The organism is Gluconobacter sp. Dm-74 (assembly GCF_018256135.1).
Classification (GTDB): Bacteria; Pseudomonadota; Alphaproteobacteria; order Acetobacterales; family Acetobacteraceae; genus Gluconobacter; species Gluconobacter cadivus.
This window is the reverse complement of the sequence record NZ_JAERLX010000005.1, coordinates 57672-173014: the sequence shown is the minus strand read 5'-3', so window position 1 is coordinate 173014 and position 115343 is coordinate 57672. Positions and strand designations below refer to the sequence as shown.

Sequence of the window (115343 nt, the reverse complement as noted above, 5' to 3'; positions counted from 1 at the left end):
TTGGCGAGACGGTCTTTAGCTTCTAATGACGTCAGGCCTTTAGAAGATGTTTTCAGCTCTAAGAGTTTCGCTGCAATTGCTGCCGCATCCAGGGTCGTTGAACTGCCAGTCTGATTTTTAATTTGTGCCTGAGGGGGCTTTGTAGAGGGAGAAGAATCTGCAGTTTCCAAAGGAGGAGGTGACATAACAAACTCCAAAAATATAAATGAATTTACTCTGCAATAATCAAAACATATTTTAATGAAGGAGAATCATTCGTTAAAATGCAGGAAAATTTATTGCAATAATAAAAATAAATTTTTATCGCTATGGAACTTTTATTTTATAATTATTTCTAAAACCAACCATGTCGATATTTCTGACGCAGATTGATTTGGATTGCTTAAGAAATGATAAATTTTTAGAATTTCTCTGAACTGAAATGAGGACATTTCCGCGCCTGGACTTCCATAAGCCATTGACGTTCAATCTTCATAGAACTGACGCATCTCTCTGGACATCGATCCAGATACACGTTCTCCTGCCTGAACGACGCGCCCGCATAGGGCGTTCATGCGTTATGGCCGTCAACAGACGGCAATATCTCAACGTGGATGCAAGGAACTCTGAAGCAATGTCCCATCTCAGTCCCCTGGCCGGAAAAACACTTTCTTCTTCCCAGCTCGCCGACATTCCCGCCCTGATCGCCGCCTATTATGATCGCAAACCCGATCCTGCGGTCTCCACGCAGCGGGTGTCTTTCGGAACATCGGGCCATCGCGGTTCCTCGCTCCATACCAGTTTCAACGAAAACCATATCCTCGCCATCTGCGAGGCCATCTGTCGCCATCGCAAGGCCGAAGGAATCGATGGGCCGCTCTTTATTGGCATGGACAGCCACGCGCTCTCTGGTCCGGCACAGAAATCCGCTATCGAAGTGTTCGCGGCTCATGGCATTGACGTGCGGATCGACGAACATGGCGGCTATACGCCGACGCCTGTCATTTCCCATGCCATCCTGACCTACAACAAGGGCCGCACCACGGGCCTCGCCGATGGTGTGGTCATCACGCCGTCGCATAATCCTCCGGCAGATGGCGGGTTCAAGTATAACCCGACCAATGGCGGCCCCGCAGATACCGCCATCACCAAAGCCATTCAGGACATGGCCAATGACTTTCTCGCCAACGGCCTGAAAGACATCAAACGCCTGCCCTATGAACAGGCGCGGCAGGAAGCCTGCATTAAAGGCTACGATTTCATCACGCCTTATGTGAACGATCTGGACTCTGTCATCGACATGAAGGCCATTCGGGACGCTGGCGTGAAAATCGGCATTGACCCGCTGGGCGGCGCAGCCGTCGCGTACTGGAAGCCCATCATCGACCGCTATGGCCTGAACGCCACCGTCGTCAGCGACGTGGTGGACCCGACCTTCTCTTTCATGACTGCCGACTGGGACGGGCAGATCCGTATGGACTGCTCCTCCCCCTATGCCATGGCACGTCTGATCGAAATGGGAGACCGCTTCGACGTTGCTTTCGCCAATGACACCGATGCCGACCGTCACGGGATCGTCGCCATGCCCGATGGCCTAATGAACCCCAATCATTATCTTGCCGTGGCGATTTCCTATCTGTTCCAGAACCGCCCGGACTGGAGCCCGGAACTTGGCGTGGGCAAGACGCTCGTCAGCAGTGGCTTGATCGACCGCGTGGCAGCCGAGATGGGGCGCAAACTGGTTGAAGTACCGGTCGGCCTGAAGTGGTTTGTGCCCGGTCTGATGGATGGATCGCTGGGTTTCGGCGGCGAGGAAAGCGCAGGCGCCACATTCCTGCGGCGCGACGGCTCCGTCTGGACCACGGACAAGGACGGTCTCATTCTGGGCCTTCTGGCGGCTGAAATTACGGCCAAGACCGGTAAGAACCCCAGCGCTCATTATCATGAGATCATCGCCCGTCTCGGCACGCCTTATTACGAGCGCATCGATGCGGCAGCAAACCCGGAACAGAAAGCAAAGCTCAGCAAACTCACGCCTGAACAGTTTCCACTGGAGACGCTGGCCGGTGACAAAATCATCAGCAAGCTGACCCGCGCACCGGGTAATGACGCACCGATCGGCGGACTGAAAGTTGTTACCGAAAACGGCTGGTTCGCCGCACGCCCGTCCGGCACGGAAGATGTTTACAAGATTTACGCGGAAAGCTTTGTTAGCCCGGAACACCTGCGCGCCATTCAGCAGGAAGCACAGGACGCCATTTCAAAAGTGTTCGCTGCCTGAACCGTATTGCCCCCGGAGTACGCTCCGGGGGCAATCGTAAGGCCGAAACGTCAGTTATAAACCAGTTCAAAATAAATACTGCGGCCGTAATCTTCTTTCGCTTCCAGGCGATTGAGGTGCTCTCCGTAATACATCCGCGTATGCGAACCCGCCAGATTATAGACTTCGTATTTCAGGCGAAGATTATCGGTAATATCGTTCCAGGCTCCAAGATCCAGACTGGGTTGGGAGCCGTAACCATACATCTGGGTCGGGTCGTCATTGAGACCTTCAAGATATTTCGCAGAATATGAAAAGGCTGCTTTGACTGCACCACGGATCTGCGGGATGTGCCATGTCACGCTCCCGTTAAAGACATAGGACGGCTGCTCGGTCAGTTGCTTCAGCTTGTATGAGACGTTGACACCTTGATAGGTCATCCGACCGCGCATCCAGGTTCCACTGGCATTGATGTCGAAGGACTGCCTCCATGGGCCTTGAATGCTGCGATCAACAACAGAAACCTCGACCCCCATCAGTGATGAGTTATTGGCATTGCGCGGCTGCGTGACATAGGTCAGTTCATCATTGATCAATTCGGTTGATCGGGTGGTATAGATGTCATGTTTGATCATCTTGTCGAAATAAGCGACGCTGAAGACACCTTTTCCGCGATTGAAGAATTTATCAAGAGAAATATCGAAATTCTGAGCCTTACGTGGCATCAGATTAGGATTACCTCGTGACAGCGAACAGTTAATGTCTCCGGGCAGCGTATTCTGGGAGTCACCACAGCTATATTGTGCAGCCTGCGCGAGGTCCGTCGGCTGAGGGCGGCCTACCGACTGGCTATAGACGGCATGCAGTATCAGATTTTTGGGAAATTCATGAACGAATGTCACGGAAGGAAGGGGGTTGATGTAACCACCCCGGTTTTTCTCGATTTTCCCTGTCGGATTCGATGAACTATCGGTGCCTGGAATAAACGCATTGAAGTTCACCGAGTCAGCACGGACACCGGCGATAATCTGTGACTTCCGCCACTTATAATGCAGCGAAACATACCCATCAAAGAGTTGTTCCTGATAACGGAAATACGCCAGTTCCGTGTAATTTTTGGATTTGGCGGGATCAGGGGTCTGCTTGTCCCACGGGAAATTCGTCAGATCGAAGAATGGCCCGTTCGGGTTCTGCATATTCGGGATGAACATGCTGGATGCCGCATTTCCGCCCGGCTTGTACCAAAGCTGATCTGACGAATTGGTGGCGTTCAGACTGCGCCATTCAAAACCGCTTGCAAATCCAAACCCGTGAAAATCCGGATTCAAATTACGTGTGTAATCCAAGCGAACATTCGTAACCCCTTCATGATCACGGTCATATTCCTGCTGAACTGTCTGGAAAGCATAACCGCTGTTGAGGAGTTTGTTCATATCGATAATATCGACAAGATTGGCGACATTATCTTTATTTATAGTATAATCGGCGTAAACAGCGCCTTTTGCATTTTCTTTGGGGTAGACTCTCGCAGTCACATAGGGCTCGTGATTGTAATAGTCTTCCCATGTATAGCCAGCGCGCAATTTCAGCGTCGAAATATTGTCGTGCCAGCTCAAATTCCCCAAAACACCATTGGTATTCATCCGCCAGTTATCTTTCCGGCCGATCGTCCGGGCGCGATAGATGTATTCACGGCCGGACGTGGGGGTCTGGTTCCAGATCGCTGTATCGTCGAGCAGGTATTCGTTGTGCTCCATGAAGGAATTTTCCCATCTTTCGTAGGAATATCCCATAACGGATGCATTAAATCCGCTATTTTCGGGATGCCATTCAAGACGCGCGGCACCACCCAGAGAGTTCAAATCGTTGGAATAGCTCCCGCCATCGACATAGCGAGGAGCGGTCATGCCATTCCAGCCCGGCGTACTGGGATCATTCGGACTTAGAATTTTGCCCTTGGCATTATAATAATTGTAGCTGTCTTCCTGCCACTTCTTGGTCGTGTTCCGGGTCCGCCTCTGGTACCGGAACGAGGTCATGATGCCGAATTCCTTGTGTGCACCGAACCGGTCCGAGAACACAGCTTTGGCACCCTGTCCCAGATGTGGCGACATACCGGGGATCCTGTTGGCGCCTGCCGATCCTTTTTCGGTGCCGTAAATGCCGTAAGCATTGATATATTTATAAAGTCCATCATGGTCGAAGGCGCTGCGGGGGTTCATGTTAATGACCGCACCAATGGCACCCCCATCCTGTTCGGCTGTAAAAGTCTTGTAAATATCGTCTTCACCGGTCATTTCGGCCGGTATGTTCTGCATATTGACGCGTCGGCGGATGCTACCGCCGTCACTGATACTTGCGAGCGTCATACCGTCCAGTGTCGTCTGGTTAAGATCCGACGACACACCACGCACGCTGATATAACGGGGTTCGTCGCCATTACGTATCCCCGTGACCCCCGGAAGCTGCGTCAGCAGCTGAGCCATGGACGTCGCTCCACCCAGATTGGACGTGTCATCATAAGTGATCGAATCAACGACACCCGCAAAATTACGCTTGGTCCGTAATTCGTGGCGGCTTCCCCTCACTGTCAGGTTGTCCACCATATCAGCTTCAGTGCCGGTGGATTTTCTGGCAGGTCTCGCATGCAGCGTGATGTTTTTGGGATTTGATGCGTCAATTTTGAAAGCATTCTTACCAAGAAGCCTGCGAAGTGCCTTCAGATTATCCATTTTCCCATAAAGGGGAGCAGAACGCAGACTGTTTGCCGCATTGGCATCAAACGCGACATGAACCCCGGTCTGTCGACTGAAAGCCGTCAAAGCAGATGTGAGAGACTGCGCAGGAAGAGAAAAAACGTTCTGGGAATCTTGGGCAAAAGCAAAAACAGGCGCAAGACATGGAACGGACGCGGAAAGCGCCAACGCGAAAGACCGACTTGAGAAAGACATTCGTAAAACCCTGGACTGGAAAAGACAGAGATCTGCTCTCGCTGCGCGGGACATTTACTGGTTTCTGATTATTTCTCTTGTTAATGTTTTGTTTCATTTAACGTTTTATAATGACATTTTCTATCAATTTTAACTCAGATCACGATATTTTCTGGTTTTAGACTACTGAAAACACCTCTTTTCTTATCGGAGGGAAGCAACATCTAAAAAAATCTTTTCAGTATATTTTGTAAAAATTTATCACGCTTATTTGAGTTTTTACGAAACAGGAAAGAACTCACCGAACTTTATTACAGTCACCTGAATATGATTTTCGTCATATCCGGAATGCTCATAATAGTCTCTTCCGAACCTCACTGTTTACTGCCGTGGCGAGGCGTAAACAGCTTTCTCCCGTGTATCTTTTTCTGATGCCCGTCCCCTCAACGGAGGCCTGAAAACCGATGCTGTCTCGACCTGAAATCCTGATTGTCGGAGGTGGTGTCGCCGGCCTGTCTCTCGCAACGCGCCTCGGAAAATCGATGGGGAAACCCGGAAAAGCGCGCATCACGCTGATCGACAAGAGCTTTTCCCATGTCTGGAAGCCAATGTTGCACTGCTTTGCCTCGGGCACGCTCAGCAACGAGAATGACAAAGTAAATTTCATCTCACAGGCCAGCGGTCATCATTTCGAATTCTGGCCGGGCGAAGTTGCGTCCATTGACCGCGAAAACCGGGAAGTGATCCTCAGCCCGCTTCTGGAAGCAGACGGCACCGTCGTTCTGGAAAGCCGCCGTATGAAATATGACACGATCGTCATTGCGATCGGCAGTTGCGCCAATGATTTCGGCACGCCCGGCGTTAAAGAATACTGCATGTCCATCGATAATCTCGTGGAAGCCAATGCTTTCAACGAGAAATTCCGTATGGAACTGCTTCGCGCATTCGCCAATACGTCCGAACTGGACATCGCGATTGTCGGCGGCGGTGCGACGGGTGTTCAACTTGCCGCAGAGCTGCACAAGGCGCTGGAAATCGTAGGCCCGTATAATCTGCACGCTTTCGGTAAGGCACCGCCCAAGCTGCATGTCACGCTTCTTCAGTCAGGCCCGCGTATCCTCCCCGCTTTTCCGGAATCCGTTTCTGCGGCTGCCCAGAAGGAACTCGAACATATCGGCGTGACCGTTCAGACCAATGCCCGCGTTGCGGGAGCGGACGCCCATGGCTTCATTCTGAAAGATGGATCTTACGTTCCTGCCAAGCTGCGTGTCTGGGCGGCAGGCGTCAAAGCCCCCGAAGTCACTACTGCCTATGGCGGGCTGACGATCAACCGGACAGGCCAGATTCTCGTCAATCCGAACCTCTCTTCCATTGACGATGAACGTATTTTCGCGCTGGGGGACTGCTCTTTCATTCAGGACGATCCCCTGCCCGCCACGGCTCAGGTCGCGGGGCAACAGGCCAAACATCTGGCCCGATATCTTCCCGCATGGATCGAACATGGCCGGAAAGTCCCGGGCTGCGTCTTCCATAACAAAGGCGCGATTGTGGCGCTCGGAAAATATAATGGCTGGGCCGCCCTCCCGGGGGGCACCGTCTGGGGCGGAGGAATCTCGCATGGTTTTTCGGCGCGGCTGGCGCATCTGATGCTGTATCGCCAGCATCAGATGGAACTCTTTGGCTATTATCGCGGTCTGATGTCCTGTTACTCGGACTGGGTGGAAACCTTTGTGCGTCCTTCCGTCCGACTGGACTGACAGGACGTCACAGGCCCCGTTACATCAGGACGTGCGCAAACGTTCCGTAAAGTTTTCCCTGAATTTAGACGTTCTGACTTTCGCGGATCAGGCGATGAATGAAAGCGAGTTTGTGCATGACACCTGCCGTCAGCACAAACGGGTAAAAATCTGCCAGCCCCATGGAGCGGTTCAGACTGTTCACGGCGTAGGTCAGTGGCAACCAAGCCTGCATGATGTCTTCGAAAGATGCCTGCGTATACGGATCTTCGAGTGTTCGCCCGGAAGCATGGCCGATCCCCTCAAGACGCGGATTGACGCTTACCCCGAAAGCACAGGCGGTTTCGAGCGTTGAGACGATGTGCAGGTAATGCGCCCAGGTTTCTGCAAAATCCTCCCAGGGATGAGATGTCGCGTAGACGCTGACATGATTGTCCTGCCATTTGGGCGGCGGGGGGCTGTCATAATAGACCTGAAGCGCCTGCTGATAATCCGCGCGATCATCACCGAAAACAGCGCGGCACTCCTCCAGGCGCCCAGCGTCGCGCACCAGCAGGTTCCAGTAATAATGCCCGATTTCGTGCCGGAAATGCCCCAGAAGTGTGCGGTAATATTCTCCCATCTCAACACGCATCCGCTCCCGTGTTGCATCGTCGGCTTCGCGCATGGCGATGGTAATGACGCCGTTGGAATGCCCCGTCATGACGGGGGCCGATCCGTCCAACGCATCGTCGAGGAAGTCGAACACCAGCCCGTTCTCCGGGTCCTGACGTCGATCCCGAATGGGCAGTCTGAGTCGCAGAAGCGTGTAGAAAAGCCGGTGCTTGGCCACCTCGATCTTGCGCCAGCGCTCCAGATTTCCGGGAATATCAAGGCTCGGAATCGTACGGTTGAAGCGACAGGCAAAGCAGAACGATCTGTCACTCTGCGGGTCAGGTTCGGTCAGCCAGTTGCAGACGTCATGATCATGATTGGAGCAGTAGCGCAGACTCTCGTGCCGGGCCGAGGGCTCAAGCGGGTGCCACAGCCGCTCCCCAGCCGGGTCCAGCGCAGTCAGCAGAGACTGTTCCGGCAGGTACCCGACGGGGTGGCGGCAGTGCTCGCAAACCGTGTTTTCAAAAAAGAGAATCTGTCCGCAAGACTGGCACTCAAAGAGCTTCATGGGAATGCATTACACCGCCTTCCCCGATCATGGCCAGTTCCGGAGCAATGTTCCCGACGGGAAGCGGTGTCGCACGCATCGTGACTTCAAACGTGGCCTTGCACCGGTCCAGCAGTCCTGAAATGGGCGCGGTTTCCTCGGGACGCCCGGCGACCGCCAGCGGAATGTGATGCTGCGCCACCATCAGACCGGACGTCGTATCAAAACCAACCCAACCACCTTCCGGAATCCACGCTTCAGCCCAGGCATGCAGGTCACAGCTCAGGCCAGTGACGTCATCCGGCTGGATCAGGTAGCCGGATACAAACCGTGCCGAAAACCCAAGATGCCGCAGGATCGTTACCAGAAGCCAGGCGCTGTCACGACATGAGCCGCTTTCTCGTTGCAACGTCTCTTCAGGCGTCCACACGCCCGGTTCAAATCTGCGCTGATAGGTCAGACGCTCCGCCACAGCCCGGTTGAGATCCGCCACCACGGACGGAACCCTCTGCTCACCCACGACCCGCCAGGCTTCAACGAAACGGGACACCTGCGCCCCAGCCGTATCGACATCTCGGTAGGCGGCACAGACCGGTGTTTCTGCTTCTCCTGCCTCACCCGGCTGGCTACCCAGATCAACTTCCATACTGACCGAAACATCAAACGCCGTCACGCGCTCCGGAACCCGGACTTCCGCCACGCGGTTGCCGTACGCATCGTGCCGCCAGAGCACATCCGCAGTGTCCGGCGCTATGTCGAGCGCATAATTCCGGATGACAGAGGCCACACGCGGCACCGGACACAGACGCACGGTCTGACGGCCCAGAAAGACAGGTCGATCATACTGGTATCGGGTATGGTGACGCAGTACGACGCGGGAATTCATGCTCGGCAGGCCCTGAGGACAATCAGTTTCAGAAATGCGTTCCAGACACAGGATTTTCGGGCCATCCCGCTCCAGCAACCACCGGGTCTGATGGCCGTTCAAACCATTACCCTATCAGTCTTGTCGGGAACCGCAACAATTTCCGCCACACTTCCCACGATCTGTCCAAACGCCAAATTTCACGCTTGGCAAAGCGTCGAAATCTTGCTCCGTTAATAAAATATCGTAACGAACCGGCACGGCTGATCGGGCTTTCCTTCAGCAAACGGGGTCGGGGAAAACAGGGTGTGAGGCAGAGAATGAACAAGCCGGTTTTGCAGTCTCCCGATCCCTCCGCGACCAGCCTTTCCGCACTGGCTCCGGCAAAGGCCGCGGCAGGTATTTTCGCCGCCTATGACACACCGGATTTTTTCTGCGAACTCATGCGCCGGACAGATGACATACCCCCCGCACTCAGGACCGTGCGAGACCGTCTGGCCGGTTTTGATCTTTCGGAACTGCGCCACCGCACCAGCACGGCCGAGACGCAGCTCTACCGGCTGGGCATCACCTTCACCGTCTATTCCGACCGTGAAGCGATCGACCGCATCCTCCCCTTCGACATGATCCCGCGCGTTCTCACGGCCCCGGAATGGGATCATATTGACCGCGGCGTGCAGCAGCGCGTCAAAGCGCTTAACCTGTTCCTGCGGGACATCTATCATGAGCGTCATGTTCTGCGGGATGGAATCATCCCTGCCAGTTTGGTCCTCGGCAACCCCAATTACTGCGAAGCCATGGTCGGCGTCCGCGTCCCCGGTGACGTCTATGTCCATATCAACGGGACCGACCTGATCCGCGACAGCAGCGGCCGCTTCATGGTGCTTGAAGACAATGCGCGCACGCCGTCGGGCGTCTCGTACGTCATCGAAAACCGCCACATGATGCTGCGCCTGATGCCGGATCTTGCCTCGGGCATGCCTCTGCGCTCAGTTGAGGAATATGGGCTCAAGCTGCACCAGACCCTCTGCGAGGTCGCGCCCGAGGGTGTGACCGATCCGCAGGTCGTGCTGTTCTCGCCCGGCATCTACAACTCCGCCTATTTCGAGCACGTTTTTCTGGCGCGCGAGATGGGCGTGCCCCTTGTCGAAGGCCGCGATCTGATCGTGGAGAACCATCGCGTCTATATGCGGACCGTCGCGGGGTTGCGACCCGTTCATGCCATCTATCGCCGCCTCAACGACGAATATCTGGACCCTCTGGCTTTCAATCCGGACAGCATGCTCGGCGTACCCGGCCTCGTGGAAGCCTATCGCCGGGGTAACGTCACGCTGGCGAACGCTCTGGGAACGGGCGTTGCGGACGACAAGGCCGTATACGCCTATATGCCCCGCCTCATCCGCTATTATCTTGGCGAAGACCCGATCCTCGACAGCGTCCAGACCCATATCTGCGCCGAGCCGGAGGGGCTGGCCTATACGCTGGCCAATATGGACAAGCTGGTCATCAAACCCGTCGGCGAGTCCGGTGGTTATGGCCTGTTGATAGGTTCGCAGGCCACGCAGACCGAACTAGACGAATTCCGCGCCAAGCTGCTCGAAGATCCGTCCAATTACATCAGCCAGCCGGTCATCGACCTCTCGGTCTCTCCCACGCTTTGTCCCAGCGGTGTGGAGGCCCGGCATGTGGACCTGCGACCTTTCGCCCTGACCGGGAAAAACACATGGGTCCTCCCCGGTGGCCTGTCCCGCGTGGCCCTTCGCAAAGGCTCGCTGGTCGTCAATTCCTCACAGGGCGGCGGCTCGAAAGACACCTGGGTGATGGCCCGATGACACAGACCGGCACACGCTTTCCCGCCATGCTCGCCAATCTCAACACGCTGCTGTCGCGCTATGGCGAGAGCATGATGTGGCTCGCCCGTTATATGGAGCGGATCGAGAATCTCGCCCGTATTCTGGAAGTGACGGAAGCCTTCGTCCGCAATCCCGACGGCAGTCCGGGATGGGATTCCATTCTTCAGATCAATTCTGATGAAGAGCGCTACGCCGCCCTTTATGCGTTGCCCGCGACGGAAGAAAATATCCTCGCCTTCTACATCACGGAAAGCTCGAACCCGACATCCATCCGCGCCATGGCGCATATGGTTCGGGAAAATGCCCGTTCGGCCCGTCCGCTGATCTCCACCGAAATGTGGATGCAGCTCAATATTTTCACACAAAGCATGATGGAACTGTCTACGCCCGACATCCGTCGCAACGGCCTGTCCGGGCTGTGCAACCGCATCAAACAGGACTGTCAGACACATTTCGGCGTTACCGAAGGCACTTTGTATCGCGATCAGGCGTGGCTGTTCTATCTGCTGGGGAAATATTTAGAGCGTTCCGACCAGATCACCCGTCTGATCGACATCCGCTACCATACACTGCTTCCGGGTGGCGAAATTTCGGGCTCTCAAATGGACCTGACGCAGTGGGGGTCCGTCCTGCGTTCGGCTGCGGCCTATCATGCCTTCCGCCGCCTCCAACCCGTGACGACCACACCGGCCAATGTCGTGGGGTTTCTGCTGAAAAACGAAGGATTTCCGCGTTCTCTGATGCTCAATCTGCGGCAGGTGGAGAGCACGCTCAACGCCCTGTCCACACACTACAATCTCCGCCACCAGTGCGGACCGCTACAGGAACGCATCATCAATCTGAGGGCCACGCTCGAAGACCAGACCGCCGAGGAGATCATTTCCCGCGGATTGCACGAATACATGACTTATATTCAGGACGAACTAGGGGCCTTGCAGGCGGAAGTTTCCGTCACATTCTGGCCAATCGCCCCGGTCATAACGCGACAGACGACTGTCAGTCCGCAGTAAGTCCGGGAGCGGGGCGCGGGACATTGGCGATCCTCAGCGATATGCCCGCGTCCAGAAGCTGCCCGGCGCAGACAGGATCGATCCCGTCATCCGTAATCACGACGTCGAATTCGGACAGGAGCGCCAGCCGGTTCATGGCCACAGTATCGAATTTCCGGCTGTCTGCCAGAAGAACGCGGCAATCCGCCACGCCCATCAGGGCCCGCTTGGCCTGAATGATGTCCTCGACCTGATGATAGGCCGTCACGCCGGATATTGCGGCTGCCGACACGAATGCCATGTTGATCCGCATGGACATCACAGCCTGCTCGCAGATCCTTCCCACGAAGGCATCGAACGTCGGGCTATAACGTCCTCCCAGACCGATCAGCCCGACCGTTTCGCAAGGCCCCAGACGGCTGACGAGGCCCAGACTGTTCGTCACGACCGTCAACTGGGCGATTTCGCACAGCCTGTCCGCCATCGCCCCTGAGGTTGTGGAATCATCCAGCGCCACGGTGTCGCCTTGGCTCACCATGGAGGCAGCCAAGGTCGCAATCGCCCGTTTTTCAGCAACGGCCTGCACCCTGCGATATATCACACTTGCCGATGCGCCGATGTTCGGAAGCGTCGTGATGTCCGTTCCGATCCGCCGTACCAACCCCTGCGCACAGAGCACCAGAAGATCCCGGTTGATCGAAGCCCGACTAAGCGAGAAGCGTTTCAGCAGGTCAGCGACCGGCACCACGCCATGTTCGGTGACATAATCAAGGATCCCGCGTCGGCGGCCAGACAGTGCCTGCCCTTCCGTAAGCAGGGCATTCATCATGCAGGAACCTTCGGAGAGACCACATCACGCACGCTCTCGACCAGATCCATGAAATCCGCTGGATCCCAGCCTGCCCGGCCGATCAGCACGCCGTCCACGTCGGGCAGGGCCACATAGTCGCGAATATTGCCCCGCGAAACGCTACCGCCATAAAGCAACGGAATCCGAACGGAACTGCCCTGCCCCGCAATCCCCTGCACAACACCACGCAGCGTCGTATGGATCTGGGAGACGAAAGCCGGTTCGGCCGGACGACCCGCCGCCCCTATGGCCCAGACGGGCTCATAAACTACCAGAACACGTTCAAGGTCTTCCTGAGAAACCCCATGCAGCGCAATTTTTGTCTGCCGCGCCAGAGTCTCCTGTGAAACACCGAACTCATATTCGTCGAGCGTATCCCCAATACAGATCAGAGAGCGCAGGCCATGCCGAAGCGCTGCGCGGACCTTCAAATTGACCGTCCAGTCCGTTTCCCCGAAATGCTGCCGACGCTCCGAATGCCCCAGCACGACAATGGACGCGCCGCATTCGGCGATCATGGGAGCGGAAATTTCACCCGTCCACGCCCCATTGTCCTCCCAGTACATATTCTGCGCGCCGACCATCAGAGGGCTGTCCTGAAGGACTGCTCCCACATCCCGCAGCGACGTGGCGGGTGGGGCCAGAAAACACTGGACGCCCTCAGGAGGACGAAAAAACGCCAGGGCGCGGGCATCCGCGATGGCTTCGGCCGGCCCCTTGTTCATTTTCCAGTTCGTCCCGACCCAGATGCTTTTCTGATTCACGATGCCTCTCCCGACAGCTTTCCGACCCGCTGGATCGTCACGACGATTCTCCTGACCCCAAACCGGCCAGAATTTTCTTTAGCGTTAAACAGTAACAGAGAAAATGTCATGCGTCTCATGAATAACGATACATCCCGCAACTCAGCGACAGTTCGGAATAAAGCGATCAGCATCTTTCCGACGTCTCTTATGTTGCCAACCGGCCCCTGCACGCCCATACAGACAACACGATATTGCAGGTCCTGCCCGGGGCGATCCCCGCTGATTTTCGCTGGATTTCAGCCATTCGGCGTATGACGGCCTGCTTCTGGAGACGGAGCACGGACATGACCCGAGAAACAGCCGCAACCGCCTTTCTGACGGCCCGGAACATTCCTTTCAGCGTTCATGATTATGAGTATGCCCCCAATGGCGGTCTGATCGGGATGCAGGCGGCAGAAGCCATCGGCGTGGCGCCGGAAGATGTGCTCAAGACGCTGGTTGTCGAAGTGGATAAGAAACAGGCCGTCTGTGTCGTCGCCCCTGCGCATCAGCGCATGAATCTGAAGAAGGTGGCAGCTTTGTTCGACGGGCGGAATGCCCGCATGATGAGCCCTGAAAAGGCGCATGAGCTGACAGGCTTCGAGTCTGGCGGCACAAGCCCGTTCGGATCGAAAACCCCAATCCCGGTTGTCCTGTCGCAGGACGCTATGCCGCGCACGCATGTTTATATCAATGCGGGTCGTCAGGGGCTGGTCGTGCGGATCACACCCGCCGACGCCCAGCAGGCCACGGATGCCACAGTCGCCGATATCGCGGCGGACTGAATGTCGTGAGCGTTTCCGGGAATGCCGCCACAGGCAAGCTCTCCCCAGAGCGTGCGTTGTCCGGGCCGCAGACGGATCTGTTGCAGCGCGTGGTTTCATTCTGCGAATGCCACCGACAGGACGACAGCGCCCTTTTCATTATTGAAGGCGCGGCAGGCACAGGAAAAAGCGTCGTCCTGAACGCAATCTTCAACACGCTCCAGACCCGGGCACGAAATGGTTCACCCGCCGACCCGCTGAAGGGTCTGCGGAACATGCTGATCGTCAATCACCCGGAAATGCTCAAGCTCTATCGCAACATCGCGACCACCATGCCCAACCTGCGCAAGAGCGATTACGAACGCCCCACAACCTTCATCAATAGATCCGCAAAGACCGGACACCGCGCGGATATCATTCTGGTGGACGAGGCGCATCTGCTGCTGACCCGTCCGGACCGGTACAATCATTTTTCCCAGCAGAACCATCTGGAAGAGATCGTGCGATGGGCGCGGATCGTGGTGGTCGTGTTCGATCCGTTGCAGGTTCTGAAATTCAAAAGCCACTGGTCCAGTGATCTTCTCGAGAGCTTCCGCAAAGACCGTCCTTCAGAGACTTTCCATCTTAAAACCCAGTTCCGTGTCGCGGCCAGTACCGCCACATGTTCGTGGATCGACGCTTTAGGGCAAGGTAAGATCCTGTCCCGGCCAAAAGATCCGCGCTTCGATCTGCGGATCTATGACGACTGCGCAAAACTGTATTCAGATCTGCGTGACTACAATGCGAAATACGGCCTCTGTCGTCTGCTCTCGACTTATGACTACCCATACACGCTCAATGGTGAAGACCACTTCATCACCGAAGGCGACTTCCATTTACGATGGGATCGTTCCCTGCCGAGCGAAAAACTCCCTTGGGCCGAGAGCCCGGATACGATCAACGAGGTCGGGTCCGTCTATACGATCCAGGGGTTCGACCTGAATTATGCCGGGGTCATTCTCGGACCGTCTCTGTTTTATGATGCGGAACATGACCGGATCGGCGTAAGGCCGGAAAGGTACGAAGATAGCGCGGCCTTTCAGGGGCGGGATGGAATCGCTGCACCCGAAGAGGCAAAAAAGCGCGTTATTCTCAATGCCCTGAACGTCATCCTCACGCGTGGGATTCATGGGCTGTTTCTATATGCCCACGACCCTGCCCTGCGCGCGCGCCTGCTGAAACGCTGATCTTCTGCACTCACGTGGGCGTGGGTTGTCAGGCCTGAGCCATTCTGTTCCTTTATCGGTAAAGGAGATCTCAGCCATGGCTCGTCAGACATTTCTAACCTTCGCTTTCAGCGTCGGCATTGCAGCACTTACTACCGCCTCTCCCCTCCTCGCCGCCGAAACCGTCGACAAAGGCACACTTCCGTCCGGCAATGTGCAGATCATCGGACGCTTTTCCAACGCTCAACCTTCCGGCATTGCCGTTCTGCCTGATGGACGCATGGTGCTCGGCTTCCCTCGGAGCGCGCACGACCATTCCGGCCCGAAACTGGGGCTGTATGCGAAAGGTAAGCTGTCCCCCTTCCCCGATGCAGCCTCACAGGAACAGTTCGTCTCGCCACTCGGTATGACCGTTGATGCCAACGGACAGCTCTGGGTTCTGGATGAAGGCATGGTCGCTGGCACGGGAACAATAGCAGGCGCGCAGAAGCTCTTCCGGATTGATCCGACAAGCGGAAAAATCGCGCAGGTCATTCCCCTCAGCGCCCCAGCCCTTCTGCCGGACAGCCACGTCAATGACGTCCGCATCGACCTGACTCATGGCAAGGCGGGAACCGCTTTCATTACCGACACGTCCGTCGACGTGCATCCTGCACTGATCGTCGTTGATCTGGCCACGGGACATCAGCGTCGCATTCTGGCGGACACGGTCTCCGTCATGCCGGTTCAGGGCTTTGTTGCCGTAATGGACGGCGTGGCAGGACGCTACGATCCGGCGCATGCCACGATCCCTCAGGGTGGCGTAAACGGGATTGCTCTCAGCCCAGACCAACAGACGCTCTACTGGCAGCCGCAGAGCAGCCGCCGCCTCTATTCTGCGCCAACCGCTGTTCTGTCTGATCCGAACACCAGCGAAGCCGATCTGGAAAAGGCCGTGAAAGATGAAGGCGAAACGGGAGTGGGCGATGGTATGGCAACTGGCCCGGACGGCTCGCTCTACATCACGGATGATGAACGCCATGCCATCCTACGCCACCGGCCGGATGGTCAGGTTTCCGTGGTGGCACATGATCCGCGCCTGACCGAACCCGATGGTCTGACTTACGCCAATGGCGCTCTGTACGGCACGGTCGGACAATGGGCACGTCTGCCGGTTTTTCATAACGGCAAAGACCTCGAAGTCATGCCATATATTGTCGTGAAAATCGCACCGCTGGACTGAAGACAGTACCGCCGGAGATCACTCGAAAACTCTCCGGCGCATTTTCTGATCATATTAATACGGGAATCCCGGGACAGACACTTCTCGCTCCGGCATTTACCGTTTCCTGTGTTCAAACTATCTCGAAAACCTGAATAATATATTCTATCTTTTTTATGATATACGATACATCTATAATAATAGAAATTTATAGTAAATATTTATTATTATCTTCTGAAAAATCGCGTTATTTTATTTAAAACAAAGGCGAATTTGTTTTTTTTGTTTTTTTTGTTTATATCTATTGCAGAATAAATTTCAATTTTATCATCAAACTTGAAATTATTAAAATATATTTCAAAAAAATCTCTTGAAAAAGGAATTTTTCGATAAAATTTCTCAATTTTATTTGTCTCTATACTAATTTTATTATAATCCATTTCAATAAGACTGGAATTATAGAAGCAAAAACATGTTTTTTTTTGGCCATCTACGATAATAGGAGAAAATCTATTATCTTCGAATGGAAACTCTGACCAAAAGGAGCCCGCTATCGACGAATAAAAACTCATTATATAACCGTGTTTGTTAATAATAATAAATAACTCCGAGCTTTCTTCATTTGGAAGATAATCATAAACGAAATAGTAGTATCCTCCATATTGATCTGGGTTATTAAAATATATTTGATTTTTAACGCAAATCTTTTCCTCTCGGGAAAGAGGAAATTCGAGATAAGAATTAAGAATATGTTCTAATATATTTTTAGTCGGCAATGAATAGGATTCATTTAATTTATCTCTAATCACAGAACTAAGAATTTTTCTTTTTTCAAGGCAATATAATGATAAGTGCCCCAAACCCGGAAGAACAACAACGTTAATTTTATTAAGAAATTTGTTAATTAAGTAAAATGTCTTATTATCATCTTTTATTGATAAATCAAGTATAACTATAAATTTATCCTGATCTTTTGGTGAAAGGGATGATACCTTAATATTATTAAGGCAGTAATTTTCTATGTAGCTTTTATTTATTTTGTCAAATAAAATAAACTCTTCACTATCATTTAAATTCATTTCCTTTTCTGAAAGAGATAAATATGGACTACAAACAATGCATAAATCTACCTTTATGTAGCTAGATATATAAAATGCAAAAAATCCTCCCATAGAATGGCTTATTATTACTACTTTAGAAAAAGCTTTTAGAAAATTTCTTAGAAAATCAAGAGCATTTTCAGTAGAATCATTTATGAAGAAATCTCTTTTTTTATTTGTTATTCCTAAAACGTTAAAATCTAAAAAACTATCTTCTAGCAAGATATATTTTTCTGATTCATCTTCATGCCCAATACCACTTATAGTTACAATAATTGTGTTTTTTATATTTTTTTTTGTTGGAATTTCCTGCGCCTTTGAGAAATTCATCGAAATAAATTCATTACAGAAGACCATAGCATTCTCCAAAAAATATAATTACTTATATTTTTTTATTTTGTTTTTTTTATATAATACTATACCGTTGTGAACGACGCTGAGGGATTTGAGTTCCTCAAAAATCAATCTCACAATCGATTTCGTAAATTCCAAATAAAAAAATACTACTATGTAAATATAGAATAAATATTAGTATTATATTATATATTAATATATAATATATTAATCGCCATATATTCGAATATAATGAAAATATTTACCTGAATATCATAAATATATACTATATAATTTCTACAATTTCTGCGCCTATTCTAGCTGAATCTACCTTATATACAATGCGGATTCTTGGGGAAATCTTCCTATTCTAGGTATAGTATATGATTCCTTTGCCTCCGGTTCGGATTGAAAAAATAGTGATCTGAAGCAGTCCAGCCCAGTCAGACCCGGCGCTGACGCTAAAACGATCCGTCCGTTTGATGAAAGTCCAGGAGCAATATCCTTGCTACTGGTTCATACGCTGAGCGAAATACCTCTCGAAACCAAGATACTATGCTCCCAAGCAACGGTTTGTCGCCTCTTGCAACTCCCGCTCGACATTTCTGGGAAGAGGAAATCTTTGCCGCTCAAATCACTTCTCTTGTGCGCGCCACACGATGCACATCGTTATGATGGGAGAACCGCTGACAAGAGAACAACGAACTGGCAGCTGGCTGCTACCGGCACGAAGTTATGATTATTTGATTTATTAGATTTTGGTGACCTGGTGGAGAGAGTTGGATTCGAACCAACGTAGGCGTACGCCAGCGGATTTACAGTCCGCCCCCTTTAGCCACTCGGGCACCTCTCCGGGTCGGCGGTTGAGATATGGCGGATTGGCGGCTATGTCAATCGCCTGTTGTCGATTATATGATTTTTATGGCCAGAAGATCTCCCTCCCGCTCCGCTCCCGACCGTTCTACGGATCGCGCCTCCCCTCCCTCCGCGCACGCTAACCAGCCGTCCCGCTCCTCCGATGAGCGCTCTGGCAGGCGTAATGGCCGTTCCGGTCGCGGTCATGCTGGCAACTCCGGTTCCGGCTACTGGATTTATGGGCACCATGCCGTGCAGGCGGCGCTCGCCAATCCTGAGCGTGTGATCCATGATTTTCTGGCGACGCGCGAAGCTGCGGCGTCTTTCGAAGGCGCACCGCACAAGCCGCAGATTGTGGACCGTGAGCGCCTCGACAAACTCTGTGAGCGCGATGCCGTGCATCAGGGTGTTTGCCTGCGTGTTGAGCCTCTGGAAACACTCGCCATTCTCGATATCGTCGAGCGCACCGGCCCGGTTCTGGTGCTGGATCAGGTGACGGACCCACGTAATATTGGCGCTATTCTCAGATCAGCTGCGGCGTTCGGAGCGGCAGCGCTTCTGGTGCAGGATCGCAATGCCCCGCAAGAAAGCGGTGCTATGGCAAAGGCAGCCTCAGGCGCGCTCGACCTCGTTCCCATTCTGCGTGAGGTCAATCTCTCCCGCGCCCTTCAGGCGCTACAGGCCGAGAATTTCTGGGTTGTCGGTCTGGATGCCGGGGGTACACGGCTGGATGGAAAGGGTTTCGTGGGACGTCGTGTGGCGCTGGTTCTGGGAGCCGAAGGGGCTGGATTGCGCCGCCTGACGCGCGAAACCTGCGACGAGATCGCCAGCGTTTACATGCCTGGCGACATGGAGAGCCTGAACGTCTCTAATGCTGCAGCCGTCGCGCTTTACGAACTCGTGCGGCCCGTCTGACTGGAAATCCGGGAGCAACCAACAGCTCCCGGACTGCCTCAAAGCTCAGTTGGGACCTGAGGTCGCGGACGGGTAGTCGATATATCCCTCCGGCCCCTGACTGTACCAAGTCTTCATATTGTCAGGCTCAAGGGCGATGCCGCGCTCGAAACGCTCCGGCAGGTCGGGGTTCGAGATGAACTTCCGGCCAAAGGCAATCGCATCGGCGTGCCCTTCTGCCAGTGCTTCCTGCGCCATCTCAAAGGTATAATCCTGATTGAGAACCAGCGGCCGGGTAAAGACCTTACGGATCTGCGGGGACAGTTTGGGCTGATCGGTCTTGCCGAAAGTGCCGTCCGGACCGGGTTCGCGCAGTTCGAGCCAAGCCACGCCCAGATCCTGAAGCAGCTTGGCGGCCGGCACGAAAACCGTTTCCGGCGCGCTATCGATGCAGCCCTGCGTATCACCATTCGGGGACAGGCGGACGCCTGTGCGTTCCGCACCGATCGCGCCAATCACGCGCTCGGTCACTTCACGCAGGAAGCGGATACGGTTTTCCGGCGAACCGCCATACTCATCGGTGCGAAGATTCGTCCCATCCCGCAGAAATTCATCGATAAGATATCCATTGGCCGCGTGGATCTGCACACCATCAAAACCCGCACGGATGGCGTTGCGCGCCGCGTTCTCGTAATCGTTCAGGATACGGCTGATGTCAGCGGCGTCGATTGCACGCGCCTGTTCGTAAGGCTTTTTGCCTTCATAGGTATGAACTTCGTTCGGAGCCGTCGTGGCCGAAGACGAAACGGGCTGCGTACCAGTGACGGAAGAATGGACCATCCGTCCCATGTGCCAGAGCTGGCAGACAATCTTGCCGCCCTTGGCATGAACCGCGGCGACAATCGGCTTCCAGGCTTCCACCTGTTCATCCGACCAGATGCCGGGAGCAAACGGCCAGCCCAAACCTTCGCGGGAAATGCCTGTGGCTTCACTGATAATCAATCCAGCGCTGCTGCGCTGGGCGTAATATTCCGCCATGATCGGAGTCGGAACGGCATTCCTGTCGGCGCGCGCACGCGTCAGAGGGGACATCAGAATCCGGTTCTTCGCATGAATGGGACCGAAATCAATCGAATCGAACAGCGTTGGCATCCTGTTTCTCCTTCAATGGACTGATCACCATATTGTTCGATAAAACTCGAACAAAGCAAGTGTTGCGATAAAACTTCAGGAAAGGGATAAGACCTCATGGCCGCCTACGATCATCCTGACTCCGCGACATTCGAACTGATTCCGGTGCTGCGTGCGCTGGCTGATCCTGCGCGTCTGGAGATCGTGCGACATCTGGGACGCGTTGGGGAAGCCAACTGCGCCACACTGATTGGAACGCGGCCCAAATCCAGCATGTCGCACCATTTTCAGGTCCTGCGTGAGAGCGGCGTCCTGAGAACCCGGATCGAGGGCGTTCAGCACCGTAATTCCCTACGGCTCGAGGAACTCGATGCCCGGTTTCCCGGGCTTATGGCGGCCATTCTGAACGCCGCCTGAGGCGTATTTAGTTCGTACGCCAGATTTCTTCGTGAATGCAGGTGGCGAAGATTAGCCATGCAAAAAACGGAACCTGCATTGAGGCTGCCTTGCAGTCCACCTTGTGCGCCGCACAGATCGAGGCTCCGGACGTCATGATCAGGCCGCCACAGATGGCCAGACCCGTTCCAAGCTGCCGTTTGCGGAACACGAAGAACGGAAAGCCTGCCACACCGGCAACGCACAGCGCCCACAGGATCAGCGATGCCGTCCGACAACAGGATTTTTCAGCACGCAGAAGCCGGTAGCCCGACCAAGCCAGAAGCCCGTCCAGAAGCGTCCACACAACGCCGTAAACCGGACCGGGCGGATTGAAATGCGGCTTGTTCAGCCGGTCGTACCACCGGCGCGTGGACGGATCGTCCGCCGGGCTGATTTCACGCGAGGCGTACTGCACTCCAAAAACCGTACCGACGGCCAAGGCCGCATCAATCAGACGTCCCATTATCCGTGATCCTTTCTGAATCCTGCCGCCCTAACGCGGAAACACAGCGGCAGGTTCAGACCGGTCAGGGTGCAGACGGTGCGGGAGTTCCAAAATCCAGTTCGGCAGCGATTTTTCCGGCCTCCGGGTTCCATAGCAGCACCCTATCGCTTCCGGCGCCGATCAGTGTCACCGCCATCAGACCGTCAGGGCGCGCCGTAACCGCCGTAATATGCTCGCCCGCACCAAGCGGAAGAGCCAGACGCGAGAAGCCCCCTTCGGCCAGCGGCACGGTTGCCGTAACGCTCGGGCGGGGATGCAGGAAGCGGTAGGCAATCACCCCGATCAATCCGAAAACGGCCGCGATAATCAGCACACCCATCAAAATTACAGCGGCCAGAAGCGCTTTTGGTGTCTGCGACTCGCTGTTCGCCATTTCCTCGGCTACACCCTGTGTCATGTCTGATCCTGTTTCCCCATTCCGTCTTGTTGTCGATGCGTCCACGGCTGGCCAGAGGGCCGACCGCGCGCTGGCGGACGCCATCGGCACGGTTTCACGCTCCCGGGTCAAGGCCCTGATTGAAGGCGGCAGCTTTTCCGTCAACGGAAAGACGGTCTGCGAACCGGCGGAAACGTTGCGTGACGGCATGGAACTGCTGCTGACATTCCCCGAGCCCCTCCCTGCCCGTCCGATCGCTGAGCAGATCCCGCTGAACATCCTGTATGAGGACGACGACCTGATCGTGCTCGACAAGCAGGCCGGGCTTGTCACCCATCCCGCTCCCGGAAACGAGACGGGCACACTGGTCAACGCCCTGCTCGGCCATTGTGGAGAAGGTTTCGAAGGAATCGGCGGGGAAAAGCGCCCCGGTATCGTGCATCGTCTGGACAAGGACACGTCCGGCCTGATGGTCGTGGCCAAGACGGCCATGGTTCATAATGCCCTGTCAGAAGCCTTCGCTGCCCGCGATATCGACCGGGCCTATCTGGCCCTCGCTTGGGGGCTCCTGCCGCTGGAAGGCGAATTCGACGGTAATATCGGCCGGGACAAGCGGGATCGTAAACGCATGGCTGTTGTCGGAAGCGGCGGCAAGGTTGCCCTGACACGCTTTAAGCTGATCGAACCCTATCAGGCTGCCGTCTCCCTGATCGAATGTCGTCTTGCCACTGGACGCACCCATCAGATCCGTGTTCACCTTTCAAATGCAGGCCACCCCCTGCTCGGCGATCCGGTCTACCTGCGGCGGATTCCCGCAGCGGCGCGTGGTCTGTCGCAGGATGCGAAGGAAGCGGCACTCGATTTTCCCCGTCAGGCGCTTCACGCAACCCGACTCGGATTTATCCATCCGAGGACGAAAAAGCAGCTTTCGTTCGAAACCGCCCCTCCAGAAGATTTTCAGACCTTGAAAAAGAGACTGATCGGCTAAACCTTAAAAGGCCATTGACTTTTTTGGCTGAGCCTGTCATAAATAACTCATCCGACGAGCTGACGCGCCGCCGGAACGGATCGTACCGCCAGAGGTCGCCCAGTCCGGGGGCTGACGGTCGGGGACGTGAAAGTCCTTCCCAATGCGTCACCTGGGTCAGACGGAACTATCCCGTCGCCGGTCCGTATGAGTCTCCATCTCATCCGGATGCGGGTTAAGCCCCGGGCGAAAGGAGTCGAAGACCATGGCATCCCCAGCCGTCATTTCAGTGGGTCCAGAGAACAACCTCACCCGCTATCTTCAGGAAATCCGCAAGTTCCCCCTGCTGACCCCGCAGGAAGAGCTCGATCTCTCCCGCCAGTGGCGCAAGAACGAGGATACAAGCGCGGCACACCGCCTCGTCACGTCCCATCTGCGCCTCGTTGCCAAAATCGCCATGGGTTATCGTGGCTATGGCCTGCCGGTGAACGAACTCATCAGCGAGGGCAATATCGGCATGATGCAGGCCGTGCGCCGGTTCGATCCGGAGCGTGGTTTCCGCCTTGCCACCTACGCCATGTGGTGGATCCGCGCCGCCATGCAGGAATACATCCTGCATAGCTGGTCTCTGGTGAAAATCGGTACGACCGCCTCACAGAAGAAGCTGTTCTTCAACCTGCGTCGTCTGAAAGGACAGATGCAGGCGATTGACGACGGCGATCTGAAGCCAGAGCAGGTCAACTCCATCGCGACCACTCTGGGTGTGCCGGAACAGGACGTCATGTCCATGAACCAGCGTCTGGCCGCACCGGATCACAGTCTGAACGCACCGCTCCGCATTGATGGCGAAGGCGAATGGCAGGACTGGCTCGTGGACGACCACGACAATCAGGAGCAGACCTATGCTGCTTCTGAAGAGTTCACGGGCCGCAAGGCGCTTCTGGATCAGGCCATGATGACGCTGAACGAGCGTGAGCGCCATATCCTGAGCGAGCGTCGCCTGAAGGAAGAGCCTTCCACGCTGGAAGATCTTTCCCATCATTATAACGTCTCGCGCGAGCGTATCCGTCAGATCGAAGCGCGTGCCATGGAGAAGCTCCAGAAAGCCATGGCTGCGGAAGTGGAACTGCGCCGCCGCGAAAACGGCCTTCAGGCCTGAAACGACAGATCACGAAAAAAGCCCGTTGGGATATTCCGACGGGCTTTTTTTTATGACAGGCTGACTTCTGAATAAAAAAAGCCGGGAAGGTTGCCCTCCCCGGCTTTCGTTCAGGTGAGCCCCAGATCGTGGCCTGCGGAACGAAGGACCTCGATCCCCGGAAGAATTTTACCTTCCAGCCATTCGAGGAAAGCCCCGCCAGCCGTGGAAACATAGGTCATCTTGTCCACGACGCCTGCATGACGCAGGGCCGAGACCGTATCGCCGCCACCAGCGATCGTCTTGAGCTTGCCCTCTTCGGTAAGCTGCGCGGCATACTGCGCGACATCGACGGTCGCCTTGTCGAAAGGCGCGATCTCAAACGCCCCCAGCGGACCGTTCCAGACCAGCGTTTTGAGCGTGTCCAGACGCTCACGAATCAACTCAACCGTACGTGGACCGGCATCAAGGATCATGGCATCGTCCGGGATTTCGCCAATCAGGCAGGTCTCGGTCGGGACATTGGCCTTGAACTCGCGCGCCACAACCGCATCGACGGGCAGGATGATCTCGCAGCCCTTTTCCTGCGCGAGGTGGGCAATCTTGCGCGCTGTCTCGTGCATGTCGGCTTCCTGCAGGGACTTGCCCACATTCATGCCTTCAGCCGCGAGGAACGTGTTGGCCATCGCCCCTGTGATGAACAGCGTGTCCACCTTCTCGATGACGTTCCCGATCAGATCGAGCTTCGTCGAGATCTTGGAGCCGCCAATGATCGCACCAACAGGGCGCTCCGGGTTCTCCAGAGCAGCCGACAGCGCGCTCAGCTCCGCCTGCATCAAACGCCCGGCAAAAGACGGCAGGTCGTGCGCCACGCCTTCGGTCGAGGCATGGGCACGGTGTGCAGCCGAGAACGCATCATTGACGAAGATGTCGCCATTCTGTGCCAGAGCCTTGGCGAAGGCCGGGTCATTGGCCTCTTCACCCGCATGAAAGCGCGTGTTTTCGAGAACGATGATGTCCCCGTCCGCCATCCCGCCGACTGCGGCTTCCACGGTCGGACCGACGCATTCGGCGACAAAGCCGACCGGCTGGCCGAGGATCTGGCCGAGCTTTAGCGCGATCGGACGCAGCGACAGAGCCGGGACGACCTGCCCCTTGGGGCGATCGAAATGGCTGAACACCACGACGCGCGCGCCTTTGTCGGCCAGTTCGCGGATCGTGGGCGCAACCCGTTGCAGGCGGGTGTCATCGGTGATGACGCCATCATGCATCGGGACGTTGAGGTCGGCGCGGACCAGCACGCGCTTGCCGCGTGCGTCCACACCATCAAGGGTGCGGAAGGCCATCACTCACAGGCTCCCGAACAGGGCAGCCGTGTCGGCCATACGGTTGGAGAAGCCCCACTCGTTGTCGTACCAGGAGCAGACGCGCACCAGCTTGCCACCATCGACCAGGACCGTCTGCGTCGCATCGAAGATCGACGACGCCTTGTCATGGTTGAAGTCGGAGCTGACGAGCGGCGCCGTGTTGTACTCAAGGATCCCCTTCAGGGAGCCTTCGAGCGAAGCGGCACGAATGGCTTCGTTGACGGCCTCGGCAGAAGCCGGAGCGCGCGTCGGGACGAAATCCAGCGAGACGACCGAAACATTCGGCGTCGGAACGCGAATGGAAGTTCCGTCCAGCTTGCCCTTCAGATGCGGCAGAACCAGACCGACAGCCTTGGCTGCACCCGTGGAGGTCGGGATCATGTTCAGGGCTGCGGCGCGGGCGCGGCGCGGATCCTTGTGGAGGGTATCCACCGTGCGCTGGTCGCCCGTGTAGGAGTGGATCGTGACCATGTAGCCGCACTCGACCCCGAAGGCCTTGTCCAGAACGGAGGCCACGGGTGCAAGGCAGTTCGTGGTGCAGGACGCGTTGGAGATGATCTTCATGTCGGGCGTCAGAACGTCGTTGTTCACGCCGAACACGATCGTCGCATCGACATCTGTAGCCGGAGCGGAAATGACGACGCGCTTCGCACCGGCTTCAAGCAGGGCAGCGGCCTTTTCGCGGGACGTGAACAGACCCGTACATTCCATCGCCACGTCGACGCCCTGAAACGGAACCTGTGCCGGGTTACGCTCGGCCGAGACCTTGATAGGACCGTAGGTGCGGCCATTCGCTTCGATGATCAGGCTGTTACCCTCGGCACGGACCGTACCCGGAAGGCGGCCATGCGTGCTGTCATAAGCCAGAAGATGCGCGTTGGCCTCGACGGAACCCAGATCGTTGATGGCGACAACCTCGACATCCGTACGACCGCTCTCGATGATGCCACGCAGCACCAGCCGTCCGATCCGTCCGAAACCGTTGATCGCGATTTTTACAGCCATGACCTGCCCTACTCCGTTTTTTGAAAACTCGGGCATCCTCCATAGCACCGCCACAGCAGAGCGACAGGGGGCATCAACAGTTTTTCATGAAGTTGACTCTATAATCTTGCTCAAACCCTCCGTTCCTGCGACGGTTCCGCGCGATATGGCACCATTCGTCCGACATTTCCGTTCGCAGCGGGGCTTTGTTCCGCACTCCGCACTCCTGATGTGGGGGCTGCTTCTGGCCGCGCCCCTGCTGTCAGGGTGCAAACTGCTGGACCAGCGCACGTTCAATCCGAACGCGGGCAAACCTCCACACCCCTATATTCCGCCCGCACCCCCGGCTCCCCCGCCGCATGCTGCGTTCCTGTCGATTCCAAACGGCACACCGGAATCCGAATACGGCCCCATCGTCGAACGTGCGGCAAAAGCGGCTCTGTCGCGCAAGGCAAACGTCCTGTTCACCGTGCAGGCTTTCGCACCGCCCCAGCCCAATCCGGACGCGCAGGCACAGGCTCTGACGGACGTGACCGATCATCTGGCAGCGGGTGTGGCAGCCCATATTGAAAAAGCCGGTGCCCAGTCCATCCAGATCGAAATGCACGCCATGACTGATCCGTCGGCCACAAAACCGTTCGTCCGTGTGGATGTTCGCTGAAGGCCACAAACGACAGAACACACCACGAATTGCCGAAATGCAGTGTCTCAGCGCCGTACTTTTTCAGGTTCGGCGCCAAGGATAATTATTTCGCGGACACATCGCGTGTGGTCTGATTGATCACAACGAAACTCACGACAGCCTGACAGGTCAGAGTAGCCGCGTCAGCAGCAGCCCCAGCACCAGACCGATCGCAAGCAGGATCAACCCATTCCGCAGACGAGTTCCGATCGGTGCTCGTTCCGGCGCAATATTCAGCGCCACGCTGTCTCGAAGTGCGGCCATTTCTTCCTGTTGCGCGCGGGCTTCTTCCTGCTCCTGCCAGATCCGGCCACTCATACGCCGGATATAGTGCCCAGCATCGGCAGGCGTTGTGGCAGCATGATCCACAACACGCTCGGCGAGCGTCCGGTTGGCCGTATGTCCCACACCCAGAACGCGATGCGCCGGACAGACCGCCAGTGCTTCCATCACCTGTGGGCTTTCAAACACCACGAAATCCGAGGCATCCCCGCCGCCGCGGATCAGGACAACGATCTCTTCGCGACAGGTGCCAATCGCTTCCGCCAGACGGCCGGGATCGTTCATGGCCGTGGGCAGGCTTCTGACACGTTCCGGACGCCACGCTCCGCCGAGCGCCTGAAGAAAGTCTTCCGCTACCAATGCACTTGAGGCCGCTGAATGGATCAGCAGGAGACGCGCCTCGGGTCGTGTTGGATAAGGATGCGATGTGCAGGGCAGTCCGCGCAGAACGTCGAGTACGGAGCGTTCGGCACGCTCGACCTTTTGCCGCGCGGGATCGTGAAGTTCAACGGCAACTGCTTCAAAACGCAGCACAATCTGCCCCCGATATTGGCGGGCCCGCAGCATGCCAGTCACATGGACATAATCGCCAGGCCCGACACCCGCCCGCGCCAGAACGGATTTCTGCACCTCCAGCGACAGGGCGGTCCCGAACTGCGGATCGGTCAGCGGAAGCTGGTAATATTTAGGATAGGAATTGGGCGCGGCATCGCCAAGCTGCCCCGCCACGATCAGCGGAAAACCCCAGTCATCAAAAGCCGCACAGATTTCTTCCAGCCGCGCAGAGAACAGGTCCTGCACCTGTAGCGGAGAAAGAACCGTCAATGTTGTGGTGTCTCCTGCCCCGGAAGATGAGCGGGAGCGTCTCGGAAAAGCGTCCATTCATCACCATATGGAGAAAGAACAAATGTTCTTACAGGGGGCTTGCGTCCTCTCACGCGATTTTTTGCCTGTTTTTCAGAAGGTTGTGGATCAGTGAGCCGTTTTGACCCCGAAGATCTCTTCGAACGCCTCGCCCGATCCCGTTTCCGCTCACGCTTTCATCTGGACGATCAGGCCCGACTCTATCTGGAAAGCCGGGGCCTTGATGCGGTCATGGAGCATGGGGCAACGTTCATCGCCGAACGCCTCGCTCCGGCACATCCACCGCGCGACGGAAAACAAACCCCCATGCGCGGTCATCCGGTCTTCATCGCCCAGCATGCGACGGGAGCCTGTTGCCGCAGTTGTCTGTCGAAATGGCACGACATGGAGCCGGGCAAACCACTGACATCAGAACAGCAGAAACAGATCCTGCTTGTGCTCAAATGCTGGATCGAGCGGGATTTTGGGGCGAGCATCCCCGGAAGCCCGGCACAGGGAGCGTTATTCTAGCAGTCCCATCCCATGGCTCATAATGTGACTTTACTCCAAGTTAAGAAACTTCCTGATAAATATTTCGTCTTTAGTGAAGATAGAAAATTCTGAATTATCCACGCAAAAATTATCAAATACGATTTTCAGGACCAACCCAATGAAAATAACGTCTCTTTCCAGTATGATGCTGTCCTCTGTCCTTTTATTTCCTGCAATCGGACAGGCCTGCTCAAGCCTGGCGATTACAGATAACAAAGGCCATGTTTTTCATGGACGCACATTGGAGCTTCCTGAAGATCTGCCGTCATGGGTGACTTTTTATCCAGCACAAACGGCGTTCCAGAAAAAAGCGCCGAACGGCAGTGCCGGAGCGCATTACAAGTCTCTCTATCCCATTCTGGCGATTACCACGCCTGTCTATGATGACGGCGACGACCACAACATGCTTGAGGGTATGAATGGGGCGGGGCTGTCTTTCAGCGCCAACATGGTGCCTGACGCCACCCTCACTCCACTTGCGGAATCAGACTACCGGGAATCCATTCCTGTAACATCGCTCGGGGAATGGGCACTGGCCAATTTCGCCACCGTGGAGGACGTCCGAAAGGCCGTGGACAATGGGCATTTCTGGTCTCCCGTTCTAGCCAGACTGGGCGGTGTGAAATCGCCTTTTCATTTTGCATTTTACGATAAAAACGGCGGAAGCATCGTCGTCGAAACGCTTAATGGAAAATTCCATGTCTATGACAACCCGACAAAAGTCATGACAAACGGGCCGGATTTTCCGTGGCATCTTCAGAACCTGAATAATTATACGCAACTAACCAATCAGGACAGATCTGCGGCCGTTCTGGGGAACATTAAGGTCGTCCAGCCGGATAGCGGGATTGCGGCCTCGGATCTGCCATCCTCAGACACCTCTGTCGGGCGTTTCATTCGCGGCGTTTACTACACCAGCTATGCACCCGTGTCCCAGTCATCGGGGGATGCAGTCAATATTCTGGCGCATATCATGAACCGGTTCGATCGCATGAAGAACATTACTACCGATACGCTTGGCGGCGAAACACAGAAGGAAGCCGGCAAAACGGTCTCTGAATACACCGTCTGGACGGCACTCTCTGACCTGAGCAACGGAGTGATGTTCGTCCGGGGATATAAGGATATCAGTTACCGGAAATTCTCACTCCAGACGTTTCACGACACGCCAAAACCGGTCTTTGAAAAAATCAACGACCGGGATCTGGCGGTACCTTACTAAGTCATCAGTCCGGCTGACGCCGTGGAACGAACCGTTCTGCGGCGAAGATCAGCAGGAGCGCGCCTGCCCCGAGAATAATCTGTGAGCGCGTTTCAGGCTGGATCAGCATGGCGACCAGCGTGCAGGCAATCAGCACCAGCGCTGCATAGGCCCTCCACGCAGACTCCCGCACGAGTTTCAGACGGCCAGCCACGATCATGGTATTGTTGAACACCATAAACCCGCCCGTCAGACTGACGAGCAGCCCGAAAATCAGCGTTGGCGACAGAACGGCCACCGCTGCGACGAGAATGGAGGCCAGCGCACTCACCAGAATGGCCCGGCGGGGGAGTTTCGTGGAGGCATCCACCGTCAGGAACAATCTTGGAGCAGACTCGGATTCCGCCAGTTCGTACAAAATCCGTGACGTCACATAGATCCCGGAATTGAGGCTGGACAGCGCCGCCGTCATGACCACAAGAGCAAGCGCCATGTCCGCGAACGGCACGTGCAGGCGGTGCAGCACCAGCAGGAATGGCGAATAACCTGACACCACATCGCTCCACGGCACCAGACAAAGGACCAGCGCGATCGAGACGATATAGAACCCGCCGATCCGCAGCGCGATGGAGCGCGTGGCGCGGACGATATTCTGCTCCGTATTGTCGGATTCAACGGCTGCGACGGTGGAAATCTCGCTGCCGCCCATGGAGAACAGGATGGTCGGAATGACTGCCAGCAGTGCCAGCCAGCCATGCGGCAAAAGACCGCCATGCGCGAACAGGTTTTCATGCACCGGAATAGGGCGACTCAGCAGCGCCCAGACGCCGATGCCGATGAAGCAGACAATCGCCAGAACCTTGATGGCCGAGAACCAATATTCGAATTCCCCGTACCCTTTGACAGACATGAGGTTCACGCCTGTCATCAGGGCCATGATAAGCACCTCAATGACGGCATAAGGCAGCGGAATATAGGGAGCGAGCATTGTCGCGACCGCGATGACCTCTACGGCAATCGCAATGATCCATGTCAGCCAGTACGCCCAGCCCGCGACAAAGGCTGCCCGCTCCCCAAGCGCATACTGGATCTGGCCCAGAAATGAGGCTCTCCCCGGCACTTTCAGCGCCAGATCGCGCATCATCAGATTGACCAGAAACACCAGCGTTCCGGCCAGCGCATAAGAGAGCAGGACCGCAGGGCCACCCAGCGAGAGTGCCGCGGACGCCCCGATGAAATATCCTGCACCGATCACCCCCCCGAGGGCGATCATGACGACATGGCGCGTACGCAGACTGTGGGCAAGCTGGTCGGGCTGGCTCATGGACAAAAGACTTCCTGCTGTGGACGGGATGGGCGTTTCAGACCGGAAGATCCCTGTTGTCCGCCAGGGTTTCCATGGTCATGTAGGACGTGATGGCATCGAGTTCCACCTTGCTGATGATCTGCTGATACACACGATCGAAATCGTTCATGTCACAGGCCACCACCTTCAGAAGATAATCGTATTCGCCCGCGATCCGATAAAAATCAACTATGTTCGGGATCGAACCGACAACCTTACGGAATGTCTCGAACCATTCGCGGGAATGGTGACGCGTTCGCATCAGCACGAACACCGTTAGCGTCAGGCCCAGCGCAGTCGCATTGAGGCGGACCGTATCGTGAGCGATCACACCATCCTCACGCAGGGCATTCAGCCGCCGCCAGCAGGCATTCTGCGACAACCCGACCTTCTCGGCGAGTTCACGTTGGGAGGGGGTACCCTGTTTTTGCAGGATTCTCAGGATCGCCCTGTCTGTCTGATCGAGTTTTCTGGCCATATCGCATCATATGACCACAAAAAGGATTTTTTATCCTCAAAAAAGAAGCAGTTTTCGCGTGTTTGGTCGGTCTATCGTTTCTCTATCACGCAGGGGAAAACATCGCGCCATGAAAACGATCGGCAATCTCGACAACAGCACCGCCATTCTTGAACAGTTCGAGCAGACATTGCGCAGCAACGGGCTGGCAGCGCTCGCCAACGGCGTGATCGGTGATGGTGCGAAGTTCTCGACGCCGTTCGGCACGCAATCCCTGCTCTACGCCGATTATGTTGCCTCCGGACGTGCGCTGAAGCAGATCGAGACGTTCATCATGGACGAGATCCTGCCCTTCTACGCCAACAGCCACACCGAAGCCTCCTTCTGCGGCGCCTACATGACGCGGCTGCGCAACAGCGCCCGCGCGACCATCTCGCAGCTCTGCCACGCTCCCTCCTCCGATTTTACAACCATTTTTATGGGGAATGGCGCGACGGCAGGGCTAAACCGTCTGGTGCATCTGCTGGAGATTCCGGCTCTGTGTGATGCAGGAAAGCGGCCGATCGTCTTTATCGGCCCTTACGAGCACCATTCCAACATCCTGCCCTGGCGCGAGAGCGGGGCGGAGATCGTCGAAATTCCTGAGGCAGCCGAAGGCGGGCCCGACCTGTCTATTCTGGAAGAGGCCTTGAAATCCTGCCCGGCGGACCGTCTGAAAATCGGCTCGTTCTCGGCCGCCTCCAACGTCACGGGCATTCTGACGGATGTGAACGCCGTCACCGCCCTGCTCAAGAAAAATGGTGCCCTGTCGATCTGGGATTATGCCGGAGCCGGACCGTACTGCCCGATCGACATGCAGCCCGGAACGCCATTCGAGAAAGATGCAGTTGTCGTTTCCTGCCACAAATTCATCGGTGGCCCTGCGGCTTCTGGCATTCTGATTGTGCGCAACGCCGCAGTCTCGCGCACATTGCCCGTTCTTCCGGGCGGCGGCACCGTACGGTTCGTCTCGCCGTGGAACCACGACTATTCTGCCAATCTTGCGTCCCGCGAGGAAAGCGGCACGCCGAACGTGATCGGGGACATCCGTGCCGCGCTGGCCTTCATCGTCAAGGATGTCATCGGAGACGCCTATATGGCGCAGCGCAATGCGGAACTGCGCGCCCGGGCCGTGAAAGCCTGGAGCAGCAATCCCGCCATCGAAATTCTGGGCCACCCGACCGCTGCTGCGCTTCCGATCTTTTCATTCCGGATCCGCGATGTGAAGAACAATGTGTTCATCCATCAACAGCTTTTCACGCGCATGCTGTCGGACCGTTATGGCATTCAGGTGCGGGGCGGCTGTGCATGCGCGGGGCCGTATGCGCACCGTCTTCTGGGGATCGACGAGACTGAGTCCGGCCAGATCCGTGGTGCCATCCTGTCTGGTCAGGAAATCGAGAAGCCGGGCTGGACACGTCTGAATTTCAGCGTGCTGATGGATGACGCCAAGGTTGAACGTATTCTGGAGGCCGTCAACGAACTCGCCAGCAATCCCTGCGAAACCGCCGCACAATATGACTGCGACATCACCACGGCACGTTTCCGGCCGAAGGCGGCGGCCTGACGGTCAGAAAAGATAGGCGATCTTCATGTAATAGGCGTTCGTTTCCGGCACGTTCCGACCCTCTACCGAATGGGAGTAACGGGGCGTGAACGACAGGCGTTTGGTGATGTAAAACATCGCACCGACGCCCAGCGCCGTTTCGCGGCTGCTCGAATTGGCGACCCAGAGATTGGATGTGTTGTCGTGCATGCCGCCGCTGTTCTGCCAGTCGAGCGAAAAGAACGGCTCAAAACGTGACGTGGCTTTCCAGCTGAAACGCAGGTTCGTGTAAAACACGTTGCCGGGCGAGTAGCTGTGCTCGCCATTGCGGTGTTTGGTCGAACTCACGACGCTGCCCAGATCGCCATCGAAGCTGAAATGCTTCCATTCGTAGTCGAAGATGATGCTCGACAGGTTCGCCCAGTAATGCATCGCCATGGAATCCCGCGTCCCTGACGGGGTTTCCATAAAGGTCTGGATGCCGAGCGTACTGTGTTTATTGGGCTTGAACCATGCTGCAGGGCCAACGATCGTCGTCCCCAGACCGCCCCAGTTCTGCCCGTTGGCCAAAGTATAGGCCTCGGACTGGATCAGCTCGAAGGCAAAGCTGACATGCGGGATCGCGTCGAAGCTACGGAAATGTACGTATTTCGTCATGCCGCTCCAGGTATGGCTGCCGCCATGAGCCCGGCGCTGGCCGCCGCTGTCATAAACTGAACCGGCAGCATTTCCGTCGCCGTACTGCACGACGACGTTGAACGGCTTGAAATCCACCGGCAGATCGTATTCGTGCGGGCCGATGATGGCCAAGGGAATATCCGCGCCATGAGCGGCAAAACCCGGAACAAGAGCAACAGCAGGCAACCAGGCGGTCAGGGCACCAAGACGCACTCCGAGCGTGAATTTGCGACGCATGACGTGAATTTCCATAGAGATTGAGCGGGAGTGTGGAGCGTGTCCTCAGGGGGACACGCTCCGTCCGTAAGCGGAGGCTCAGTGCGCGGCGGCGCTCTGGTCTCCATTCAGGCTATAGGCGATGATATAATCACCGCTGCGGGTGCCAAGGCCCCCATGACCACCTGCGGCGATCACAACATACTGCTTCCCATCAATTTGATAGGACATCGGTGTTGCCTGTCCACCAGCAGGCAGACGGTCCTGCCAGATGACCTTGCCGTTCGACATGTCGAAACCGCGCAGGTAATCGTCGGCCGTCGCTCCCATGAAGGACACGCCGCCCTTGGTCAGGACGCTGCCGCCGATGTTGTACATGCCGGTCGGAAGCGGAAGGTTGTTATGCGTCCGGAAAGGACCCGTGTCGCGCGTGGTGCCGACGGGATGCTGCCAGACGATTTTCTTCGTCACCAGATCGATGGCGGTGATCGTACCCCAGACCGGTCCCTTGCAGGGGATCTGAAGCGGGTTCAGCCACGGGCTGGTATAAGCGATGTAGGGCGTGCCGTAGTCGGGAGAAACGCTCAGCGCATCGCCCTTGGCTTCCGGTTTGTCGCCCTGACCATTCCACTTCGGCAGAATACCGGCGTTTTCGGCCTTCTGACGCTTTTCCAGACGGATCCGGAACGGCAGATAGCTCGCATTGGCGATCAGCAGTTTACGCTGCGGATCGATGGATGCGCCCTGCCAGTCCACCACGCCATAGAATGCCGGATAGACGATCGTCGTCTTGCCGACATGCGGCGGCGTGAACTGACCTTCGTAAGCGGACTGGCGGAACTGGATGCGGCAGATCATCTGATCCAGCAGCGTCGCGCCCCACATGTCGCTTTCCTTCAGGTCCGGCGGCGTCAGGGACGGCAGACCGACAGCGAAAGGCTGCGTCGGCGTCACGTGATCGTCCGATGCAACACCTGTCGTCGGAACCGGACGTTCCTCGACCGGATAGCCCGGAACCGGCTTGCCAGTGCGACGGTCCAGAACGAAGAACTCACCGCGCTTCGTGCTCTGGATCAGAGCCGGAATGTTTTCACCATTCGGGCCGGGCAGATCGACCATGGACGGTCCGATGGCCAGATCCATGTCCCACAGATCGTGATGCACGGTCTGGAAGGTCCACCGGCGTTCACCCGTCTCGATATCGAGGGCAATCGTGGCGCTGGAGGTCGCATCGTCGAACGGACGGCGCGAGCCACCCCAGTTGTCCGGCGGCGAGTTGCCCATCGGCAGGTACAGAAGACCCAGTTCCGGATCGGCTGTGTAAACGCCCCATGCGTTCGGGGTGTCACGCGTCAGCTCGTCGTTCGGGCCGGGTTTCCAGTTTTCCGGGTTATGACCGGCATCCCACGCCCATTCGATCTCGCCGTTGATCGGGTTGAACGCACGGATTGCGCCGGAGGGCTCGAAATTCGCCTGATTGTCGAAAATCCAACCACCCAGAACCACGCGATCCTTCACCACCAACGGCGGAGACGTCACGAAGTGGAAGCCATGCGGCACATGACCGAGATACTGGCGCAGGGAAATGAAGCCGTGCTCGCCGAAATCTTCGCAGGGCTTGCCGGTTTCAGCATCGACAGCCAGCAGGCGGACGTCACCAACCGGGGAGAAAATGCGCTTCTGGCAGGCCTTGGAGCCGTCCGGAGCCGTATAGTCGTCCGGCGCCTTGTAGTAAGACACACCACGGCAGGCCAGATAGACGTTCGCAGCCAGATCTTCGGCAGCAGGCTTGGGATCGAACTTCCACTTCACCTTGCCGGTCTTGGCATCGAGCGCCATGACCCAGTTATGCGGCGTGCAGAGATAGAGCGTGTCATCGACCTTGATCGGTGTGACTTCAAGGTTGAACTCGTGGCCCTGATCGGGGCCTGCAACAACGCCTTCATCGGCCTTCTGAACGTCACCCGTACGGGTCACCCAGGCGCGTTTGAGGTTGCTGACATTCGCAGGTGTAATCTGGGCCAGCGGGCTGTAGCGGTCCCCACCCACAGTACGGCCATAAGCCGGCCAGTCGGCGTCGGGCGTGTCCTTGGCCGTCAGGTCGGACTGGTTGGTCGCGGCCATACGGTCAGCCGGGAGCGTGCCGTTGATGGAGTAGGACGTGAAGCAGCTTGCGATAATCGCAATCATTGCGATCACGGCCGAACCGAGAAGCTCGCGCTTGTCCGAAACCCAGTTCTGACCGGTCCGCCACACCCATGGCAGCAGCATCCAGGCCGCGATCCCCACAAGCGTGAAGAGACGGACTTCCAGCCCCCAGATGTCGAACCCGACTTCAAACACGGACCAGATGGTCGCCACCAGCAGGAGCGCAGCATACAGACGCGCACCCAGCAGCGGATTGCGGAAGCTGACACCCGCCGCAGCAAGCATCACGAGCCCCATAAGGGCATAGAACCACGAACCACCGAGAACGAGGAGATATCCTCCCCCTCCCAGCAGGAAAAGCCCGACAACTGCGAGCAGGATAGAGGTTAATGGAGACATTACCCTCTGGAGTGAAGCAGACATGACACCTCGTTCTTGCGAAAAACGAAAACCATTCTCTCTGAAATGATTTGTTTTTCCTGATCATCGGCGGAACGCGTTACCGTTAGCGCTCCGTCATGGCTGTGACGGACGGGACAGCTCTGTTCGTACGTCAGGAGCGGCAATGACCGGCGCTTGCAAAAGCTCCGGCTTTCATGCCTGTGTCCCTTCCGACCCACAGCACTGAACCGGAAAAGAAAGGAGTATTGCGTTACCGATGGCCTGCGAAGAAACACACCCGATACGCAACGCTTCGCCTTTTCCAGAACCCGTCATTCCTGAATGTCTCCGCCGCAGGCTATCCCGTATGGTTCCACCCTCACCCGATTGTGACTGTCTGCGCCGCACCTGTCGCAGAACTGCGACAGGTTTTCGGCACCGGGTGCCTTATCCTGCCCTGAGGGGTGCGCGATGACCGCTGCCACTGCCCGGACATGTCTGTCGGATTCCTGGACAAGATGCTCCACGAACTACAATCTGGACCCGTCCGAACGCTGGGAAACGCAGGTGCTCAGCCAGCCCGAACTACGCTTTGTCAGCGGCCGCACGCAGCGGCTGATCCAGAGCGCACTGCCGGAAATGCAGCGCCTGCATACGCTGGTTGATCCGCTGGACTTTACGGTCATGCTGGCCGACCCCACCGGCGTCGTCCTCTCCCGTCACACGCAGCGCAGCAATCTGAGCGGCTGCCGGCGGTGGCGTTTTCAGGCGGGCGCGGTTTGGGATGAGGCGAATGCCGGGACCAATGCGATCGGCACCTGTCTGCGCGAAGAACGCCCGGTCATGGTCGTTCACGACCAGCACTGGCGTCTGTGTTTCCGCAAACTGACCGGCATGGCCGTGCCGGTTTATAATTCCATTGGGGATCTCGCCGGGGCCATCGACATCAGTTCCTTCGTGGCCGAGAACGTGCTGCCTGCCGCGCCGCTTCTGATGGATGCACTCCAGACAACGGCCCGGCGCGTCGAAGAGAAACTGTTTCACGACCGTTTCCGGGAGGACATGATCCTGACGCTTGGGCCGTCGACATCGTCTTCGGCCATGCTGGTTGCGCTGGATCGGGACGGGCATATCCGTGGCGCCACCCATGCCAGCCGCCAGCATATGAACTGGCCGAAAGGCGAATTATCGGGCCTTCCGGCGCTCCTGCCTCTGCTCGACAGTCAAGAAGAGCCGAATTTCCGGCGGGCAGAGGCGCAGGTGATCCGCTCCGCCCTTGGGACAGTCCGTGGAAATGTGAGCGCGGCCGCACGTCTTTTAGGCGTGAGCCGCGCCACACTGCACCGCAAAATCAAGGCGCTTGGTCTGGATCACTAGGACCGGACAAAGCCTTTGCGTAGTCATCGGGTCGGAACCCGACCAGCAGCACATCCGGCCCCTCCAGCACAGGACGCCGGATCATGGCGGGATGTTCCAGCATGAGCGCCAGCGCCCGGTCCGTATCCAGAGCCTCCCGAAGCTCGGGCGGCAGTTTGCGAAACGTCGTTCCCGAGCGGTTCAGGAGCTTTTCCCAACCCAGTTTCGCAACCCAGCCCTCCAGGCGCGCCTGCGGAACTCCGTCTTTGCGATAATCATGGAAGGTAGCCGCAACACCGTGCTCGGCCAGCCATGAGCGAGCCTTGCGCATCGTATCGCAGTTGGGGATTCCGTAGATCGTGACGGACATGGAATCTGTCTCCGGTCTCAGGCGACGAGGCCGCCATCCACCAGAATGGATGCACCAGTGATGTAAGAGGCATCGGGGCTGGCGAGGAAGGACACCGTGCGGGCAATGTCGTTAACCTTGCCGTAGGATTCCGTGGCCGTGAAGCTGCGGATGACAGCGGCACCCTGACCGTCTTCGGGGTTGAGATCGGTTGCGATCGGGCCGGGCTCGACGACATTCGCCGTAATGCCCTGCGGTCCGAGATCCCGCGCCACGCCCTTTGCAAACCCGATCAGACCAGCCTTCGTCGCGGCATAGAGCGAAATACCCTGAAACGGTGCCCGCTCGCCAAAAGCCGAGCCGATATAGATCAGGCGGCCACCTGTCGTCATATATTTCAGAGCTTCAACCGTCTCGATCATCGCCGCGCGCAGGTTGAGGTTCAGGACATCTTCGATCTGCGTCACGCTCATCTGCGCGATCGGTCCGTAGGGATAGATGCCTGCATTGCACACCAGCGTGTCCAGACGCCCGAACGCTTCATGCGTCTTCGTAATTGCCGCAATATTGCCGTCCGCGCTGCCGCCATCGGCCTGCACTGCAACGGCACGACGCCCGAGGGCTTCAACTTCGGAAACGACTTTCTGCGCGGCCTTTTCATTGCGGGCGTAAGTAATGGCGATATCGAAGCCATCCTGCGCCAGCTTCAGCGCAATGGCCGCACCGATGCCGCGTGATCCACCTGTAACGAGCGCTACTCTCTGGGTCATGATCCTGTTCCTTCTAGCTGCTTGGACGAAAGATCCGTCCTTGATCTGGCAGATCATGAGCCATTTTCGAGCCGGACCCAACCTCCCCCGGAACATTGTGAAGACAGATCCGGACCACAGGCCTAAAACACGTCTCATGTCAGCACAGCCCCAACCCACAGCCCCCCGCCGGAAATGGACGGATATTATCGCGGGGCTCTCGCTGGCGTCGGTGAATATTCCGCAGGTATTGGGCTATACGCGCATTGCGGCCATGCCTGCCGTTACAGGACTTTATACGGTCCTGCTGCCGCTTGTGGCGTTCGCAGCCTTTGGGTCCTCCCGACATCTGGTTGTCGCAGCCGATTCCGCAACGGCGGCTATTTTCTCAAGCGCGATTGGCAAGATGGCGCCGCAGGGCAGCCCGCATTACATGGCGCTCGTCAGCATGACAGCGCTGCTCTGTGCAGCCCTCCTGCTTGTGGCGCGGGTCTTCCGTCTGGGATTTCTGGCGGATTTCCTATCCCGTACCGTTCTCACCGGGTTTCTGGCCGGTGTGGGCGTGCAGGTCTGCATCGCGATGCTACACGACATGCTCGGCGTGTCCGTCAGCGCGCATAACCCGCTGCTTCAGGCGTATGGCACGCTTCGGCAGATCCCGCAGGCCAGCCTTGTTGTCGCCGGGCTTTCCGCTTTTACGGTCGGAGTTCTCATGACCGGACAGCGCCTCGCCCCGCATCTGCCAGCCGGGCTTTGTGTCGTTATCGGCAGCATCGCCCTGAGCATGGGGCTGAACCTTCCGCATCATGGCGTTCCCATCCTTGGCCGTGTCGCAGGCGGGTTGCCGCATTTCGGTCTGCCGGATGTCGCATGGAACGAACTTTTGGCCCTCCTGCCCGTGGCGGCGTCCTGCGTGTTCGTCATCATCGCACAGAGTGCCGCCACGTCCCGGGTCTTCGGCGAGCGGTTTCATGAAACCGTTGATGAGAACCGCGATCTTCTGGGGCTGTCCGCCGCCAATATCGCCGCAGGTCTGAGCGGCACCTTCACCGTCAATGGCAGCCCCACCCAGACCGCGATGGCGGTACATTCCGGTGCGCGCAGTCAGGTCGCACAGGTGACGTTTGCCTGCGTGACGCTCATAGTCCTGCTGTTTCTGACACGCCCGCTGGAGGCCCTGCCCCGCTGCGTTCTGGCCGGGATCGTTTTTACCGTCGCCATCGGGATGATCGACCTGAAAAGCCTGTGCGCAATCCGGCAGGAAAGCCCGGGGGAGTTCTGGCTGGCCATGACGACCGCCGCCGTTGTCGTGGGAGTTGGTGTTGAGGAAGGCATTTTCCTCGCCATCGCGCTCTCGCTGTTTCGCCATGTCCGGCACAGCTACGAGCCGCATACGGTAGTCCTGCAACAGGCCGCAGGCACAGGAATTCTGGAAGCCCTGCCTGCGAAGAACGGACTGGAAACGGCTCCGGGCCTCATCGTCTTCCGGTTCTGCGCGGATCTGTTCTACGCCAATTCGACGCGCTTTCGTCAGGACCTTCTGGCTCTGGTGGACCACGCGCCGCACCCGGTCCGCTGTGTCGTCCTAGACGCAAGTCCAGTCACGGACATCGACTATTCCGCCGCCGCCGACCTGCGGGACCTGATTGCGCAACTCCAGCAGCGCGGGATTACACTGATTTTCGGACGGGTGAGCGTCTATCTGCGCTCAGACATGGACCGCCATCACATCACACCTGTCCTCGGGGCAGGGAATATCTACCCGGAACTGCATACGGCGCTGAAAGCCGCCCACGATATTCTGGACGGCCCGGCGCCGTCCGTCAGGCCTTCCTGACGAACTCGGATTTCAGGTTCATCGCCCCGATCCCGGCGATCTTGCACGCGATATCGTGCCCGTCTCCGCCGTCTGACAGGCGGATGTTCTTCACCTTGGTCCCGCCCTTGACGACCATGGACGAGCCCTTGATCTTCAGATCCTTGATGACCGTAACCGTATCGCCATCCGCCAGAACATTGCCGTTGGCGTCCCGGATCTCGCCAGACGCCGCGTCATTTTCCGCTCCCGTCTCGGCCGGGTTCCACTCATGCGCACATTCCGGGCACATCCACAGCGCGCCGTCCGGATAAACATGTTCGCACCCGCAGACCGGGCATTTCAGATTGCTGTCCATGATGACCTTTTTTCGTTTGTGGCCGGACACTACTGCACGCAGTCCGTATTTCAAAACGGGGATCGGCCGTTTTCATAACCTGTTCGTTTGACAGGACGCGCGCTATCAACAGCCAGACATATATTGCCACGCTGATGGAAAGACTGTTCCGATGTCCGACGCCACGCCCCAACCCGTTGCCGCCCCCCTGACGCGCGCCGCCATTTTCCTTGTCCTGAACATCAATCCCGGCACGGATGCGGAAAAGACCATCCGCAGCCTCTGCGCGGATCTTTCCGGCCTGCGTCGCACGGTCGGCTTCCGGGATCTGAACGGGCAGCTTTCCTGCGTTCTGGGGTTCGGATCAACGGCGTGGGACCGGCTCTTTCCCGGCCCGCGTCCACAGGAACTGCACTCGTTTCAGGAAATCAAAGGCGTCCATCACGCTGTTTCCACCCCCGGCGACATGCTGTTCCATATCCGCGCCACCCGCATGGACATGTGCTTCGAAATGGCTAAGCTGGTCATGGAGCGCCTGCGCGCCGTCTGCACGGTTGTGGATGAAGTCCACGGCTTCAAATATTTCGATGACCGGGACCTAATCGGCTTCGTGGACGGCACGGAAAACCCTGAAAATGCCGCAGCCTGCGAGGCCGCCATCATCGGCGACGAAGACGCGGCTTTCAAAGGCGGAAGCTACGTCATCACGCAGAAATATTTCCACGATCTCGATGCCTGGAACACCCTGCCCGTCGAGATGCAGGAAAAAATCATCGGCCGCAAAAAGCTGTCCAATGTCGAACTCGATGACAAAACAAAACCCGCTTACGCCCATAACGCCCTGAACGTTGTGACCCGCAACGGCAAGCAGGTCGATATCCTGCGTGACAACATGCCGTTCGGCGAAGCGGGCAAGGGCGAGTTCGGCACCTATTTCATCGGCTATGCCCGCTCCCCGTCCGTCACGGAGGAAATGCTGCACAACATGTTCGTTGGCAAACCGGCAGGAAATTATGACCGTCTGCTGGATTACAGCCGTCCCGTCACAGGCTCGCTGTTCTTTGTTCCCTCTGCCGATTATCTGGACGATATCGACGCCTGATCGTGCGAAGAGGCATGGTCACGCGCTTGTCCGTAATGATAGACAAACCGGGCCATAAAGCGGAGCGTGGTTGAGCATGTATCACTGGGGCAAGCGGATCGCGCGCTGCGTGATGGGCGTTCTTGGGGTCCTTTTCTGCGCGACGGCCTATTCCGCTGACCTCACCGGTGGCGGCTCCAGCTTTGCCGCCCCGCTTTACCGGGGATGGGGCGAAGGTTTTCATCGCCAGACCGGCCTATCTCTGACCTATCAGAGCGTTGGCTCCGGTGCGGGACAAAAGCTCGTCATGACTTCTGGTGCGGATTTCGGAGCCTCGGATCTCCCACTCTCGGCCACCTTGCTGGACTCAAACAGCCTTTATCAGTTCCCGACCGCACTGGGCGCGATTGTGGTGATTATCAATGTCCCCGGCATTGCTTCGAACCAGATGAAACTGGACGGACCAACACTTGCCGCGCTGTTTGACGGCACGATCACAACATGGGCCGATCCACGTCTCCGGGCCCTGAACCCCGGCCTGCGCCTGCCGGATCTGGATGTGCTCCCTATCCACCGCGAGGAAGCCTCGGGCACCAGCCATGTTTTCGCGGATTATCTGCATGACATCGCGCCCGACTGGAAAGCCGGAATGTGGGGTGATGGACCGGAAGCGCGGGGCAATGACGGGGTCGCAGCCAGCGTGCGTCAATCCATCGGGGGCATCGGCTTTGTGGAATATGCGTTCGCGCGTCAGAACAGGCTCAATACCGTCCGGCTGAAAAACTATGCCGGACAGTTCGTCACGCCGGAAAAAGCGTCGTTCACCAGTGCTGCCACCAGCGCGGACTGGGCGCACGCTGACCATTACGCCGTGAATCTTCTTCAGGCCCCGGCGCCGCAGGCCTGGCCGATCATGAGCGCAACCTTCGTTCTCGTGCCTGCCCATCCGACAGACAGGACGGCAGCCGCCGCCACAAAAACATTTTTCAGATATGGCCTGAAACAGGGCGATGACATAACGCGGGATCTGGATTACGTACCGCTGCCCACGAGCGTGAAAGACAGGGTCCTGTCCGGCTGGCCCTGAACTCTGCCACGTCATAATAACTTCACTTCACTTCCCCCTCCCCGTCCTGTGAATGGTCCGGACAGTCCACGCCCTCAGGGAAGGGGAACCGTCTTGCCAGACCGTGTTCCGGGTCATTGCCGATCTCCACACGTCTCCAGCCCTGCGGGAGCACTAGATCCGGTTTTCCTACCGCTGTTCCTGTCCGCCTCCATCTGACGGGATACCGGCATGTCCGAAGGACATTCTCCTTCGCTTCTGCGCCTAACGGGCCGATATTTTGCTCTGGTTTTCCTGATCGGAACCGCACGGGCGGCAACAGCGCCGCTCGTCACCGATGTGCTGCCATCAGGCGTTCCCCTGCCCTCCCCGGCACCGGGTTTTGTTTTACCCCCTGAAGATACGGGAACCGAACTTCTGGGCGACATGGGCGGCGCACGCTCCTGGCTGGGTCGGAAAGGGATCCGGTTCAATCTTCAGGATGTCGAGGAAGTCTGGGGCCTCGCTTCCGGCGGCCTGCATCCCGGTCCGACCTATGACGGCATGACGGCCGCAACGCTTCTTCTGGAAACACGCCGGGCCTTCGGATGGCATGACGGGCTGTTCAATATCAGCGCCATTCAGGTCCGGGGACGGTCTCTGGCCGGAGAACGCCTTGGCTCCCTCAATCCGGTCAGTGGTTACGATGCCGGTCGGACGACCCGCCTGTTTGAACTCTGGTACGGGCAGGGATTTTTTGGAAACAGGCTGGATATTCGCGTCGGAACGATCGATCTGGACACCGAGTTTCTGGTCAGCCAGAACGCGTCCCTGTTCCTGAATGCCAGTTTCGGCTGGCCGCTTTCAACGTCCAGTAATCTCTACTCCGGTGGCCCCTCATGGCCGTTTTCCGCCGTTGGAACACGAATCAAATGGTCCCCCGCCTACCCGCTCGTCCTCATGCTCGCCATCACGGACGACAATCCAACCCGAGGTCCCTTCTACAGCACTCTCAGCCCCACACGGATCGACCCGTCGGGGACGACCTTTTCCACCAAGGGCGGCACGCTTTTCATGGGAGAAGCCCAACTCTGGGTCGATGCAGCGCAAAGCCTTTCAGGAAAGGACGCCCCTGCCCTTCCGGGAACATGGAAAATTGGCGGACTGTACGATACAGGCCGCTTTCCGGACCCGCGTTTCGACAATCAGGGTGGCCTTCTGGGGAGTCCGGAGAGCAATGGCACACCCTTTTACCATTCCGGAACCTGGCTGGGTTATGTCGTGTTTGATCAGGCGCTCTGGCGAACAATGGGCGATCCGGTCAAGGCCATCAACACTTTCGTACGCGCCACCATGGCCAGTGGCACCCGAAACCGTCTTACCGCCGAGGTGGAGGCCGGACTGACCTTTCAGGGCTTTGTCCCTTCCCGCCCCAATGACGTGATCGGAATCGGCTGGGGAACAGGATTTTTCAGCCATCGCGCCAAGGAAAACGCACGGGATGTTATTCGTCTTTCAGACAGTTCGGCCAGACTTCTGGTGCCGGAAAACCATATCGAGCTGACATGGCAGGTTCCGATCCGCGATTACGTCACCCTCCAACCGGATTTTCAGTATTTCTGGAATCTGGGCGGTCAGGAACCGGTAAAAGGCGCCGCATCCGCATCACGAGGAGCCGTTCTGGGTCTGAACATGACCACGTCCTTCTAAAACCGGTTTTATGATTTCAATTAAGTTTCAAACTTCGGTTGCGCTTTGCCCGGTAAGGTTCTGTTCACGGCCTGTAAAGCCGGTGACAAAGGAATCTATTCATGACGCAGGACAACGATTTCGGCGGTCTCTCGCCAGACGAACAGGCTCGGGCGCGCATGCGCTACGAAATCATCGATGACCTGGATGAAGAATTCGAGCTTTCTCTGGAAGAAAATGAAGGTGAAGGCCTTGATCCTGCGGACCGTGAATTCCGCCGCACTTATTTCCGCGAACTGATCCGCCTTCAGGGCGAACTCATCAAACTGCAAGACTGGGTTAAAGCCAGTGGCGAGCGGATTGTCGTCCTCTTTGAAGGCCGGGACGCTGCGGGCAAAGGGGGCGCAATCAAGCGCATCACCCAGCGTCTGAATCCCCGGATCTGCCGCGTCGCCGCCCTGCCAGCCCCAAATGACCGCGAGCGCACGCAGTGGTATTTCCAGCGCTATGTGGCCCATCTCCCGGCCGCAGGCGAAATCGTTCTCTTTGATCGCAGCTGGTACAACCGGGCCGGCGTTGAACGTGTCATGGGGTTCTGCACGGACGAAGACTATGAAGAATTCTTCCGCTCCGTTCCCGAATTTGAACGCATGCTGGTTCGCAGCGGAATCCGGGTCATCAAGTTCTGGTTTTCGATCACGGACGAAGAGCAGGAATCACGCTTCCGCGCCCGGATCGAAGACCCACTGAAGCAGTGGAAGCTCAGCCCGATGGATCTTGAAAGCCGTCGCCGTTGGGAAAATTACACTCTGGCCAAGGAAGTCATGCTGGAACGTTCCAGCATCCCCGAAGCCCCGTGGTGGGTCGTTCCCGCCGTGGACAAGAAACGCGCGCGCCTGAACTGCATCGCCCATTTCCTGTCACTTGTGCCCTACGAACCCGTCAGCCGCACAGAAGTTGTGCTGCCGGAGCGGGTCTTCCATCCGGATTATGAGCGCGAACCCACGCCCGAAACCATGCTCGTTCCCGAACGCTACTGAAAACCACGTCTTCTCCTCCCTCTGACGGGAGGAGAAGATGCCTGATTTCAATCAGTCATCCCCGGGAAAGAGCGGTCCTGACGCGACGTTGAAGGCTTTTTCCAAAGTCATTGAATGGGATTTCAATGAAACGAAAGACAAAATAGGACGCTGCCAAGGATATTGCGAGAACCGGAACAAGCATCACGGAAGCCTGTACAAGAAGCGAGTACGGAAGCAGAAAAGACGTCATTAACCGCGCAACAATGACGATAACCAGGAAATGGACGAGATATATTCCAAAGGAAATATCTCCAAGCCAAACCAGCCACCGCACCGAAAGAAGCCGGGACATATGGCTCTTTGTCGCAAGGCCATAAATGATGACAGCAGCAAAAATGGCTTCGACAAGACTGCGGAACGGATCGTTGAATGCCGGATCAACCTGGCCTGTCACCACCTCCACTATCTTCCAGGCCCCAACAAGTCCGATTACCGCCGCATAGAAAAACAGGTCAGAATATCGTTTGTCATGAGACTGTAAAATCCTGAAGGTCAGAATTCCGACAACAAAATCGACCGCATAAACTACAGGAAGGCTTTTCCCGCCACCATCGGCAGCAATAAACGATAATACCGCCGCAATGACAAACGTCAGTGCAGCAAGCCAGAAACGTCCTGTGCAGGCTTTGACCAAGAATGGCAATATCAATGCCACCAGTAATTCGCAGGCGATCGTCCAGTTCTGGGGAACGAGAGCACTGTTCATGCCAACAAAACATCTGGCCAGGATCGAGGCCGATAACGGCACGCCATGCGGAAGCAACCCGGCAAACCAGGAATTGGTAAATGGCACGTCCCAGGTCGAAAAAGACGATTTTACATAAATAAGCGATAAAGCCGTTACGACTGCAAGCAGCGGAACAATGCGAAAAAAGCGCCGAACGTAAAATCCGGCAAGCCCACTCACGCTTATGGACTTTCTGAAAAGAGACGGAGACAGGACGAAGCCGCTCAGAACAAAAAATACGACAACGGCCGCCTGCGAATTCAGAAAGATATTCTGGTATGCCAGCCAGAAAGTTTCGCCTCCAGGAAAGCAACGCACATAATGACGCAACAATACGGTTATGGACGCAATTCCCCGCAGTGATTGCAGAGACGGGATATGATCCCCCGAAGAGCTACTCAAACCGGTGGGCTCGTGCGTCCTGTCAGACATTCTGTTTGTTGTTCCTGAAACGGTTTATTTTCCAACATTCATACTGGAAACAAAAAAAGAAGCACCCGTTTCCAGGTGCTTCTTTTTCAATCCCGGAACAGACTAATCGCCAGAGCGATTAGCAGCCCCAGTGAGACGTGTTGTGGATCACAGATGCCTGGGAATGCGACGAAGACTGTCCCGATGACGAGAAGCAGCCGTGTGAACCGCTCTGCTGGCCCCAGTTGAAAGAAGAGCTCCAGCCGCTACCGGACTGGGCGGAGTTGCCACCAAACCAGTTGCTGCTACCACAGCTGCTCGACTGCCAACCCTTGCAGGACGAGAAAGCATTGCTCCAGGACGCAATGATCTGCTTGATGGAAGAGGAGTAGTCACAGCCACCCGATCCCCAACCCCAGCCCCAGCTCGCGCCATGGCCGCCACAACCCGTGCTGGAGCCATTATGACCGTTCGATCCCGAGTGACCGTCGTGGCCGTTCCAACCGGAATGACCGCTCGAGTTTCCATCATGATGACCCCAGTGGCCACCGTGCCCACCACAATGGTTGCCCGAGTTGCCACTGTTCGCGGACGTATCAGAAATAAGATAATTACCGCTCTTATCCTGAGTAATCGCGAGGGTACCCGGAGTATATCCGGAAGCCATCGTGACACTGTTCAGGGTCAGCGTGTGGTTATCGCTTTCCTGCACAACGAGGCTGTAGCTACCGTCCGTATTCTTGACATACGATGCCGAGAGCGGGGTCTCGCCCGTATTGGCTGTGATGCCGAACTGGGTTTTGGAAGAAACACCCGAGAACTTGGTGTCGACCGTTCCGTCCGAACCATTGAGGAAAAACTGCTCGCTCGACTTGGAATCGAATGCAACAGAGACACCCGTCGTCAGAAAACCCGTGTACATCGTGCTGTTGCCAGAGAGCGTGATGTGCATCGAATTTTCGACGTTGATGCTGGCTGTCTGGCTACCAAACGTGGAATCAACCAGATTCAGCGTGCCGCCGCCATTCAGACGAGAACCCGCGCCCATGAAAACGTTGCTACGGTTGTTTTCGATGGTAAGGGTGCCGTTCATGACGTTGATGTCGCCAAGCTGAACTGCAGACGGCGTATCGATCACGATCGTGCCGTACTGGAACACCTGGAAAGCACTGGTCGAGAAGACAGGAGAGCTTTCGCTGGACTGGCAGGACGTTGCCGTGATGTCGAGTGTGCCGTACCCACCGATTGTCAGGCTGGGAACCGGCGTTGCACTGACCGTGCTCGCGACAGCTTCTGCCGTGACAGTAGCGCTCGTACCGAAAATGGAAACGTCATGATACGTGGTCGGAGACTCACCCGTCGACCAGTTCGTGACATTATAAAAATCGCCGTTAGTGCCGCCGGTCCAATAAGTCGAAGCCATGTCGCAGTTATCCTGTACTATCGGGAGCAGTCCCGAAAATATTACAATCAATCCCAAGGCACTCAATTATTGAGTTAGCGCACTTTTGGATCGAATAATGTGCACTTACTCGCACATCCGAAAAATCTTTTCTCATTAATAAGACGTTAATGAGTTTTTTTGTTATCAACATCGCCCTCAAGGCCGAAATATGCGCAACTAAGAGGGCCTTTCCAGCGGAAAGGGCCCAACAAAAAAAATCCAATCCAGACTTTTCGTCAAAAAAGCCAAATATCTTCGGCAGAAATTCCCAATAGTTAAAATGTGATTAATTTTGCCCTATTCGAACAAATGCTTAATTTTTGAGCATCGATGAAAAATATACGGAAAATCAACGGAGCATTGTCATTCTCTCAACGAGACGCCCATGCCGCCAGTGGCCCTGGCTCAGAACAAACCATTAATATGGACCGGGAATCGGGTTGGTAGGCAAATATGCTAGCGCTATGCCCTGCACTGGAAAGAATGAGCAGATCGGAACCTTGATCTTCCACAATCCAGCCTGACTTCATTGGGTAACCTGCATCCGCGCGCAGGTCTTTCCACCTTCGTCAGCAATTTTGAGGTCATGGCGCGGCCCTCCCGAAATAACATCAAAACATTTTAGGAGAGGGTTTTTGCAGGCAACAGCATGAAAGGCGGGTGACAAACAGAAATAACTCGGCAAAACGCAAAGACGAATGATGATAATTTTATTTTCACGGCATGGAACAAACGCCACAAAAGAAATAATCTTAGAACTTGAACATCTCCTGGACTGGAGGCATCCATAACCAGAATGATAGCGCTGAAGGGTTGACGCACTCTCGTGACTAATAGCTTCGAACCGGAAAATGCCCCGATCCCGGAGCAGGAAACATTTACGAACGTCGGCGCAAAAGCAGCACGCGGTGCGGCACTTCTGCTCGGTGCCAAGCTGTCAGGTCGTCTCCTGGATTTTGTATCGCTTGTTGTTCTGACCCACCTTCTGCTGCCGGCCGATTTTGGCGTCGTGTCTCTGGCCATGTCCGTCATTTATCTTACGGAAGCCATTTTCGAACTTCCCCTATCTCAGGCGCTCGTTGTTCTGGAGACCATAGACAAAGATCATCTCGACACATCATTCACGCTCAGCTTCCTGCGCGGCACCATTATTTGTATTATTATCTTCGTCATTTCCCTCCCATTTTCCATTATATACCACGACTCCCGGCTGTTTCCGCTGCTCATGGCGCTTAGTCTGGCTCCTGCCCTGCGCGGAATGTGGAGTCCGACCCTGACGCTTTACACAAAGCGTCTCGATTTTACGCGCGAATGTATCATCGATTTTCTCGGAAAATTTGGTTCTATGACCGTTGCGGTTATTGTGGCCGTGACAACGCGCTCCTACTGGGCTGTTGCAGCCGCAACGATTACAAATACTGCTTTTGGGATGATCGTTTCTTATGTGATCTCTCCATACAGACCACGCTTTACGCTATCGCGATGGAGCGATTTCAGAAATTTTCTTGGCTGGAGCAGCGGAGGCCAGATCATCAGCGCCATCAATTGGCAATATGACCGCCTTATTCTGGGACGTATGGTGCCTCCGCAAACCTTGGGAGCCTTTTCGATCGCGAGCGATCTGGTGGGGATTCCGTCACAGGCCATTATCGCGCCCCTCAGTCGTCCCCTGCTTTCTGCCCTTGTGGCGCGGCGGGACAACATGGATCACTTCAGAAATCTCTACCAGTTGTCGAACGCCAGTGTGTTCATGATCATTCTTCCTATTTTTATTGAAATGTCTGCGCTTTCAAGGGAGATCGTCCATACGATTCTGGGAGCAAAGTGGGAAAAATCCATCACCTATATTTCCCTGCTCGCCATTCCACCGATCCTTGCAGGATTGGCAGAAGGCATTTCAGCACTGGTCATGGCTTTCAAAAAAAACCATCTTTATATGCGCCTTAATTCTCTGGAATTTGCCTTCAAAATCCCTATCGTCACAGGGGCGTCCTATTTCTTCGGAGCGCTGGGGGCATGCTGGGGACGCATCTGCGTCGCATTCATCATGATGCTTATCTATCTCTCGACCACCAAAACCCTGATCAAAGTCTCTTATGGTGAAGTCTTCTTTCAGAACTGGCGGACCTGCCTAGCTGGCATCGTGTCGTGGCTCAGTATAGAAAGCATCAAATGGTATCTTCTGCCGGCTTCATGGCCCGGCATTATAAAACTCTTCATTCTCGGCAGCGCTGGACTCATGGCTTATGTTCTTGCACTGCTCGCACTCTGGTCTATGACCGGAAAAAAACCTGGATCGGTAGAAGCCAGGGTCGTTGGACTATGCATGTCAAAGCTGAGGAAAAACCGCGTCGCGCTTTGACAGGCACACTGTCTGCCAGACAGGCATCCCTCCTTGTCAGTTTTCCTACCCGAAACGTTGCAGCAATTCTTTCGCAGCAGCGTTTCCTCGCGATGCTGCGAACTCCAGAAGCCTCTTCGCCTCCGCAGGATCAGCAGCACATCCCATTCCATTATAGACCAACTGGGCCAGTGTTACCGCAGCGCCCGCGTGTCCGGATTCTGCGGCCCTGCGATACCAGGAATGGGCCTCAGGAAAATTGGGACTCACACCATCGCCCTGAAGATTGATATCTCCGACCAACGCAATCGCTTCAACTTCTCCACCCTGTGCGGCTTTGCGCAACCACGTCTCGGCTTTGGAAACATCCCGCTCCACGCCACGCCCCTGATAATAGGCGATTCCAACCTTCATCTGTGCCGCAGGCCGATCATCTTCAGCAGCTTTCATGAAATGCTCGAAGGCCTGCGCGTCTTTTCCGCCCTCATATTCCAAAACGGTTCCGAGAGTCAGTTCAGCATCCGCAAGACCAGCCTGCGCGGCCCTGCGGATATAGGATAGACCTTGCTCGCGCTCCGCGGCATTTTGCGCGGCTCCAAGCAGATCAAGACCATAGCCATAAAGACCCTGCACATTGCCAGCCTCAGCAGCCCTGCGATAAAGCTCCCGCCCTCTTTCAGGATCGCGCAGATTTTCAGGCCCCTGCATCAGGAGATGAGCCATCATCGCCATACCGCCGGAATCTCCGCCGTCGACGGCCTTCCCTGCCCAGTGCAAGGCACCTTCATAGTCAGGCGTTCCCTGTTCGGGAATTCTTTCAAAAACTGTCGCGCGATCTACGGATGCTGGACCCAGCCCCATGTAACACAACTGTGCCAGTTTATGGCACGCTTGGGCGTGACCATGTTCTGCGGCTTTCTGAAACCAGCGCAGGGCCTCTCCGGGGTTTATAGGGACGTCTTTATCCGCCAGATAAAGCTCTCCCAGAACAAACTGAGCCTCCTCATTTCCTGACGTCGCCAAAGTATGAAGCTGTCTGAGTCCCTGCCTGGCCTTTCCATGCTCCAGCAGTCTCTTGGCATTTTGCAGCTTTGCCTCGGGCCGGAGAAATAACGGGAATCCGAGTTTACTCATGGGACTTTTCCAGACTTGAAGAAATATAAGGTCAGGTTGTGGAGAGTGTTACAGGACAGTGCCTGAATGGCGCAACAAACCGGTGAGAAAAATATTCAAGCCATACTTCCGCTGGAGACCGCAGACCATGCAGTGACAAAGCCACAATCAGAAGGCCCACAAGAAGCACTACAACAGACCAATCAGGCTTCTTTTGTTTCGAGGATGTCTGTATTTCCCGGTAGCGTGCAAACGTCAGCAACAGAACGCCCAGCATTCCCAAAGCGCCCCCCACACACACCTCGGCAACGGAATGGACATGCAACCAGACACGTGCAGCGCCAGCGAGCAGTGCAATCGCCAGAGCCCCCACAAAACCCGCGATCGGCAGCCTGCCAAACAGCACAATCATGCTGCCATAGACAAACGTCGTACCTGCTGTATGCCCGCTCGGGCTGTAAAGATTCTGGCCCGGAAGCCGGCCGCATGCTTCAAACTCCAGTTTGAGCACCAGCATTCCGCCAAACACCACGATCACCAGAGCCAGCCATTGGAAAAATATTTTCCGCCGCGCCTGCACAATCAACAGAAGACCAGTCAGGGCCATCACCGGCCACAGGATATTTTCGTCTCCGAAGTCGCTAAAAAACCCGATAAGACTTATGAGGCCGTCAGGCACGCACCCGCTTTCCCGCTTTGGTCTGAAGGCGAATCAACGATGACACCAGCATGGCCAGCATCACATAAAAATCCATCGTCCCCAGAACGGGGCCTGAAATCAGGGTCGCCACCGTTCGCCCGAGTAACGCAGTAAATGTTGCCTCGATCATCCATGCATCAAGCGATCGTTCACCCGCTGCCGCCTTGATCGTGCGATAGATTTTCAGAAACAGGCTTCCATTCCAGATCACCAGAATCAGAACACCTACAACGCCTATCGTAGCCAGAAAGCCCGGAAGAAGACTGGAGGAACGGTCACTGCCCCAACCGGTCCCAAGGCCATAGGTGTCAAATGCAAGTTGGTACGAATCAGCGTCCTTCTGGGTCCGCTCCTCATAAGAAGCCGACTGTTTCTTGTCCTGAGTTTCCAGCATGACTACCGACGCCGCTTTTACAACATCAGGCGCAAAAGCCGTCAGAGCCAATGTCGTCACCCCCATGCACACTATTCCGCCTGCAATGAACATCATCAGACGTCGGAACAATCGCCTCTCACGACTTAATACGGCGTAAACGATCAACAGGACCAATCCAGCCAGCATGGCGACATATCCCGTCGTCGACGTCGTCATCAGCAGACACAGGGTACTCATGAAAATCATTAACCGTGTCGCCCAGTTTCCATACCCTCTCAGAGTGGACCATACGGTTGAATAAAGCGTCCCTGTGAGAAATGTCGCACAGGATGAAGGTTCGGTGAAGGTTGCATTGATGCGCGGCACCGGGCCGCTCATCTGCCCATCGAGCACGGCCCAGCCTGGATTGGAGTAGAAAAGTTCTTTCGGAAACGGAATACTTCCAACCAGACGGTGCGCCATCTCCCAGAAACCGATCCCACACGCCAGAGCGGCTCCCAGGAGATAGGCATTGTAAAGCCGACGTGGATCAGCCTCACGCCGGGTCAGAAAAAAAACAGTCATGACAAACATGACAAGATCTAAAACCAGATAACAATCCTGGGTCATGTTCCCGCGCGTGGGCGCAAGCGGAACACGGGCGGCTACGTCGTCCATTTTCTGGGGCCAAACTAGCACAACCCCTTCAAACAGACGGGGCAGCAGAATGGAACCAAGGAGCGCCCAGAAAAACGAGATAAAAAGCGGCACGCAAAATTTGAGGGTCGGTCCAACCGCGGGGAACTTGACCCCCAGCATGAACTGAAGACCCATGAACGCAATGAAGAGCATGCCCGGAGCCATTGTCGGCTGCAGGCCAAGCCCTCCCATGACCAGAACCGCTGCCGCCTGAAAGATTCCTCCTATGAGGGTCAATTCCAAGAGACGCTGCGGATCTTTCCTAAAGAAGAAAATGAAGCTGAGGGGCCAGAAAATCAGCCCCATCGCGGTCAGAGGCATATCAGACCCTGTCGTTCCGCCGGGATGGCATGAAATCTTGCCATTGCTGTTCGACAAAGGATGTGAAGCGTGAGCGGAACAGTTCTTCCGAAAAACGGAGAGCGTTCTGATGACACAGTTCCGGGGTCATATCCTGTTCATGCTCTTCGAACTCCTGAACAGCTGCGACGATGCTTTCCGCGCTCTGGATGCCAAAAAGAAGACCTGTCACACCTGGCTGGACGATATCGCACGCTCCCCCGCGGCCATAAGCAATCACCGGCGTTCCTGCTGCCTGTGCCTCAACCAACGAAATACCGAAATCTTCTTCGCCCGCATAGACGAAAGCCTTGGCGCCTCCTAACGTCGACTGGAGTTCGGCATCGGACACATGCCCCTTGATCGAGATATTTGGAGCGTCTCCGGCCTTTTCCCGAACAAGTTCCAGATCTGTACCACCGCCAATAACGATCAGTTTCTTATCAGGCATGTTCCTAAAGGCTTCGACCACCAGATCAATCCGCTTGTAAGGCACCAGCCGCGACACCACGACGTAGTAATCCTTTTTCACCTGTGCGACCGAAAAACGCTCCAGATTAACGGGAGGCGGAATAACCGCAGCCTCACGCCGCCATGTCTTTCGTATCCGCCGGGCGATATAATTGGAATTGGCGATAAACGCATCCACTCCAGCCGCGGCACGGACGTCCCAGTTTCTCAGGCGATGGAAAAGCCAGCGGATATAGAAGCCCCGCAAGCCACGATTCAACCCGCTCTGGCGAAGATAGGTGTTCTGGAAATCCCACGCATACCGCATCGGCGAATGCACATAAGACACATGCAACTGATCAGGGCCTGTAATGACGCCCTTTGCCACTGCGTGATGACTGGAGATGACGATATCGAATCCACTGAGATCCCACTGCTCCACAGCAAGCGGCATCAGACCAAGATAATGCCTGAAAAGGCGACGTGCGAAGGGCAGTTTCTGAATGAATGACGTCTGGATTTTACGGCCACCGAGCCGCGCCCGGTCTTTTGGAGACAAAAAATCCACCACGGCAAAGATTTTTGCATCCGGGTAACACTTAATTAATTGCTCGATGACAAGCTCGGAGCCGGCCCAATTTTCAAGCCATTCATGTACGATCGCAACTCGGATGGATTCCATGTCTCTTTTTTCTCATTCTGCTGCCATCGAACGCCAGTCAATGACAGGTGCCTGCACTCATTCAACGAAACCCGCTTCGGTGGAAGATACATCGCCCATCGCTGGCAGCGGAATTGGACTTGCGGCGTTTCTGGGAACATTCATCTGGATCGCTGGCGGTTACTGGCTCTTTTCCTGAGCTGTTGCCACTTGAGAGTAACAACCCAGTAAGAGCCTGCGACGCCCGGCATCAGAAATGCCGTTCGTATACCTTGATGACATCCCCCGGCTTTACGAAATTCTGGGGATAAAGCAGTCCGGCGACCGTATAATTTCCCTCTTGGCGGATTGTGTAGGCATATCGCTCCCACGACCGGTAAGTGAACCCACCAGCCGCAGCGACAGCGGAAAGCATCGTCATGCCCGGCTGATACGCATATTGCCCCGGATGTTCGACTTCGCCGATTATTGAAATCAAACGGTAGGCCGTAACCTGAACCGCAATCTTCGCATCCCGGAGAATGGCTTTCTGTCGCAGAGCCGCTGTAACCTGTTGGCCAAGCTGTTCCGTGGTCAGACCCGACGCATGAACGTTCCCGAGTAACGGGATATCAATGTCGCCTGCACTGTCGATTCGAAAATCAGAGGTCAGCTGGTCCTGCCCGTAGGTTATCAGACGCACCTCGTCATCGGTTCCAAGACGATACTGCACTGGGTCGTAGACAGGAACCGGGGAAAGACCGGCACCCGGGCTACAGGCCGCCAGAGCAATGCCCGATATGGGAAAAAGGATATATTTCCGCACACTCTGTAACAGCGACATTCGGGAGATTTCTGTCATGATGAGAACTTTATCATAATTGATATTTCACACTTATCATAGCCATATCGATGCTGTATCGGCTGCTCCCCGAAGCATTCGTATTTCGATAGACGTTTGAAGCCTCAAGAGAAAAATGCTGGTCCAATGCCCAGTCCACGCCAACGTTGAAGTTGGCATTCAACTGGGACGTCATCGTCTGATATAACGGGGTATTGTTGAAGATAGCCGGGCTCTGTCCAGCTCCGCCCTGTTGAATCTGGAAGCCGGCGTGCAGAACGACATTACGGGAATAGACCTGACGGATATCAAGAGCAGCGGTCGTATAAACAAAACCGATCACGCTTTCAAAAGCACTGTCAGAAATTCCACGTGATACGGTCAGAGACACTCGCGTCATGCGTGTAGGGGTCCATGTCCCACGCAGCTCTGCATAAAACGTATTGAGGGTTTTATAGGCTGAGACCTTATAGAATCGATTCTGATACCCCCCCAAAACACGAATACTGAAAGGACCCGGCATTTCATAATCATAGCCGAGCAGAGCTGAAAAACCGTTGGAATCTCGTGAAGGAAGATGAAACCGGTTATTGGAGTACCGGATCTCAACACCCTGCCCGATCAGCAACAGATCGCTGCCTTCCGCAAGGCTGTAGCGCACCCCAACGCCTTCAGAGAAAAGGAGCCGGTCACGGTAGGACTGATGCAGATAGATGTTATCGCCTGGAAGGTCTGTGAAAAGGAAACGCTTCAGATCGAAGTTCGGAATGATCGACAATCTTCCGCGCGTCTCGATCCTATCATCCAGACTGAGATCTTCCGTAAAATAAGGAATGGGCTGGTTGACCTCAGCAGCCCCCAGATCAGATGGCATCTGGGTCATCTTCTCATGATCAAATCGATAAGAGAGGCGATGGCGGCCGATCTTTTCATATCCGCGCAGAAAGGCCGTCCAGTTCGTCTGGTTCTGTAATTTTCGCTCCGGATAATACTGCTGGCTAACGGTAGCCCCGATATCAAGCAGTCTTCGATTTTGGGTCAGCAGTCCTTCAAGATTGGCATTGGTTACACTGGCTGCACTTGGAACCCCGCCCATCATCTGGTCGGCATTGTTGGTATAGCCCCATCCTTCGGACGCCCCTCCACTAATCGCCCAAGGCCCATATTGCAAACCCTGTGATCCATAGCGACGATCCGTATCAGACTGAAACGCATCGACAGAAAGGCCGTCTTCGGCGCTTCCCAGCGCAGAGAGATTCTGTGTCACGACCTGCGCATGCGCCGCCCCGCTCAGAAACAGGGAGAACTGCGAGGCGATCCCGATCTCAAGCGCAAAAAACAGACGCAAACCAGTTTTTTCACGACACACGAACATAGGACCTCTTCTAACAGAAAAAGATCCACCCAGAAATGCTTCGATTGCAGCAATAGCGACAGATATGAGACATATACGCTATGACGATTTATTAATTGTCAATATTGTAGACGTACATATGTTTTTGTGTCTATAAAAAGTCTTAATTACCGAGAGATCGTTATTTTTGTACCCGTTCGCCCGGAGACTAATTGGGGAACAACGCTGCTATCGCATCCGGTAGCATCTTTGAAATGCAGAGAGCCGATGAGCCTATTTCCTTCTTCTTTCCCCCAAGACGCTCTCGAAATTTTTCCAGACAGGGAAGCCTTAACTGCGCCCGACGGCGTGCGCTCCCGATTAACATCTGATCGCTCATCAAGGATTTTTTTCGTCTTTCTTGTAAGTGACGTGATCGCTTTATGCTTTTCGGTACTGTTTGGCAGCTGGGTCGCCTCAGTGCTGCACAACATGTCCTCTGGAGACCCAGCTTTTCTGGATGCCCGTATCAACGCGGTGCACACGATGGGCTCTCTTATGCCCATCTGCCTCGGCGTTCTCCTCTATATGTTTGCGAGCGGAGAATACCGCATCCGGTTTCCGTTCTGGAGTGAGTTCGGGCGCCTGATCACAGCCGCTTTCTGTGCCTTGCTGGCGACAGGTTTCTGGGCCTTCGCCTTTCAGATTTCCGGACCGCGCTCTGCGCTTCTGCTGCCTTGGATTATCTTTCCCTTCTTTGGCGAATTCATGCGGCAGTGCGCTAGGCGCATTCTCCACACACTGCGTTTATGGCAAATTCCTACGGTTCTGATCGGAAACGAGACCGAAACTGCTCAGGTACGTCATGTTCTGGCCAGCGAAACGCTCTCCAGCTACGAAATCATCGGATCCCTGAGCCCCGAAGCCGCAATAGGGTCTCTGCTGGCTTCTGAAAATGCGAATGCATCTTCGAGGTTTCAGTTTCTCCTCTGCCTCGACCCGACCGACACGTATTCACGCGATATCATCGAGTGGCTGACGCGTCGGCGTGTTCCTTTTGCGCTGATCCCGCAGATTTCCGGGATGCCCACGCATGGCCTGACACAATCGTCCTATTTCAGCCACGACACCATTATTCTGTCCTACAAGAGCAATCTGGAAAATCCGCTTCAGCGCAGGCTCAAATTCACCTTTGATTTCCTCGCCGCCCTGCTTCTCTTCATTCTGGTCCTGCCCGTTTATGTGATCCTCTATGTCCTGATTGCTCTGGACGGTGGTCAGCCAATCTATGGTCATCGACGGATTGGCCAGAACGGGCGTGAGTTCAAATGTCTGAAATTCCGCTCAATGGCGAAGAATTCCGATGAACTGCTGAAGCAGCTTCTGGAGACCGATCCTCTTGCCGCGGCCGAATGGCAGGAAACCCAGAAACTTCGCAATGATCCCAGAATCACCCGGGTTGGTCACTTCATCAGGAAAACGAGCCTTGATGAACTGCCGCAGCTCCTCAACGTATTACGCGGCGATATGAGCCTGGTCGGGCCACGACCCATCGTTCAGGCAGAAGTCCGTCATTACGGCGAGAATTTCGATTATTACCAAGCCATCCGTCCTGGAATTACCGGGCTGTGGCAGGTCAGTGGCAGAAGCGATACCGGCTATGCTGAACGCGTCCAGCTGGATCGATGGTATGTGCGTAACTGGACTTTGTGGCACGATATCGCAATTCTTGCGAAAACCCTACCCGCCGTTTTCCTGAGACGCGGCGCACGGTGAGCAGGACACATCACTCATGAGCCAGATTTCCGGTGCAATGCCCCCACAACAATATTCCCCGATGGACATTGGTCCTGCCCCCGAGCAGGAATTCGCCGGTTTCGGTAGAATTTTCTCCATCCTGCGCCAACACAAACTTCTGATGTGTTCCGTTGCGGGCGGCACTTTCCTTCTGGGAGCGGCCGCTATTGCGACACTGAAGCCCTACTACGAATCTGTCGCCGAAATTGCGATCGGTGCACGAGGCATGATTTCCCCATCGGAACTCAGTCCTTATGCAGACCGTGCTCTGGATCTGGTCGCCCTTAATACCCAGATTGATATCCTCAAAAGCCCAACCATTGCCCTGATGGTGACGCAACGATTGCACCTCGCGGACACTCCTGAATACGTCAAGGCTTTGAATCCTTCTTTTCTATCACAACTCAAGAAAAGATTTGGCCTTCAAAAAGCCTCCCCTCCTCTGACGCCGCAGCAACGTAACGAGGTGGTTTCCGGTCTGCTCATGGGGAAAGTTCACATCAGCAATGATGGGCGCTCCGCGATCATAGGAATTACTGCACGATCTGCAGGTCCTGATTTGGCGCCCGCCATCGCTAACGGCTACGTCAAAGCCTATCTCGATTTCGAGCAACAGGCCAAGATTCAGGCCGCACGGAACGCGAGCCTCCTTCTGGAGGAACAGATCGCTCCCCTGCGCCAAAGATCAATCCAAGCCGAACAGGAACTCTCGCGGTACAGGCAGGAGCATAATCTCTACCTGTTGGGCGATGATTCGGGCGGCGATTCTGGTCGGACGGCCCGTATTGCACTGCCTGCCACACCCAATGACCTTCATCTGACACAGATGAATCATGAACTCGGCGAAGCAGAAGCAGATCTGGCGAGCAAACAGGCTATTTATCACGAGGCTGCTTCTAGCGGTAACGTTGGAACCATTACTGCCATCACCGCCTCCCCCCTGATTCAAGGCCTCAGACTTCAGCAGACCCAGATCAACGCCCGTATTTCGACACTCGCATCCACGGCACTGGAACAGAACCCGGAGCTGGTCGCAGCCCGCGCCCAGGCCGCACGCATCGATGCCCAGATTGCGGCAGAGAGCCAGAAACTTCTTCAGAATTTGCGTTACGAAGCGGACGCTGCCCAGCAGCGGGTCAATGCTTTAAAAGAGCGCACCAACGCCCTGCAGGCGAATGTCACGGAGGAAGAACACGCAGACATCCGGCTTCGCCAGCTTGTGGGGGAAGCAACTGCGGCACAGACCCTGTATCGTGACTACCTCTCACGCCTTGGTCAGGTGTCCGCAGAAACCACCATTCAGCAGGCAGAGGCGCGCCTGATTACACCGGCAAACCAGCCTCTGGGGCCGGCGGGGCCGCCCAAGAAGCAGTATGGCATATTGTTGTTCTTGGTTTCTCTGGGGCTGGGCGCTGGTGCGGCCCTTCTACGTGACCGCTCCCGCAGCAGTCTGCGGACGCTCGCCGAACTGGAGCAGCAGACACGACTGTTCGGGCTCGGCGCACTCCCGCGTTTCAGAGGCTCGCTTCGCGAACAACTGACATCCGGAGACTCCCTGTATGGCCGGATGCTCAACTCCATGCGGGCTATCCTGACCTTCGGCAATCCCTCGATCCGTACGAAGATCACGGTCATCACCTCTGCGGAGAGCGGCGAAGGAAAGACCACGCTCGCTATTTCGCTGGCTGCCAGCATCGGGGCACTCGGCAAACGCGCTCTTCTGATCGACTGTGATGCCCATCGGCCCAGCGTCCTGCGGGCGCTCGACCTCAGAGCACACGAAGAAGGTTTCATCCATGATGCCCTCCCGGGGCTGGATATTTTCGTCGCCAGCCAGACAGGCGAACCCGGCGTCCTGAATTTCGGCGCCCTCGGAGAATTTCTGGAGAAGCATCGCGGCGAATACGATCAGATCATTATCGATACGCCACCCATTCTGAGCTTTCCCGAAGCGGGCGTTCTGGCGTCCTTTGCCGAAGGTGTCATCATCGCCGTCAAATGGCATCAGACATCCGCAAGTGCCGTGATCGAAACGCAGAGAATTTTGCGGACACATCACGCAAACTGTCTGGGCGCGGTCCTGACCTTTGTCGATATCGAAAACCTGCGACCGGAAGAAAGCCTTCGTATGGGTGATTATTCACACTATCGCAAACTTGTTTCTTCTTCGTAATGGCTGTTTCTCCAATGAGCAAATTTTTCCTTAACGGACGCTTTTCCGTCCAGTCGCTCAGTGGCGTTCAGCGTTTTGCGACGGAAATTACGCGTGCCCTTTCGGAAATCTGGCCTGCGGATCTGCCACCCCCAGAACTCCTGACACCCCGGACAAATCCCGGGACTTCAGTGTCTGTCGATCTTGGTTTTCCTGCACGTTCCTGTGGCCGGTTCCAGGGGCAGATCTGGGAACAGATTGATCTACCAAAAGCCGCGGCATCAGGATTACTCGTGAATCTGGGCAATACGGCCCCTCTTCGCCTGTCATCGCGGCATAGTCGACAACTGGTTGTCATTCATGATGCCGGTGTCTTTTCAACGCCACAGTCTTACTCGCGTCAGTTTCGCGCCTATTACAAGATTTTGCATCGCCTTCTGGCATTGGGCAAAACGCGCATCGTTACGGTCTCAGAGTTTTCCAGAAATGACATCGCACGTCATTTAAAGATCGATCCTGCACGTATCAGCGTCATCACCGAGGGTGCGGATCATGCCACCCGTATTGCGGCGGACAGATCCATTTTAGAGACCCATGGTCTGGAAAGCGGAAAATACGTTCTGGCAGTTGGCAACAAAGCACCTCACAAAGATTTTGCAGCCCTTGATCACCTCGCCGCAACGCTGGGTCAGCGCGGGATCAAACTCGTCATCAGCGGTGGAATGAACGGACGGGTTTTCAGCGCAGGCGCTCCTGATCTGCAACACGCAACCTATGTCGGCAGGGTCACGGATGCGGAGCTGCACGCGCTCTATAGCGAAGCCGCCTGTTTTGTCTTTCCGTCCATCTATGAAGGTTTCGGCCTCCCGCCCGTAGAAGCTATGGCAGCCGGTTGTCCAGTTGTTGCACGCGATATTCCCGTCTTGCGCGAAGTATGCGGTCAAGCCGCCCTGTTCGGTCGAGCCCCCGCCGATCTGACGGCGCGTGTCATTGAATTGCTCGACAATCACGAGCGCGCCAATGACCTTCGCCGCGCGGGTTACGAACAGGTTCAGAAATACCGCTGGACGATCGCCGCAAGACAGCTCCTAGACATCATGCGCGAGGAATCTGCCAAATGCTGACAGCTTCCCGCCTATTGGCGATAATGATTGGCATCGCTGCCATCGTACCTGCCTATGCACAGGACGAGAGCGCAGGCCTTTCCCCAAGAAAGATGGTCTTATGGTGCACAGTCATGGATGGAGCCTCGAAACGCCTTTTCGCGTCTGATCCGGTTCCTACATCCGCACTTAGCCACATGGCTCTATGGAATGCCAACAGTCGTTTTATAACAATCGTCAATAGTCGCTACAATCTGACGATCCGTAACAACGATCATTCATGTTCCGTTTACCTCGATATGACACACGCTACAAAAGCCCGCGACGTGCTCGTCTCCCTAGCGCAACAGCGTGGCAACCGTATTGTAAACGTCGGATCGAATTAATTCATGACCCCCGATACAACCCAGATGCCCTCGGCAGACCTCCTCTGCCCTCACGGTTCTCATGAGGACAACCGACAGATGCAGCCGATACCCACGAACACTGAAGAGACTGTTCTTTTTACAGAAAAAATGCAGGTCGTCGTGGGTATCGCCACCAGTAGCCGTCCAACAATTCTGGCCGAACTCGTGCGTCAACTGGCTCATCAAACCGTCAAACCGCACAGAATCATCATCAGTTACGCTAAACCGGACGATATTTCCGCTATTCCCCAGACGCTTCGGGACATGGCTTCAGTCGAATTCGTCACCGGGCATCAGGGAGCTGCCGTTCAGCGCAATGTCATCCTTGACCGCCTTAAAGACGAAGATATCGTCCTGTTTTTCGATGACGATTTTTTCCCCCACCCGACATATATCGCCCGTATCATCGAAGCATTTCGTGACAATCCCAATATTCTGGGCGCAACAGGACACGTTCTAGCGGATGGCGCACAAGGGCCCGGTCTGCTGATTGAAGATGCAAACCGTCTGAACGCTCAAGCTGACACAGCGGCAGTTTCTAAAATCGAAGATGCTTTCAACACTTACGGCTGCAACATGGCGTTCCGTTGCGCCGCCATAAAACGTCTTGGCGCGCGCTTCGATGAAAGACTCCCTCTCTATTCCTGGTATGAAGACATAGATTTTTCCCGCTCTCTTCTGCCCCACGGCAGGGTCGTCAAGGTCAACAGCGCGCAAGGTGTGCACCTTGGCAACAAGACCGGGAAAGGCTCCGAACTGCGGCTGGGTTACTCCCAGATCATCAACTGCATCTATTTGGCCCAGAAAGGAACGTATCCCTGGTCCAACGCCCTGAAAAGCGCAGGGCGGCATCTCGTTATTAACACCCTGAAATCATTCAGACCCGAATATTACATCGACCGCAAAGGCCGTTTGCTAGGCAATCTGATCGGACTTGGTGACCTGCTGAGGAACCGCATTACGCCAGAACGAGCTGCAACACTTCATTCAAATAAAAAGGCTTCCTGAGATGCGATTCTCCTTGGTTGTCTCGACTCTGGCCCGCCCTGCCGAAGTCGAGGCCTTCATGCAGGGGCTAGAGAAACAGACGTTCAAAGATTTCGAAGTCATTCTGGTCGATCAGAGTCAATCGGACATCTACGAAGATCTTGTCGCTCGATACAGCGCCAAATGGCCTTTGAAACACCTTCGCCCCGAGATCAACGGACTGCGTTATGCTCGCAATTTTGGCGCGAACCTCGCAGTGGGCGACCTCATAGCCTTTCCGGACGACGACTGCATTTACGAGCCCGACACGCTGGAACGGGTGAACGCCTATTTCCGCAAAACAGATGATACAGGCTTCATTACTGGTGCCGTGCTCAATCTGGACGGCGCCCCCACAGCCATGGGGCGCTGGCTGAGAAAAAGCCAGAATCTGAACCAGCATAACATCTGGACTGGGCTAATCGAGTTCAATTTTTTCATGCCGCGCAACACGTTTGAAAAAATCAATGGGTTCGATGAAGATCTGGGGATTGGCGCCCCATTTGGGTCTGCAGAGGGCCCCGACCTTGCCCTCCGCCTGATGGCGGTAGGATCGAAAGGGTACCACGATCGCGCCCTTCTGGTCCGCCATATGGACAAACCACCCACTCTCAACCGTGAACGGGCCTATGACTATGGCATTGGGATGGGGTACGTCCTTCGCAAGAACCGTGCAGCCCTGAAAACAGTCATGACATTCTTTATCCGCCCCTTCGGAGGGATCTGTCTCAGCATCATCCGCAGACGATCTGAAATGACAGCCTATTATTTCAAGATGCTTCAGGGGCGATTGTCTGGATATTTCTGCCAGGCGGCCAGTAAGGCAGCCCGGCATAGGGCAGGAAAAATTCTTTCCTGACAGACGTTTTTTTGTAAGTAGGAAGACAGACCGCCATGCAAGTTCACTTACTGAAGATCCTCGCGGTCGCCAGCATGGTGGCAGTGTCGATTTCCACTTCTCCTGCCATTGCCCGTCCGAATGATCCGGCCGCGATGATCGCAGCCTGTCCCGCATGGCCAGCCCATTGTCGGGTCGATCTGAACGGACGGGTTTACAGACTTCAGAACACCCTGCACCTCAATCCGCTCACGACAACTCTGACCAATGGCGTATTGGACGCTTCCAGCCTTCCCGATGGGCAACCTGCAATTCTTGTCTCATCAGACGGGAAAGGGCAGCCGGAAAGTTACGATACTGCCTCTAACAGCATCGATCATCTTGTTCTGACCGGTCAGTCCAAAGCAGACGGAATCGTTCTGGACAACAAAGATGATGATAACATTCGTGCCGCTGCAATTACGCTGGAAAACGTCTCCATTTCAGGCTTTCGGCGGGGACTGACTTTCGGGAACCATGCCTATGTTTTCGGTCTCTCGCATGTTCAGATCCATAATAACGCGACGGGGATCTATACCATTCCCAACCCCTCGGATGCCGGTGAGCGGATTGCGTTGGAAGACGTCAATGTTTTCAACAACACACTCGGCGTCGATGATGAAGGCGGCATGGAGTTGGACTGGCTCGCATCACGTCTCGATTATAATGCGACAACCGCCTTCATTTCCGGTCCGTGGACGTTCGACGGGCATATCGAACTTGCTCCTCCGCAGACGCCTCCGATCCGATTGCACGCCTTGGTCGGAAAACCAGCAGGGTCTCTTTACATGACCACCGGATCGATCGTTCTTGTCAACCAGTCTGGCGGCAAGGCCAGCAGTGATTACTGGGTCCAAAGCGACAGTCCCTACAGCACCATCCAGTTTCCAGCCCAGACTTATGGTGTCCGCGGAAAGATCGGCATCATGAATGGCCCCGCCGCCGTTTATGGTCCCGCCTTTCCGGCGTTCAATCCTCACTGATCAGACAAAGCCCCTGATGAGGTGCAAAGCCTGATCAGGGGCCTGTAGCCTACACCATCCAGCGCCTGACAGATTCAAGACCCAGTGTCAGGAGTTCTTCGGCCCGTTCGGAGGTCGCCGACTCAACATATACCCGCAATTCCGGCGCATTCCCGGATGGCCGCAGATGAATGATGTCACCACGTTCGAACGTCATCCGGATACCGTCCGTCTCATCGACGGTCGCGACAGGCCCACAGGCCTCCACGAAGCCCAAAGCGCCACTCATAGCAGGAACATCCTCGCGCAGGAGGGCCAAACGGGCCTTGCTCTGCTCTGTGGGGACATCTTTTAGACGGTCGCTCACCGTGAAACGGGGCGGAAGTGTCTCAAGCAGTTCCGCAAGCCCGCTCTGCCCGCTTCTGGCGGAAACCAGCGCACAGAGCATCGGCAGGACGGCATCGCGCGTCGGCAAAGCCACGAGACGTCGGCCGCCATGCTCGATATCGCTGGCAAGCAGAAAGCCCCCATTGGCTTCATAACCAACGGACGGAACATTTCCCTTTTCCACAGCATCCGTCATGCCTGACACGACAAACGGCGAGCCAATGCGCGTTCTTTGAACGAAGGGCGCAACGCCGGACGCTTCCAGCGCCGTATTGCTGCTGACGGGCGTTGTGACGGATACGGCGCCGAGTTTGCGGGCCGCGAGAATACCCAGCACATCCCCCCGGAGCCAGCGACCATTCTGATCCGCCAGCAGCGGACGATCGGAATCACCATCCGTCGTCAGGATCGCATCGAACTGTCCGGTCTGTGCCCAGTCCCGCGCTAGAACGACATCTTCCGGGCGCACAGCTTCCGTATCGACCGAAACGAACACGTCGGAGCGTCCCAGAGGATGGGCTTCACCCCCGAGGGCCTCGACGACGGACACCAGAACGTCACGCCCCACGGCAGAATGCTGATAGACTCCGAGTTTCAGGCCTGAAAGCGCTGTCGGACCAAAGAAATCGACATATCTGGCGACATATTCCGGTAGCACATCAGTCAGAGGCGGAACTGTGACCTCAATTTTCAGCGCGCCCTGCTCATCAAACCAGCCTTCCGGAAGCGTGACGTCCTCATGCCGCATGGCCGCTTCGTCGCTTTTAAGAAATTCGCCGCGCGCACGGTTGAACTTGATGCCGTTCCGGTCGTCCGGAATATGGCTTCCCGTCACCATAAGGGACGGAATACCCCTGCCAAACGCATAAAGGCTCAGAGCAGGCGTCGGCACAAAGCCGCAGTTTACAGGCTGGCCTTCCATCCAGAGAATGGCAGCCGCACAGGCGCGCAAAATGCGCGGCGTACTCGGTCGCAAGTCTCCGGCAATGGCGACGGATGTGCCGGGAGTAAACTCTCCCAACGTCCGTAAATGTTTGAGATAGCCGACGGTATACGCAAAACAGACAGCATCCGTCATGGACGTCACAAGTCCACGTGCGCCGCTCGTTCCAAACGCAACGCCTGATTCCACCATCCAGTCAGCTATTTTCATATGTAATCAGTCCCAAACAGTTAGAAAAACAGGCGATGGATGGACATATCAGTGCCTGATTGCGGGCAGTAAGACGCGCTTCTTTTTGCATCCACTCAAGAAGAAGCATTCCCTGTTTTTATGGCTCACGGTTGCTGTGATGACAACCGTGCAGGTTATCCGCAGCAGATCAGATTTCTGGCCCGTCATCGGGGCATCAGCGTGATAAGTCACACTAAATCTTAAAATATCACAGATATATGTGTTCTATATCTCGCAATCGGTGATATGGCTGTCCTTCGAATTTGCGTGTCCCTGACACTGAAGCCGTCTGGAGGGCCAGAAATGCGCCGGGATTTCATCATCGGAATCGATAGCGGTTCCACCACGACCAAAGCCGTTGTGTTTTCGTCCACAGGGGCCATCGTCGGAACAGGGCGACGCCGTGTTGCACAGCACATGGAGCGCCCGCACCATGTCGAGCGCGATATGCACGAAGCGTGGCAGGCCGTTATTGGGTCCATTCGCGATGCGCTGAGCACCGCGGGGCTGGACGGAAATGCCATTGCCTCTGTCGGTGTCACCGCGCACGGGGATGGTGTTTTTCTACTTGACCGCTCAAGAAATCCACTTGGTCGGGGCATCATGTCGCTCGACAGTCGGGCGACGGCCATTCACGATCGATGGAAGCGTGACGGTATTTCCGATCTGACGCTCCCGATCGCGGGGCAGCGTCCGTATATCTATTCGGCGAATACCCTGCTCGCCTGGATCCGGGACAACGAACCGGAACGGTATCAGGCAATCGGGGCCGTGATTTTTGCCAAAGACTGGATCCGTTATTGTCTGACGGGTGAAATCGCGACGGATCTGACCGAGGCCAGCACGTCTTTCACCGATCTGTACACGCAGGATTACAGCGACGACCTGCTGGATGTTCTGGGCCTTGCGGACATTCGGGCTGCGCTGCCGGAAATGCGTCTCTCCTGTGAGCAGGGTGGCGTTGTGACCGCCGAAGCCGCAGCGCTGACGGGACTTGTGGCCGGCACGCCCGTTTCGGTCGGATTGCATGATGTGACGGCCGCAGCCGTCGGTCTGGGCCATACCAGAGCAGGCGATCTGTCGATCACGGCTGGAACCTTTTCGATCAACGAGGTTTTTCGCGACCGGCCTGTCGTCGGGGAAGGCTGGGCCTGTCGGGCAGGATATCGTCGCGGCCTGTGGAACTGCATGGCGATTTCTCCGGCGTCTTCGAGCAATCTCGAATGGCTGGCAAAAATCCTCATGCCCGGAGATCAGGACGCGGCCCGTGTCCTTTCTGCGGAAATAGAAGCGCGCCTGTCCCAGCCGGGAACCCGTCCTGCGGTTCCGCTGTATCACCCGTTCCTGTTCGGCTCGCCCTATGACGCACCCGCCAGCGCGTCCCTGTTCGGCGTACAGTCCTGGCATGATCGGGCGGACCTGTTTCAGGCAATGGTGGAAGGCACTGTCTTCAATCATCGCGAACATGTCGATGCCCTCAAACAGACCGGACCCGTCCGCAGGATCGGAATTTCGGGAGGTGGAAGCGGACAGCCTGCTATCGCCCAGATGTTCGCGGATATTCTGGGCATGCCTGTCCGCATCCCTGAAGTTCGCGAGGCCGGAGCACTCGGCGCGGCTCTGACAGCGAGTGTTGCCGTAGGATTATACGCAAACCTTGAAGATGCCGTGGCCGCGCAGGACGTGCCGATGCACACCTACAGACCGCAGCCGGACCGCGAACGCGTCTATGAGGGAATTTATCGCCGCTATGTCGCACTGACACAAGCCATGAGGCCGTTCTGGTCAGATCTTTATGATGGCGGAACATCCTCCTTGAAGCCTGCCACGACAGAACGATCTCGCGAAAACGATCTCGTGGAGGCCGGACCGGTTCTGAACTACGCGATGGCCGGCACCATGACACAGGGAGCACGGCCATGAGTGGACTGAAAGATATCCGCGATAACGCGGAGTTCGATGTCGTCATCATAGGCGCCGGCATCAACGGAGCCGGGCTGTTTCGCGAACTGGCCCTACAGGATCTGCGCGTCCTGCTCGTTGATCGGAGCGACATCTGTTCTGGTGCTTCCTGCGCGCCCTCGCGGCTGATCCATGGCGGAATCAAATATCTCGAAACGGGTGAATTCCGCCTGGTTGCGCAGTCCACTCTGGAGCGCAATCTTCTGCTACGGAATGCGCCGCATGTGGTCAAACCCTTGCCAACGGTTCTGCCAATCCGCTCCTGGTTCGGCGGCATCGTCCCGTCTTTAAGGAAATTCCTGCGTCTGGGCGGAAAAATGACGGACCGGGGGGCTCTGGTGCTGGAAGCCGGACTTCAGATCTATGATTTTCTGGGACGGCGCGCACGTGTCATGCCTCGACACAGCCTGTTCCTCAATCGCAGAACGCGGGAAGAATGGCCACATATGGCGACGGACGTTCTCGCCACCGCACAATATTATGACGCGGCCATCACCCAGCCCGAACGGCTTGGTTATGAATGTGTGCAGGACGGGCTGAATGTCGGGACCGGCTGCGGGATTGCGACCTATACCGTTCCGGTTTCATTTGCCGATGGTATTCTTCATCTCAGAGACAGCATCACCGGAGAGACACGCAATGTCCGGACACGGGCGCTTGTGAATGCGGGAGGCGCGTGGATCGATCGCATCAATGCCGTCCTCGGCGAGACGACGCGTTATATCGGCGGCACGAAGGGCTCGCATTTGCTGTTGCGGCATGACGGGCTTCTGCGCGAACTCAAAGGACGCATGATGTATTTCGGAACGCCGGACGGACGGATCTGTCTGGCCTATCCGTTTTACGGTCACGTTCTGGTCGGCTCGACGGATATCCGGATCGAAGATCCCGATACCGCCATCTGCACCGATGACGAACAGGAATACATGCTGCGAATGGTCGCGGATCTGTTCCCCGGCTTCAGCTTCAGTTCTGATGACGTAGTTTACCGCTACAGTGGCGTCCGCCCCCTCCCCGCGACCGATGCGTCTGATCCCGGAGCCATCAGCCGCGATCATATCGTGCATGAAAACCGGCTTGGAGACACGCCGCTGCTATCCTTGGTTGGCGGGAAATGGACGACATTCCGTGGACTGGCCGAAGAGGTTGCAGACCGGCTGCTTGAAACGCTGGGCGCTGCACGGCACCTCTCCACAAAGACTTTCCCGATTGGCGGCGGCCGCGATTATCCGGCGCCGGAGCGCTATTCCGCGTATCTGGACGAGTTTTTCGTGACCTATGGCATGCCGCGCCAGAGGGCCGGAATTCTGTTGGAACGGTACGGATCGCGCGCCCGCGCTTTTGCAGTGTTCTGCCAGAAGGAAGCCGACGCGCCATTGCGGACACTCCCGACCTACACACGTCGCGAACTGGCCTTCATCACTTCGGAAGAACTGGTCCGCACCCTTTCCGATGTTCTCTTTCGCCGGACGCCGGTTGCCCTGAGCGGCCTCCTCACACCCGACGTCGTTCTCGAGGTGGGCGGTGTCGTGGGTGCAGCTCTCGGATGGAGCGCACAGGAAACGGACCGGCAGTGCCGCGCCGCCTGGAAAGAAGCGCAGGAGCGCCACAACCTGAAGGGCGACCTCCCCGACACCTCCCCCTCACAGACAGCCCTGAGAGCCTGAACCATGAACCGTTACGAAGAAAAAATCGCGCGCATGCTGGCCGGTCAGGACGACCGTACGGATTTCATTCTCGCAGATGCCAAGGATTCCGACATGGCCGCGGGCGTCAGCGCCACAGGCCTGCGTCGCGACCCCAGACAGGGTCATTCCCGTTTCCGAACGCGCCGCGAATATGTCGACGTGATCCACGGCATCCTCCAGCAGGACATCGTGGACATCATGCTGACGTCGGCCTCCATTCTGGAGACCCTGATCGCGGAAGACGGTTTTGCCGGAACCCGGATCCAGTCCGCGATCCGAGCCAATGACACGACGGATCTGTGGCGTGGACGGGGTGGGTCCTACCAGTCCCAGAAATCCGTTCCGTTTCGCTCGGCATCGCTGAAAAAAGCGCAGACCAGCCTTGGACTATATTCTATGACCTTCAACGGCGACGCCGAGCAGGACAGCTTCGCGCTGGAAGAATTCGCCCGCTTTCGGGAAGAAGCCGAAGAAAGCCGCTTTTCGTATTTCCTTGAAGTCTTCAATCCCAATGAAGGCCGGATCGCACAGGCGGATCGCGGCTTTTATCTAAACGACATGATCGTCCGCTGTCTGGCAGGTTTGCGGCGTGAAGAACGCCCCATTTTCCTCAAGGTGCCCTTCAACGGTGCGGATGCCCTGAGCGAACTCTGTGCGTTCGACCCTTCCGTGATCGTAGGCATCATGGGGGGCAGCAGCGGAACAACGCGCGACTGTCTGGAACTGATCCATCAGGCGCAGTGCTGTGGTGCGCGCGCAGCGCTTTTCGGCCGCAAGATCGTGGATGCCGATGACCCGCTTCTGCTGATCGAGGCCATGCGCAGCGTGACCGACGGCGCGCTGTCGGCAAAAGAAGCAACACATCTCTATCATGAAAAACTGGGCGCTCAGGGCGTACCGCCCCTCAGAGAGGCGGATCTGGATAGCGTAGTGACCGAAGCGGTCCTGCTGGAGCGCGCAGCGTAACATTTTTATGTGATTATAAAGCAGAGCGGGTTTCCCAAGAATTCAGAAGAAAATCGCCCTCAAAGAGGATTTTTCTTCTGAACTTCCTAAATTTTGTATCGTTATTTTTGGTATTGGTAACTCTTTTATGTTATGCTTTAACGCTCAAGCTAACATATGCCGGTCTGCAACACGGAGAATCGGGATGAACATTCAGCCTCTCGGAAGGTCGGAAATGGATCAGGTCTGGATCGGAACGAGCTGGAAGATGAACAAGGGACCCGCCGAGGCCATCGCTTCAGCGCAGGCCCTTGAAGGATTTGTTCCGCCGCAGGGGATCCAGCCTTTCGTCATCCCGCCTTTCACATCTCTGAAGGATGTCTGCACCGTGCTGGAAGACAGCGCCCTGATGGTGGGCGCGCAGAACATGCACTGGGAAGACAGCGGTTCCTGGACGGGCGAAGTATCGCCGGAGATGATCCGGGGCTGCGGCGCTTCGATGGTGGAAATCGGTCACTCCGAACGTCGCCAGCATTTCGGCGAGACGGACTGGACCGTTAACCTGAAGGTTCACGCAGCCCTCCGCCACGGATTACGCCCGCTCATCTGCATCGGCGATACGCTGAACGAGTACGAGTTTGGTGTCTCGCACGAAACGCTGGCCCGGCAGACCAAGATCGCACTGCATGGTGTGGCGCGAAACGATCTGGCGCATGTCCTGATTGCCTATGAGCCGGTCTGGGCCATCGGAGCTTCCGGCCGCCCGGCGGACGCAGGCTTCGTCTCGGATGTTCACACCCGGCTCCGGCGCGTCGTGCAGGACCTCGCAGGTGCGGAGGGCGCGCGCATCCCGCTGCTTTATGGCGGGAGCGTCTCGCGGGACAACATCCGCAGCTATGTCGAACTTGCGGATGTGGATGGTGTGTTCATCGGGCGGGCGGCCTGGAAGGCGACGGACTTCATGGCTCTCATCGACAGTGTGCGTGATCTGGTTTCGGACAAAATAGCGGCCTGAACGGTCGCCTGAACGCAAGAACAGGAAAATGACCATGCGTATTGCCATTGGTGGAGACAGCGCCGGCGAAGGTCTGGCGAGACTTCTGACCCAGCATCTCTCGACGCTTGGACGCCATGTCGTCGTCGACATGTCCCATCCCGAAGATGAACGGGCCGAACTGTATTCCGAACTGAGCGAGCGCGTATCGCTGGCGGTTCTGAGCGGTGAATTCGACCGGGGCATTCTGTGCTGTGGAACCGGAATTGGCGTGTGTATTTCCGCCAACAAAATTCCCGGCATCCGGGCGGCGCTGACCCATGACACCTATTCCGCCGAACGCGCAGCCCTGTCGAACAACGCGCATATCATCACCATGGGCGCACGCGTGATCGGACCGGAAGTGGCGAAGTCGATCGTGGAAGCCTGGCTGGCCTGCACCTTCGATCCCAAAAGTGCATCGGCGCGCAATATCGCCGGCATTGATGCACTCGGCAGGAAATACCGGCAGCCCGTCTCTGCGGACATGAGCTGCTGAAATAAAAAACCTTCAGCCCGAACAGGTTCTGGCTGATTTTCGAAAGAACAGAGTTATGAAAACGGCATTCGCTTTTGCCGCAATGCTGGCGGCTGCGCCAGTTCTGTCCTCCGGCGTCGCCTGTGCGGCGGAGAGTGGCGCGCCCCTGCATTTCGTTCTGATTCCCAAAACGGTCCATCCGTGGTTTGACAAGGCCATGACAGGGGCGAAGGCCGCTGGCGACATGATCACCAAAGCGACGGGCCGCCCGGTCGAGATCGAATACCGCGCGCCGCAAACAGCCGATGTGTCTTCGCAGAACGACATTATCGAACGCGCTGTCGCAACCCATCCCGACGGCCTGATTCTTGATCTGCTGGATGAGAAGGGCAACCGCGCCGCCATGGACGAAGCGGCAGACCAGAAAATCCCGATGACGGTGTTCGACTCCCTGCCTCCCGAAGGCATGGACATCACAGCCGTCGGCGCGGATTTCTGCGAACAGGGCACCATGGCGGCCGAGCGGCTAGCGAACCTTGTTGGCAAGAAGGGTGAGGTTGCCATCATGATGGGTGTGCCCACAGCGCCAAACCATACGCTTCGGGCCGAATGTGAAAAGAAGGTCTTTGCAAAATACCCCGACATGAAAGTCGTCGCGACGGGGATCGACAATGACAGCATCGAAACCGCCCAGAAACAGGCCTCCGCCATCATGCAGGCCCATCCGGACCTAGTGGGCTGGGTCGCCTGCGATGCCTCCGGACCGGTGGGCATCGGACAGGCCATCCGTGAGGGCGGCAAGACCGGCAAAGTCAAGGAAGTCGGCCTCGACAACCTCAATGACATGATCCAGCTCATCAAGGACGGCGTAGCGGAATCCTCAGCCTCAAGCCGCCCCGAAATGCAGGGTTATTGGGCCGTCATCTCCGCCTGGCAGAAAGCCATGGGACAGAAGACACCCAAATATATCGATACCGGAATTGATCTTCTGACCAGCAAGACCCTCTGACATCTTGCCGTACGATCAGGACAAGGGAAACACGACCATGACAATTCTTCAGATCGAAGCCGTACGGAAGACCTATCCCGGCGTGGTCGCGCTCGATCATGTGGATCTGACGCTGGAGCCGGGGAAAATCCATATTCTCGCGGGCGAAAACGGTGCCGGAAAATCCACCCTGATCAAGGTCCTGACCGGCCTCGTCGCCCCCGATGAGGGCCGCGTCCTGATCGAAGACGGAGACGCGCTGGCGGACCGCACCCTGTTTACGAAGGTCGCCTATGTACCGCAGGAGCTGAGCCTTTTCGGCTCCATGACGGTGGCCGAGAACATGTTCATGCCCTTCGACCGCTCCGGGTTCGGCCATCTGACTGTGTCGCGGCGTGCCATGGAAAAGGCGGCAGCAGACCTCATCCAGCGCTTCGGCATTCATGCAAAACCCGGACATCTGGTAAACCGCATCAGCGTGCCGGACCAGCAGCTTCTTCAGATCGCGCGCGCGGCCTGCCGTGAGGAATTCAGGGTTCTCATCCTTGATGAACCGACTTCCTCACTGACGGCGAACGAAACCGAGCATCTGTTCGGGATCATCCGCAGGTTGCGCGATGATGGCTGCGCGATCGTGTTTGTCTCCCACAAGATGGAAGAAATCTTTGAGCTGGGCGACACGGTAACGGTTCTGCGCAATGGCCGCAGCGTCGGCACCTACCCCATGCAGGGCATGACGGAAGGGCACCTGATCCAGCTCATGTCCGGCAGTTCCGTCTCGCTGGAAGAGAAGTTCCAGCCGCGTTTCGCCGTCAGTGAAAACGACACCATCTTGAGCGCTAAACAAATTTCAGGACCTGGGTTTTCGGACGCCTCCTTCACCCTGCGCCGGGGCGAGATCCTTGGATTTGCGGGGCTTGTCGGCGCGGGCCGCTCCGAACTGATGCAGACGATTTTCGGCTATCATCGGGCGACATCCGGCCAGTGCTTCCTCGACGGAGAAGAAATCCCCCGTGGCCGCACGGACCGTGCCGTAGCGATGGGGATGGTTTACCTCTCCGAAGAGCGCAAACATCACGGCATTTTCCCGCTGCTCAGCGTGCGGGAAAACATCAGCCTCTCGGTTCTGGATCGCATGAAGCGCGGCGGCATCATTTCCTCCCGGCGTGAAAATGACGTCGTAGCGGAGACGATCCAGCAGTTCGACGTCCGGACGTCCTCCGCGTCCAAAAAAATCGTTCATCTGTCAGGCGGCAACCAGCAGAAGGCAATCATTGGACGCGCAATGGCCCGCAGGCCGCGCGTCCTGATTTTCGATGAACCCACCAAAGGGATCGATATCGGAACCAAGTTCCAGATTTACCGCATCATGCAGCAGCTTGCCGAAGAAGGCGTGGGGATCATCCTCGTTTCGTCCGAAATGACCGAGCTTCAGCGCTGCGCCTCGCGGATCATCACCATGTATTCCGGCCGGATCACGGGTTCGTTCGATCAGGCCACCACCGACGTCAACACGCTTGTCGGCGCGATCATCGGCGCCCCGGAGACCCGTCATGTCGCTTGAAACCACCCTCCCCGCCGCGCCGTCCAAGCCACCGAAACTTCCACCCATGAAGGCTCTGGTGTCGCGTCTGGTCGGCAATCCGCTGGGCGGCGTCATCGCCGCGCTCGTCATCATTTTCGGGGCGTCCTGTGCGCTGTCGCCGCACTTCCTGACGTCCTTCAACATGATGATAATCGCGCGTGCGCTGGCCTTTGTCGGGCTGGTCACGATCGGACAGTCCGTCCTCATGATTCTGGGCGAGCTTGACCTGTCTGTTGGCGCCATTGGCGGTCTGGCGGGCGTGGTCGGCGGTATTTTGATGGTGCAGCTTGGGCTGAACCCCTGGCTTTCGCTCGGGCTGTGCCTGCTGATGGGAGCCGGGTGCGGCTTGCTGAACGGGGCGCTCATTACGCAACTCCGCCTTCACTCTCTGGTGCTGACAATCGGTATGGCTGGCGTTTATGGCGGCGCCAACCTCGTTGCGACCAAAGGCGTGGCCATTACGGGTATTCCGCGCGACATCTCCTTTCTCGGACGTGGACTCGTCATGGGCGTTCCCGTGCCGTTCGTCGTGCTTCTGGTGTGTCTGGCGGTTGTGGCGTTCGTCATGTTCCGCACACCTGTCGGCCGCTACATCTACGCGATCGGCAGCAACCCGGACGCCGCCCGGATGCTGGGCATCCGCGTCAACGCCATCCGCATGGGCGCTTTTGCCCTCGCCGGATTCCTGTCCGCCCTTGCCGGGATCCTGATGGTCGCCCGCCTGGGAACAGCCCAGCCTTCCATCGGTGACACATGGGTTCTCGCACCCATCGCCGCAGCCGTCATTGGCGGCGTCGCGACCACCGGCGGCATCGGCAGCCCGGTCGGAGCGGTTCTGGGTGCAGTCATCATCGGCATGATCGAAGACATCATCGTTCTGTTCGGAATTTCGCCCTACTGGCAGTCGGTCGTCAGCGGCGGGATCGTTGTCCTCGCCATCTCCTTCGACGCACTGGCCCGACGTTACCTCAACCGTGATGCAGCCTGACTGTCCCGCTGCGGGACACGACTGGAGGAAAAACACATGACTAAGATCTGCGGCGACGCATCCAATTTCGCAATGTCGGCCCTTCGCGGGTTCAGCCTGATCCATCATGACCTTGTGCGCCTCGTCCGTGGCGGCGTTCTGCGGGCAAAGCCCGGCCCGAAAGGCAAAGTCGCCGTCGTGCTTGGAGGCGGTTCGGGCCACTATCCCGCCTTTGCAGGCTATGTCGGCAAGGGCTTCGGCGATGCCGCCGTAGCAGGCGACATTTTCGCATCGCCCTCCACGCAGGCCATCAAGAGCATCGCCCGACAGGCCGATCTCGGCGGCGGGATCATCCTCGGCTACGGCAACTACGCGGGCGATGTGCTCAATTTCGGGATTGCCGCCGACCGTCTGCGCGAAGAGGGCTATGACGTCCGCGTTCTAGCAACCGCCGATGACGTGGCCAGTTCGGACGCCTCCACCCGCGAACGCCGCCGGGGCATTGCGGGGGATCTGGTGATTTTCAAGATCGTCGGGGCCGCTGCCGAAGCCGGACTGACGCTCGATGAGGTCGAGGAAGTCGCGCATCGCGTGAACCGTCAGACCTGCACCTTCGGCGTGGCTTTCGACGGCTGCACCCTGCCCGGCGAGACTGAAAAACTGTTTGAAGTTCCCAAGAACCGCATGGCCCTAGGTTTGGGTGTTCACGGTGAGCCGGGAATTGATGAACAGGACGTGCCCACCCCCGAAGCGCTGGCAAAAATCCTGTTCGACCGCCTTCTGGCCGAAATTCCCCACGAGGCCCCGCGACGTGTCGCTGTGCTACTGAACGGTCTGGGCAGCACCAAGCAGGAAGAGCTTTTCGTGCTGTGGAACGCGCTGGCGCCAATGTTCGAAAACGCCGGACTGACCCTCGTGGCCCCTCTGGTGGGCGAATATGTCACCAGTCTGGACATGGCGGGCTGTTCCCTGACTCTGACATGGCTCGACGAGGATCTTGAGCAGTACTGGCGCGCACCGGTGGATTCCGCGGCCCTACGCCATGACAAGTTGGTCGGAGACGGCGTGGCCGACCTTGCCGTCGAAGACGAAGCGACGATCGTCTATATGCGCTCCGCTACCGCAGCGGGCCGACAGGGCGGCGCGTGCGTCGCGGACGTCATGGAAAATCTGGCGAAAATGCTGGCCGCCGAGGAATCCAGCCTTGGCCATATCGACGCCCTTGCAGGCGATGGCGACCATGGACAGGGCATGGCGCGCGGCTCCGCAGCCTCGGCCCGCGCCGCCCGCAACGCGGCCAATGCTGGTGCAGGCCCTGCCACGGTTCTGGCCACGGCCGCCGATGCCTGGGCCGATCGTGCCGGGGGCACATCGGGCGCTCTCTGGGGGGAAGGTCTGCGGGCCTTCAGCACGGCGCTCGATGACGGCCGTCTGCCGAGTGCAGAGCAGCTTTCGCAGGGCGCCCGCAATAGTATGGAGCGCATCATGCTGCTCGGCAGGGCCAGGCCCGGCGACAAGACTCTCGTGGATGCCTTGGTCCCGTTTGTGGAAACGCTGGAGCGGGAACTGGCCGCGGGCCATGAGCTTGTCAAAGCCTGGATGGAAGGCGCAGAGGCCGCCTATCAGGCCGCGCAGGACACACGCAACCTGTTGCCCCGAATGGGACGTGCGAAAATGCACGGCGAACGGAGCAAGGGCCATCCCGATGCCGGTGCCCTGTCCCTCGCCCTCTGCGTACGCAGCGTCGGTAGGGATTTGAAAAGCGGCATGGCTGCCCAGCACGCCCACGATCTGCTGCACGACCTCAGGGCCTGACAGCAAAGTCACCGATCATCGTCTCTTCTGCTTGGGCGGACGATGATCGGTGCCCCCCCTTTTCGCCAGTTAAAGGGCGATCGGATATTCACGCGACGGCCTGTGTTCCGACACAAGCCGCGCGGAAAGTTCACGGACAATCTCGGGATATCTGGCGGCCACATCACGCTTTTCGCCCGGATCTGCCGTCAGATCGTAAAGTTCCAGCCGGGACGACCCGACAGGCCGCACGATTTTCCATTTCCCCAGACGCGCCGCCTGCCAGAAAGACGGCTCATACGTCTCCCAGTAGAGCAGTCGCTCCGGCAGCTCCCCCTGCCCCAGCAGAACGGGTGTCAGATCGAGACCATCCGTCACCACAGGAACACTGCGCCCTGCCAGCCCGAGAACCGTCGGCAGCAAATCAGGATGATAAACGGGCGTCCCGTTCGTCGTGCCCGCAGCGATGCGTGAAGGCCAGCGCGCAATCAGCGGAACACGGATTCCGCCCTCGTAAAGCTCGCGTTTATAGCCTCGCAACGGACCATGAGAGTTGAAGAAGGTCACAACTTCCGTCTGCTCCGCCGTGGGTTCGGATCTCGGCCCATGATCGGACGACACAAACACGATCGTATCATTGTCCAGCCCGGACGCTTCAAGCGTTTGCAGAATACTGCCGACGCCAGCGTCCAGAAATTCGATCATGGCCGCATAGGCCTTTTCCCGGGAGCCCCAGGGCTCTCCTGCATAATCCCCCTCGGCTGGCGTAATATGCGGACTATGCGGCGCGTTATAGGCGACCGTCAGAAAGAAGGGCTTCTGGCGATGACGCCTGATGAAGTCGCAGCTCTGATCCGTCACGATGTCGGTTTCGTAGACGGCCCGCCCCCCGCCGGCATTTCCCGCGACATCCTGCAACGTCGTGCCGTCGTACCATTTCTCCGGAAAATAGCCCTGCGTCTTTTCCGTCTGCGTCAACCATCCGTGGAATTCATCAAACCCGTGCCGCGTCGGGATGGCATCAGGATCGTAACCATCGAGATGCCACTTCCCCACCAGCCCCGTCACATATCCCTGCTCTTTCAGAACGGACGCGACCGTCGGCTCCTGATCGAACAGATTGGCCCTGCGGATCTGTTCCTTCCCCTTGTATCCGACCACGCCTCCGGCGAGCGCAAAATTGTCTCGGATGGACGCATGTCCCATATGGCGCCCCGTCATGAGCGCACAGCGGGAAGGCGAGCAGATAGGCGCGCCACCATAAGCCTGCGTGAACTTTATGCCCTGAGCCGCCATCCGGTCGATATGCGGTGTGCGGATTCTGGTCTGGCCGTAACAGCCCAGATCATACACACCCAAGTCATCTGCGATGATGTAAATGATGTTGGGCACACGCGAGACTGCCCTGGAAGCCGCCTGCGCAGCCCCCTCCGACAGCCCCAAAGTCACCGTGCCGAGCGCTGCGGTTCCGGCGAGGAGTGTCCGGCGGTTCATACGGATTGAACGGATCAAGGCCTGCGCCTCCTTTGATGGAACGGGATTCATTGGCCGGAGGACTGCGCAGTCGTGAGGGTGACCGTGTCGATACCGCCCGTAAATGCTGCGGGCACCGTATAGGCCGGGCTCACGGCAGACCCCAGATCACGACCGATATCGAGGGTCTCGCGCGATGACAGGGCGATGTTGCTGAAACGCGCCTGCCGGGCCGGAGCTTCGTCCACGGAAAGCCCTACCGTCGCGGGAACCGGCTTCCCGCCCACCCAGCGCCGGATCATCTCCGCTGCCGCATCGCTTTTACCCGCTGTCCGCTCCTGCTCCGGTGTGACCGTCACGACAATATGCCGCCGTCCTGCCGCCAAAGGAGCAGACGTTACGATCTGTCCTGTCCGCACACCATTTGCATTGGCTTCATAAACAAGGCGCCCCTTCGAAACATAAAGGGTGACACCCCCATATCGCCCGCCCTCGGCGAAAATCACCCCCTGCGCCCCGCCCGCAGGAACATCGACATCAGCACTCAGCGTATACGGATCATGCCCCAAATCCGGTGCAAAACGCGGCCCTACGCGATCCACGCCAGAGCGGTATGTAAAGACCGTCTGGCCTGTCGCCGTACCAAGCGGATATGCGTCAACTCCGGGCCGGAGCGGATCTGCATGATTACGGCTGGCCTCGTGCTGGAAAAGAACCTGAAGCTCTTTGAGTTTTTCGGGATATTTCGCAGCCAGATCATGGGCCTGACTGTAGTCATCGCTCAGCCTATAGAGTTCCCACGGATGCGTCTGCGGCTGTGTTCCACGGGTCAGATACACGCTGTTGTCACCCACTTCCCATGTTTCCTGAGCAAGCTGTCCGGCCCACCATCCATCGGAATAAATGCCCAGATTTCCGCTCGTAGTGAAATACTGCACTTTGTGCCGCGACGGAGCGTCGGGATGATCGAACGTATAGAGCAGGCTCCGGCCTTCAATCGGGAGTTGCTCAACGCCCGCCGTGTGGGACGGCGGTGTAATCCCGGCGGCTTCATAAAGCGTTGGCGCAATATCATTCAGATGCCCGAACTGCCCCCGTATTCCATGAGTGTCGTGGATGCGTGCGGGCCAGGAGATGACCAGCGGGTCCGTCGTCCCACCCAGATGGGCGGCATCCTGTTTCGTGCCCTGAAACGGAGACGTCAGCGCCCATGCCCATGCGGCGGCATAATGGTTGAGATACAACTCGCTTCCCAGCGCATCACTGTCGGCCAAACGCGTCCTGACATCCGGCGTTCCGCCCTCCGCAGTCTTCGCATCCCTTCCTAGAAACCCGCCTTCGGCACTCCCGCCATTATCCCCGAACACTTCCAAGACAAGCGTGTTGTCTGCAATGCCTTCCTCCCGCAGCGTCGCCAGAAGCCGCCCGACTTCATGATCGGTTTCTTCGGCAAAAGCGGCATAGACCTCGGCCTGATGCGCCAGAAGCTTCTTTTCATCCGCAGACAGACTGTCCCATGCAGGCAGAGTAGAGGGCCGCAGTGTCAGTTCCGCATTCGCCGGGATGACGCCAAGCGCCTTCTGACGCTCAAAGCTCTGCTGCCGGATAACATCCCAGCCCTGATCGAACTTCCCTTTGTATTTCGCAATCCATGCCTTGGGCACATGATGCGGCTCGTGCGTCGCACCCGTCGCATAATAAAGGAAGAACGGTTTGTCGTGCGCCACGGCGTCATGCTGATGCAGCCAGCGGACAGCTTCATTGGTGATGTCGGTCGTGAAATAATAGCCCTGTTCCGGCGTGGAAGACGGCTCAACAGGGGTCTGGTCACGGTAAAGACGCGGATAATACTGGTTGTCCGCGGCGGCGAGAAACCCATAAAAATGTTCGAACCCCCACCGCCCTGTCGGCCACAGATCAAATGGCCCCGCCGCGCTGATCTGCCAGTAAGGCGTATTGTGCCATTTCCCGAATGCCGCCGTATTATACCCGTGCTCCTTGAGAACTTCGGCAACCGGCGTCACGTTCGCAGGCAGAACGGTATTATATCCCGGATGCTTCGAAGCCGCTTCTTCGATATTTCCAAACCCCACCTGCCGGTCATTATATCCTGTCAGCAAGGATGCCCGCGATGGGGAGCACAACGCATTGACGTGAAAATTGTTATATCGCAGCCCGGCATCCGCCAGACGTGCAAAATCCGGTGTCGAAATCGGGCCACCAAAAACATTCGTCGCACCAAATCCGACATCATCAATCAGAATCACGACAATATTCGGCGCCCCCCTAGGCGCCTGTGGCGATTGCGGCCACCCCTGCGTCGCTTGGGACGGTTCTGCGGCACGGGCATGCTGCACAATACTGCCCCATAAAAGCGTACTGCCCAGAAGAAGGCCCAGAGACGTCTGTCTTTTCATGACCATTCCTCGCCGGTTCAGTAATTCACACGGGCAATAAAGCCGAAATTGCGGGGCTGCGTGACATAGGCGTACCAGCTGCCATTTCCCGAAGCGGCGCTTCCCTGGGAAATCTGCGTGACACGCCGCTCGTCCGTTGCATTATTGATGAAGCCCGCAAGCTCCCAGCGCCCCTGATGGTCGCGAAACCCGAAATTCAGGTTCAGCGTGCCATAAGCCGGCACCCAGCCATAAACGGAGTTGTTGCTGGAGGTGTTCATGCGGGTGTTGTAATTGTAGCTTCCGCCTGCATAGGCATCGAGAGGGCGGGAAAAAATCTTTCCGATCCCGTGCGAATACTGCACCGCAGCCGACAGCGCCCATCTCGGCACGAACGGAATCTGCGTATGGGCGAGACTGTAAGCGCCTTTCCATGCCAGTTCCGGCGGCGCACTTGTGGAATACTGGAGGAACTGAGCGTCATTATAAGACGCAGACAAAGACGTCACGAGATTGGCAAGCGGGCTGTAATGAATGTCCATCTCCGCACCACGGACCCGCACTTTCGGAGCACTGCTCAGATAGGAAACCAGCGCGCCCTGATATTCATGAACTGCCGTAACCTGATAATTGTGGTCGTTCGTCTGATACAGCGCACCGCTGACCAGAAGACGGTTCTGAAGAAACTGCGCCTTCGCCCCGACCTCAAAAGAGTCATCCGTCTCCTTTCCGACATTCGGCGAAACTGCGCCCTGAGAAAGCTGGCTCGCAGAAAAAGAGACCAGATTGAGGCCACCGGATTTTCCACCGCGGCCATAGCGGCCGTAGACAATGGCATTATTCGCCACATGGTATTTCGCAACGAACTGTCCGGTTACGAAACCATTATCGACATGCGCGCCATATCCCGTATTGCTACCATACAGGCCCCAGATTTTCTCTGCCGTAGCCACTGATGTAACGGCTGAATTATAGCTTTCGGGTGTGACCTGCCACTGGGAAAAACTTCCCGTTTTAGCACTGTAATTATATCGTACACCCGTCACGAAATCCAGTTTGCGGGTGATGTGCCAGGTCCCGTTCGCGTAAAGCCCGTAATAATTGGTGGTGGGCTGTCCATAGCTGCGCACGTCATAATTGTTCAGGACATTCGAGGCCTGTTCGGCAGAAATACCGCTGACAGGTGAGCTTCCGGTTCCATATCCATACCACGCCCCGGCATCCGGTCCGTAGCGGGTGTCACCGTAAACGCGGTTTTCCTGCCACATGTAAAACGCTCCCACCCGATAATCGAGCAGACGCCCCAGAGAACTGGAAAAACGGAGTTCCTGCGTGAACTGCCTTTGATCGACCTTGGCATTGCTGTTGAGAATGGCATTGGCCGGCCCCAGATCACCGTCATTATGCGGTGCCCAGTCCCACCAGCGGAAAGCCGTGATGGAGGACAGCGTGAAATTGGCATGGTGCCAGTCCACATGGCCCGAAAGCCCCATGTCTTCCTGCTCTGCGTCAGAAAGAGAGCTTCGGTTGATGGTATAAGGCGCATTGGAGGGGGCCGTGCCACCATATCCCGCCCAACCCAAACGCTGCGGCAGCGTTCCCGCTACGGCGCTGCCATCCGTCTTGGTTGCAACGATCTTGTAGAGCCCCCCAGAGCAGCAGTTTTCACGAAGATGGGCATAATCTCCCGTCAGCCGGACACTCAGCTCATCCGTGGGGTGATACAGAACCTGTGCGCGGAAAGAGCGGCTTGTCTGGCCATTAATATCGCCCCCGCCCGCAAGGTTTTTGACCCAGCCGCTGTTGCCATATCCCAACGCACTCAGCCGGACCGCAAGCTTGTCCTTGATGAGCGGCGTCGTCACCCCAAGGCTCCAGCGGTTATAATCATAATTTCCAACCCCCGCTTCACCATAGACATGTCGGGTATGCAGATCCGGCGCGGCCGTTGTGAGTTCGATGGCGCCTGCCGTGGCCGTCATGCCCCCTTCCGTTCCCGCCGGACCACGCAGGACGGTGATCCCGTTCAGATCGACCAGATCGCTCAGCGCTGTTGCAGGGCGTGAACGATAAACACCATCGACATACACCGCCACGCCCCCTTCGATCCCATCCGTCGCTGCCGTTCCGGCGGCTCCGAGACCACGGATATTGATTGTGGTGTTGCGCGGATTGGAAATATTGAGTTGAACGGTCGGCAGGAGACGCGCGGCCTGAGGCAGGGCCGTGATATGTTCGGCCTTCAGTTCCTGTGCACCGATCCGTGTCGCAGCCTGCGGAACGTTCTGAAGCGCATGCGTTTCCTGGTCAATCGTGTGCGCTGCTGCCTGCGCCGGAGATGCGACCACATGGATCCGTTCCGGATCGGAAACCGGCACCTTGACCGCTTTGAGAGTGGGCCGTGCTGCCGGAACCGATTTTGCCGTGTGATGCCTGTGCGCGGCATGCGTGGCCGCGATTCCTTCTTGGGGGGCAGCGTTCTGTGCCTGCGCACTGTCCCACCCCGTCACATCAACCACGGCAGCGATGGCGGTAAGCAGGACGTATTTTTTCTTCATGACCAGAATATTCCCGAACCGCATTAACATTTATATATCGTTGTTTTTCCATAAGAACGATATATCGTCGTTTTGATTCGGTCCATACAAACGAATCGGATTCGGGATGTATTTATTTATACTATTTTATAATGTTATATGTCCTATGTTCTGATCTGCTTTGGTAAACCCCACATCAGTCAGACCGGGACGCATCATAATGATCCGCAAAATCTTGGGCATCCGCTCCCCAACTGTAGCTGCCCTGCGGGAAAGGCAGCATCGTTGCATTCCAGGCTGCCCATTCCTTTTTCAGACGGGCAAAAAGCTCGGGTTTGCGATCTTTCAGATTGGCTCTCTCGCGCGGATCTCTGACAACGTCGAACAGAAATTCGTTCTCCCCGATTTTCAGATATTTGTAATCGCCATCGAGATGAGCGTGCTGGTCATGGATCTTGTAACGCCAGAACAGTGAGCGCGGCTGGCGTTTCTCCGGATCACTCAGGAACGGCACAAGATTTGTACCGTCGGACGGGAAAGTTGCGTCCGGCGTCACACCCGCAGCTGCCAGAAAGCTGGGAAGCCAGTCCATCGTGATGAGGGTCTGGTCGCTTTCGGATCCTGCCCTCACCCGTGCGGGCCACCTCAGAACCGCCGGCACCCTGAGCCCACCCTCCAGAAGCTCCCCCTTCATGCCCGTAAAAGGCCAGATCTCGGAGAAACGCTCGCCACCGTTGTCGCTGGTAAACACGACGATCGTATTTTCCGTCAGTTGATGGCGATCAAGTGTCGCAAGAACCCGGCCGATCTGATCATCCATGGCTCTGACCATCCGGCCATAGGTCTTCTGCGTTCCGCCATCGTAGTCGAAGATTTTGCCTTTCAGGCGCTTTGACTCGGCCTCGTCCTCCGGCCCTTCCCAAGGCCAGTGCGGCGCATTGAAATGCAGACTGAGGAAAAATGGCGACGTGTCCTGTGCGAAAGTGTCGACCAGCCGAACGGCTTCGTCCCCCAGAAGCCCCGTCAGATAACCATGATCGTGGATCAGATGGTCGTCCCGATAAAACTGGTCCTCACCGGGTTTTGCCTGATGGGTGAAATAGTCGGCAGCACCACCGGAAATACCGTAAAAATGGTCATAGCCGCTCTTGAGCGGCCCGAACTCTGGAGGGCTCCCAAGGTGCCACTTCCCCACCAGAGCCGTCCTGTACCCGGCCCTGTGAAGTTGTTCCGGCAAGGTCGGCAATCCCGGCGGAAGCCCGATTTTCCCGCTGGAGGAGGCAATCGGTTCTTCCAGACCACAGGCAATCCGGTCCTGATAACGCCCGGTAATCAGGGCCGTCCGCGTCGCGGAACAGACGGCGGAGTTCGCATAGGCGCGCGTCAGCTTGATGCCTTCATGCGCGATACGGTCGATGGAAGGCGTTGTAAAACCCGGCGTGCCGAAGCAGCTCACATCCGCGTATCCAAGATCATCCGCAAGAATGAAAATGATGTTCGGTGCCTTTGCTCTTTCGCCGGAACGGCCCGAAATCCCCGGCTGGGCGATCGCCCGCGCTCCCGGCCCCGTCATTGCGCCAAGGCCGATCCCTGCGACAGTGGAAAGGAAGGCGCGACGCCTCTGGACAAATCGGGTCATCTGCGGGCTTTCAGTCTGGATTATTAAACTATCAATTGTAGTTAAAAATATTAACAACCAAAAAACAGGATGTAAATTCATAAAAACCAATATTGATGGTTGAAATAACCCCGAAAAGCGGTTTCAGTTGGCCAACTCCTCCGGGAGACCATGATTCCAGATAACAGGGTAAGTGATATGGCTTCGTTCCCACTCAGGCTCTCCACCGGCGCTATGGGCACGATGGCCTTGTGCACTGCCCTCATGGCCATCCCCGACGCAGCAAAAGCCGTCCCCAGCGTGGTGCCGACCGGCGTCACCCGTTACAGCCCCGAAAAGGCTTACAACAGTTTCATCCTGTTTTCCGGAAGCGACAATCATACCCATCTCATCGACATGAACGGTCACGAGGTCCGGCAATGGGCACAAGCCGGATTCCCCGCCAAATACATTGATCCCGCTCTGGTCCAGGGGCAGAAAGGCATTATCGGGCTTCAGCTTTCAGAAATCCGCGGGGACGGCACCCACAAGATCCCCGGAGCCACAGCCGGTTTCCGTAACCGAACGTTCGGCTATGTGGACTGGTCTGACAAAACGCTCTGGGAATGGGGTCTTCAGTCGCCTGAAGGCAATGCCCGTCAGCATCATGACTGGGCCCGCCTGCCCGATGGCGGCACGCTTCTTCTGGCCAACCAGAACCGCTCCATCCCCGGCGGGGCCAAGCCGGTACTGGATGACGTGATTTATGAGATCGCCCCGGACGGCAAAATCCGCTGGACCTGGAAGGCCGGAGACCATCTTCGGGAATTCGGCTTTACCGACAGCCAGCTTCAACTGGTAACGCATGCTGAAAATCCGGATTACCTTCATATCAACAACATGCAGCTTGTAGGCGATAACCACTGGTACCGTGCGGGAGACAAACGTTTCGCACCGGACAACATCCTGATCGATTCACGGGAGGCCAACTTCATCGCAATCCTGGACCGCCATTCCGGCAAGGTCGTCTGGCGTCTGGGCCCTAACCTCCCGCAGCGGCGCCGCAGCGAACCTGCTGTTCCTTTCGCCGTCGACCAGTTCGTCGGACAGCATGACGCGCATCTTGTTCCCGAAGGCCTACCGGGGGCAGGCAACCTGATCGTTTTCGACAATCAGGGAGAAGCAGGCTATCCCGCCCGTCCGTTGCAGGTCGCCAACGGTTCGCGAATTCTGGAAATCAATCCCGTAACGGCGCAGGTCGTCTGGCAGTACACAGGCGAGAATTCCGGCGGCCCGCCATGGTCCTTCTACAGCAGCTTCATCAGCTCCGTGGACCGGCTGCCCAATGGCAATACCCTGATCGACGAAGGCATGAACGGACGCTTCTTCCAGGTCACGCCCACGGGTGAAATCGTGTGGGAATATGTTTCGCCCTATTCAGGTGAAACGCCCGGCAGCTCTTCAGGAAAAACAACGCGCTCCAACTGGGTCTATCGTATCCAGCCCGTGCCATATGGATGGGTGCCCTCGACCGTCTCCCATACCGAAACAGTCGTGGTTCCGGCTTCAGATCCGGAAAAATAATACAATCGCAGGGCTGGCGGCCAAAGTCATGACGCCAGCCCTGCCTTCTCAGGCAGGCACCGTCGGTTCCGAAGGGGACTGACCATCGGGCGGATTGACAACCGCCCCCACCGGAGCCGCCACAGGCCCTTTGAGAAGCGGGTCCTGCGTCTCCTGCATCCAGCGCCGCAGGCGCTTTCTCATTTCCCGCAGAACGTCTCCATACTGCGGATCGTGACACAGGTTACCGGTTTCCGCAGGATCGAACGTCAGATCATAAAGAGCCTCTTCAGGCAGATGATGATCCGGCCATCCGGCCCCGACCCAGACGGACTTGCTGGGACTGTCATCGCAGTTCGGCAGCACAGGCTGCCTGCGACTTCCAAATCTGCGAATATATTTCCATCGCTGCGTCCGGACGGCCCGCATCGGTTCATATGACGCGTGATACGTCATCTCAGCATAGACGGCATCCCGGATTTCCGCCTGACTGCCCCGCAAGACCGGAAGAAAAGATTGCCCCACAAGCCAGGAAGGACGCGGGATGCCCAGATAATCATAAACTGTCGGAAAAACATCAATCTGCGAGACCATCACGTCCGACTGATGCCCCACGGCCAGACCCGGCCCTCGCATGATCAGTGCCGTTCCGATCCCGTCATCCGTCAGGTTGCATTTCATGCCCGGAAAAGCGATGCCATGATCCGTGACGAAAATAACCAGCGTATTGCGGTCATAACCATTTCTGGACAAAGCCCGCAAAACCCGCCCGACACCCGCATCCAACTGACGCGCGCTTGCCCCGAACGCCGCGAAATCGTGGCGGATTTCCGGCATATCGGGTAATGGACGCGGAACGCTTCGCACACGCTCCAGATCCGCGGGTGTCGGGTCCGGATACTCCCGATGCGTCTCGAAAAATCCGACATCCAGAAAAAATGGCTGTCTGGGCCGGCTGTCCAGAAACCGCTCGGCTATGGGTGCCACCACAGAAGCTTCCGCGCGCCATTTCCCGCTCTCGTCGCGATAGGCAAGATTCCTGTCATACCCCAGCGTGTCCGGATCAGCGGCAACATGCTGCATCCCTGTCAGCACGGCTTGATATCCGAATTTCTGCAGGTCCCGGAAAAGGAGCTGCCGCGGATCGTTCAGCCTGAAACCCCGATGCGCCAGCCCAATCATTCCGGAACGATGGGGGGACTGACCGGTCAGCAGAGCCGCACGACTGGGAGAGCAGACCGGTGCCGCACTGAACGCCTGCCGGAACGTCACGCCCTCACGCCCCAGAGAGGCTATTTCCGGAGTAGAGACCGCGCTGTCATAAGGCTCGAGCGACCGTCCACTGTCGTGGGAATGAAGATAGAGAATATTCGTCCACCTGCCTTTCGGAAGGGACTGCCCATATCCTTTTGCCACGAAGGCGCCTCCGCCTGAGGCAAGAAGGGTGCGACGTCTGACCTGTACCATGATGTTCCTGCGGATATTCTGCCCCCGCGCAGAGCCAAAAGCTTTGCGGAGAGTATGAGAGAATTGAGAGTTTCTTCCCGCAGCCTCTAGATCTGCGGATCGCTGATCCTGCCTCCCATGGCCGCCACCAGCTTCTTTCCTGCCGGACTCTGCATGGCGGTTGCATCAAAATCGGACGGCTGTTTCAGACGCGGCGTATAGGTTCCGGCGCGTTTTTCGCTGAGATACCGCGCGGCGGCCCGTACCGCGAAAAGCCCCAGAACACCCTGCACATCAGGCGGCGAAACACGCGTCGTCAGGGCCGCCTGAACAGCTGGCGTTACGGCGGGAGAGCGCACGTTCCGCCCATAAGTCGCCGCCAGAACCGCAGCCAGCGCCCCCTCCGGATCACCCGTTTGCGCGATCTTTCCCGCAACCCAGTCGATGGCCTGAGCAGCATCGGGGCCATTGAGCAGAATTTCACCCAGCACGGCCCTAACCACCGCAGACGGCTCTTTTCCAAATGCCAATGCCACATCATGAGTGGTCCGGGCATCCAGCGGCGTCTGCACCGCAAGAATACCCGTAGCCGCCCAGTACCGCACGGCTTCGCTATCATTTCCAAGAGAGGCCCTGAACGCCGGAAGATGTTCCGCACTCCGCTGGGTCACCTTCGCCCCCAGCGCCATCAGCGCAGGCAACGGATAGGCGCCGGGCTTGCGGCTTGCCTGATACCCCTGATGTCGCAGCCCTTCCGCAAGGAACGCATTATCGTTGATCGCAATCATCTGCGCATCAAGCACACCCCGCAGATGTTGCAGTTCAGCCTGATGCGCTGGATCGTCGATCAGGTTGCTGATCTGATGCGGATCACTCGCAAGATCATAAAGCTCTTCACCCGGCTTGGCCTGCCAGAAGGCTGCCTGAACAGCGTTCAGACGCCCCGCCAGCCACTCCTCTTCCCAGGATTGATAACCGCGACCTTTCCACTCATACGCATTATGCTGTCCGTAAATGCGATGTGGCATGTAATTGCGGATATAGCGGTAACGCCCACTCCGGACCGTTCGTATCAGATCCAGCCGTTCATCCATCCGGTTGCGACCGCTGAACACATGTTCGCGTGGCGGGGGAACGTGCTGCCCCAGAAACGGCTGTCCCTGCATATGCCGGGGAATTGCTGCCCCTGCCAGCGACAGTGTCGTCGGCGCCATATCCACCAGACTCACAAGATCCGGACTGACCTGCCCGGCCGCACGTTGCGCAAAATGCTGGAATTTCTTTGGAAACCGCACAATCAGGGGCACGTGCAGCCCCCCTTCATAACAGTAGCGCTTCGTTCTGGGCTGCACGCCGCCATGATCAGCGAAAAACATGACGATCGTGTCCTGCGCCAGACCATCCTGTTCAAGCTCGCCCAGAATATGGGCCACAGCCCTGTCCTGCCGGTTCACCATGTCGATGTTGCGCGCAATCGAATCCCGGATATCGGGCGTGTCCGGCAGATAGGGCGGAATATGGACCCGCGCAGGATCAGTCACGGTCGCGCCCGTCTCAAACAGATGGGATTCATGCGTGATGAGATAATTGTAGACCGCGAAAAAGGGTTTCCCCGCCGGGCGGTTCCGCCAGTGCGCCGTCACCGAACACTCATCCCAGATCGTCGCAGGATCAAGGTCACAGTTGTAGTCGGTAAAGACGTTATTGGTGCAGTAATACCCGGCCCCACGCATCAGTTCCGGAAGGCTCTCGAACTGTCCTGCAATGTGGGCCACAGCGCGCATGTTTTCCGCCGGTCCACAGCTTTGCGGATACAGCCCCGTGACCAGCGAGAAACGCGACGGAGAGCAGACCGGGGTAGTGGCATAGGCGCTTTTAAAGCAGTTTCCCTCGCGGGCCAGTGCGTCAATCGTCGGCGTCACCGCCAGAGGATTGCCGTAACATCCCAGAAGAGACGCATGGATATCATGGCAGACGATCCAGATAATGTTCGGCTTCCGGTCTATCGGGGTCTTTGACGCGGCAGAGACGGTCTTCGCCTTGGCACCAACACCAACACCGGCCGAAAACGCCACACCGGCCCCGCCCGTCGTCGCCAGAAGATGACGGCGGCTCACCGCTCTGGAGGGTCGATCCATGCTCACAGATCCACCACAGCCGATGACGCACATCTGAAACCGATATGACCGAGAGAGCTGTCAGGCGTCGTATGGGTCCGTGCCGAATTGCGATACCGGTTGCAATAGGAGTGATGGCACATATGCGATCCCCCCCGGATCACCCTGTCTGTTCCCTCGGGGGGTCCTGAAGGATTGCACCGCGTCAGGGCATTTTCAGCCTGATGCCAGACCGGGCTCCAGAAATCGGAGCACCATTCCCACGTATTGCCCACCATGTTGTAAAGACCGTATCCATTCGGCGGAAATGCTGTAACGGGCACGGTCGTCACATACCCGTCCTGCCGGGTGTTCTCATCGGGGAAACGTCCCTGCCAGATGTTACACTGCGCCTCCCCATCAGGACGCAGTTCATTTCCCCAGGGGTAACGGAAATTCTGCATCCGGCCCCGCGCGGCAATTTCCCATTCCGCTTCCGTCGGCAAACGCTTGCCCGCCCAGAGCGCATAGGCGGCCGCATCATTCCACGACACATGCACGACCGGATGATCCTGACGGGCCGAAATATGCGACCCCGGCCCTTCAGGATGACGCCACTGCGCGCCACGGACCGGCAGCCACCACGGAGTCTGCGGAACAGAACCCCGCAGACGGCGCTTCTTCGCCGTCGCCGTCGCTACCCCTTCGAAAACGAACGACCACCCCTCTGCTTCAGCCTCCGTCACATATCCCGTAGCTGCGATAAAAGCCGCAAACTGCCGGTTGGTGACGGCATATCTGTCGATCCAGAAAGCATCGACCTCCACGAGCCGGACCGGCCCCTCGCCATCCGCGACATGGGTTTCGGAATCATCAGCGCCAATCTGGTGTGTCCCCTCCCCGATCAGCACCATGTCCTCATAGCCCGATGCATGGCAGAGCTGACGATCCTGAAACACCGGAACAGACGGCGCGCGCGAAGACGCCCGTGCCGCCTGCGGAACGCAGCACGCTTTTTTCGGGTGAGCAGAAGCGGAGCTGAGGGTCATTAAACTGATCCTAGTAGTTTTATTATTAAAAAACTCTATTTTATCGTTATTGAAAACACAAACCCTTCGGCGTTTTCAATCCCGCGTTGCAAAATCGTTCTGTTTTCTTCTGAAATCTTTGTTTTTCAGCCGATTTTCAAGAATCGATCCGGGACACGCTTGACGGCAAGAGGCAGATCTATAATCAAAATTATATCGTTGTTTTAATTAATGACGTTTTGTTTTTGTTATATAGATCGACCCGACATTCCCCTGCTCCCGAAGGCTCATGGCCATGAAAAACCTGTCGTCCCGCCGTTACACCCTCAAAGGAACACTGGCTCTCGCTGCAACCCTCATCGCAGGTCCGTGCCTGTCCGCCGCACATGCTGCGGATTACCACCTTCTGAATGTGTCCTATGACCCGACGCGCGAGCTTTACAGCGACATCAACCATGCCTTCCCGGCCTTCTGGTCCAAGACCCATAGCGGAGACAGCGTTGTCGTAACGTCATCGCATGGCGGCTCCGGCGCGCAGGCGCGCTCGGTTCTGGAGGGCGCACCCGCGGATGTCGTCACGCTGGGTCTCGCCTACGATATTGATATTCTCGCCCAGAACGGCCTTCTGGCTACAGACTGGCAGAAACGCCTGCCGCACAATTCAACACCCTATACCAGCACGATCGTATTCCTCGTGCGTAAAGGCAATCCAAAGCACATCCACGATTGGCCCGATCTGATCCGCGATGGCATTCAGGTTGTCACCCCAAATCCCAAGACATCCGGGGGCGCACGATGGAACTATCTGGCCGCATGGGGCTGGGCGCTTCATCAGCCCGGCGGGACGGAGCAGTCCGCAACAGCATACCTCAAGGCGCTCTTTGCGCATGTCCCCGTTCTTGATACGGGCGCGCGTGGCGCCACCAACAGCTTCGTCCAGCGCGGCCTGGGCGATGTTCTGATCGCATGGGAAGACGAAGCCCTGCTGGCCTCGCGCGATCTGGGACCCGATAAATTCGATATTGTCGTGCCCCCCCTCACCATTCTCGCCGAACCTCCCGTCGCCACCGTGGACCGCAACGTGCAGGAACACGGAACCGAAGCCGTCTCCCGCGCCTATCTGGACTTCCTGTTCTCCCCAGAAGGCCAGCGGATCGGCGCCAGACACTATTTCCGCCCCGTGGACCCTGTGATTCAGGCCGAAACAGCCGCAGTCTTCCCACACACCACAACCTTCGACGTCGCCAGCCTGGGCGGCTGGACCCGCCTGCAGAAAACCCATTTCTCGGACGGCGGCGTGTTCGACCAGATCTACAGCCACTGAGTGTGAAACCCCTGACCGTGACGGGCCTGCGTTCTTTCCCGCGCCGACGCCAGACATTACCCGGCTTTTCACTGTCGCTGGGCCTGACCCTGCTCTGGACCGGGCTGCTCGTCGTGCTCCCCCTGACGGCGCTGCTGCTCCGGCCCTGGCAGCACGGCCTCGGCCCGATGATCCATGCGCTGCATGACGCACGCATGTATGCCGCCCTGCGGGTCAGTTTTATCTGCGCCTTCCTGGCGGTCCTCATTGACCTGCCGATCGGCCTGCTGCTGGCCTGGACCCTCGTCCGCTACCGACCGCCCGGCCATCGCGCCGTAAACGCCCTGATCGACCTCCCCTTCGCCATTCCCACAGCCGTGACCGGCATCGCTCTGGCCACCCTTTACGGCCCCGGCGGATGGATCGGCGCCCCTGCAGGAAAACTGGGACTGAAACTCGCCTTTTCTCCCGCTGGAATTGTCATCGCGCTGACCTTCATCGGACTGCCTTTCATCGTCCGTTCCGTCGAACCCGTGCTTCGCAGCTTTCCCAAGGATATCGAGGAAGCCGCTTTCCTTCTGGGCGCATCGGGATGGCAGCGTTTCTGCCGTATTCTCCTGCCCGCTCTCGCGCCCCCGCTTCTGAGCGGTACAGGGCTCGCCTTTGCACGGAGCATTGGGGAATACGGTTCCGTCATCTTCATTGCGGGCAACCAGCCTTTCCACAGCGAGGTCGCACCGCTGCTGATTGTCATGCGGCTTCAGGAATTCAACTATGATGGCGCAACCTCCATCGCCCTGATCCTGCTCGTCACAGCCCTGCTCTGCCTCATTGCCGTCAGCCATCTGCGTCGTTCGGTCTCTTCCGGACTGGTCCGCGAGGACGGCGCATGACCCGTCAGTCTTCCCGGATAACCCCCGTTGTCCTGACACTGCTCAGCTACACCATCATCGGCCTTCTCATCGTCCTGCCTGTGGCCCTGATCCTGCATGAAGCCCTGCGTCAGGGTCTGCATACGGCTCTTGAAACCCTCAAAGACCCGGAAGCCCGATCCGCCATCCGCCTGACAGCCTGCGTCACCGCCATCGTGACGGTCATCAACACGGCAGGCGGCATCGCTGCGGCTTGGACATTGACGAAATACGACTTCCGAGGTGCCCGCCTTCTGGTCAGCCTGATCGAACTGCCCATCAGCGTCTCGCCCGTGATTGCGGGGCTGGTCTGGCTGCTGCTTTTCGGCCGGCAGGGATGGTGGGGGAACTGGCTCGGCCATCACGGCCTACACATCGCCTTCGCCGTCCCCGGCATCATTCTTGCAACGCTCTTCGTGACCTTCCCCTACGTCGCCCGCACCCTCATGCCCTATATGGAACAGCAGGGCCGTGCCGCCGAAGAAGCCGCCTTCCTGCTCGGCGCGGGCTTCTGGAAAACCCTGATCCACGTCACACTCCCAGACGCAGGCTGGGCGCTTCTTTCGGGAATTCTTCTCACGACAGCCCGCGCCATGGGGGAGTTCGGCGCAGTCGCCGTCATCTCCGGCCACATCCCCGGCGTCACCGAAACCATGCCGCTCCATATCGAAACCCTCTATAACGGCTACCAGTCCGTAGCAGCCTTCGCGATGGCGGCCCTTCTCGTCCTTGTCGCAATGACAACGGTCCTGATCCGCATGTTTCTCGAGCGTTCTTTCAGAAAACAGCATCCATGAGCATCACTCTCGAAGCCTTCACGCAATACGCCCCTCGCTCTTCGCGCAAACTGCTCGATAACATCGCGCTAACCGTCGAAGACCGCGCGTTCGTCGCGCTTGTCGGACCGTCCGGAGCCGGAAAAACCACCCTGCTCAGAGCCATTGCAGGCCTTTCCTCCCATTCCGAAGGCACGCTTCTGATCGACGGCCTCCCCATCCACGACCGCCCCGTACAGGACCGGGGCATCGGATTTGTCTTCCAGAACTATGCCCTGTTCCGACACATGACCGTGGCCCGGAACATCGCCTTTGGCCTCGACGTCCTGCCCCGCGCACGGCGCCCCGATCGCGCCGCCATCCAGCGCCGCGTCACTGAACTTCTGGACCTCATCCAGCTTCCCCATCTCGCGAAAGCCTATCCGGACCAGCTTTCCGGCGGCCAGAGACAGCGCATAGCCCTCGCCCGCGCACTGGCAACCGGCCCCAGACTTCTCCTGCTCGATGAACCTTTCGGCGCCCTGGACCCTCTGGTCCGCCGTGACATCCGCCGCTGGCTCCGGGACCTGCACGACCGGATGAACCTGACGACCATTCTCGTCACCCATGACCACGAAGAAGCCATGGACGTCGCAGACACGCTCGTCGTTATGCAGGAGGGCCGCATCGTTCAGGCCGCCGACGCCTCCACCCTGAATGCTGCCCCCCAAACGCCCTTTGTCATGGAGTTTCTGGGCGAAACCCTCAAATTTCCGGGTGCCGTCCGGTCTGGTCAGTTCGTCGCGGACAACCCCGATATCGCCCCTTTCCCGTTCGAGGGGGCAGACGGAAACGCGACCGCTTTTATCCGCCCACATGACGTCTTCCTCCTGCCCGGGGCTGGACAGGCTTCCGTGGAAAAACGCCCCCATTTTTCCAACGGGCTTTTCCGCTATCAGATCGTTACCGCCGAGGCCGCATTTGAAATGATTACACCCACAGACCTCTCCCCACAGGAGATGCAGAATGTCCGCGTCGACATCAGCCGCGGAAAAATTTTCTATCCCGCTGCTGCGTCAGAAGACCCTCCGAAGCCAGCCTGAGCGGGCCATTCATATCTGCACGTCAAAGGTCGTCGTCCATTCCGATCGCTCGCCAGCCTGGCTCAGGACCAGCGTCCCGCCATGGCCCCTGACAATCTGGCGTGCCAGCGGCAGTCCGATCCCGTTGCCGCCCGTCTTGAACGAGACGAACGGCTCGAAAACCTGTTCCCGCAGCGCTGCATCAATCCCTGAACCATTATCGCGGATTCTGATCAGAACGGCCCGATCGGCCATTTCAACAGCCAGTTGCACTCGGGGCGCAGACTGTCCCAGAGCAGCCTCGGCCCCGTTGTTCAGAAGATTCATGAGCGCCTGCTCCATCTGCGCGGCATCAAGCCGGACCATGAGCCGCCCCGCAGGCACCACCACGTTCAGCACCACGCGCCCACCCCATCGCGCCATAAAAAGCGTGGCGATTTCACGCACCAGCGCGCCAAGGTCTGCGGGCTTCAGATCCGGTCTGGGCAGACGCGCCAGATCGCGATAGCCGCGCACGAAACGATCCAGCCCCTCTGCACGACGCCGGATCGTCCCAAGCGCCTCCGCAATCAATGGCCCTGTCTCATGGCGGCTGTTTGCCGGTCCCCGACATTCGGAAAACAGCTCTTCGGCGGTGGCGGACAGGGAAACGATGGGTGTGAGGGAATTCATGATCTCGTGGCTGAGAACCTGAAGAAGACCACGCAGCGCCTGAGCTTCCGCAGCGTTCAACCCGGCCTCGATGTCCGTCAGCGCCAGATACGCAACGATCCCTCCTGCCCCGGCGCCTTTGCCGACCGACAGCGCATAGACCCGCGGCGCACTCCCTGCCGATGCCAGACGGATCAGGCGTTTTTCCGGCCCCGACGCCTCCTTCTCCAAAACCGCAATGAGAGCTTCGGGTGGCTCACGCAAAACCCCTTCCGTCATGAACAAACGCCGGGCCGCACGATTAGCGGCATGCAGAGTCCCATCCACATACTGAACCAGAAGCGGCACCGGCGCATGATCGAGCAGCGCCCGGTTCCGCAGCTTTTCCCGATCCACGGGACGTACGACGGAAGGCTCGTGCCGTTTCAGACGCCGCGTCATCCGGATCTGCGCCGCAACGACAGACCCTGCACAGATCAGCCCCACACAGGCAGACAGAAGGGCCGTCGCATAAAACCCCCGTTGCCAGACCGGAATGGTCAGCAGACAGGCCGCCACGATGCCGAAAAGCCGCAGGAACGTCTCAGCTACGACCCGCATCTAAAGCCCGTACCGTGCCATACGACGATACAGCGCCGGTCTGGTCAGACCCAGTTCCCGCGCAGCCTGCGTCACATTGAATCCATGCTTGCGCAACGCCGTCTCGATCAGGGATCGCTCGGTATCGCGCAGCGTCAGCGCTGCGTTCGGAACCGCTTCGGCCTCTTCGGAAGCCGTTTCCCATGTCCCGGTGAGTACAGCCCGCTCAACCACCGCACGCAGACCGCGCACATTCTGAGGCCACTCTTCCTCACACAGCAACCGAAGCCGGCCCTCGTCCATTGCGGGTTCCGCAAGTCCATGTCGGGCTGCGAAATACCGCAGGAAATGCGCGCTCAGAGCAACGATATCGTCCGCTCGCCCCTGCAAAGGAGAGAGGGTCAATCCGACCATTCCCAGATGCAGCATCAGCCGCGGATCCAGCATACCCTCCAGAGCCGCATGATCCCGCGAGGACAGAGCAATCACCCGTGGAGCCACGCGTGCGTCCAGCCTGTCCGCCAGACGGCGCTGCATGGGCGCAGACAGCGCTTCGATATTGCGAAAGATCCACGTTCCCCGCCCTTCCGGCAAAGCCTCGCAATCCTCCGCACGGAGCATCACCGCAGGATCGTCTTCATAAGAAAGAGCATGAATGCGCCGCGCCAGCAGCATCTTCCCGACACCCGGCGCGCCCGTGATGATCAGTGACGCGCGGGTCACAGCCAGACGGTCCGCTTCGGCAACGGTCCGCCTCAGATCATCGGACGCTATAATCAGAGCGGGTTCTGCCTCAGTCGCCTGACAGGCCCGGCATTTCTTCAGCGTCCCCTCGACCAGCGCCAGAAGGCGCTCGTTATTCCAGGGCTTCATAACGAAATCGACAGCCCCCGCGCGCATCGCCGCAACAGCAATCGTCACGCCACTATGGCCGGTCACGACAATCACCGGCAGGTCCGGACGCAGGACCAGCATGTCCCTGAGCAGGGCCAGCCCTTCGGCACCAGCAGTCATTCCTTTCGTATAATTGAGATCGAGCAGCACGAGATCGACAGGAAACGACGCCAGCTGCGTCAACGCCTCATCCGCCCCATGCGCGGAAAGAATGTCCAGCCCGCTGCGACGGAACAGCAGACGGGCCGCAACCTGCACATCGCGATCGTCATCAACGAAGAGAAGACGCGGTGCCGGAAGAGCGGATTTCCCCGATTCGTTTCGGATTGCATTCATTGTGATCTTGACAGACCTCTCAGGGGTGTCCGGTTCCGGACACCCTGTTCGAAACCGGACATACCCGTAAAATCAGAATCAATTTTATCGTTATTTATCAATAAGTTAAATTCCATTTCCACCATGATACACTGTTTGCCAACAGGAGAAATAGTGCATGGATCAACCCGTTTCCAAAGCCCCGCCGAACGCCGCACTCCGCCCTGCATCCGGTGCCGTCATGGACCGGGCAGTCGCCCCGTCGCGGAGCAGAATCCTGACCCGGCGGGCGTTGCGTTATGGTGCCCCCGTCGCGGTTGCGGGCCTGATCTGGGCCGGGTGGCGCCTCGTCCCGGCATCGGGAACGCTTTCTGTCTCTCAGGAGCAGTTGACGGTGGCGACCGTCCGGTCCGCGCCATTTCTCGACTACCTTCCCGTCCGCGCCACCGTAGCCCCGCTCAACGTGACCTTCATCGACGCCATTCAGGGCGGCGAGGTGGCGGAAGTCGTGGCGAAAGACGGCGCACTCGTGAAAAAGGGAGACGTTCTGGCGCATCTGACCAACCCCCAGCTCCAGCTCGACGTCACCTCCCGCGAAGCCCAGATCGCAAGCCAGCTTGGGGCGGTCAGCGCCCAGCGCCTGACCCTGCAACAGACCCGCACGACCGAAGAAACGCAGCGCGCGGAGGCCCGCTACAATCTCCTCAAGGCCCAGCGCGAACTCTCCATCCGCCAGCAGCTTCACGATCAGGGTTTTGAATCTGACGCCAACGTCCAGTCCTACCGCGACGAGGCGGACTATTATGCCCAGCGCCTGAAACGCCTCGAAAGCGCCCTGACGCAGGACCTGAAAGTCGCGGACCGGCAGGGTGGCGAAATCGACGAGGAAGCCCAGCGCCTGCGCTCCAATCTGGACGTGGTGGAGGCCAGTCTCGGAGCGCTTGATCTCCGTGCGCCGCTGGATGGTCGTCTGACCAATTTCGATCTCCAGCCCGGCCAGTCGCTCAAAGCCGGAGACAAGATCGGCCAGATCGACAGCGAAGGCCAGTACAGGCTCGATGCGGATATCGATGAGTTCTATCTGGGCCGGGTCGCCGTCGGCGAGCGTGCCGAAGCCGATCTGAGCGACACGAAACTGCCCATGACCGTCTCACGGGTTCACCCACAGGTTACGAACGGTCAGTTCCGCGCGGAACTGACTTTCGACAGACCGCCACCAGCCGGACTACGGCGCGGAGAGAGCGTCGATCTGCGCATCACGCTCGGAGAAACCCATCGTGCGCTCGTCCTGCCCAACGGAGCATGGCTGGAGGCCAGCGGCGGCTCTTCGGCCTTCGTCATGGCCTCGGGCGAGCATAGTGCGGACCGCGTATCGATCACATCCGGCCGCCGCAATCCCGAACAGGTCGAGATCACCGGCGGCCTGCATGACGGCGATCGGGTGATCGTCTCTTCCTACAATTCCTACAAGAATTTCAGCCATCTCGCGATTCACTGACGCAACGCATTGCAGGACCGGACACCATGCTGATCGAACTCTCGCACATCCAGCGCCTCTACCGCTCCGACGAAGTGGAGACGACCGCTCTGCACGACATCGAACTCCAGATCGAAAAAGGCGAATTCGTCGCGATCATGGGGCCGTCGGGCTGCGGCAAATCCACGCTGCTCAACATCCTCGGCACGATCGACCGTCCGACCGGCGGCTCATACCGCTTCGGCGAGCATGAACTGACGGCGATGAACGAGGCAGAACTGGCGAAATTCCGCCGCGAACATCTGGGCTATGTGTTCCAGAGCTTCAACCTGATCGACGAACTGACGATCGAGGAGAATATCGAACTCGCCCTGATCTATCGCAACATGCCCAAAGCCGAGCGGCAGAGCCGTGTGTCCCATGCCATGGACCATGTCGGCATCGCCCATCGGGCGCGGCATTACCCCTCCCAGCTTTCCGGCGGCCAGCAGCAGCGCGCGGCCATCGCACGCGCCATCGTGGGCGAACCCAGCCTCATCCTCGCCGACGAACCGACCGGCAATCTCGACACCGAAAACGGCGCACAGGTGATGGACATCCTCCAACGCCTCAACGACGAGGGCGCCACCATCATCATGGTCACGCACTCCCCCAGCCACGCCGACCTCGCCCGCCGCCGCATCGACATGCTCGACGGACAGGTCGTCGTCTCCGTCCGCAACGCGATCTGAAGCGACAGCAAGGGAGGACCGAGGGCCATGAGGACGATAATATCGGATTTCTGGCGGCTGGCCGTGCGCTACAGGCTCTATACCGCCCTGAATGTGATCGGTCTTGGGTTGGGCGTAGCCACGTTTCTCACACTGGCGCTGGTGGCGCGTTACGAACTGAGCTGGGACAGCTTTTACCGGCACTCGGCGTCGATCTACGAACTACAGGCTGATTTCATGATCGGCAGCGGCACATTTCATATGGCCGCGCTTCATGACCCGGTGCTTCCGGCAGTCCAGACCCGTATGCCCGGTCTGCAAGGCACGCGCCTTGAACAGATCTCCGCAGATCTGGTGGCGCCCTCGGACATCAGCAGAACGGTGCATTACGACCAGACGGTCAGCTTCGTCGATCCGAATTTCTTCGACCTTTTCGACCTGAAATTCACAGCCGGTTCCCCAGCCGTTCTTTCCTCGCCCGAAAACATCATCCTGTCGGCGACCATGGCGCGGCAGCTGTTTGGGGAAAAACCCGCGCTCGGCCAGACACTGGAGGTCACGCGTCATGGGAAAACCTCCATCTATCGTGTCACAGGAGTACTCCGCGACCATCCGTCCAACACCACGATCCCGACCGATCTGATTGCCGCAATCCCGAAGACCGGTGCGGACCGCCCCTGCGACGGCTGGGACACGATGTGCGCGCACGCATACGCGGTGCTGCCCACACCCGCATTACGCCAGTCTTTTCTTCAAAACGCCCATGACGTCCTGATGGCCTCCCCGATGTCCCGCGCCATTGAGCAGAAAGATCCGGGGGGTGAAAAAATGACCCTCAAGATTGTTCCTCTCCCGCTCGTTCATTTCGGCTCCGATGGCGTGGCGGAGGACGGGGCATCACGCAGCGTGCTGCTCGCACTCGCCGCAATCGGCACCCTCTCCCTGCTCGCGGGGGCGATGAATTACGTCAATCTCGCCACAGCGCAGTCTCTGGGACGGGCACGGGAAATGGCCATCCGCAAGGTTCTCGGCGCCTCCCACACCCGGCTGATGATCCGCTTTCTGGGGGAAACCCTCGTGCTGACGACGCTGGCGGCCATACTGGGGCTGGTGTTGACGGAGATCGCCGTCCCGACAGTTGCCAGCCTCTCAGGCTGGGCCGTGACGCTGGATTACGGCTGGGCGCTCCCGCTCCTGGGCGCCGTCATTGTCGTCCTCACGCTGGGAGCCGGCTTTTACCCCGCCTTCATGCTGTCCTCCTTTTCACCCGCACCCATCCTCGCCTCCGCCCGCCTTCCGGCACAGGGGCGCTTCGGTGCACGGATCCGGCTCTTTCTGGTGGGGTTCCAGTTCGCATTCGCCGTGACGCTCGGGATCTGCACCCTCGTCGTCAACGCGCAGGCGCTGCATCTGCGTCATCTGGACCGGGGCATGACGATCCCCGGCCTCGCCATTATCGCCACAGAAAACCTCAACGCGCTGGACAGGCAGCAGACCGCCATCGTGAACCTCCTGCGCGCCATGCCCGACGTCACCGACTTGTCCGTCTCGGCGGGAGGGACACTCGGGCGCTACGACGTCGGGAGCGTCCACCGCGCACCCGGCCAGAAAGCCTTCATGGCGCAGACCGTCGCCCATGACGAAGCATTCTTCAGGACGTTCCGGCTGCACCTGCTCGCGGGACGCCTGACAACATCTGCCCGCGCGACAGATGTCACACACACGAAAAACGGCAATCCGGACGTGCTGGCGCAGAACTTTGTCCTCAGCCGAGAAGCAACGCGCAAGCTCGGTTTTTCTTCGCCGCAGGCCGCTCTGGGACAGACCTTCATGTTTGGTGACAGCCATATCGCCGAGAAACGTACGATTGTCGGTGTCGTCGAGGACGTTATTCTCAATTCGGGGCAGGAAACGTTGCCTCCCTCAATCTACGAACTTGAAACAAACCCGATCGAGCAGGGGATCATTGCGTTCCGGGCCGCACCGGGTGCGATGCCCCGTGTTCTGAGCACACTGCGCAAGGCGTGGCCGACACTGGCGCCCGGAGTTCCGTTCGAGCCCCAGACCATGACCGAAATCATCGCGGAATCAACCCGGGCCGATATCGCACGCGGCCGTCTGTTCAGCATTGGCGCGGCCGTCGCCATCGCCATCGCCTGCCTCGGTCTGTACGGACTGGCGGCTTTCAATGCCGAACGCCGGATGCACGAAGTCGGCATCCGCAAGACACTGGGCGCCACGACCGCGCAGATCATGCGCCTGCTGCTGGGGCAATTCCTGCGCCCCGTCCTGTACGCCAGCCTGATCGCCTGGCCGGTGGCGTGGGTGTTCATGCGGAACTGGCTCACGGGCTTCGACAACCCGGTCGCACTGACACCTCTGTATTTCGTGCTCACCACGCTGCTCGCCGCACTGCTGTGTGCGCTGACAATCTTCGGCCGGACTTTCGGCCTCGCCCGGGCCGAGCCCGCCCGCGCCCTGCGCGCGGAGTAACTGTCATGCATCTCGCCATTCTGCGCAGCATCCTCCGTCAAGCCCGGCGTCAGCCGCTGTATCTGGTGCTCAACGTCCTCGGGCTGGGGCTCGGCATGGCGGTCTGCCTCGTGCTGACCCTTCAGGTCCGTTACGAATACAGCTTCAACGCGACCATTCCCGACGCGACGCATATCCTTCGGCTGGACTCCCATCTCATGTTCCCGGGTAGCGCACCGCAGGAATATGCCGATGTCCCGTTCATCGCCTTTCCGTTCCTGCGCACCGATTTCCCGCAGATCGTCGATGCGACGCGCTACGAAACGGAAGACTACCAGCTCCATACCGGCGACAGAAGCATCTCCGCCGACGCCGCCATGGTGGACCCGTCCTTTTTCAACATCATCGCCCTCCCGCTTGAGCACGGCGACGCGCGTTCAGCCCTGAGCAGGCCCGACGCCATCATCCTCTCCGCCGGGACAGCACAGGCCCTGTTTGGCACGACCGACGTGCTGGGACGCACGATCACAACCGATCATGAAGGGCACCGCAGCAGTCAGACGGTTACAGGTGTACTGGCCCGTGCCACAGGTCCGGTCACGATCGCCCCGGACGCCATCACGCCTTTCCCGTCCGATGAAATGCAGAAAGCACAGTTCACACGCTGGGGTTCAAGCTCGGGCAATATCTTCCTGCGTCTGCGGAGCGAAGCCGACCGTACCGCCATCGCAGGGAACCTGACCCGCTTCGTGATCGACCATGCGTCCGGTACGGCGAATGATGACAGCAGCGAGGGCGTTCATCCCGAACGGCGCTTCGCCCTGTCCCTCGTCAGCCTGCGCGAGACGCATTTCAATGACCTGCATGTCGTCGGGGGCGATGACGCGACCGATCGCTCGGTGGTGAATATTCTCGCACTGATCGGCGCGCTCGCGCTTCTCCTTGCCGTGCTTAACGCCATCAATCTCGCCACGGCCCGCTCCGGCCTGCGCGCGCGGGAAGTCGCCATCCGCAAGACGCTCGGCGCCGCGCGAAAGACGCTGTTCGTCCAGTTCGTCGGTGAGGCGATCGCCAGTACCGCCATTGGGGGCGCACTCGCGCTTGCGCTGTGCGAGATTGCCCTCCCCTTTACGGCCGCCCTGACCGGCACGACCCTGCACATGGATTACGGCTTCACCCTTCCCTTCCTTCTCGGAACCGTGCTGCTGACGGGGCTTGCCTGCGGGATCTACCCCGCGCTCATCCTGTCTTCCTACCAGCCCGCGCATGTTCTGGCGGCCACGCGTATGCCGTCTGGCGGACGGGGCGCGGCGCGGCTGCGGAACGGTCTCGTCATCGTGCAGTTCGCCTTCGCGGTGGCCTTCGCCATCTGCACGCTGGTAGTGAACCGGCAGGCCCATTTCATGCAGTCACAGGATCTGGGGTTCGCCCGTGACGGCATCCTGATCAGCTCCGACATCATGACGAGCGACATCGGAAAGCAGCGGGCAATTCTCGAAGCCCTGCGCCATACGCCGGGCGTCGTCTCAGCCTCCCTGTCCGAACTGACCCCGCATATCGACAACCGCCACCGCTTCAACGTGACGCCGGTCGGCCCCCATCGCGAAGACATTCATGTCCTTGGCGATACGGTCGTCGGAGACTACGCCACGACCTATCGGCCCCGCATGCTCGCGGGTCGCTGGTTCGACAGCAGCCATGGCGAAGACGACAGCCCCGGCGACGAAGCGTTCCACAAGTCGTCCGGAAAAACATGGAACGTCGTCCTCAACCGCACGGCAGTGTCCCGGCTGGGCTTTGCCTCACCGGAAAGCGCCATAGGCACGCCCCTCAAAAGCGGTCCCGTCATGCTGCGGGTCATCGGCGTCATGGAAGACATGCGCTTCGTCTCCGCGCGCTATGACGTCTCGCCGCAGATTACGTTCAATTCAACCGCCGCCCTCGATTATCCCCATGCATCGGTCCGTTTCTCGGGCGTGTCCGAAAACATCATGAAAACGCGCCTCAAATCGGCCTGGGACCCGGTTTTCCCTGATGATCCGACCAGTTTCCGCACGGTGCAGGACCGTATGTCCACGTTCTACATCACGGAGCAGCGCCGGGGATTGCTGTTCTCCATCGCGTCCGGCATCGCGATCTTCATCGCCTGTCTGGGCCTGTACGGTCTGGCGTCCTTCACAGCCCTGCGGCGGACCCATGAAGTCGGAATCCGCAAAGCGCTCGGGGCCACGACGCACAACGTGCTGACCCTCATGCTCGGTGATTTCCTGCGCCCTGTCCTGCTGGCCTGTGTCATGGCGGCTTTTCCGGCGCTGTTCGTGATGCGCTCCTGGCTGTCCGGCTTCCACCAGCGCATCGCGCTCTCCTGGCTCGATTTTGCAGCCGTCGTCCTTGTGACCCTGCTTATCGCCGCCCTCACCGTCCTCGGACAGACCCTGCGCCTCGCCCGTGCCGAACCGGCCCGCGCGCTCAGAACGGAGTAAACGCCATGCTTTCCCATATCGCCCTCGTTTTCTGGCGCGGCATTCTCCAGCGCCGCCTGTTCACGACGCTAAACGTGCTGGGCATGGCGCTCGGCATGGCGACGTTCCTGACGCTTGCGCTGATCGTGCGTTACGAATTCACCTTCGATCGCTGGATCCCCGATGCCGGGCACATCTACCGGCTGGATGCCTTCGACGACAAGGAAGCCTCGGTCTCCAGCATCCGGCTGATCGACGCACTCCGCGCGGAGCATCCGGACTGGAACGCAACCGCGATCCTGCGCGGCTTCTCCGGAGCGACCGTCCGCATCAATGACAACGCCTGGGACGTTTTCATCGCCCGGACGGATGCCCATCTGTTCGACGTCTTCGCGCTCCCGCTGGCGGAGGGCGATCCGCGCACGGCCCTTGTTCCTGAAGGCGTGGTGCTGACACGAACGCAGGCGCGGCGTTTCTTCGGCCGGGATCACGATGTTCTGGGGAAGACGCTGGACATCACGCAGAAGAGCCGGACCGAACGGCTCCATGTCACCGGCGTCCTGAAGGACCTGCCGCCGAACACCACGCCACAATTCGATCTTCTCGTTCCGACCTCCACTGCTGCAATGCAGGCCGGGTCCTCGTGGGAAATGAGCGCGGCCGAGACCTGGGTGCGCGTTTCACCAGCCATTGCGTCCCGACTGCCCGATCTTCTCGATGGAATCGTACAGCGTCATGCCGCCGGACTGTCATCGGAAGACGCCAGGGCGTTCAAAATTCGCGCACGTCCCCTCACGACGCTCCATTTCTTCGACGCGACCATTGGCTGGGGCGGGGCAGATGAACGCCTGCCGATCATTCTCGGTATCGTCGGGCTGCTCGCACTCGGGGCGGGACTGGTCAATTTCGTCACGCTCTCAACAGCCCTTGCCGCAACCCGCGCGCGGGAAGTCGCAATGCGCAAGGTGCTGGGCGCCACGGTCCTGACACTGGGACTGTCTTTCACGGCGGAAGCCATCGGTCTGGCCCTGATCGCGGCTGTCGTCGCGCTCGTCCTGACCGAACTGACGCTGCCCTGGATCAGCACCTTAAGCGGCTGGCCGGTCGGCCTCGATTTCGGTTTCGCCCTGCCCCTGCTGCTGGCATCCGCCATCATCGGCGGGGCCTGCGCGGGGGCCTATCCGTCCTGGATGCTCTCACGCTTCCGCCCAGCGGCTGTTCTCGCCTCGGCCCGGATGCCGGGAAGCGGGCGTCTTGGCAGCCGTCTGCGGGAGGGGCTGACCGTCGCTCAATTCGCCTTCGCCGTGACGCTGACGATCTGCACACTGGTCATCTGGCGCCAGACCCATCTGCTCCAGACGATGGATCGCGGCTTTCACCAGTCCGGCCTCCTGATGAGCTATCTGCCGAACGAACAGGCCGAGCGCCTGCGCCAGCAACGCCTGAGCGATCTCGTCCGTGGCCTGCCCGGCGTCACCGGCGTCACGGTTGCGGACGACGCACCCGGCGGCGGAAGAGCGGGCATAACATTCGATACGACCCGTCCGGGACGCTCAGACCCGCCGCCTCTGCTGGCCGTAGTCGCGATGCAGCCCTCCACGCTGCCTGTCTGGGGCGCGCATCTCCTCGCCGGTCGCCTGTTCGACACGAGCCACGACTATGACAGCCGCGCAATGCCAGTCGCACCGTTCGACAGCTTTCTGAGCGGACAGAGCTGGACATTCGGCACCCACAACGTCGTCCTCAACGAGTCCGCCATCCGCGCGCTCGGCTTTACGAACGCCGCCAGTGCCATCGGAGCGCCCATCACACTGCACGGCAAGGACGTCCAGACGGTCATTGGTGTCGTCGCTGACATGCGGTTCAAAAACAGCCGCGCCAGTGTCACGCCCGCACTGTATTACGCCGTATCCGGCCCGATCGGTTACGGCGTGCTCTCCGTCCGCTTCGACCACGCTCCCGAAAATGCCATCCGGACTGCGATCGCCACGGTGTGGAAGCAGGTCTACCCAGAAAGCGCGCTGAATCTACGCAGTGTCGGCGACATCATCGACAACGACACCCGGCCGGAAAAACAGCGCGGAACGCTGATGATCGTCGCGTCCTTCGTAACACTGTCGATTTCCTGCATCGGTCTGTACGGCATTGCCGTGTTCAACGTGCGCCGCCGCCTGTTCGAGATCGGCGTCCGCAAGGTGCTGGGCGCAACGGCGGAACAGGTCACGCGGCTTCTGGTGCTGCAATTCCTGCGCCCCGTCCTGATCGCAAACCTCATCGCCTGGCCGGTCGCCTGGTGGGTGATGCGGGGCTGGCTGTCCGGGTTTGACCGGCGCATCAGCCTCTCCCCGCTCCATTTCGCCCTGACCGCGCTGATCGTGCTGGCGCTCGCCACACTCACCACCCTGCTCCAGATCCGCCGTGGCGCCCGAAGCGCGCCCGCCATCGCTCTCAGCTCCCAGTAAGCCCCCGCTTTTTCCGGACCCGATACGCCCATGACCCACCGTAAAGCCCTCCTCTTCGCCCTGCTGGCCTCGGTCCCCGCTCTTCTGCCCGCTCCGGCGGAAGCCCTGACACTTCAGGAGGCGCTGGCGCTGGCCTATCGCAGCAATCCAACATTACGGGGGGAACAGGCCAACCAGCGCGCCGTTACCGAAAACTCCGCACAAGCCCGTTCCGGCTGGCGACCGACCGTTCAGGTCAACATGGATGCTTCCTACCAGCAGGGACCTTATACCAGCGCCTTCGCGCTAGGGTCCTATACGTCCAATTCCGCTGAAGGATATGTTTCGGCGAAACAGACGCTCTATTCGTTCGGACATGTTGCCAATCAGGTGCGCGCGGCGGATGCGCGCTCGCGAGCGGAGCTGCACCAGTTGCGACTGACCGAGGCACAGGTCTTCACCGGTGTGGTAACGGCCTATATGAACGTGTTGCGAGACCGGAACATTCTCGATGTGCGCCGGGCCGATCTGGACATGCTCACCCGTCAGGTACAGCTCACAACATCCCGCTACACTCTCGGCGGGCAACCCTCCGAACAGGTGACGCGCACGGATGTCGAACAGGCGGAAACCCGGCGTCGTTCGGCGGAAGTCGCCGTCACGCAGGCTCAAGCCACGCTCGCGGCCTCGGTCGCGCAGTTTCGCGCGGTCATCGGGACGGAGCCGGACACACTGACGATGCCTGAGGGGTTGCCCGGCCTGCCCGCGACACTGGATCAGGCGCTAAAAACCGCACTGGCGCTCAATCCGCAGCTGATCCAGATGCAGGAAACCAAAAAAGCCACCGCCGCCGATATCGACACCGCGCGCTCGCAATGGGGCCCTCAGATTCAGGTACAGGGGACGTTCGGAACGATCGGCCCGGCCTCCCCGTTCCACGGCGACCAGTATGGCGAGCAGGTAACGGGCCTCGTCCAGCTCGTGCAGCCGATCTATAATGGCGATCTGTATAATTCGCAGATCCGTCAGGCCCGCAACAAGGACGAACAGGCCCGCGAGAGCGTCGAACTCGCCCGGCGCACCGCCTTGCAGGACGTGGCGACCAACTGGCACGCGGTCGAAAACGGGCTGCAAGCCATCCGCGCCGGGACGGCGGAAGTCCACTCCGGCGAGACCTCCCTCAAGGGCTATCAGATCGAATATGGCTACGGCCTGCGCAGCACGACCGACGTGCTCTATGCCGATCAGAACCTGCGCTCGGCACAGGTGGAACTCGCCGGCAGCCGCCACGACACCATCGTCGCCGAAGCCACCCTTCTCGCCTCGATGGGCCGTCTGCAGGCCGACGACCTGTTGCCAAACCTTCCGCATTACGACGCCGCAGCGAAGCTCCAGCGCGCCCGCACGCGCGGCTGAGAACCCCTTCAGGCTCCGATCTCCGCCATCGACAAGGCCGGTTGGTAAGGAAAAAAACGATGTTCGCAGAGACCTTCAGAGCAACCTGGCGCACCCTTACCGCCCAGAAACGCTATACGCTTCTCAATCTGGCGGGTCTGGCGCTCGGCATCGCCGTTTTCCTCACGATGGCGCTGATCGTGCGCTACGAAACCAGTTATGATTCCAGTGTTCCCAACGTCTCGCATCTCTATGCCGTGGACGAAGCCTTCCGCCCGGCCGGACACGCACCGGCCGACAGCGATTTCATCAGCTTCGTGCCTTTCCCGTTCCTGAAGCAGGATTTTCCCGAAATCAGCAGCGCCATAAGGGTTCTACAAGAAACGCTCGTAGTGCGGGGCGGGACGATCCTCGCGCAGGAAAAGGTGACGATGACGGACCCGGAATTCTTTTCCGTCTTCGTACTGCCCCTGCTCGCCGGAGACCGCGCCACCGCACTGGATGGCCCTGGGAAGGTCGTGATTTCAGCCGATATGGCGCGAAAATACTTTGGAACCGAACAGGCGCTGGGTAAGCGACTGCGGATCGATAACGGTCAGACGGATGCAATCGTGACTGGTATTCTCGCCCCCCAGCCACCGAACCAGACGATGCAGTTCGACGTCATCGAGGTTATTCCGACAGGCTGGCTCTCCAAGCCCGCCTTCACGAACTGGGGTTCACTCTGGGGCACAATCTGGCTCCGTATCGACGACCCGCGCGACATCCCGCGCATCCACGCCGGTCTTGCCCATTACCCCTACACACATCCCGGAAACTGGACGAAGGACATGCTTCAGGACATGTTCGGAACCGGCGGGCTGGACCTGCTTGCGCTGAAAGATTTCCATTTCCACGCGGCCGACATCGGAGAAGGCGGCAACAGCCGGGCTCTCATCCGCATTCTGGGCCTGATCGGACTGGCTGGTCTGGCCACGGCCATCATCAACTACGTCAATCTGGCCACTTCACGCTCCGCCCTGCGCGCGCGTGAAGTGGCGGTCCGCAAAGTGCTGGGCGCAACACGCCCGCGCCTGATCGCACAGTTCATGACCGAAGCCTATCTGATGGTCATGATTGCCGCCATTCTCGGAACGGCACTGACGGAACTCGCCCTGCACTGGGTCAATCTGTGGGGCGGCTGGACCCTCTTGATGGACTGGGGATTCGTTCTGTCGGTTGATGCGCTGGTCGTACTGGGGGCCGGAACGCTGGCGGGCTTCTATCCCGCCCTGATCATTTCCAGCTTTCGTCCCGCTGCCGTCCTCGCCGCCAGCAAAACCCCTGCGGGCGGACGGATCGAGAGCGGACTGCGTTCCCTTCTGGTCGTGCTTCAGTTCAGCTTCGCCATGACACTCGCAATCTGCAGCCTCGTCATGAGTCTTCAGGCGCGCCATGTCCGGACACTGGATCGTGGCATGACGCAGGACGGGCTGATCGTCATCCCCGCACTCGACGACGCCTCCCTTCTCAGCCGCCAGCGCGACATCATGGCCCGTCTGGCACAGGTTCCGGGTGTCCGGATCGCAACACGCTCAGACATCTATCCCTATAACGCCGTCAACAACGAGGACTGGCTGCTCGTCGGCCACCCCGAAAAGCACTCGATGAACTGGGGACGCGCAACCGAAGGGTATTTCGACGCGATCGGCGCGCATCTTCTCGCGGGGCGGTTTTTCGATCCCCACCATGGACAGGACTATCCCGCCAGCCCGTTCACAGCAGGCAACGGCACCAGCGTCATCCTGACGCGCCTCGCCGCCGAACGCTTCGGGTTTGCGTCTCCGCAGACTGCCATCGGAAAAGATATTCAGGAATCAGGCGCGCCTCAAACCTATCATGTCATCGGCGTCATCGACGATATCCGGATCCATTCGGCAAACGCCCCCATGAAACCGCTGCTGTTCACAGGGGCTTCCGGCTCGTTCCCCTATATCGGCGGCCTGATCCGCTATAACGGTGCCTCCGCGCAGATCGAAATGGAGCGTCTTGCAAAAGCCTGGGCCGAAATCGCACCGGACGTCGCTTTCTCTGCCCGGACAGCGTCCGACCTCTTCGCCGAGGACTATCGTGCAGATGAAAGCCACGGCGCACTGTTCGGTATCGGATCGACCGTCGCCATCGCCATTGCCTGCCTCGGACTGTACGGTCTCTCGGCGTTCAATGTCTCAAGACGGCGTCAGGAAATCGGCATCCGCAAGGTCCTCGGTGCGGGAACGCGGGACGTGCTGTGGCTTCTCCTCACACAGTTTCTCCGCCCGGTCGCTTTCGCCAGCCTGATCGCATGGCCCGCCTCCTGGGGCCTCATGCGGATCTGGCTGTCCACATTCGATGACCGGATCAGTCTGACGCCCCTGCCCTTCCTCGCCGTTACGGCCGCCGCCATCTTCATCGCCGTCCTGACGATCATCACCCAGACCCGGCGCATCGCAACCCTGCCCCCCGCCACTGCCCTACGCCAAAACGGATAACAGGCCGCACAGACAGCTCCCTCACGAAACCCAACCATGAATTAAATTCATAGAACAATGAAATAAAATCATTTTTGCTCACTGAACCTCTCGGGCATAACAGCATCCAACGCGTCCCAACATAACCGGCCTGAAAACTGCCGATTGGAAGCTGCACACACGTAAAATTCTCTACAGATCCCCATCATGGTCTGGAGAATTTCTGCCCGAGCAAGGTGAAACAGGAATGTCTGCCGAATTTACATTCTCTATCAAAAAAACCCGGTTTGATGAAGACTACACGCCTTCGGACGACACACGCCTGACAACCAATTTCGCCAATCTGGCCAGAGGGGAACACCGGCGGGAAAACCTGCAGAGAGTTCTGCAGATGATCGATAACCGCTTCAATTCCCTCGCGCACTGGGACAACCCCAAGGCAGATCGCTATTCCATTGAGCTTGAAATCATTTCCATCGAAATGAACATCAATGCTGATGCAAAGCGTGACGTCTTTCCGCTCATTGAAATTCTCAACACGACCATTGTCGACAAGGTTAAAAACGAGCGGATCCCGGGCCTCTCGGGAAACAGTTTTTCGTCCTATGTTCGCGATTATGATTTCAGCGTCCTGCTTTTGAACCACAATCAGGGCCGTTCAGAGTTTCAGGTTCCCGATCAGTACGGCGATCTGCATGGCAATCTGTTCAAGGCAGCGATCCATTCGGCTGATTATAAGGCCCTGTTTGGCAAGGCACCCGTCATCTGCCTGAGCGTTTCCAGCAACAGAACCTATCACCGAACCGAAAACCATCACCCGGTTCTGGGGACCGAATACGAACAGCGCGAATTTTCCCTGACCGATCAGTATTTCGGGAAAATGGGCATGAAAGTCCGGTATTTCATGCCCGCTTTTGCTACCGCGCCGCTGGCATTCTATTTCATCGGCGATCTTCTGTCAGACTATTCCGATCTGGAACTGATCAGCACGATCAGCACGATGGAATCCTTCCAGAAAATCTACCGGCCGGAAATCTACAATGCCAATTCCCCGGCATCCGACTGCTATCAGCCCACCCTGAAGCATCAGGATTATTCGCTGACCCGCATCGTTTACGATCGTGAGGAGCGCAGCAGGCTGGCCGTTGAACAGGGCGTGTTCACGGAAGAACGCTTCATCAAGCCGTATCAGGACATTCTGGGACAGTGGTCTGCCCAGTTTCCCGCCTGATCCATCAAAACCACCAAGGCCGCAATCATCATGAAAACACTTCTCCCGACCTCGACCGCAGGCAGCCTGCCGAAACCGTCCTGGCTCGCAAAGCCGGAAACACTCTGGTCCCCCTGGAAACTTCAGGGTGAAGAACTGGTCGAAGGCAAGCAGGATGCCCTGCGTCTGACGCTGGACAACCAGAACCGTGCCGGCATCGATATCGTCAGCGACGGCGAACAGACGCGCCAGCATTTCGTCACGACATTCATCGAACATCTGAGCGGCGTCGATTTCGAGAACCGCCAGACCGTCAAGATCCGCAACCGTTACGACGCGAGCGTGCCGTCCGTCGTGGGCGCCGTGTCGCGCGAAAAGCCCGTTTTCGTCGAGGATGCCAAGTTCCTGCGCAAGCTCACGGACAAGCCGATCAAGTGGGCTCTCCCCGGCCCCATGACCATGATCGATACGCTGCATGACGCGCATTACAAGAGCCGTGAAAAGCTGGCCTGGGAGTTCGCCCGGATTCTGAATCAGGAAGCCCGTGAACTTGAAGCGGCTGGCGTGGACATCATCCAGTTCGATGAACCTGCCTTCAACGTTTTCTTCGACGAAGTGAATGACTGGGGCATTGCAACGCTGGAAAAGGCCATTGAAGGCCTGAAATGTGAAACCGCAGTCCATATCTGCTACGGCTATGGCATCAAGGCGAATATCGACTGGAAGAACACTCTGGGCTCGGAGTGGAGACAGTACGAGGAGATTTTCCCCAAGCTGCAGCGGTCGAACATCGATCTGATCTCGCTGGAATGCCAGAATTCGC

The 115343-nt window shown here is 57.7% G+C and carries 90 protein-coding genes and 1 tRNA gene (2 of these 91 cut by a window edge); 52 read left to right on the top strand and 39 right to left on the bottom strand.

The features are described from left to right. Positions 1–185: the start of a plasma-membrane proton-efflux P-type ATPase gene (locus tag JK208_RS09610; protein ID WP_211575857.1), read on the bottom strand. Its footprint begins 2440 nt before the window's first position; only the first 185 of its 2625 coding nucleotides appear in the window; it begins with the start codon at positions 183–185; its stop codon lies off the left edge, out of view. Positions 186–613: 428 nt separating this feature from the next. Here JK208_RS09610 and pgm point away from each other — a divergent pair, with 428 nt between their 5' ends. Then, positions 614–2260 (top strand): phosphoglucomutase (alpha-D-glucose-1,6-bisphosphate-dependent), encoded by a 1647-nt coding sequence (gene pgm, locus JK208_RS09605; protein ID WP_211575855.1) that lies wholly within the window; start codon positions 614–616, stop codon positions 2258–2260. A 50-nt stretch (positions 2261–2310) separates the two neighbouring features. Here the strand turns inward: pgm and JK208_RS09600 are convergent, their stop codons facing one another. After that, positions 2311–5190: an outer membrane beta-barrel protein gene (locus tag JK208_RS09600; protein WP_211575853.1), complete on the bottom strand. Its 2880-nt coding sequence runs from the start codon at positions 5188–5190 to the stop codon at positions 2311–2313. A gap of 443 nt (positions 5191–5633) precedes the next feature. On the opposite strand from JK208_RS09600, the gene JK208_RS09595 reads away from it, so the two are divergent. Next, on the top strand, positions 5634–6926 hold the full coding sequence (locus JK208_RS09595; RefSeq protein ID WP_194262536.1) for an NAD(P)/FAD-dependent oxidoreductase: 1293 nt from the start codon (positions 5634–5636) through the stop codon (positions 6924–6926). A 64-nt stretch (positions 6927–6990) separates the two neighbouring features. Here the strand turns inward: JK208_RS09595 and JK208_RS09590 are convergent, their stop codons facing one another. Then, entirely contained in the window at positions 6991–8067 is a 1077-nt protein-coding gene (locus JK208_RS09590; protein ID WP_211575850.1) for a putative zinc-binding metallopeptidase, read from the bottom strand. Next, positions 8054–8932: a transglutaminase family protein gene (locus tag JK208_RS09585; RefSeq protein ID WP_211575849.1), complete on the bottom strand. Its 879-nt coding sequence runs from the start codon at positions 8930–8932 to the stop codon at positions 8054–8056. Before JK208_RS09585 ends, JK208_RS09590 begins: the two co-directional genes overlap by 14 nt. A 299-nt stretch (positions 8933–9231) precedes the next feature. On the opposite strand from JK208_RS09585, the gene JK208_RS09580 reads away from it, so the two are divergent. Together JK208_RS09580 and JK208_RS09575 are read left to right on the top strand one after the other, a co-directional pair. Beyond that, the gene (locus tag JK208_RS09580; RefSeq protein WP_211575848.1) at positions 9232–10743 is read left to right on the top strand and encodes a circularly permuted type 2 ATP-grasp protein; all 1512 of its coding nucleotides are present in this window, start codon (positions 9232–9234) and stop codon (positions 10741–10743) included. After that, positions 10740–11774, top strand: a complete 1035-nt coding sequence (locus JK208_RS09575) for an alpha-E domain-containing protein (RefSeq protein WP_249194292.1) — start codon at positions 10740–10742, stop codon at positions 11772–11774. Before JK208_RS09580 ends, JK208_RS09575 begins: the two co-directional genes overlap by 4 nt. Here the strand turns inward: JK208_RS09575 and JK208_RS09570 are convergent. Further along, entirely contained in the window at positions 11761–12582 is an 822-nt protein-coding gene (locus tag JK208_RS09570) for a DeoR/GlpR family DNA-binding transcription regulator (RefSeq protein WP_249202070.1), read from the bottom strand. The two genes, JK208_RS09575 and JK208_RS09570, sit on opposite strands and share 14 nt — an antisense overlap. Next, positions 12579–13370 carry a triose-phosphate isomerase gene (locus JK208_RS09565; RefSeq protein WP_211575943.1) on the bottom strand — a complete coding sequence of 264 codons (792 nt, stop codon included), beginning with the start codon at positions 13368–13370 and terminating at the stop codon, positions 12579–12581. The genes JK208_RS09570 and JK208_RS09565 overlap by 4 nt, the downstream gene beginning before the upstream one ends. A 323-nt stretch (positions 13371–13693) precedes the next feature. Here JK208_RS09565 and JK208_RS09560 point away from each other — a divergent pair, with 323 nt between their 5' ends. The 3 genes from JK208_RS09560 (at position 13694) to JK208_RS09550 (ending at position 16579) form a co-directional block, all read left to right on the top strand. Continuing rightward, positions 13694–14173, top strand: coding sequence for a YbaK/EbsC family protein (locus JK208_RS09560; protein ID WP_211575846.1), 480 nt, complete (start codon positions 13694–13696; stop codon positions 14171–14173). A gap of 5 nt (positions 14174–14178) precedes the next feature. Beyond that, entirely contained in the window at positions 14179–15378 is a 1200-nt protein-coding gene (locus JK208_RS09555) for a DUF2075 domain-containing protein (protein WP_349291978.1), read from the top strand. 76 nt (positions 15379–15454) lie between these two features. Further along, entirely contained in the window at positions 15455–16579 is a 1125-nt protein-coding gene (locus tag JK208_RS09550; RefSeq protein ID WP_211575845.1) for an SMP-30/gluconolactonase/LRE family protein, read from the top strand. 206 nt (positions 16580–16785) lie between these two features. Here JK208_RS09550 and JK208_RS09545 read toward each other — a convergent pair whose 3' ends face one another. Further along, the gene (locus JK208_RS09545; RefSeq protein WP_211575843.1) at positions 16786–17988 is read right to left on the bottom strand and encodes a hypothetical protein; all 1203 of its coding nucleotides are present in this window, start codon (positions 17986–17988) and stop codon (positions 16786–16788) included. A gap of 770 nt (positions 17989–18758) precedes the next feature. Then, positions 18759–18844, bottom strand: a tRNA-Tyr gene (locus JK208_RS09540). Between the two features lie 68 nt (positions 18845–18912). Here JK208_RS09540 and rlmB point away from each other — a divergent pair. Further along, positions 18913–19761 (top strand): 23S rRNA (guanosine(2251)-2'-O)-methyltransferase RlmB, encoded by an 849-nt coding sequence (rlmB, locus tag JK208_RS09535; RefSeq protein ID WP_211575841.1) that lies wholly within the window; start codon positions 18913–18915, stop codon positions 19759–19761. A gap of 45 nt (positions 19762–19806) precedes the next feature. Here the strand turns inward: rlmB and JK208_RS09530 are convergent, their stop codons facing one another. Next, the gene (locus JK208_RS09530; RefSeq protein ID WP_099287030.1) at positions 19807–20892 is read right to left on the bottom strand and encodes an alkene reductase; all 1086 of its coding nucleotides are present in this window, start codon (positions 20890–20892) and stop codon (positions 19807–19809) included. A gap of 96 nt (positions 20893–20988) precedes the next feature. Here JK208_RS09530 and JK208_RS09525 point away from each other — a divergent pair, with 96 nt between their 5' ends. Continuing rightward, positions 20989–21288 carry a helix-turn-helix transcriptional regulator gene (locus JK208_RS09525; protein WP_099287029.1) on the top strand — a complete coding sequence of 100 codons (300 nt, stop codon included), beginning with the start codon at positions 20989–20991 and terminating at the stop codon, positions 21286–21288. A gap of 7 nt (positions 21289–21295) precedes the next feature. Here JK208_RS09525 and JK208_RS09520 read toward each other — a convergent pair whose 3' ends face one another. Continuing rightward, positions 21296–21772, bottom strand: a complete 477-nt coding sequence (locus tag JK208_RS09520) for a TspO/MBR family protein (protein ID WP_211575840.1) — start codon at positions 21770–21772, stop codon at positions 21296–21298. A 64-nt stretch (positions 21773–21836) separates the two neighbouring features. Beyond that, on the bottom strand, positions 21837–22211 hold the full coding sequence (locus JK208_RS09515; RefSeq protein WP_211575839.1) for a hypothetical protein: 375 nt from the start codon (positions 22209–22211) through the stop codon (positions 21837–21839). On the opposite strand from JK208_RS09515, the gene JK208_RS09510 reads away from it, so the two are divergent. Both JK208_RS09510 and rpoH read left to right on the top strand, forming a co-directional pair. Beyond that, entirely contained in the window at positions 22210–23178 is a 969-nt protein-coding gene (locus JK208_RS09510) for an RluA family pseudouridine synthase (protein WP_211575838.1), read from the top strand. The two genes, JK208_RS09515 and JK208_RS09510, sit on opposite strands and share 2 nt — an antisense overlap. Positions 23179–23422: 244 nt before the next feature. Then, positions 23423–24316: an RNA polymerase sigma factor RpoH gene (gene rpoH / locus JK208_RS09505; protein WP_194262523.1), complete on the top strand. Its 894-nt coding sequence runs from the start codon at positions 23423–23425 to the stop codon at positions 24314–24316. A gap of 110 nt (positions 24317–24426) precedes the next feature. On the opposite strand, the gene JK208_RS09500 is transcribed toward rpoH, so the two are convergent. Further along, positions 24427–25641: a phosphoglycerate kinase gene (locus tag JK208_RS09500; RefSeq protein WP_211575837.1), complete on the bottom strand. Its 1215-nt coding sequence runs from the start codon at positions 25639–25641 to the stop codon at positions 24427–24429. A 3-nt stretch (positions 25642–25644) separates the two neighbouring features. After that, on the bottom strand, positions 25645–26667 hold the full coding sequence (gene gap / locus JK208_RS09495; protein ID WP_211575835.1) for a type I glyceraldehyde-3-phosphate dehydrogenase: 1023 nt from the start codon (positions 26665–26667) through the stop codon (positions 25645–25647). Between the two features lie 106 nt (positions 26668–26773). Here gap and JK208_RS09490 point away from each other — a divergent pair, with 106 nt between their 5' ends. Next, positions 26774–27307 carry a hypothetical protein gene (locus JK208_RS09490; protein ID WP_249202069.1) on the top strand — a complete coding sequence of 178 codons (534 nt, stop codon included), beginning with the start codon at positions 26774–26776 and terminating at the stop codon, positions 27305–27307. Between the two features lie 150 nt (positions 27308–27457). Here the strand turns inward: JK208_RS09490 and JK208_RS09485 are convergent, their stop codons facing one another. Beyond that, positions 27458–28435 (bottom strand): exodeoxyribonuclease VII large subunit, encoded by a 978-nt coding sequence (locus tag JK208_RS09485; RefSeq protein WP_249202068.1) that lies wholly within the window; start codon positions 28433–28435, stop codon positions 27458–27460. A 150-nt stretch (positions 28436–28585) separates the two neighbouring features. On the opposite strand from JK208_RS09485, the gene JK208_RS09480 reads away from it, so the two are divergent. Together JK208_RS09480 and JK208_RS09475 are read left to right on the top strand one after the other, a co-directional pair. Then, complete coding sequence (locus JK208_RS09480) at positions 28586–28984, top strand: DUF4186 domain-containing protein (protein WP_211575831.1); 399 nt, start codon at positions 28586–28588, stop codon at positions 28982–28984. A 139-nt stretch (positions 28985–29123) separates the two neighbouring features. Continuing rightward, positions 29124–30227, top strand: coding sequence for a linear amide C-N hydrolase (locus JK208_RS09475; RefSeq protein WP_211575829.1), 1104 nt, complete (start codon positions 29124–29126; stop codon positions 30225–30227). Between the two features lie 4 nt (positions 30228–30231). Here the strand turns inward: JK208_RS09475 and JK208_RS09470 are convergent, their stop codons facing one another. Both JK208_RS09470 and JK208_RS09465 read right to left on the bottom strand, forming a co-directional pair. Beyond that, positions 30232–31530: an amino acid permease gene (locus JK208_RS09470; RefSeq protein WP_211575827.1), complete on the bottom strand. Its 1299-nt coding sequence runs from the start codon at positions 31528–31530 to the stop codon at positions 30232–30234. A gap of 37 nt (positions 31531–31567) precedes the next feature. Continuing rightward, on the bottom strand, positions 31568–32029 hold the full coding sequence (locus tag JK208_RS09465; RefSeq protein ID WP_062031049.1) for an Lrp/AsnC family transcriptional regulator: 462 nt from the start codon (positions 32027–32029) through the stop codon (positions 31568–31570). 109 nt (positions 32030–32138) lie between these two features. On the opposite strand from JK208_RS09465, the gene JK208_RS09460 reads away from it, so the two are divergent. Further along, on the top strand, positions 32139–33614 hold the full coding sequence (locus tag JK208_RS09460; RefSeq protein ID WP_211575826.1) for an aminotransferase class V-fold PLP-dependent enzyme: 1476 nt from the start codon (positions 32139–32141) through the stop codon (positions 33612–33614). A 3-nt stretch (positions 33615–33617) separates the two neighbouring features. Here JK208_RS09460 and JK208_RS09455 read toward each other — a convergent pair whose 3' ends face one another. Both JK208_RS09455 and JK208_RS09450 read right to left on the bottom strand, forming a co-directional pair. After that, positions 33618–34508 carry a transporter gene (locus tag JK208_RS09455; RefSeq protein WP_194262516.1) on the bottom strand — a complete coding sequence of 297 codons (891 nt, stop codon included), beginning with the start codon at positions 34506–34508 and terminating at the stop codon, positions 33618–33620. A 78-nt stretch (positions 34509–34586) separates the two neighbouring features. Further along, positions 34587–37058 (bottom strand): membrane-bound PQQ-dependent dehydrogenase, glucose/quinate/shikimate family, encoded by a 2472-nt coding sequence (locus JK208_RS09450; protein WP_211575824.1) that lies wholly within the window; start codon positions 37056–37058, stop codon positions 34587–34589. A gap of 429 nt (positions 37059–37487) precedes the next feature. Here JK208_RS09450 and JK208_RS09445 point away from each other — a divergent pair, with 429 nt between their 5' ends. Continuing rightward, positions 37488–38393 (top strand): helix-turn-helix domain-containing protein, encoded by a 906-nt coding sequence (locus tag JK208_RS09445; RefSeq protein WP_211575823.1) that lies wholly within the window; start codon positions 37488–37490, stop codon positions 38391–38393. Here JK208_RS09445 and JK208_RS09440 read toward each other — a convergent pair. Together JK208_RS09440 and JK208_RS09435 are read right to left on the bottom strand one after the other, a co-directional pair. Continuing rightward, positions 38368–38742: an ArsC family reductase gene (locus tag JK208_RS09440; RefSeq protein WP_099287016.1), complete on the bottom strand. Its 375-nt coding sequence runs from the start codon at positions 38740–38742 to the stop codon at positions 38368–38370. The genes JK208_RS09445 and JK208_RS09440 overlap by 26 nt on opposite strands. A 17-nt stretch (positions 38743–38759) precedes the next feature. Continuing rightward, positions 38760–39491: an SDR family NAD(P)-dependent oxidoreductase gene (locus JK208_RS09435; protein ID WP_211571338.1), complete on the bottom strand. Its 732-nt coding sequence runs from the start codon at positions 39489–39491 to the stop codon at positions 38760–38762. Positions 39492–39627: 136 nt separating this feature from the next. Between JK208_RS09435 and JK208_RS09430 the strand changes: the two genes are divergently transcribed. Next, entirely contained in the window at positions 39628–41307 is a 1680-nt protein-coding gene (locus JK208_RS09430; RefSeq protein ID WP_211575822.1) for a SulP family inorganic anion transporter, read from the top strand. Here the strand turns inward: JK208_RS09430 and JK208_RS09425 are convergent. Continuing rightward, positions 41294–41644, bottom strand: a complete 351-nt coding sequence (locus JK208_RS09425; protein WP_194268180.1) for a zinc ribbon domain-containing protein YjdM — start codon at positions 41642–41644, stop codon at positions 41294–41296. The two genes, JK208_RS09430 and JK208_RS09425, sit on opposite strands and share 14 nt — an antisense overlap. Positions 41645–41795: 151 nt before the next feature. On the opposite strand from JK208_RS09425, the gene JK208_RS09420 reads away from it, so the two are divergent. The 4 genes from JK208_RS09420 (at position 41796) to ppk2 (ending at position 46478) form a co-directional block, all read left to right on the top strand. Continuing rightward, positions 41796–42725: a Dyp-type peroxidase gene (locus JK208_RS09420; protein WP_194268181.1), complete on the top strand. Its 930-nt coding sequence runs from the start codon at positions 41796–41798 to the stop codon at positions 42723–42725. 76 nt (positions 42726–42801) lie between these two features. Continuing rightward, positions 42802–43791: a phosphate ABC transporter substrate-binding protein PstS gene (pstS, locus tag JK208_RS09415; RefSeq protein WP_211575939.1), complete on the top strand. Its 990-nt coding sequence runs from the start codon at positions 42802–42804 to the stop codon at positions 43789–43791. A 210-nt stretch (positions 43792–44001) separates the two neighbouring features. Continuing rightward, positions 44002–45459 carry a carbohydrate porin gene (locus JK208_RS09410; protein ID WP_249202067.1) on the top strand — a complete coding sequence of 486 codons (1458 nt, stop codon included), beginning with the start codon at positions 44002–44004 and terminating at the stop codon, positions 45457–45459. A 101-nt stretch (positions 45460–45560) separates the two neighbouring features. After that, the gene (gene ppk2, locus JK208_RS09405; RefSeq protein WP_099287011.1) at positions 45561–46478 is read left to right on the top strand and encodes a polyphosphate kinase 2; all 918 of its coding nucleotides are present in this window, start codon (positions 45561–45563) and stop codon (positions 46476–46478) included. 55 nt (positions 46479–46533) lie between these two features. On the opposite strand, the gene JK208_RS09400 is transcribed toward ppk2, so the two are convergent. Together JK208_RS09400 and JK208_RS09395 are read right to left on the bottom strand one after the other, a co-directional pair. Next, positions 46534–47679 (bottom strand): acyltransferase, encoded by a 1146-nt coding sequence (locus JK208_RS09400; RefSeq protein WP_211575821.1) that lies wholly within the window; start codon positions 47677–47679, stop codon positions 46534–46536. Between the two features lie 118 nt (positions 47680–47797). Next, positions 47798–49081, bottom strand: coding sequence for a hypothetical protein (locus tag JK208_RS09395; RefSeq protein WP_211575819.1), 1284 nt, complete (start codon positions 49079–49081; stop codon positions 47798–47800). Between the two features lie 847 nt (positions 49082–49928). On the opposite strand from JK208_RS09395, the gene JK208_RS16145 reads away from it, so the two are divergent. Further along, positions 49929–51464 (top strand): oligosaccharide flippase family protein, encoded by a 1536-nt coding sequence (locus tag JK208_RS16145; protein WP_349291977.1) that lies wholly within the window; start codon positions 49929–49931, stop codon positions 51462–51464. 45 nt (positions 51465–51509) lie between these two features. On the opposite strand, the gene JK208_RS09385 is transcribed toward JK208_RS16145, so the two are convergent. The 4 genes from JK208_RS09385 to JK208_RS09370 all read right to left on the bottom strand — a co-directional run bounded on the left by JK208_RS09385 (position 51510) and on the right by JK208_RS09370 (position 55781). After that, positions 51510–52577 carry a tetratricopeptide repeat protein gene (locus JK208_RS09385; RefSeq protein WP_211575816.1) on the bottom strand — a complete coding sequence of 356 codons (1068 nt, stop codon included), beginning with the start codon at positions 52575–52577 and terminating at the stop codon, positions 51510–51512. A gap of 31 nt (positions 52578–52608) precedes the next feature. Then, positions 52609–53235, bottom strand: coding sequence for a phosphatase PAP2 family protein (locus JK208_RS09380; RefSeq protein ID WP_211575815.1), 627 nt, complete (start codon positions 53233–53235; stop codon positions 52609–52611). Beyond that, complete coding sequence (locus tag JK208_RS09375; RefSeq protein WP_211575813.1) at positions 53228–54553, bottom strand: O-antigen ligase family protein; 1326 nt, start codon at positions 54551–54553, stop codon at positions 53228–53230. The genes JK208_RS09380 and JK208_RS09375 overlap by 8 nt, the downstream gene beginning before the upstream one ends. A gap of 79 nt (positions 54554–54632) precedes the next feature. After that, the gene (locus JK208_RS09370) at positions 54633–55781 is read right to left on the bottom strand and encodes a glycosyltransferase (protein ID WP_211575812.1); all 1149 of its coding nucleotides are present in this window, start codon (positions 55779–55781) and stop codon (positions 54633–54635) included. Between JK208_RS09370 and JK208_RS09365 the strand changes: the two genes are divergently transcribed. Next, the gene (locus JK208_RS09365) at positions 55780–55959 is read left to right on the top strand and encodes a hypothetical protein (protein ID WP_062031013.1); all 180 of its coding nucleotides are present in this window, start codon (positions 55780–55782) and stop codon (positions 55957–55959) included. The genes JK208_RS09370 and JK208_RS09365 overlap by 2 nt on opposite strands. A 51-nt stretch (positions 55960–56010) precedes the next feature. Here the strand turns inward: JK208_RS09365 and JK208_RS09360 are convergent, their stop codons facing one another. Beyond that, positions 56011–56601 carry a polysaccharide biosynthesis/export family protein gene (locus JK208_RS09360; RefSeq protein ID WP_249202066.1) on the bottom strand — a complete coding sequence of 197 codons (591 nt, stop codon included), beginning with the start codon at positions 56599–56601 and terminating at the stop codon, positions 56011–56013. A gap of 13 nt (positions 56602–56614) precedes the next feature. Next, positions 56615–57955 carry an outer membrane beta-barrel protein gene (locus JK208_RS09355; RefSeq protein WP_283092420.1) on the bottom strand — a complete coding sequence of 447 codons (1341 nt, stop codon included), beginning with the start codon at positions 57953–57955 and terminating at the stop codon, positions 56615–56617. Between the two features lie 246 nt (positions 57956–58201). Between JK208_RS09355 and wbaP the strand changes: the two genes are divergently transcribed. The 6 genes from wbaP to JK208_RS09325 all read left to right on the top strand — a co-directional run bounded on the left by wbaP (position 58202) and on the right by JK208_RS09325 (position 66258). Continuing rightward, on the top strand, positions 58202–59689 hold the full coding sequence (wbaP, locus tag JK208_RS09350) for an undecaprenyl-phosphate galactose phosphotransferase WbaP (protein WP_228125507.1): 1488 nt from the start codon (positions 58202–58204) through the stop codon (positions 59687–59689). A gap of 16 nt (positions 59690–59705) precedes the next feature. Further along, complete coding sequence (locus tag JK208_RS09345) at positions 59706–61883, top strand: polysaccharide biosynthesis tyrosine autokinase (RefSeq protein ID WP_211575808.1); 2178 nt, start codon at positions 59706–59708, stop codon at positions 61881–61883. Positions 61884–61897: 14 nt separating this feature from the next. Then, on the top strand, positions 61898–62986 hold the full coding sequence (locus tag JK208_RS09340; RefSeq protein WP_249202065.1) for a glycosyltransferase family 1 protein: 1089 nt from the start codon (positions 61898–61900) through the stop codon (positions 62984–62986). Between the two features lie 368 nt (positions 62987–63354). Further along, positions 63355–64380, top strand: a complete 1026-nt coding sequence (locus tag JK208_RS09335) for a glycosyltransferase family 2 protein (RefSeq protein WP_249202064.1) — start codon at positions 63355–63357, stop codon at positions 64378–64380. 1 nt (position 64381) lies between these two features. Continuing rightward, on the top strand, positions 64382–65257 hold the full coding sequence (locus tag JK208_RS09330) for a glycosyltransferase family 2 protein (protein ID WP_211575806.1): 876 nt from the start codon (positions 64382–64384) through the stop codon (positions 65255–65257). A gap of 35 nt (positions 65258–65292) precedes the next feature. Beyond that, positions 65293–66258: a hypothetical protein gene (locus JK208_RS09325; RefSeq protein WP_211575805.1), complete on the top strand. Its 966-nt coding sequence runs from the start codon at positions 65293–65295 to the stop codon at positions 66256–66258. 49 nt (positions 66259–66307) lie between these two features. Here JK208_RS09325 and JK208_RS09320 read toward each other — a convergent pair whose 3' ends face one another. Continuing rightward, positions 66308–67759, bottom strand: a complete 1452-nt coding sequence (locus JK208_RS09320; RefSeq protein WP_211575936.1) for a phosphomannomutase — start codon at positions 67757–67759, stop codon at positions 66308–66310. A gap of 342 nt (positions 67760–68101) precedes the next feature. Between JK208_RS09320 and JK208_RS09315 the strand changes: the two genes are divergently transcribed. The 9 genes from JK208_RS09315 (at position 68102) to JK208_RS09275 (ending at position 79259) form a co-directional block, all read left to right on the top strand. Then, a complete protein-coding gene (locus tag JK208_RS09315; RefSeq protein ID WP_211575804.1) occupies positions 68102–69721 on the top strand; it encodes an FGGY-family carbohydrate kinase in 1620 nt (539 codons plus the stop codon). Beyond that, positions 69718–71427 (top strand): glycerol-3-phosphate dehydrogenase/oxidase, encoded by a 1710-nt coding sequence (locus JK208_RS09310; protein ID WP_211575803.1) that lies wholly within the window; start codon positions 69718–69720, stop codon positions 71425–71427. The genes JK208_RS09315 and JK208_RS09310 overlap by 4 nt, the downstream gene beginning before the upstream one ends. Before the next feature lie 3 nt (positions 71428–71430). Further along, entirely contained in the window at positions 71431–72414 is a 984-nt protein-coding gene (locus JK208_RS09305; RefSeq protein ID WP_211575801.1) for a hypothetical protein, read from the top strand. Positions 72415–72598: 184 nt separating this feature from the next. Beyond that, entirely contained in the window at positions 72599–73408 is an 810-nt protein-coding gene (locus JK208_RS09300) for a triose-phosphate isomerase (protein WP_211575800.1), read from the top strand. Between the two features lie 34 nt (positions 73409–73442). Then, entirely contained in the window at positions 73443–73925 is a 483-nt protein-coding gene (locus tag JK208_RS09295; RefSeq protein WP_211575799.1) for an RpiB/LacA/LacB family sugar-phosphate isomerase, read from the top strand. A 55-nt stretch (positions 73926–73980) separates the two neighbouring features. Then, positions 73981–74913 (top strand): substrate-binding domain-containing protein, encoded by a 933-nt coding sequence (locus JK208_RS09290; protein ID WP_062108616.1) that lies wholly within the window; start codon positions 73981–73983, stop codon positions 74911–74913. Positions 74914–74950: 37 nt separating this feature from the next. Continuing rightward, on the top strand, positions 74951–76456 hold the full coding sequence (locus tag JK208_RS09285) for a sugar ABC transporter ATP-binding protein (protein WP_211565522.1): 1506 nt from the start codon (positions 74951–74953) through the stop codon (positions 76454–76456). Continuing rightward, positions 76446–77465, top strand: coding sequence for an ABC transporter permease (locus JK208_RS09280; RefSeq protein WP_194262488.1), 1020 nt, complete (start codon positions 76446–76448; stop codon positions 77463–77465). The genes JK208_RS09285 and JK208_RS09280 overlap by 11 nt, the downstream gene beginning before the upstream one ends. 36 nt (positions 77466–77501) lie before the next feature. Further along, positions 77502–79259, top strand: a complete 1758-nt coding sequence (locus JK208_RS09275; RefSeq protein WP_211575798.1) for a dihydroxyacetone kinase family protein — start codon at positions 77502–77504, stop codon at positions 79257–79259. A 69-nt stretch (positions 79260–79328) separates the two neighbouring features. Here JK208_RS09275 and JK208_RS09270 read toward each other — a convergent pair whose 3' ends face one another. The 4 genes from JK208_RS09270 to JK208_RS09255 form a co-directional block, all read right to left on the bottom strand. Next, a complete protein-coding gene (locus JK208_RS09270; RefSeq protein WP_249202063.1) occupies positions 79329–80750 on the bottom strand; it encodes an arylsulfatase in 1422 nt (473 codons plus the stop codon). 29 nt (positions 80751–80779) lie between these two features. Beyond that, entirely contained in the window at positions 80780–83128 is a 2349-nt protein-coding gene (locus JK208_RS09265; protein ID WP_211575797.1) for an arylsulfatase, read from the bottom strand. A gap of 17 nt (positions 83129–83145) precedes the next feature. Next, positions 83146–85665 carry a TonB-dependent receptor gene (locus JK208_RS09260; RefSeq protein ID WP_211575796.1) on the bottom strand — a complete coding sequence of 840 codons (2520 nt, stop codon included), beginning with the start codon at positions 85663–85665 and terminating at the stop codon, positions 83146–83148. Between the two features lie 175 nt (positions 85666–85840). After that, the gene (locus JK208_RS09255; protein WP_211575795.1) at positions 85841–87283 is read right to left on the bottom strand and encodes a sulfatase; all 1443 of its coding nucleotides are present in this window, start codon (positions 87281–87283) and stop codon (positions 85841–85843) included. A gap of 177 nt (positions 87284–87460) precedes the next feature. On the opposite strand from JK208_RS09255, the gene JK208_RS09250 reads away from it, so the two are divergent. After that, on the top strand, positions 87461–88825 hold the full coding sequence (locus JK208_RS09250; RefSeq protein ID WP_211575794.1) for an aryl-sulfate sulfotransferase: 1365 nt from the start codon (positions 87461–87463) through the stop codon (positions 88823–88825). Positions 88826–88873: 48 nt separating this feature from the next. Here the strand turns inward: JK208_RS09250 and JK208_RS09245 are convergent, their stop codons facing one another. The 3 genes from JK208_RS09245 to JK208_RS09235 all read right to left on the bottom strand — a co-directional run bounded on the left by JK208_RS09245 (position 88874) and on the right by JK208_RS09235 (position 93395). Next, positions 88874–90271, bottom strand: a complete 1398-nt coding sequence (locus JK208_RS09245; RefSeq protein WP_211575793.1) for a sulfatase — start codon at positions 90269–90271, stop codon at positions 88874–88876. A gap of 86 nt (positions 90272–90357) precedes the next feature. Beyond that, complete coding sequence (locus JK208_RS09240) at positions 90358–92388, bottom strand: sulfatase (protein WP_211575791.1); 2031 nt, start codon at positions 92386–92388, stop codon at positions 90358–90360. A 2-nt stretch (positions 92389–92390) separates the two neighbouring features. Continuing rightward, entirely contained in the window at positions 92391–93395 is a 1005-nt protein-coding gene (locus JK208_RS09235) for a formylglycine-generating enzyme family protein (RefSeq protein WP_211575789.1), read from the bottom strand. Positions 93396–93669: 274 nt separating this feature from the next. On the opposite strand from JK208_RS09235, the gene JK208_RS09230 reads away from it, so the two are divergent. Genes JK208_RS09230 through JK208_RS09215 form a run of 4 tightly spaced genes read left to right on the top strand, consistent with a single transcriptional unit; the run spans position 93670 to position 97446 of the window. After that, positions 93670–94698, top strand: coding sequence for a sulfate ABC transporter substrate-binding protein (locus JK208_RS09230; RefSeq protein ID WP_408872107.1), 1029 nt, complete (start codon positions 93670–93672; stop codon positions 94696–94698). 17 nt (positions 94699–94715) lie between these two features. Continuing rightward, on the top strand, positions 94716–95570 hold the full coding sequence (gene cysT / locus JK208_RS09225; protein WP_349291976.1) for a sulfate ABC transporter permease subunit CysT: 855 nt from the start codon (positions 94716–94718) through the stop codon (positions 95568–95570). Continuing rightward, entirely contained in the window at positions 95567–96385 is an 819-nt protein-coding gene (locus tag JK208_RS09220; protein ID WP_211575787.1) for a sulfate ABC transporter permease, read from the top strand. Before cysT ends, JK208_RS09220 begins: the two co-directional genes overlap by 4 nt. Next, positions 96382–97446, top strand: coding sequence for a sulfate/molybdate ABC transporter ATP-binding protein (locus JK208_RS09215; RefSeq protein ID WP_211575786.1), 1065 nt, complete (start codon positions 96382–96384; stop codon positions 97444–97446). Before JK208_RS09220 ends, JK208_RS09215 begins: the two co-directional genes overlap by 4 nt. 9 nt (positions 97447–97455) lie before the next feature. Here the strand turns inward: JK208_RS09215 and JK208_RS09210 are convergent, their stop codons facing one another. After that, a complete protein-coding gene (locus JK208_RS09210; RefSeq protein ID WP_211575784.1) occupies positions 97456–98676 on the bottom strand; it encodes a PAS domain-containing sensor histidine kinase in 1221 nt (406 codons plus the stop codon). Continuing rightward, on the bottom strand, positions 98677–99885 hold the full coding sequence (locus JK208_RS09205; RefSeq protein ID WP_211575782.1) for a sigma-54 dependent transcriptional regulator: 1209 nt from the start codon (positions 99883–99885) through the stop codon (positions 98677–98679). 157 nt (positions 99886–100042) lie between these two features. Here JK208_RS09205 and JK208_RS09200 point away from each other — a divergent pair, with 157 nt between their 5' ends. From JK208_RS09200 to JK208_RS09160, 9 genes are all read left to right on the top strand, one after another. Continuing rightward, positions 100043–101362, top strand: a complete 1320-nt coding sequence (locus JK208_RS09200) for an efflux RND transporter periplasmic adaptor subunit (RefSeq protein WP_249202062.1) — start codon at positions 100043–100045, stop codon at positions 101360–101362. A gap of 26 nt (positions 101363–101388) precedes the next feature. Further along, positions 101389–102072, top strand: a complete 684-nt coding sequence (locus JK208_RS09195; RefSeq protein ID WP_146859045.1) for an ABC transporter ATP-binding protein — start codon at positions 101389–101391, stop codon at positions 102070–102072. Between the two features lie 27 nt (positions 102073–102099). After that, positions 102100–104544 (top strand): ABC transporter permease, encoded by a 2445-nt coding sequence (locus tag JK208_RS09190; protein ID WP_211575780.1) that lies wholly within the window; start codon positions 102100–102102, stop codon positions 104542–104544. A gap of 5 nt (positions 104545–104549) precedes the next feature. After that, entirely contained in the window at positions 104550–107006 is a 2457-nt protein-coding gene (locus JK208_RS09185) for an ABC transporter permease (protein ID WP_211575775.1), read from the top strand. Between the two features lie 5 nt (positions 107007–107011). Continuing rightward, a complete protein-coding gene (locus JK208_RS09180) occupies positions 107012–109447 on the top strand; it encodes an ABC transporter permease (RefSeq protein ID WP_211575772.1) in 2436 nt (811 codons plus the stop codon). Positions 109448–109477: 30 nt separating this feature from the next. Beyond that, positions 109478–110842, top strand: coding sequence for a TolC family outer membrane protein (locus JK208_RS09175; RefSeq protein ID WP_249202061.1), 1365 nt, complete (start codon positions 109478–109480; stop codon positions 110840–110842). Positions 110843–110901: 59 nt separating this feature from the next. After that, positions 110902–113331, top strand: a complete 2430-nt coding sequence (locus tag JK208_RS09170) for an ABC transporter permease (protein ID WP_211575770.1) — start codon at positions 110902–110904, stop codon at positions 113329–113331. A 226-nt stretch (positions 113332–113557) separates the two neighbouring features. Further along, positions 113558–114541, top strand: a complete 984-nt coding sequence (locus tag JK208_RS09165; protein ID WP_211575768.1) for a DUF1852 domain-containing protein — start codon at positions 113558–113560, stop codon at positions 114539–114541. 30 nt (positions 114542–114571) lie between these two features. Further along, positions 114572–115343, top strand: partial view of a methionine synthase gene (locus JK208_RS09160; protein ID WP_194262467.1) — the 5' portion only. 257 nt of this gene lie beyond the right edge of the window; only the first 772 of its 1029 coding nucleotides appear in the window; it begins with the start codon at positions 114572–114574; the stop codon falls past the right edge of the window.

Excerpts from the sequence above, each read along its gene's own strand:
- JK208_RS09425 (WP_194268180.1), bottom strand. The coding sequence starts at position 41,644 with ATGGACAGCAATCTGAAATGCCCGGTCTGCGGGTGCGAACATGTTTAT.
- JK208_RS09360 (WP_249202066.1), bottom strand. The coding sequence starts at position 56,601 with ATGACAGAAATCTCCCGAATGTCGCTGTTACAGAGTGTGCGGAAATAT.
- ppk2 (WP_099287011.1), top strand. The coding sequence starts at position 45,561 with ATGACGCAGGACAACGATTTCGGCGGTCTCTCGCCAGACGAACAGGCT.
- JK208_RS09220 (WP_211575787.1), top strand. The coding sequence starts at position 95,567 with ATGACCCGTCAGTCTTCCCGGATAACCCCCGTTGTCCTGACACTGCTC.
- JK208_RS09530 (WP_099287030.1), bottom strand. The coding sequence starts at position 20,892 with ATGCCAACGCTGTTCGATTCGATTGATTTCGGTCCCATTCATGCGAAG.
- JK208_RS09595 (WP_194262536.1), top strand. The coding sequence starts at position 5,634 with ATGCTGTCTCGACCTGAAATCCTGATTGTCGGAGGTGGTGTCGCCGGC.
- JK208_RS09385 (WP_211575816.1), bottom strand. The coding sequence starts at position 52,577 with ATGAGTAAACTCGGATTCCCGTTATTTCTCCGGCCCGAGGCAAAGCTG.
- JK208_RS09465 (WP_062031049.1), bottom strand. The coding sequence starts at position 32,029 with ATGGCCAGAAAACTCGATCAGACAGACAGGGCGATCCTGAGAATCCTG.
- rlmB (WP_211575841.1), top strand. The coding sequence starts at position 18,913 with ATGGCCAGAAGATCTCCCTCCCGCTCCGCTCCCGACCGTTCTACGGAT.
- JK208_RS09255 (WP_211575795.1), bottom strand. The coding sequence starts at position 87,283 with ATGACCCGATTTGTCCAGAGGCGTCGCGCCTTCCTTTCCACTGTCGCA.
- JK208_RS09370 (WP_211575812.1), bottom strand. The coding sequence starts at position 55,781 with ATGGAATCCATCCGAGTTGCGATCGTACATGAATGGCTTGAAAATTGG.
- JK208_RS09245 (WP_211575793.1), bottom strand. The coding sequence starts at position 90,271 with ATGGTACAGGTCAGACGTCGCACCCTTCTTGCCTCAGGCGGAGGCGCC.
- wbaP (WP_228125507.1), top strand. The coding sequence starts at position 58,202 with ATGAGCCTATTTCCTTCTTCTTTCCCCCAAGACGCTCTCGAAATTTTT.
- JK208_RS09525 (WP_099287029.1), top strand. The coding sequence starts at position 20,989 with ATGGCCGCCTACGATCATCCTGACTCCGCGACATTCGAACTGATTCCG.
- JK208_RS09520 (WP_211575840.1), bottom strand. The coding sequence starts at position 21,772 with ATGGGACGTCTGATTGATGCGGCCTTGGCCGTCGGTACGGTTTTTGGA.
- JK208_RS09200 (WP_249202062.1), top strand. The coding sequence starts at position 100,043 with ATGGATCAACCCGTTTCCAAAGCCCCGCCGAACGCCGCACTCCGCCCT.
- JK208_RS09340 (WP_249202065.1), top strand. The coding sequence starts at position 61,898 with ATGAGCAAATTTTTCCTTAACGGACGCTTTTCCGTCCAGTCGCTCAGT.
- JK208_RS09440 (WP_099287016.1), bottom strand. The coding sequence starts at position 38,742 with ATGTCCGTCACGATCTACGGAATCCCCAACTGCGATACGATGCGCAAG.
- rpoH (WP_194262523.1), top strand. The coding sequence starts at position 23,423 with ATGGCATCCCCAGCCGTCATTTCAGTGGGTCCAGAGAACAACCTCACC.
- JK208_RS09180 (WP_211575772.1), top strand. The coding sequence starts at position 107,012 with ATGCTTTCCCATATCGCCCTCGTTTTCTGGCGCGGCATTCTCCAGCGC.
- pgm (WP_211575855.1), top strand. The coding sequence starts at position 614 with ATGTCCCATCTCAGTCCCCTGGCCGGAAAAACACTTTCTTCTTCCCAG.
- JK208_RS09545 (WP_211575843.1), bottom strand. The coding sequence starts at position 17,988 with ATGAATTTCTCAAAGGCGCAGGAAATTCCAACAAAAAAAAATATAAAA.
- JK208_RS09275 (WP_211575798.1), top strand. The coding sequence starts at position 77,502 with ATGACTAAGATCTGCGGCGACGCATCCAATTTCGCAATGTCGGCCCTT.
- JK208_RS09430 (WP_211575822.1), top strand. The coding sequence starts at position 39,628 with ATGTCAGCACAGCCCCAACCCACAGCCCCCCGCCGGAAATGGACGGAT.
- JK208_RS09455 (WP_194262516.1), bottom strand. The coding sequence starts at position 34,508 with ATGCGTCGCAAATTCACGCTCGGAGTGCGTCTTGGTGCCCTGACCGCC.
- JK208_RS09190 (WP_211575780.1), top strand. The coding sequence starts at position 102,100 with ATGAGGACGATAATATCGGATTTCTGGCGGCTGGCCGTGCGCTACAGG.
- JK208_RS09215 (WP_211575786.1), top strand. The coding sequence starts at position 96,382 with ATGAGCATCACTCTCGAAGCCTTCACGCAATACGCCCCTCGCTCTTCG.
- JK208_RS09185 (WP_211575775.1), top strand. The coding sequence starts at position 104,550 with ATGCATCTCGCCATTCTGCGCAGCATCCTCCGTCAAGCCCGGCGTCAG.
- JK208_RS09345 (WP_211575808.1), top strand. The coding sequence starts at position 59,706 with ATGAGCCAGATTTCCGGTGCAATGCCCCCACAACAATATTCCCCGATG.
- JK208_RS09240 (WP_211575791.1), bottom strand. The coding sequence starts at position 92,388 with ATGGATCGACCCTCCAGAGCGGTGAGCCGCCGTCATCTTCTGGCGACG.
- JK208_RS09550 (WP_211575845.1), top strand. The coding sequence starts at position 15,455 with ATGGCTCGTCAGACATTTCTAACCTTCGCTTTCAGCGTCGGCATTGCA.
- JK208_RS09590 (WP_211575850.1), bottom strand. The coding sequence starts at position 8,067 with ATGAAGCTCTTTGAGTGCCAGTCTTGCGGACAGATTCTCTTTTTTGAA.
- JK208_RS09400 (WP_211575821.1), bottom strand. The coding sequence starts at position 47,679 with ATGTCTGACAGGACGCACGAGCCCACCGGTTTGAGTAGCTCTTCGGGG.
- JK208_RS09300 (WP_211575800.1), top strand. The coding sequence starts at position 72,599 with ATGAACATTCAGCCTCTCGGAAGGTCGGAAATGGATCAGGTCTGGATC.
- JK208_RS09250 (WP_211575794.1), top strand. The coding sequence starts at position 87,461 with ATGGCTTCGTTCCCACTCAGGCTCTCCACCGGCGCTATGGGCACGATG.
- JK208_RS09260 (WP_211575796.1), bottom strand. The coding sequence starts at position 85,665 with ATGAAGAAAAAATACGTCCTGCTTACCGCCATCGCTGCCGTGGTTGAT.
- JK208_RS09570 (WP_249202070.1), bottom strand. The coding sequence starts at position 12,582 with ATGATGAATGCCCTGCTTACGGAAGGGCAGGCACTGTCTGGCCGCCGA.
- JK208_RS09280 (WP_194262488.1), top strand. The coding sequence starts at position 76,446 with ATGTCGCTTGAAACCACCCTCCCCGCCGCGCCGTCCAAGCCACCGAAA.
- JK208_RS09450 (WP_211575824.1), bottom strand. The coding sequence starts at position 37,058 with ATGTCTGCTTCACTCCAGAGGGTAATGTCTCCATTAACCTCTATCCTG.
- JK208_RS09475 (WP_211575829.1), top strand. The coding sequence starts at position 29,124 with ATGAAAATAACGTCTCTTTCCAGTATGATGCTGTCCTCTGTCCTTTTA.
- JK208_RS09325 (WP_211575805.1), top strand. The coding sequence starts at position 65,293 with ATGCAAGTTCACTTACTGAAGATCCTCGCGGTCGCCAGCATGGTGGCA.
- JK208_RS09445 (WP_211575823.1), top strand. The coding sequence starts at position 37,488 with ATGACCGCTGCCACTGCCCGGACATGTCTGTCGGATTCCTGGACAAGA.
- JK208_RS09210 (WP_211575784.1), bottom strand. The coding sequence starts at position 98,676 with ATGCGGGTCGTAGCTGAGACGTTCCTGCGGCTTTTCGGCATCGTGGCG.
- JK208_RS09305 (WP_211575801.1), top strand. The coding sequence starts at position 71,431 with ATGAACCGTTACGAAGAAAAAATCGCGCGCATGCTGGCCGGTCAGGAC.
- JK208_RS09585 (WP_211575849.1), bottom strand. The coding sequence starts at position 8,932 with ATGAATTCCCGCGTCGTACTGCGTCACCATACCCGATACCAGTATGAT.
- JK208_RS09170 (WP_211575770.1), top strand. The coding sequence starts at position 110,902 with ATGTTCGCAGAGACCTTCAGAGCAACCTGGCGCACCCTTACCGCCCAG.
- JK208_RS09285 (WP_211565522.1), top strand. The coding sequence starts at position 74,951 with ATGACAATTCTTCAGATCGAAGCCGTACGGAAGACCTATCCCGGCGTG.
- JK208_RS09165 (WP_211575768.1), top strand. The coding sequence starts at position 113,558 with ATGTCTGCCGAATTTACATTCTCTATCAAAAAAACCCGGTTTGATGAA.
- JK208_RS09205 (WP_211575782.1), bottom strand. The coding sequence starts at position 99,885 with ATGAATGCAATCCGAAACGAATCGGGGAAATCCGCTCTTCCGGCACCG.
- JK208_RS09600 (WP_211575853.1), bottom strand. The coding sequence starts at position 5,190 with ATGTCTTTCTCAAGTCGGTCTTTCGCGTTGGCGCTTTCCGCGTCCGTT.
- JK208_RS09460 (WP_211575826.1), top strand. The coding sequence starts at position 32,139 with ATGAAAACGATCGGCAATCTCGACAACAGCACCGCCATTCTTGAACAG.
- JK208_RS09410 (WP_249202067.1), top strand. The coding sequence starts at position 44,002 with ATGTCCGAAGGACATTCTCCTTCGCTTCTGCGCCTAACGGGCCGATAT.
- JK208_RS09290 (WP_062108616.1), top strand. The coding sequence starts at position 73,981 with ATGAAAACGGCATTCGCTTTTGCCGCAATGCTGGCGGCTGCGCCAGTT.
- pstS (WP_211575939.1), top strand. The coding sequence starts at position 42,802 with ATGTATCACTGGGGCAAGCGGATCGCGCGCTGCGTGATGGGCGTTCTT.
- JK208_RS09330 (WP_211575806.1), top strand. The coding sequence starts at position 64,382 with ATGCGATTCTCCTTGGTTGTCTCGACTCTGGCCCGCCCTGCCGAAGTC.
- gap (WP_211575835.1), bottom strand. The coding sequence starts at position 26,667 with ATGGCTGTAAAAATCGCGATCAACGGTTTCGGACGGATCGGACGGCTG.
- JK208_RS09365 (WP_062031013.1), top strand. The coding sequence starts at position 55,780 with ATGTCTCTTTTTTCTCATTCTGCTGCCATCGAACGCCAGTCAATGACA.
- JK208_RS09175 (WP_249202061.1), top strand. The coding sequence starts at position 109,478 with ATGACCCACCGTAAAGCCCTCCTCTTCGCCCTGCTGGCCTCGGTCCCC.
- JK208_RS09420 (WP_194268181.1), top strand. The coding sequence starts at position 41,796 with ATGTCCGACGCCACGCCCCAACCCGTTGCCGCCCCCCTGACGCGCGCC.
- JK208_RS09500 (WP_211575837.1), bottom strand. The coding sequence starts at position 25,641 with ATGGCCTTCCGCACCCTTGATGGTGTGGACGCACGCGGCAAGCGCGTG.
- JK208_RS09320 (WP_211575936.1), bottom strand. The coding sequence starts at position 67,759 with ATGGTGGAATCAGGCGTTGCGTTTGGAACGAGCGGCGCACGTGGACTT.
- JK208_RS09560 (WP_211575846.1), top strand. The coding sequence starts at position 13,694 with ATGACCCGAGAAACAGCCGCAACCGCCTTTCTGACGGCCCGGAACATT.
- JK208_RS09230 (WP_408872107.1), top strand. The coding sequence starts at position 93,670 with ATGAAAAACCTGTCGTCCCGCCGTTACACCCTCAAAGGAACACTGGCT.
- JK208_RS09470 (WP_211575827.1), bottom strand. The coding sequence starts at position 31,530 with ATGAGCCAGCCCGACCAGCTTGCCCACAGTCTGCGTACGCGCCATGTC.
- JK208_RS09295 (WP_211575799.1), top strand. The coding sequence starts at position 73,443 with ATGCGTATTGCCATTGGTGGAGACAGCGCCGGCGAAGGTCTGGCGAGA.
- JK208_RS09355 (WP_283092420.1), bottom strand. The coding sequence starts at position 57,955 with ATGTTCGTGTGTCGTGAAAAAACTGGTTTGCGTCTGTTTTTTGCGCTT.
- JK208_RS09435 (WP_211571338.1), bottom strand. The coding sequence starts at position 39,491 with ATGACCCAGAGAGTAGCGCTCGTTACAGGTGGATCACGCGGCATCGGT.
- JK208_RS09510 (WP_211575838.1), top strand. The coding sequence starts at position 22,210 with ATGTCTGATCCTGTTTCCCCATTCCGTCTTGTTGTCGATGCGTCCACG.
- JK208_RS09335 (WP_249202064.1), top strand. The coding sequence starts at position 63,355 with ATGACCCCCGATACAACCCAGATGCCCTCGGCAGACCTCCTCTGCCCT.
- JK208_RS09395 (WP_211575819.1), bottom strand. The coding sequence starts at position 49,081 with ATGGCTTCGACTTATTGGACCGGCGGCACTAACGGCGATTTTTATAAT.
- JK208_RS09575 (WP_249194292.1), top strand. The coding sequence starts at position 10,740 with ATGACACAGACCGGCACACGCTTTCCCGCCATGCTCGCCAATCTCAAC.
- JK208_RS09265 (WP_211575797.1), bottom strand. The coding sequence starts at position 83,128 with ATGAAAAGACAGACGTCTCTGGGCCTTCTTCTGGGCAGTACGCTTTTA.
- JK208_RS09315 (WP_211575804.1), top strand. The coding sequence starts at position 68,102 with ATGCGCCGGGATTTCATCATCGGAATCGATAGCGGTTCCACCACGACC.
- JK208_RS09515 (WP_211575839.1), bottom strand. The coding sequence starts at position 22,211 with ATGACACAGGGTGTAGCCGAGGAAATGGCGAACAGCGAGTCGCAGACA.
- JK208_RS09310 (WP_211575803.1), top strand. The coding sequence starts at position 69,718 with ATGAGTGGACTGAAAGATATCCGCGATAACGCGGAGTTCGATGTCGTC.
- JK208_RS09195 (WP_146859045.1), top strand. The coding sequence starts at position 101,389 with ATGCTGATCGAACTCTCGCACATCCAGCGCCTCTACCGCTCCGACGAA.
- JK208_RS09580 (WP_211575848.1), top strand. The coding sequence starts at position 9,232 with ATGAACAAGCCGGTTTTGCAGTCTCCCGATCCCTCCGCGACCAGCCTT.
- JK208_RS09235 (WP_211575789.1), bottom strand. The coding sequence starts at position 93,395 with ATGACCCTCAGCTCCGCTTCTGCTCACCCGAAAAAAGCGTGCTGCGTT.